The sequence below is a fragment of the Microbulbifer weihaiensis genome, assembly GCF_048323715.1.
Lineage (GTDB): Bacteria > Pseudomonadota > Gammaproteobacteria > Pseudomonadales > Cellvibrionaceae > Microbulbifer.
Map to the genome: position 1 here is coordinate 1 of NZ_JBLWFL010000020.1, position 86,277 is coordinate 86,277.

88 protein-coding genes are annotated in these 86,277 nt (G+C 57.6%); 68 read left to right on the forward strand and 20 right to left on the reverse strand.

The genetic code is table 11. The features are described 5' to 3' along the window. Positions 1-330 (forward strand): EF-Tu C-terminal domain-related protein (locus ACNKU7_RS16925; RefSeq protein WP_472439834.1); only part of this gene is annotated, 330 nt, incomplete at its 5' end. 252 nt (positions 331-582) lie between these two features. Here the strand turns inward: ACNKU7_RS16925 and ACNKU7_RS16930 are convergent. Beyond that, positions 583-1,059: an aminoacyl-tRNA deacylase gene (locus ACNKU7_RS16930; RefSeq protein WP_418298186.1), complete on the reverse strand. Its 477-nt coding sequence runs from the start codon at positions 1,057-1,059 to the stop codon at positions 583-585. Positions 1,060-1,267: 208 nt separating this feature from the next. Here ACNKU7_RS16930 and rpsJ point away from each other — a divergent pair, with 208 nt between their 5' ends. The 30 genes from rpsJ to ACNKU7_RS17080 all read left to right on the forward strand — a co-directional run bounded on the left by rpsJ (position 1,268) and on the right by ACNKU7_RS17080 (position 16,544). Continuing rightward, positions 1,268-1,579: a 30S ribosomal protein S10 gene (gene rpsJ / locus ACNKU7_RS16935; RefSeq protein ID WP_010133849.1), complete on the forward strand. Its 312-nt coding sequence runs from the start codon at positions 1,268-1,270 to the stop codon at positions 1,577-1,579. Positions 1,580-1,689: 110 nt separating this feature from the next. Continuing rightward, on the forward strand, positions 1,690-2,325 hold the full coding sequence (rplC, locus tag ACNKU7_RS16940) for a 50S ribosomal protein L3 (RefSeq protein WP_418298187.1): 636 nt from the start codon (positions 1,690-1,692) through the stop codon (positions 2,323-2,325). A gap of 18 nt (positions 2,326-2,343) precedes the next feature. After that, positions 2,344-2,958, forward strand: coding sequence for a 50S ribosomal protein L4 (gene rplD / locus ACNKU7_RS16945; protein WP_226666517.1), 615 nt, complete (start codon positions 2,344-2,346; stop codon positions 2,956-2,958). Continuing rightward, positions 2,955-3,251 carry a 50S ribosomal protein L23 gene (gene rplW, locus ACNKU7_RS16950; protein ID WP_138236937.1) on the forward strand — a complete coding sequence of 99 codons (297 nt, stop codon included), beginning with the start codon at positions 2,955-2,957 and terminating at the stop codon, positions 3,249-3,251. The genes rplD and rplW overlap by 4 nt, the downstream gene beginning before the upstream one ends. Before the next feature lie 14 nt (positions 3,252-3,265). Then, a complete protein-coding gene (gene rplB, locus ACNKU7_RS16955) occupies positions 3,266-4,090 on the forward strand; it encodes a 50S ribosomal protein L2 (protein WP_418298188.1) in 825 nt (274 codons plus the stop codon). Positions 4,091-4,127: 37 nt separating this feature from the next. Then, positions 4,128-4,406, forward strand: a complete 279-nt coding sequence (gene rpsS, locus ACNKU7_RS16960; RefSeq protein ID WP_020411388.1) for a 30S ribosomal protein S19 — start codon at positions 4,128-4,130, stop codon at positions 4,404-4,406. Positions 4,407-4,421: 15 nt separating this feature from the next. After that, positions 4,422-4,754 (forward strand): 50S ribosomal protein L22, encoded by a 333-nt coding sequence (gene rplV, locus ACNKU7_RS16965; RefSeq protein ID WP_043320801.1) that lies wholly within the window; start codon positions 4,422-4,424, stop codon positions 4,752-4,754. Between the two features lie 18 nt (positions 4,755-4,772). Further along, positions 4,773-5,453 (forward strand): 30S ribosomal protein S3, encoded by a 681-nt coding sequence (rpsC, locus tag ACNKU7_RS16970; protein WP_418298189.1) that lies wholly within the window; start codon positions 4,773-4,775, stop codon positions 5,451-5,453. 11 nt (positions 5,454-5,464) lie between these two features. After that, on the forward strand, positions 5,465-5,878 hold the full coding sequence (rplP, locus tag ACNKU7_RS16975) for a 50S ribosomal protein L16 (RefSeq protein WP_010133841.1): 414 nt from the start codon (positions 5,465-5,467) through the stop codon (positions 5,876-5,878). Further along, positions 5,878-6,069, forward strand: coding sequence for a 50S ribosomal protein L29 (rpmC, locus tag ACNKU7_RS16980; protein WP_043320803.1), 192 nt, complete (start codon positions 5,878-5,880; stop codon positions 6,067-6,069). Before rplP ends, rpmC begins: the two co-directional genes overlap by 1 nt. 2 nt (positions 6,070-6,071) lie before the next feature. Next, complete coding sequence (gene rpsQ, locus ACNKU7_RS16985; RefSeq protein WP_160154547.1) at positions 6,072-6,335, forward strand: 30S ribosomal protein S17; 264 nt, start codon at positions 6,072-6,074, stop codon at positions 6,333-6,335. A gap of 34 nt (positions 6,336-6,369) precedes the next feature. Next, complete coding sequence (gene rplN / locus ACNKU7_RS16990) at positions 6,370-6,738, forward strand: 50S ribosomal protein L14 (protein ID WP_226666510.1); 369 nt, start codon at positions 6,370-6,372, stop codon at positions 6,736-6,738. A 20-nt stretch (positions 6,739-6,758) separates the two neighbouring features. Then, positions 6,759-7,076: a 50S ribosomal protein L24 gene (gene rplX, locus ACNKU7_RS16995; RefSeq protein ID WP_418298190.1), complete on the forward strand. Its 318-nt coding sequence runs from the start codon at positions 6,759-6,761 to the stop codon at positions 7,074-7,076. Positions 7,077-7,090: 14 nt separating this feature from the next. Further along, positions 7,091-7,630, forward strand: a complete 540-nt coding sequence (rplE, locus tag ACNKU7_RS17000) for a 50S ribosomal protein L5 (protein WP_418298191.1) — start codon at positions 7,091-7,093, stop codon at positions 7,628-7,630. Positions 7,631-7,639: 9 nt separating this feature from the next. Then, entirely contained in the window at positions 7,640-7,945 is a 306-nt protein-coding gene (gene rpsN / locus ACNKU7_RS17005) for a 30S ribosomal protein S14 (RefSeq protein ID WP_226666504.1), read from the forward strand. A 27-nt stretch (positions 7,946-7,972) separates the two neighbouring features. Next, a complete protein-coding gene (rpsH, locus tag ACNKU7_RS17010) occupies positions 7,973-8,365 on the forward strand; it encodes a 30S ribosomal protein S8 (protein WP_418298192.1) in 393 nt (130 codons plus the stop codon). 12 nt (positions 8,366-8,377) lie between these two features. After that, positions 8,378-8,911 carry a 50S ribosomal protein L6 gene (rplF, locus tag ACNKU7_RS17015; RefSeq protein WP_418298193.1) on the forward strand — a complete coding sequence of 178 codons (534 nt, stop codon included), beginning with the start codon at positions 8,378-8,380 and terminating at the stop codon, positions 8,909-8,911. Positions 8,912-8,920: 9 nt separating this feature from the next. After that, complete coding sequence (rplR, locus tag ACNKU7_RS17020) at positions 8,921-9,271, forward strand: 50S ribosomal protein L18 (protein ID WP_418298194.1); 351 nt, start codon at positions 8,921-8,923, stop codon at positions 9,269-9,271. Positions 9,272-9,281: 10 nt separating this feature from the next. Then, positions 9,282-9,791, forward strand: coding sequence for a 30S ribosomal protein S5 (gene rpsE / locus ACNKU7_RS17025; protein WP_078084432.1), 510 nt, complete (start codon positions 9,282-9,284; stop codon positions 9,789-9,791). A gap of 67 nt (positions 9,792-9,858) precedes the next feature. Continuing rightward, a complete protein-coding gene (gene rpmD / locus ACNKU7_RS17030) occupies positions 9,859-10,044 on the forward strand; it encodes a 50S ribosomal protein L30 (protein WP_105101954.1) in 186 nt (61 codons plus the stop codon). A gap of 1 nt (position 10,045) precedes the next feature. Continuing rightward, the gene (gene rplO / locus ACNKU7_RS17035) at positions 10,046-10,480 is read left to right on the forward strand and encodes a 50S ribosomal protein L15 (protein ID WP_231759515.1); all 435 of its coding nucleotides are present in this window, start codon (positions 10,046-10,048) and stop codon (positions 10,478-10,480) included. Between the two features lie 12 nt (positions 10,481-10,492). Then, positions 10,493-11,839 carry a preprotein translocase subunit SecY gene (gene secY / locus ACNKU7_RS17040; protein ID WP_418298195.1) on the forward strand — a complete coding sequence of 449 codons (1,347 nt, stop codon included), beginning with the start codon at positions 10,493-10,495 and terminating at the stop codon, positions 11,837-11,839. A gap of 39 nt (positions 11,840-11,878) precedes the next feature. Continuing rightward, the gene (gene rpmJ, locus ACNKU7_RS17045; protein ID WP_010133825.1) at positions 11,879-11,995 is read left to right on the forward strand and encodes a 50S ribosomal protein L36; all 117 of its coding nucleotides are present in this window, start codon (positions 11,879-11,881) and stop codon (positions 11,993-11,995) included. 402 nt (positions 11,996-12,397) lie between these two features. Beyond that, a complete protein-coding gene (rpsM, locus tag ACNKU7_RS17050) occupies positions 12,398-12,754 on the forward strand; it encodes a 30S ribosomal protein S13 (RefSeq protein ID WP_010133823.1) in 357 nt (118 codons plus the stop codon). A gap of 44 nt (positions 12,755-12,798) precedes the next feature. Beyond that, entirely contained in the window at positions 12,799-13,188 is a 390-nt protein-coding gene (gene rpsK / locus ACNKU7_RS17055; protein WP_043320820.1) for a 30S ribosomal protein S11, read from the forward strand. A 15-nt stretch (positions 13,189-13,203) separates the two neighbouring features. Then, on the forward strand, positions 13,204-13,824 hold the full coding sequence (gene rpsD / locus ACNKU7_RS17060; protein ID WP_418298196.1) for a 30S ribosomal protein S4: 621 nt from the start codon (positions 13,204-13,206) through the stop codon (positions 13,822-13,824). 45 nt (positions 13,825-13,869) lie between these two features. Continuing rightward, positions 13,870-14,874 (forward strand): DNA-directed RNA polymerase subunit alpha, encoded by a 1,005-nt coding sequence (locus ACNKU7_RS17065; protein ID WP_418298197.1) that lies wholly within the window; start codon positions 13,870-13,872, stop codon positions 14,872-14,874. Between the two features lie 123 nt (positions 14,875-14,997). Further along, complete coding sequence (rplQ, locus tag ACNKU7_RS17070; RefSeq protein WP_418298198.1) at positions 14,998-15,390, forward strand: 50S ribosomal protein L17; 393 nt, start codon at positions 14,998-15,000, stop codon at positions 15,388-15,390. 108 nt (positions 15,391-15,498) lie between these two features. After that, positions 15,499-15,753, forward strand: coding sequence for a YeaC family protein (locus ACNKU7_RS17075; protein WP_418298199.1), 255 nt, complete (start codon positions 15,499-15,501; stop codon positions 15,751-15,753). Between the two features lie 158 nt (positions 15,754-15,911). Next, complete coding sequence (locus ACNKU7_RS17080; protein WP_418298200.1) at positions 15,912-16,544, forward strand: hypothetical protein; 633 nt, start codon at positions 15,912-15,914, stop codon at positions 16,542-16,544. 48 nt (positions 16,545-16,592) lie between these two features. Here the strand turns inward: ACNKU7_RS17080 and ACNKU7_RS17085 are convergent, their stop codons facing one another. The 6 genes from ACNKU7_RS17085 to uvrA form a co-directional block, all read right to left on the reverse strand. Further along, the gene (locus tag ACNKU7_RS17085) at positions 16,593-18,035 is read right to left on the reverse strand and encodes a pectin acetylesterase-family hydrolase (RefSeq protein ID WP_418298201.1); all 1,443 of its coding nucleotides are present in this window, start codon (positions 18,033-18,035) and stop codon (positions 16,593-16,595) included. A gap of 386 nt (positions 18,036-18,421) precedes the next feature. Beyond that, positions 18,422-20,461: a chitinase gene (locus ACNKU7_RS17090; protein ID WP_418298202.1), complete on the reverse strand. Its 2,040-nt coding sequence runs from the start codon at positions 20,459-20,461 to the stop codon at positions 18,422-18,424. A gap of 199 nt (positions 20,462-20,660) precedes the next feature. Then, complete coding sequence (locus ACNKU7_RS17095) at positions 20,661-21,602, reverse strand: 5-oxoprolinase subunit C family protein (protein WP_418298203.1); 942 nt, start codon at positions 21,600-21,602, stop codon at positions 20,661-20,663. Then, positions 21,599-22,372, reverse strand: coding sequence for a 5-oxoprolinase subunit PxpB (pxpB, locus tag ACNKU7_RS17100; RefSeq protein ID WP_418298204.1), 774 nt, complete (start codon positions 22,370-22,372; stop codon positions 21,599-21,601). Before pxpB ends, ACNKU7_RS17095 begins: the two co-directional genes overlap by 4 nt. Then, on the reverse strand, positions 22,369-23,136 hold the full coding sequence (gene pxpA, locus ACNKU7_RS17105) for a 5-oxoprolinase subunit PxpA (RefSeq protein ID WP_418298205.1): 768 nt from the start codon (positions 23,134-23,136) through the stop codon (positions 22,369-22,371). Before pxpA ends, pxpB begins: the two co-directional genes overlap by 4 nt. A gap of 29 nt (positions 23,137-23,165) precedes the next feature. Next, positions 23,166-25,994, reverse strand: coding sequence for an excinuclease ABC subunit UvrA (uvrA, locus tag ACNKU7_RS17110; protein WP_418298206.1), 2,829 nt, complete (start codon positions 25,992-25,994; stop codon positions 23,166-23,168). Positions 25,995-26,107: 113 nt separating this feature from the next. Here uvrA and ACNKU7_RS17115 point away from each other — a divergent pair, with 113 nt between their 5' ends. The 4 genes from ACNKU7_RS17115 to ACNKU7_RS17130 all read left to right on the forward strand — a co-directional run bounded on the left by ACNKU7_RS17115 (position 26,108) and on the right by ACNKU7_RS17130 (position 30,476). Further along, a complete protein-coding gene (locus ACNKU7_RS17115; RefSeq protein ID WP_418298207.1) occupies positions 26,108-27,526 on the forward strand; it encodes a mannose-1-phosphate guanylyltransferase/mannose-6-phosphate isomerase in 1,419 nt (472 codons plus the stop codon). A gap of 113 nt (positions 27,527-27,639) precedes the next feature. Further along, positions 27,640-28,812 carry an MFS transporter gene (locus ACNKU7_RS17120; RefSeq protein ID WP_418298208.1) on the forward strand — a complete coding sequence of 391 codons (1,173 nt, stop codon included), beginning with the start codon at positions 27,640-27,642 and terminating at the stop codon, positions 28,810-28,812. Between the two features lie 185 nt (positions 28,813-28,997). Then, the gene (gene ssb / locus ACNKU7_RS17125; protein WP_418298209.1) at positions 28,998-29,588 is read left to right on the forward strand and encodes a single-stranded DNA-binding protein; all 591 of its coding nucleotides are present in this window, start codon (positions 28,998-29,000) and stop codon (positions 29,586-29,588) included. Positions 29,589-29,603: 15 nt separating this feature from the next. Then, the gene (locus tag ACNKU7_RS17130) at positions 29,604-30,476 is read left to right on the forward strand and encodes a sugar nucleotide-binding protein (RefSeq protein WP_418298210.1); all 873 of its coding nucleotides are present in this window, start codon (positions 29,604-29,606) and stop codon (positions 30,474-30,476) included. Positions 30,477-30,546: 70 nt separating this feature from the next. On the opposite strand, the gene fabB is transcribed toward ACNKU7_RS17130, so the two are convergent. Together fabB and fabA are read right to left on the reverse strand one after the other, a co-directional pair. Continuing rightward, positions 30,547-31,770, reverse strand: coding sequence for a beta-ketoacyl-ACP synthase I (fabB, locus tag ACNKU7_RS17135; protein WP_418298211.1), 1,224 nt, complete (start codon positions 31,768-31,770; stop codon positions 30,547-30,549). 61 nt (positions 31,771-31,831) lie between these two features. Beyond that, on the reverse strand, positions 31,832-32,356 hold the full coding sequence (gene fabA / locus ACNKU7_RS17140; RefSeq protein WP_418298212.1) for a 3-hydroxyacyl-[acyl-carrier-protein] dehydratase FabA: 525 nt from the start codon (positions 32,354-32,356) through the stop codon (positions 31,832-31,834). A gap of 263 nt (positions 32,357-32,619) precedes the next feature. Between fabA and galU the strand changes: the two genes are divergently transcribed. Together galU and ACNKU7_RS17150 are read left to right on the forward strand one after the other, a co-directional pair. After that, positions 32,620-33,462, forward strand: coding sequence for a UTP--glucose-1-phosphate uridylyltransferase GalU (gene galU / locus ACNKU7_RS17145; protein ID WP_418298213.1), 843 nt, complete (start codon positions 32,620-32,622; stop codon positions 33,460-33,462). Continuing rightward, positions 33,459-34,808, forward strand: coding sequence for a phosphohexomutase domain-containing protein (locus tag ACNKU7_RS17150; protein WP_418298214.1), 1,350 nt, complete (start codon positions 33,459-33,461; stop codon positions 34,806-34,808). Before galU ends, ACNKU7_RS17150 begins: the two co-directional genes overlap by 4 nt. Positions 34,809-34,904: 96 nt before the next feature. Here ACNKU7_RS17150 and ispB read toward each other — a convergent pair whose 3' ends face one another. Continuing rightward, a complete protein-coding gene (ispB, locus tag ACNKU7_RS17155; RefSeq protein WP_418298215.1) occupies positions 34,905-35,867 on the reverse strand; it encodes an octaprenyl diphosphate synthase in 963 nt (320 codons plus the stop codon). 300 nt (positions 35,868-36,167) lie between these two features. On the opposite strand from ispB, the gene rplU reads away from it, so the two are divergent. The 4 genes from rplU to proB all read left to right on the forward strand — a co-directional run bounded on the left by rplU (position 36,168) and on the right by proB (position 39,271). After that, positions 36,168-36,479 carry a 50S ribosomal protein L21 gene (rplU, locus tag ACNKU7_RS17160; protein WP_226666382.1) on the forward strand — a complete coding sequence of 104 codons (312 nt, stop codon included), beginning with the start codon at positions 36,168-36,170 and terminating at the stop codon, positions 36,477-36,479. 18 nt (positions 36,480-36,497) lie between these two features. After that, positions 36,498-36,755, forward strand: coding sequence for a 50S ribosomal protein L27 (gene rpmA / locus ACNKU7_RS17165; RefSeq protein WP_010132157.1), 258 nt, complete (start codon positions 36,498-36,500; stop codon positions 36,753-36,755). Positions 36,756-36,874: 119 nt separating this feature from the next. Next, complete coding sequence (cgtA, locus tag ACNKU7_RS17170) at positions 36,875-38,080, forward strand: Obg family GTPase CgtA (protein ID WP_418298216.1); 1,206 nt, start codon at positions 36,875-36,877, stop codon at positions 38,078-38,080. Between the two features lie 57 nt (positions 38,081-38,137). Further along, entirely contained in the window at positions 38,138-39,271 is a 1,134-nt protein-coding gene (gene proB / locus ACNKU7_RS17175) for a glutamate 5-kinase (protein WP_418298217.1), read from the forward strand. 163 nt (positions 39,272-39,434) lie between these two features. Here the strand turns inward: proB and rpsT are convergent, their stop codons facing one another. The 5 genes from rpsT to ACNKU7_RS17200 all read right to left on the reverse strand — a co-directional run bounded on the left by rpsT (position 39,435) and on the right by ACNKU7_RS17200 (position 43,903). Next, positions 39,435-39,701, reverse strand: a complete 267-nt coding sequence (gene rpsT, locus ACNKU7_RS17180) for a 30S ribosomal protein S20 (RefSeq protein ID WP_226666362.1) — start codon at positions 39,699-39,701, stop codon at positions 39,435-39,437. Between the two features lie 157 nt (positions 39,702-39,858). Beyond that, the gene (locus tag ACNKU7_RS17185) at positions 39,859-41,931 is read right to left on the reverse strand and encodes an ATP-binding protein (protein ID WP_418298218.1); all 2,073 of its coding nucleotides are present in this window, start codon (positions 41,929-41,931) and stop codon (positions 39,859-39,861) included. Positions 41,932-41,956: 25 nt separating this feature from the next. Next, entirely contained in the window at positions 41,957-42,649 is a 693-nt protein-coding gene (gene pdsR, locus ACNKU7_RS17190; RefSeq protein ID WP_418298219.1) for a proteobacterial dedicated sortase system response regulator, read from the reverse strand. Positions 42,650-42,867: 218 nt separating this feature from the next. After that, positions 42,868-43,566 (reverse strand): OmpA family protein, encoded by a 699-nt coding sequence (locus tag ACNKU7_RS17195; RefSeq protein WP_418298220.1) that lies wholly within the window; start codon positions 43,564-43,566, stop codon positions 42,868-42,870. Between the two features lie 187 nt (positions 43,567-43,753). After that, a complete protein-coding gene (locus tag ACNKU7_RS17200; protein WP_418298221.1) occupies positions 43,754-43,903 on the reverse strand; it encodes a hypothetical protein in 150 nt (49 codons plus the stop codon). A 207-nt stretch (positions 43,904-44,110) separates the two neighbouring features. On the opposite strand from ACNKU7_RS17200, the gene murJ reads away from it, so the two are divergent. From murJ to ACNKU7_RS17285, 17 genes are all read left to right on the forward strand, one after another. Continuing rightward, positions 44,111-45,739: a murein biosynthesis integral membrane protein MurJ gene (murJ, locus tag ACNKU7_RS17205; RefSeq protein ID WP_418298222.1), complete on the forward strand. Its 1,629-nt coding sequence runs from the start codon at positions 44,111-44,113 to the stop codon at positions 45,737-45,739. 53 nt (positions 45,740-45,792) lie between these two features. Then, positions 45,793-46,770, forward strand: coding sequence for a bifunctional riboflavin kinase/FAD synthetase (gene ribF, locus ACNKU7_RS17210; protein ID WP_418298223.1), 978 nt, complete (start codon positions 45,793-45,795; stop codon positions 46,768-46,770). Positions 46,771-47,221: 451 nt separating this feature from the next. Next, positions 47,222-50,026, forward strand: coding sequence for an isoleucine--tRNA ligase (ileS, locus tag ACNKU7_RS17215; RefSeq protein ID WP_418298224.1), 2,805 nt, complete (start codon positions 47,222-47,224; stop codon positions 50,024-50,026). Next, complete coding sequence (gene lspA, locus ACNKU7_RS17220; RefSeq protein ID WP_418298225.1) at positions 50,019-50,537, forward strand: signal peptidase II; 519 nt, start codon at positions 50,019-50,021, stop codon at positions 50,535-50,537. The genes ileS and lspA overlap by 8 nt, the downstream gene beginning before the upstream one ends. Positions 50,538-50,548: 11 nt before the next feature. Then, positions 50,549-50,989, forward strand: coding sequence for an FKBP-type peptidyl-prolyl cis-trans isomerase (locus ACNKU7_RS17225; RefSeq protein WP_418298226.1), 441 nt, complete (start codon positions 50,549-50,551; stop codon positions 50,987-50,989). A gap of 28 nt (positions 50,990-51,017) precedes the next feature. Further along, complete coding sequence (gene ispH, locus ACNKU7_RS17230; protein ID WP_418298227.1) at positions 51,018-51,950, forward strand: 4-hydroxy-3-methylbut-2-enyl diphosphate reductase; 933 nt, start codon at positions 51,018-51,020, stop codon at positions 51,948-51,950. Between the two features lie 182 nt (positions 51,951-52,132). Continuing rightward, positions 52,133-52,639, forward strand: coding sequence for a GspH/FimT family pseudopilin (locus ACNKU7_RS17235; RefSeq protein ID WP_418298228.1), 507 nt, complete (start codon positions 52,133-52,135; stop codon positions 52,637-52,639). 8 nt (positions 52,640-52,647) lie between these two features. Further along, on the forward strand, positions 52,648-53,115 hold the full coding sequence (pilV, locus tag ACNKU7_RS17240; RefSeq protein WP_418298229.1) for a type IV pilus modification protein PilV: 468 nt from the start codon (positions 52,648-52,650) through the stop codon (positions 53,113-53,115). Beyond that, the gene (locus ACNKU7_RS17245; RefSeq protein WP_418298230.1) at positions 53,112-54,170 is read left to right on the forward strand and encodes a PilW family protein; all 1,059 of its coding nucleotides are present in this window, start codon (positions 53,112-53,114) and stop codon (positions 54,168-54,170) included. The genes pilV (ACNKU7_RS17240) and ACNKU7_RS17245 overlap by 4 nt, the downstream gene beginning before the upstream one ends. Then, positions 54,170-54,721 (forward strand): pilus assembly PilX family protein, encoded by a 552-nt coding sequence (locus ACNKU7_RS17250; RefSeq protein WP_418298231.1) that lies wholly within the window; start codon positions 54,170-54,172, stop codon positions 54,719-54,721. The genes ACNKU7_RS17245 and ACNKU7_RS17250 overlap by 1 nt, the downstream gene beginning before the upstream one ends. A 9-nt stretch (positions 54,722-54,730) precedes the next feature. Then, positions 54,731-57,811: a PilC/PilY family type IV pilus protein gene (locus ACNKU7_RS17255; RefSeq protein ID WP_418298232.1), complete on the forward strand. Its 3,081-nt coding sequence runs from the start codon at positions 54,731-54,733 to the stop codon at positions 57,809-57,811. Between the two features lie 684 nt (positions 57,812-58,495). Continuing rightward, on the forward strand, positions 58,496-58,990 hold the full coding sequence (locus ACNKU7_RS17260; RefSeq protein ID WP_418298252.1) for a GspH/FimT family pseudopilin: 495 nt from the start codon (positions 58,496-58,498) through the stop codon (positions 58,988-58,990). Between the two features lie 17 nt (positions 58,991-59,007). Continuing rightward, positions 59,008-59,505: a type IV pilus modification protein PilV gene (gene pilV, locus ACNKU7_RS17265; protein WP_418298233.1), complete on the forward strand. Its 498-nt coding sequence runs from the start codon at positions 59,008-59,010 to the stop codon at positions 59,503-59,505. After that, positions 59,502-60,461: a PilW family protein gene (locus ACNKU7_RS17270; protein ID WP_418298234.1), complete on the forward strand. Its 960-nt coding sequence runs from the start codon at positions 59,502-59,504 to the stop codon at positions 60,459-60,461. The genes pilV (ACNKU7_RS17265) and ACNKU7_RS17270 overlap by 4 nt, the downstream gene beginning before the upstream one ends. Beyond that, positions 60,458-61,006 carry a pilus assembly PilX family protein gene (locus ACNKU7_RS17275; protein ID WP_418298235.1) on the forward strand — a complete coding sequence of 183 codons (549 nt, stop codon included), beginning with the start codon at positions 60,458-60,460 and terminating at the stop codon, positions 61,004-61,006. Before ACNKU7_RS17270 ends, ACNKU7_RS17275 begins: the two co-directional genes overlap by 4 nt. Continuing rightward, a complete protein-coding gene (locus tag ACNKU7_RS17280) occupies positions 60,993-64,034 on the forward strand; it encodes a pilus assembly protein (RefSeq protein WP_418298236.1) in 3,042 nt (1,013 codons plus the stop codon). Before ACNKU7_RS17275 ends, ACNKU7_RS17280 begins: the two co-directional genes overlap by 14 nt. A 35-nt stretch (positions 64,035-64,069) precedes the next feature. Continuing rightward, positions 64,070-64,513 (forward strand): type IV pilin protein, encoded by a 444-nt coding sequence (locus ACNKU7_RS17285; RefSeq protein ID WP_418298237.1) that lies wholly within the window; start codon positions 64,070-64,072, stop codon positions 64,511-64,513. Positions 64,514-64,557: 44 nt separating this feature from the next. Here the strand turns inward: ACNKU7_RS17285 and ACNKU7_RS17290 are convergent, their stop codons facing one another. The 3 genes from ACNKU7_RS17290 to ACNKU7_RS17300 all read right to left on the reverse strand — a co-directional run bounded on the left by ACNKU7_RS17290 (position 64,558) and on the right by ACNKU7_RS17300 (position 68,339). Continuing rightward, positions 64,558-65,157 (reverse strand): GspH/FimT family pseudopilin, encoded by a 600-nt coding sequence (locus ACNKU7_RS17290; RefSeq protein WP_418298238.1) that lies wholly within the window; start codon positions 65,155-65,157, stop codon positions 64,558-64,560. Between the two features lie 72 nt (positions 65,158-65,229). Continuing rightward, positions 65,230-66,636, reverse strand: coding sequence for a sigma-54-dependent transcriptional regulator (locus tag ACNKU7_RS17295; RefSeq protein ID WP_418298239.1), 1,407 nt, complete (start codon positions 66,634-66,636; stop codon positions 65,230-65,232). A gap of 44 nt (positions 66,637-66,680) precedes the next feature. Continuing rightward, positions 66,681-68,339: a sensor histidine kinase gene (locus ACNKU7_RS17300; protein WP_418298240.1), complete on the reverse strand. Its 1,659-nt coding sequence runs from the start codon at positions 68,337-68,339 to the stop codon at positions 66,681-66,683. 94 nt (positions 68,340-68,433) lie between these two features. Between ACNKU7_RS17300 and ACNKU7_RS17305 the strand changes: the two genes are divergently transcribed. After that, a complete protein-coding gene (locus ACNKU7_RS17305; RefSeq protein ID WP_418298241.1) occupies positions 68,434-70,062 on the forward strand; it encodes an NAD+ synthase in 1,629 nt (542 codons plus the stop codon). Positions 70,063-70,188: 126 nt separating this feature from the next. Here the strand turns inward: ACNKU7_RS17305 and ACNKU7_RS17310 are convergent, their stop codons facing one another. Continuing rightward, positions 70,189-71,118 (reverse strand): outer membrane protein assembly factor BamD, encoded by a 930-nt coding sequence (locus ACNKU7_RS17310; protein ID WP_418298242.1) that lies wholly within the window; start codon positions 71,116-71,118, stop codon positions 70,189-70,191. A gap of 127 nt (positions 71,119-71,245) precedes the next feature. On the opposite strand from ACNKU7_RS17310, the gene rluD reads away from it, so the two are divergent. The 5 genes from rluD to ACNKU7_RS17335 all read left to right on the forward strand — a co-directional run bounded on the left by rluD (position 71,246) and on the right by ACNKU7_RS17335 (position 80,222). Then, positions 71,246-72,199, forward strand: coding sequence for a 23S rRNA pseudouridine(1911/1915/1917) synthase RluD (rluD, locus tag ACNKU7_RS17315; RefSeq protein WP_418298243.1), 954 nt, complete (start codon positions 71,246-71,248; stop codon positions 72,197-72,199). A gap of 36 nt (positions 72,200-72,235) precedes the next feature. Further along, the gene (gene pgeF / locus ACNKU7_RS17320) at positions 72,236-72,997 is read left to right on the forward strand and encodes a peptidoglycan editing factor PgeF (protein WP_418298244.1); all 762 of its coding nucleotides are present in this window, start codon (positions 72,236-72,238) and stop codon (positions 72,995-72,997) included. 250 nt (positions 72,998-73,247) lie between these two features. Further along, positions 73,248-75,854, forward strand: coding sequence for an ATP-dependent chaperone ClpB (clpB, locus tag ACNKU7_RS17325; protein WP_418298245.1), 2,607 nt, complete (start codon positions 73,248-73,250; stop codon positions 75,852-75,854). 51 nt (positions 75,855-75,905) lie between these two features. Beyond that, complete coding sequence (locus tag ACNKU7_RS17330; protein WP_418298246.1) at positions 75,906-77,069, forward strand: efflux RND transporter periplasmic adaptor subunit; 1,164 nt, start codon at positions 75,906-75,908, stop codon at positions 77,067-77,069. Positions 77,070-77,123: 54 nt separating this feature from the next. Next, complete coding sequence (locus ACNKU7_RS17335) at positions 77,124-80,222, forward strand: efflux RND transporter permease subunit (protein ID WP_418298247.1); 3,099 nt, start codon at positions 77,124-77,126, stop codon at positions 80,220-80,222. A gap of 56 nt (positions 80,223-80,278) precedes the next feature. Here ACNKU7_RS17335 and ACNKU7_RS17340 read toward each other — a convergent pair whose 3' ends face one another. Beyond that, positions 80,279-80,749 carry a DUF4124 domain-containing protein gene (locus tag ACNKU7_RS17340; RefSeq protein WP_418298248.1) on the reverse strand — a complete coding sequence of 157 codons (471 nt, stop codon included), beginning with the start codon at positions 80,747-80,749 and terminating at the stop codon, positions 80,279-80,281. Positions 80,750-81,280: 531 nt separating this feature from the next. Here ACNKU7_RS17340 and ACNKU7_RS17345 point away from each other — a divergent pair. From ACNKU7_RS17345 to pssA, 4 genes are all read left to right on the forward strand, one after another. Then, positions 81,281-83,017 carry an acetolactate synthase 3 large subunit gene (locus ACNKU7_RS17345; RefSeq protein WP_418298253.1) on the forward strand — a complete coding sequence of 579 codons (1,737 nt, stop codon included), beginning with the start codon at positions 81,281-81,283 and terminating at the stop codon, positions 83,015-83,017. A gap of 15 nt (positions 83,018-83,032) precedes the next feature. After that, the gene (ilvN, locus tag ACNKU7_RS17350) at positions 83,033-83,524 is read left to right on the forward strand and encodes an acetolactate synthase small subunit (protein ID WP_418298249.1); all 492 of its coding nucleotides are present in this window, start codon (positions 83,033-83,035) and stop codon (positions 83,522-83,524) included. Positions 83,525-83,596: 72 nt separating this feature from the next. After that, positions 83,597-84,622, forward strand: a complete 1,026-nt coding sequence (ilvC, locus tag ACNKU7_RS17355) for a ketol-acid reductoisomerase (protein WP_418298250.1) — start codon at positions 83,597-83,599, stop codon at positions 84,620-84,622. A 113-nt stretch (positions 84,623-84,735) separates the two neighbouring features. Further along, the gene (gene pssA, locus ACNKU7_RS17360) at positions 84,736-85,647 is read left to right on the forward strand and encodes a CDP-diacylglycerol--serine O-phosphatidyltransferase (protein ID WP_418298251.1); all 912 of its coding nucleotides are present in this window, start codon (positions 84,736-84,738) and stop codon (positions 85,645-85,647) included. Positions 85,648-86,277 lie beyond the last annotated feature (630 nt).

The window sequence follows — 86,277 nt, forward strand, 5'->3', positions numbered from 1 at the left end:
GAAGTTGAGCGTGGTCAGGTTCTGGCTAAGCCGGGTTCCATCACTCCGCACACCAAGTTTGAAGCGGAAGTGTACGTGCTGTCCAAGGACGAAGGTGGTCGTCACACCCCGTTCTTCAAAGGCTACCGTCCTCAGTTCTACTTCCGTACCACGGACGTGACTGGTGCGTGTGAGCTGCCGGAAGGTACCGAGATGGTAATGCCGGGCGACAACGTGCAGATGGTTGTAACTCTGATCGCGCCGATCGCGATGGAAGAGGGTCTGCGCTTCGCGATCCGCGAAGGTGGCCGTACCGTTGGTGCTGGCGTGGTTGCCAAGATCATCGAGTAATTTTTTACTTCTGATCTAAAGCCTGAAAAACCGCAGTGGAAACGCTGCGGTTTTTTTATGTGTGGGATAAAAGTATCTGGCTGTTTGCATCCGGAGGCTCGGAATGAAGTGTGATGGGCTGGTGCGCGTCAGGGCAGCTGTAAGCGTCGCAGGGGTGGTTAAAATTTAATCATGGCTGAGTGTCGGGGTGTCCGGTAAATGCCCTGAGGGCTCTCCTGTGCCCATCAGGGGCTGTTTCCGGTTCGTCGGCGTTTACCACCAGTCTTTGCTGAGGTTGCAGTGATGACTGCCTGCCATTATCCGGTCGAAATCCCGCCCGTCCAGGGCAACCAGTGATTCATGATCGCCGGACTCCAGATAGATGGTATCTCGACCTTCAAGGTGGGTGTCGATGAGTGTGGTAAGTCCGTAGGCTGGCCCGATCGGGGGCAGGGCGCCGACTTCGCAGTCACTGAAGATCTTCCTGAGCTCGCTCTCCTCGACCATCTGCAAATGGTTGCGTCCCGTTTCATCGCGAACAGCGGCCATGTCGAGACTGTTGCTGGCAGGAATGATCGCCATCACCATGCCTCGGTCATCTTTCAACAGGATGGCTTTGGCTACGCGATCTTCGCGAACATCCGCCTTGTGGGCGGTTTCGCGACTGGTGGCACTGTGCTCGTGCGGTATGACCCGGTAGTTCACCGAGTGGTTGTCCAGATACTGGCTTACTGTGGAGGCTATGGTCATGGGTAATCCCTCCTTTACTGCGCTTAAGTGGCGTTTGTCCCTAGTGTAGTTTCCGGCGCTTGCCGTCCGAAATCAGGTCGCCTCGGCTCCATACTTGAATGCAGTTGACAGGCCAAAAAATCACCCGTAGACTTCGCGCTCCTTTTCGCCCGCCCTCGGGGCTGCGTAAAAGGACGTTCTTTAGCTTTATACATTGGAGTTTGATTCCATGCAGGGTCAACGCATTCGAATTCGCCTGAAGGCGTTCGATCACAAGCTGATCGACGCGTCTACCCAGGAGATCGTCGAGACGGCCAAGCGCACTGGCGCGCAAGTACGCGGTCCTATCCCGCTGCCGACTCGCAAAGAGAAGTACACCGTACTGATTTCTCCGCACGTCAACAAAGATGCGCGTGACCAGTACGAGATTCGTACTCACAAGCGTTTGCTGGACATCGTAGAGCCCACCGAGAAAACCGTTGACGCGCTGATGAAGCTCGATCTGGCGGCCGGTGTTGAGGTTCAGATTAGTCTCGGCTAACACTTCAAATTAACTACCGAATCCCAGGCGAAAACGGTCTGGGTAGTGTAACGCTCTGAAATTGGGCGGCCGCAGTGGGTTAAAGCCCCGTGCACTGAGAGGTTAAAAAGATGACTATAGGTATTGTCGGCCGCAAGAGCGGCATGACTCGCATCTTCACCGAAGACGGTGTGTCTATCCCGGTAACTGTTATCGAGGTAGCTCCTAACCGTGTTACTCAGGTGAAAACTGTGGAAACTGACGGCTACTCCGCGGTACAGGTGACTGTGGGTGCTCGTAAGGCTTCCCGTGTCTCCAAGCCCGAAGCGGGCCACTTCGCCAAAGCCAACACTGAGGCTGGCTCTGCACTCTTCGAACTGCGCACTGATGGTTCTGAAGAGTCTTTCGAAATCGGTTCTGAAATCACTGTTGCTGGCTTTGAAGCTGGTCAGAAGATTGACGTAACCGGCACTTCCAAAGGTAAAGGTTTCCAGGGTGCTATCAAGCGCTGGAACTTCCGTACCCAAGACGCTACTCACGGTAACTCCCTGTCTCACCGCGCTCCCGGTTCTATCGGTCAGTGTCAGACTCCAGGCCGTGTGTGGAAAGGCAAGAAAATGGCCGGTCACATGGGTGCTGAGCGTGTTACCACGCAAAACCTGGAAGTGGTTCGTGTGGACGCCGAACGCAATCTGCTGCTCGTTAAAGGTGCCGTTCCTGGCGCTCCGGGTGGCAATGTGATCGTTCGTCCGGCAGTTAAAGCCTAAGTCTGAGGGGAAATAGATATGGAACTGAATATCGCTACTCCCGAAGGCGCTAAAGGCACTGTTGCAGTTTCTGAAGTGGCTTTCGGTCGTGAATTCAATCAGGACCTGGTGCACCAGGCAGTTGTCGCCTACATGGCCGGCGCTCGCCAGGGTACCAAGGCTCAGAAAAACCGCGCTGCGGTTTCTGGTGGCGGCAAGAAGCCTTGGCGCCAAAAAGGTACTGGCCGTGCTCGTGCCGGTACTATCCGCAGCCCGCTGTGGCGTTCTGGTGGCGTAACCTTCGCTGCTGAACCGCGTGATCACAGTGTAAAGCTGAACAAGAAAATGTACCGCGCTGCACTGCGCTGCATTCTCTCCGAACTGGCTCGTCAGGAGCGTCTGGTTGTAGTTGAGTCTTTCGACGTTGACGCGCCGAAGACCAAACAGCTGGTAACCAAACTGGCTCAGTACGATCTGTCTGACGCGTTGATCGTGACCGAAGAGGTTAATGAAAACCTCTACCTGGCCGCGCGCAACCTGCACAAGATCGATGTTCGCGATGTACAGGGTATCGATCCGGTAAGCCTGATTCGCTTTGACAAGGTCGTGGTTACCGTTTCTGCACTCAAGAAAATTGATGAGGTGCTGGGATGATCCAAGAGCGACTCTACAAAGTACTGCTGGGCCCGGTAATTTCCGAGAAGGCTGCTGTGCTGGCGGATTCCGCCAACCAGGTAGTGTTCAAGGTAACCACCGACGCTTCCAAAGCCGATATCAAGGCCGCGGTAGAAAAGCTGTTCAACGTTTCTGTTGAGCAGGTTCGCACCGTGAACGTTAAGGGCAAAACCAAGCGCACCCGCTACGGCATGGGCCAGCGCAATGATTGGAAAAAAGCCTACGTTCGTCTGGCCGAAGGCAGCGACATTAACTTCGAAGCTGCTGAGTAAAGGGGAAAGTTGCAATGGCTATTGTAAAAGCAAAACCGACCTCTGCCGGCCGTCGTCACCTGGTCAAGGTTGTTAACTCTGACCTGCACAAAGGTGCGCCTTACGCTCCGCTGGTTGAGAAGAAGTCCAAGACTGGTGGCCGTAACAACAACGGTCGCATTACTACCCGTCACATTGGCGGTGGTCACAAGCACCACTACCGTATGGTGGATTTCAAGCGCAACAAAGATGGCATTCAGGCCACCGTTGAGCGCCTGGAATACGATCCGAACCGCAGCGCACACATCGCACTGGTGTGCTACGCAGACGGCGAGCGTCGTTACATCATTGCACCGAAAGGCCTGAAAGCCGGTGCAAAAATCCAGTCCGGTGACGCTGCGCCGATTGCTGTGGGTAACACCCTGCCGCTGCGCAACATTCCGGTTGGTTCCGTGATTCATGGTATCGAGCTGAAGCCTGGTAAAGGTGCTCAGTTGGCCCGCTCTGCCGGTGCTTCTGTACAGCTGGTTGCCCGTGATGGTCAGTACGCGACTATCCGTCTGCGTTCTGGCGAAATGCGTAAAGTTTTGTCTGAGTGCCGCGCCACCCTGGGTGAAGTGAGTAACTCTGAGCACAGCCTGCGCAAGCTGGGTAAAGCTGGTGCCAAACGCTGGCGCGGTGTTCGTCCTACCGTTCGCGGTGTGGCGATGAACCCGGTCGACCACCCGCATGGTGGTGGTGAAGGTCGTACCTCCGGTGGTCGTCATCCTGTGACGCCTTGGGGTGTTCCGACCAAGGGTAAGAAAACGCGTAAGAACAAGCGCACCGACAACATGATTGTACGTCGTCGCGGCAAATAAGCCGCGCGATGTCTGAGCTGCTAGAGAGGAATCGACAGTGCCACGCTCATTAAAGAAAGGTCCCTTTATTGATCTGCATTTGATCAAGAAGGTGGAGGCAGCGATCGAAGCCAATGATCGCCGGCCGATTAAAACCTGGTCTCGCCGTTCCATGATTATGCCGGAAATGGTGGGCCTGACGATTGCCGTTCACAACGGTCGTCAACACGTGCCTGTGCTGGTCAACGAAGAAATGGTTGGCCATAAGCTGGGCGAGTTTGCTGCTACCCGCACTTACCGTGGCCATGCCGCGGATAAGAAAGCGAAGAAGCGCTAAGCCGAGGTATTAAAGATGGAAGTGCAAGCAAAATTACGCGGTGCTCGTCTTTCGGCACAAAAAGCGCGTCTGGTAGCTGATCAGATTCGCGGTAAAGGTGTCGAGGAAGCCCTGGATATTCTGGCTTTTAGCCACAAGAAAGGTGCTGCGATCGTCAAGAAGGTTCTGGAATCTGCAATTGCCAACGCTGAGCACAACGAAGGTGCTGACGTTGACGAGCTGAAGGTTTCCACTATTTTCGTGGACGAAGGTATGACCATGAAGCGCATTAAGCCGCGTGCAAAAGGTCGTGCTGACCGCATTCTGAAGCGTACTTGTCACATTACTGTGAAAGTGGCCGAGAAATAAGAGACAGGCGAGATAACCATGGGACAAAAAGTACATCCTACCGGCATTCGTCTGGGTATCGTTAAAAAGCATACCTCTGTTTGGTATGCGGGCAGCGACGAGTACGCAGACAAGCTGTACACGGATCTGAAAGTTCGCGAATACATTCGCAAGAAACTGGCCCACGCCTCCGTGAGCCGCATCGAGATCGAACGTCCGGCCAACACCGCTCGTGTGACTATTCACACTGCGCGCCCGGGCATCGTGATCGGTAAAAAAGGTGAAGACGTAGAGCGTCTGCGCAACGAAGTAAGCGCTCAAATGGGCGTTCCGGTGCACATCGATATCGAAGAAGTGCGCAAGCCGGATCTGGACGCAACCCTGGTTGCCCAGAACGTTGCTCAGCAGCTGGAGCGTCGCGTTATGTTCCGTCGCGCTATGAAGCGTGCCGTTCAGAACGCAATGCGCCAGGGTGCCGAAGGTATCAAGATTCAGGTAAGTGGTCGTCTTGGCGGTGCCGAGATTGCTCGTACCGAATGGTACCGTGAAGGCCGTGTGCCGCTGCACACTCTGCGTGCCAACATCGACTACGGCACTTATGAAGCCAGTACTACCTACGGCATCATCGGTGTGAAAGTTTGGATCTTCAAAGGCGAAGTCATCGGTGACGAAATCCCCGAAGAGAAGCCAGCGAAGACTCGCAAAAAAGCTGCTAATTAAGGGGTGCGCAGATGCTACAACCGAAGCGTACAAAATTCCGCAAGGTACAGAAAGGTCGTAACCGCGGTCTTTCCCAGCGCGGCTCTAAAGTGAGCTTTGGCGAGTTCGGCCTCAAGGCCATCGGTCGTGGACGCATTACTGCGCGTCAGATCGAAGCGGCTCGTCGCGCAATGACTCGTCACGTTAAACGTGGCGGTAAGATCTGGATTCGTGTGTTTCCGGACAAGCCCATCACCAACAAGCCTCTCGAGGTTCGGATGGGTAAAGGTAAGGGTGGCGTTGAATACTGGGTTGCCCAGATTCAGCCGGGTAAAGTCCTCTATGAAATGGAGGGTGTTTCCGAAGAACTGGCTCGCGAAGCATTTGAGCTCGCTGCAGCCAAGCTGCCTGTAAAAACAACTTTCGTTAAGCGTTCGGTGATGTAATGAAGACTGCAGATCTACGCTCAAAGTCTGTTGAAGAACTGAACCAGGAACTACTGAGCCAACTTGAAGCACAGTTCAAGCTGCGCATGCAGAAGTCCACCGGTCAGCTGACTCAGACTCATCTGCTGAAGCAGACTCGTCGCGACATTGCTCGCATTAAGACTGTGTTGACCGAGAAGGCAGGTAATTAATCATGGCAGAAGCACAACTGAAGCGGACTCTGACCGGCAAGGTCGTGAGTGACAAGATGGATAAAACCATCACCGTTTTGATCGAGCGCCGTGTTAAGCACCCGATCTACGGCAAAATCGTGAGCAAGTCCACCAAGCTCAAGGCACACGACGAAAACAATGAGTGCGGCATCGGTGATGTCGTAACCATTGAAGAATCTCGTCCGCTGTCCAAGAGCAAATCCTGGTCCTTGCAGAAAATTGTAGAGCGTGCGGCGAAGGTTTAACCCCTAGCGCATTGAAGAGTTTCGGAGAGGAACGATGATTCAAGCGGAATCCTACTTAGAAGTAGCCGATAACAGTGGGGCTCGCCGTGTCATGTGCATCAAGGTGCTGGGCGGCTCCCACCGTCGCTACGCTGGCGTTGGCGACATCATCAAAGTAACCGTAAAGGAAGCAATTCCTCGCGGTAAAGTTAAAAAGGGTCAGGTAATGAACGCCGTTGTGGTGCGCACCAAGAAAGGTGTTCGCCGTACCGATGGCTCCCTGATCAAGTTTGACGATAACGCAGCGGTGTTGCTGAACCAGAACCATGCTCCGGTCGGCACCCGTATTTTTGGCCCGGTAACTCGCGAGCTGCGTAGTGAGAAGTTCATGAAGATCATCTCACTGGCTCCCGAAGTTATTTAAGCCACGAGCGGAGAAGAGTTATGCGCAAGATCAAGCGTGACGACGAAGTGATCGTTATCGCCGGTCGCGACAAGGGCAAGCGTGGCACCGTACGTAAGGTGCTGAACGATGGCCGTCTGATCGTTTCCGGTGTACAGATGATCAAAAAACACCAGAAGCCGAACCCACAGCTGGGCGTTGCCGGTGGCATCGTTGAGAAAGAAGCCGCTATTCAGGCTTCCAACGTAGCCATCTTTAACCAGTCCACGCAAAAAGCTGACCGGGTAGGCTTCAAAGTACTGGAAGATGGCACTAAGATTCGCGTCTTCAAATCCAGCGGCGACGCCGTTGACGCATAAGTCAGGTGGAAAAAATGGCAAGGCTTAAAGAGCTCTACACCAAAGAACTCGCGCCCAAGCTGAAAGAAGAGCTTGGCCTCGAGAACGTGATGTCCGTGCCGCGCATCACCAAGATCACCGTCAACATGGGTGTCGGTGAAGCGATTGGTGACAAGAAGGTACTGGAACACGCTGTCAGTGACATGGCAGCGATTACTGGTCAAAAACCCATCGTGACTAAAGCGCGCAAGTCAATTGCGGGCTTTAAGATCCGTGAAGAATGGCCGATCGGCTGTAAGGTAACTCTGCGCGGCGAGCGCATGTATGAGTTCCTGGAGCGACTGGTTGGTATCGCGATTCCGCGTATCCGCGACTTCCGTGGCATTAGCCCGAAGCAGTTCGACGGTCGTGGTAACTTCTCGATGGGTGTAACAGAACAAATTATCTTCCCGGAAATTGACTACGACAAAGTAGACAAGATTCGTGGTCTGGATATTTGTATCACTACTACAGCAGCCAACGACGACCAAGGTCGCGCACTGCTGAAAGCATTCAACTTCCCTTTCAAGGGTTAAGAGGATTCCATGGCGAAGAAATCCATGATTGCGCGCGAGAACAAGCGCGCTCGAACCGCAGCTAAGTACGCCGAAAAGCGTCAAGAGCTGAAGGCGATCATCGCCAGTGCCAGCGCTTCCGACGAGGAGCGCTGGGAGGCTCAACTCAAGCTGCAACAACTGCCGCGCGATGCAAGCCCGGTACGTCAGCAACGTCGCTGTCGTATCACTGGTCGCCCCCACGCTGTCTACCGTAAGTTCGGCCTATGCCGTAACAAACTGCGTGAAGCAGCTATGCGTGGTGATGTCCCCGGTCTGGTTAAGTCCAGCTGGTAATACGGCAGACTTGAGGAGTCTTTATTAATGAGTATGCAAGATCCGTTGGCAGATATGCTGACCCGCATCCGCAACGCACTGGCGCGCGGAAAGGGTAGCGTTTCTATGCCTTCTTCCAAACTGAAAGTAGCCGTAGCCAAAGTTCTGAAAGACGAAGGTTACGTTACTGAAGTATCCGTCGGCGAAGGCGCCAAGCCTGAACTGACTATCGAACTGAAATACTTCCAGGGCAAGCCGGTAATCGCTGAGCTGGATCGGGTTTCCCGTCCTGGTCTGCGTAACTACGCAGGCAAGAAAGCTCTGCCTTCCGTACGCGGTGGCCTGGGTATTGCGATCGTTTCCACCTCTCAGGGTGTGATGACTGATCGTGCTGCCCGTCAGGCTGGTGTCGGTGGCGAAGTGCTCTGCACCGTATTCTAAGCGGGGGTTGATATGTCTCGAGTAGCTAATAGTCCAGTAAGCATCCCCGCTGGCGTATCCGTTGACCTGAAAGGTCAGGATATCGCCGTGAAAGGTGGTAACGGTAACCTGAACTTCTCTGTTCACAGCGATGTGGAAGTGAAGCAGGAAGAAAACCAGCTGACCTTTGCTGCACGCAACGGTTCCAAGCAGGCACGTGCCCTCGCAGGTACTACCCGCGCGCTGGTTAACAATATGGTGGTCGGTGTCAGTCAGGGTTTCGAAAAGAAACTGCAACTGGTCGGCGTGGGTTATCGTGCGAAAGCCGCCGGTAAGTCCGTCAGCCTGAGCCTCGGCTTCTCCCACCCGGTTGATTACGATCTGCCGGAAGGTGTTTCTGCCGAAACTCCAAGCCAGACTGAAATCGTACTGAAAAGCAGCGATAAGCAGCTGTTGGGTCAAGTAGCCGCAGAGATCCGCGCATTCCGTCCGCCGGAGCCTTACAAAGGTAAGGGTGTCCGCTACGCCGACGAGCGCGTGTATCGCAAAGAGGCTAAGAAGAAGTAAGGCATAGATATGAACGTTAAAAAGCAATCTCGCTTGCGTCGTGCACGTCGTGCCCGCGCCAAAATGCGTGAGCTGGGCGCCGTTCGCCTGACAGTGAACCGCACTCCGCGTCACATTTACGCACAGATCCTGACCGCCGATGGCGACAAGGTATTGGCCTCTGCCTCTACTCTGGATAAGGACCTGCGTGAAAGCAAAACCGGTAACGTCGACGCTGCGAAAGCCGTTGGCACCCTGATCGCTGAGCGTGCCAAGGCCGCTGGTGTTGAAGTGGTAGCTTTCGATCGTAGCGGTTTCAAATACCATGGCCGTGTTAAGGCCCTGGCTGACGCTGCCCGTGAAGCCGGTCTGAAATTCTAAGGGTTGAGTTATGGCTAGAGATAAAGTCGAGAAGAGCAACGACGAAGGCCTCCAGGAGAAGCTGGTCCAGGTCAACCGTGTTGCCAAAACCGTAAAGGGTGGTCGTATCTTCGCGTTCACCGCTCTGACCGTAGTCGGCGACGGCAATGGCCGTGTTGGCTTTGGTCGTGGTAAAGCTCGCGAAGTGCCTGTTGCCATCCAAAAGGCAATGGAAGCTGCGCGTCGCAACATGATCCAGGTAGACCTGAATGGTGACACCATTCAGTACGCTACCAACGGTCGCCACGGCGGTTCCAAGGTATACATGCAGCCCGCTTCCCAGGGTACCGGTGTTATCGCCGGCGGTGCCATGCGCTCCGTACTGGAAATGGCTGGTGTCCACAACGTACTGGCCAAGTGCTACGGCTCTACCAATCCGGTAAACGTCGTACGTGCAACCTTCAGTGCGCTGGGCAAAATGAGTAGCCCAGAAGACGTAGCCGCCAAGCGCGGTAAGTCTGTGGAAGAAATCCTGAACTGATTCGGTTCTGGGTCGCAGCAGCAGAAACGCTGCGGCCCGATCTGAACTTGCTTTGAGTGAATGAGTCATGGCTAAAAAGACCATCAAAGTCACCCAGGTCAAGAGCGTCGCTGGTCGTCTGAAGAATCATCAGGCGTGCGTCGCTGGTCTGGGTCTACGCCGCATTGGTCACACTGTGGAAGTGGAAGACACTCCCTCTGTGCGCGGCATGATCAACAAAGTGAACTACCTCGTAAAAGTAGAGGAGGCGTAACATGCGTTTGAACGAGTTGTCTCCCGCTGAGGGTCACAAGCACAGCGCCAAGCGCGTTGGTCGCGGCATCGGTAGCGGTCTGGGTAAAACTGGTGGCCGCGGTCACAAGGGTCAGAAGTCCCGTTCCGGTGGTAGCGTTCGTCCGGGCTTCGAAGGCGGTCAGATGCCTTTGCAGAAGCGTCTGCCGAAGTACGGTTTCTCCTCTCGCGTTGGCCGCTTTGTTGCGGAAGTGCGTCTGGCGGAGCTGGCGAAGGTAGAAGGCGACACTATTGATTTGGCAGCGCTGAAAAATGCCGATATTATCGGCAGCCACATTAAACGCGCCAAAGTGTTCCTGTCTGGTGAACTGACCAAAGCGGTTACCGTGAAAGGTCTGGGTGTTACCAAGGGCGCTAAAGCAGCCATCGAAGCTGCTGGCGGAAAAGTAGAAGACTAAATCGAGGCCCCAATGGCACGACCAGGATCTGGTGTTAACTCCCTGGGTAACGGTAAGGGATTAGGCGAGCTTTGGGCTCGCCTTCGTTTTCTGTTTCTGGCGATACTTGTTTATCGTATAGGGACTCACATTCCGGTGCCCGGTATTGATCCGGAAAAACTGGCGAACATGTTTAATCAGAACCAGGGCACGATCCTGGGGCTGTTCAACATGTTTTCCGGTGGTGCACTGGAGCGGATGAGTATTCTCGCGCTCGGCATCATGCCTTACATCTCCGCGTCCATCATCATGCAGTTGATGACCGCGGTAACGCCTTCTCTGGAGGCGTTGAAGAAGGAAGGTGATGCAGGCCGGCGTAAGATCAACCAGTACACCCGTTATCTGACGGTGTTGCTGGCGCTGATTCAAGGTATCGGCATGACCTTCGGTCTCGCTGGTCAGAATCTCGCGTATTCCGCTGAACCCGCGTTCGGATTTTACTTCGTTGCCGTTGTGTCACTGGTTACCGGCGCAGTGTTCATGATGTGGCTGGGTGAGCAGATCACCGAGCGGGGTGTCGGCAATGGCATTTCGATGCTGATTTTTGCCGGTATCGTCGCGGGACTGCCTAGCGCCATTGGTCAGGCCTTCGAGCAGGCGCGTCAGGGTGAGTTACATATCCTGATGTTGCTGGCGATCGGCTTCGTTGCGATTGCTGTCGTCTACTTCGTGGTAGTGATGGAGCGCGGTCAGCGTCGAATCACCATTAACCACGCAAGGCGTCAGGCTGGTCGTTACTCTCAGGCGCCGGCGGCTCAATCGAGCCACCTGCCCCTGAAGGTCAACATGGCCGGTGTGATCCCGGTGATTTTCGCCAGCAGTATCCTGCTGTTCCCTGCGACTCTGGCGCAGTGGTTCGGTCAGGGCGGCGAAGGTCTCGGCGCGCAGATCCTGCAATGGATGGCGCTGCAACTTGGTCCAGGTCAGCCGCTGAACATCATTCTGTTCGCGCTGCTGATCGGCTTCTTCTGCTTCTTCTATACGGCGTTGATGTTCAACCCGAATGAAGTGGCGGACAACCTGAAAAAGTCCGGTGCCTATGTGCCCGGTATCCGTCCAGGTGAGCAGACTGCACGTTATATCGATACCGTGCTGACGCGTCTGACTCTGGTGGGTGCTGTCTACATCGCGCTGGTATCCCTGCTGCCGCAGTTCCTGGTAGTCGGGCTGAACATTCCCTTCTATCTGGGGGGTACTTCACTGCTGATCGTTGTGGTTGTGGTGATGGACTTTATGGCGCAGGTGCAGTCGCATTTGTTGTCACACCAGTACGAAGGGTTGATGAAAAAGGCAAATCTGCAAGGCTACGGTCGTCGTTGATCGGCTACCCCGGCAGCAGGATTGAATTGAGGTAAGGTCATGAAAGTACGCGCTTCTGTTAAAAAGATCTGCCGTAACTGCAAAATCGTACGTCGTAAAGGTGTTCTGCGAGTAATCTGCAGCGCCGAACCGCGTCACAAGCAGCGGCAGGGCTAATCAGTTTGCGCAGTGTAACTGCGCGGCTGATTGCGGGTTTGCCAGGGAAGGTAAGCCTGGGTGTCGAAACGAGGGAATGCTCGAGACATCCGTTATTCGTAAAAAATTTGCTTTTTGGTGCAGCCCCGTGCTAAAAGGCAGCGCCACTTCGCGTTGAGCGGGGTGGTGGAGACCCGAAAGTCTGACTTTGGGTCTCAAAAGGGGGCGTTGACTGTCGTCCACAACCTCCAGGGTTCAGGCCCCGGAGAGGGTGGGCTATTGCAATTTGGTGTCTGAAAAGCTATTCTTGCGCGCCTTTTTGGTGGCGTTGCGGGCTTTTTAGTCGCTGTCAGCGCCGAATTAAGAATTGAACCGTGTTTGTCACCAAAGTAAGCCGGTTCACAATACGTGGAGTAAGCCTCTATGGCACGTATTGCTGGTGTCAATGTACCAGACCACAAGCACGCCGTGATCTCCCTGACCCATATCTATGGGGTTGGTCGCACCACGGCTAAGTCTATTCTGGCAGCGGTAGGTATCGCTGAATCCACCAAACTTCGTGATCTGTCTGAAGACCAGATTGAAACCATCCGCGGTGAAGTTGCAAAACTGACCGTTGAGGGTGATCTGCGTCGTGAAGTATCCATGAACATCAAACGTCTGATGGACCTGGGTTGCTTCCGCGGTCTGCGTCATCGTCGCAGCCTGCCGCTTCGCGGTCAGCGCACCAAGACTAACGCCCGTACCCGTAAGGGTCCGCGTAAGCCGATCCGCAAGTAAGCGGTCGCTTAAGTCTTCATAAGTACAGGATTTAGGATACAGGTATGGCTAAGCCAAAAACTACTGTTCGCAAAAAGGTCAAAAAGACCGTTGTCGACGGTGTTGCCCACATCCACGCATCGTTCAACAATACGATCGTGACGATCACTGATCGCCAAGGCAACACCCTGAGCTGGGCTACCGCTGGTGGCTCCGGTTTCCGCGGCTCTCGTAAGAGCACCCCTTTCGCAGCCCAGGTTGCCGCTGAGCGCGCAGGTACTGCTGCTCAGGAATATGGCCTGAAAAACCTTGATGTCGAAGTGAAGGGCCCAGGCCCGGGTCGTGAATCTGCTGTTCGCGCCCTGAACAACTGCGGCTACAAGATCACCAACATCACCGACGTGACGCCGATCCCGCATAACGGTTGTCGTCCGCCCAAGAAACGTCGCGTGTAAGAGGGGGTTGACGAAATGGCACGTTATATTGGACCAAAATGTAAGCTTTCCCGTCGGGAAGGTACCGATCTTCAGCTGAAAAGTGGCGTTCGCCCGCACGAGTCAAAGTGCCGCGCGGAATCCAAGCCAGGCGTTCATGGCGCCGGTCGCGGTCGCCTGTCCGACTACGGCGTTCAGCTGCGTGAAAAGCAAAAAGTACGCCGTATCTACGGTGTGCTGGAAAAGCAGTTCCGTAACTACTATAAGGAAGCGGCGCGCCTGAAAGGTGCAACCGGTGAGAACCTGCTGCAACTGCTGGAAAAGCGCCTCGACAACGTGGTTTACCGCATGGGCTTCGGCTCCACTCGTGCAGAAGCACGTCAGCTGGTTTCCCACAAAGCGATCTTGGTAAACGGTAGCGCTGTTAACATTCCTTCCTACCAGGTGAAGGAAGGCGACGTAATCGCTATCCGTGAGAAAGCCAAAAAGCAGATGCGTATCCAGAACTCCGTTGCCCTCGCTGCACAGCGTGGTGACGTAGAGTGGGTAGACGTTAACGCGACCAAACTGGAAGGCACTTTCAAGCGTGTTCCGGATCGTGTTGATCTGCCGGCAGAGATCAATGAAAACCTTATCGTGGAACTCTACTCCAAGTAAGGCTCTGTTCCATTTAAGGAATAAAACTGTAATACAGGTATGGCTATGCAGACTGCTGTCAACGAGTTTTTGACACCTCGTCGTATTGACGTCACCGAGTACAACCAGAATCACGCTAAAGTGGTTCTGGAACCGCTGGAGCGTGGTTTCGGCCACACTCTCGGCAATGCACTGCGCCGCATCTTGCTGTCCTCCATGCCGGGCTGCGCCGTCACTGAAGTGGAAATCGACGGTGTTGAGCACGAGTACAGCGCGATTGAAGGTGTGCAGGAAGACGTAATCGAAATCCTGCTCAACCTGAAGGAAATTGCGGTGGTGATGCACGGCAAGGACCAGACAGTGCTGAGCCTGAGCAAGAAAGGCCCGGGTGCGGTAACGGCGGGTGACATTCAGGTGGATCACGACATCGAAATCGTGAACCCTGAGCATGTGATCGCCAACATCACTGGTGATGTTGAACTCAACCTGCGTCTGACCGTTGCGCGCGGCCGTGGCTACCAGCCCGCCGATGCCCGTCGTGATGACGAGGAAGAGACTCGGTCAATTGGTCGCCTGCAGCTGGACGCCTCTTTTGGCCCGGTTCGTCGTGTGTCCTACAGCGTGGAATCCGCGCGTGTAGAACAGCGTACTGACCTGGACAAGCTGGTTCTGGACCTGGAAACCAATGGTACCCTGGATCCGGAAGAAGCGATTCGTCGCGCCGCTACCATTCTGCAGCAGCAGCTTGCTGTGTTCGTAGATCTGGAAGGCGAGAAGGATGCCCAGCCTGAAGCGAAGGAAGAGGAAGTTGATCCGGTGCTGTTGCGTCCGGTAGACGACCTGGAACTGACCGTGCGTTCGGCGAACTGTCTGAAAGCAGAAAACATCTACTACATCGGCGACCTGATTCAGCGTACCGAAGTAGAGCTGCTGAAGACCCCGAACCTGGGTAAGAAGTCCCTGACTGAGATCAAGGACGTTCTGGCTTCCCGTGGTCTGTCCCTGGGTATGCGTCTTGAGAACTGGCCGCCGGCCAGCCTTAAAGGCGACAGCAAGCTGAGCTCCCTGTAAAGCGTTTGTGGTGCGGGCATTCGCCCGCCCAGTGTGAAGAAAACCCGAGTGGTGCCCGCTTCGGCAAACATCACTCACAAACGACTTGCTGTGAAAGCAATTAAAGTCGTGAGGAATTGAGTTATGCGTCATCGCTATAGTGGCCGTAAATTCAGTCGTACCAGCTCTCACCGTAAAGCCATGTTCAAGAACATGACCGCTTCTCTGGTAGAGCACGAACTGATCAAAACCACACTGCCGAAAGCCAAGGAGCTGCGTCGCGTCGCTGAGCCGCTGATCACCCTGGCTAAGAAAGACAGTGTTGCCAACCGTCGTCTGGCTTTTGCCCGTATCCGTGACAAGGATGCTGTGCGTAAGTTGTTCGATGAGCTGGGTCCCCGTTACGAAGCCCGCCCGGGCGGTTACATCCGCATTATGAAATGCGGTTTCCGTGCAGGCGACAAGGCTCCGATGGCTTACGTAGAGCTGGTGGATCGTCCGGTTGCGGACGAGACTGCTGAAGCTGCAGAAGCCTAAGACCTCGCGTTTTGGGAAGATCGGTGCCCTCGTGGCACTGAGCTAGGGAAAGCCGGTCATTGACCGGCTTTTCTGTTTTCCGGATTCTGGTTTTTAGCGGAATTGAATATGTTCCAATCTCTTGAAGACTTGCTGAAGCTCCTCAACCCTCAGGTCGTGGGCAGTCTCAAGCGCGCCATCGAGCTGGGAAAATGGCCGAATGGTGTTTCCCTTACTGATGAACAGAAGGCCCTTTGTGGGGAGGCCGTGGCTCACTGGGAGATGCGTCATACGGATCCGCAGTCGCGGGTGGGCTATGTGCCACCTAAGTCCACGCCCTGTGCCGACAAAGAAGAGCAGAAGGTGACCTGGGTAGACTCCTGATCGGTTGCTATCGGTTCCTTTGCCTGCTGAACCCGAAAGCCGGAATTGGGTCAACTGCCAGTGGGATGAAATAAGTGGCGGCGAATGCTTCTCGGCTAGTTCGCTCCGCGCATCGCGGTGGTTAGACTGCATCTCTGTCATTAATGTGCGGAGGTGCAATGCGTCATAGAATTCTTCTGGCCTCTGCGGTTTGCATTGCCGCCAGTGTCGCCGTGATCCGTTATCTCCCCTCTCATCTCGCGATACCCAATACCGTGTCTGCGAGTGATTTGCCTGCAAGACAAGGCCAGCACGGGGATACGTCTGTCCCGTCCGGTAGCGATATGGGGCAGTCCCTGAGCGCAGTGATGTCACACCCCAATGTTAAGCGCTACCTTGCGCGGGAAGCCCGCAAGGAAGCGCTGCGGGATTACTTTGAGAGTGTCTCTGGGAACCAGGATAAAGCCCCAGTCTGGCAATTGATCGACGAAATCGAGCGCGATGGCGGGATACTCGCCTACGAAGGGCTGGCACTGAAGCTCGCCTGGCTGGAGCGGCACAGCGAAAGCACGGAAGCGTTTGCCAAGGCGTCTGAAGAGGTGCTGGGGGAGTATCGTGCGCGGGCGGAAAAAAGCACCGGTGAATATGACCCCTATAAAGAATTGCCGGGCTTCGCTCACTACAAGGCGCGTGAAAGGCAGATCGTTGCGGAGGTCGCCGGGATGGAGGCGTTTCCAGGTGGGGTCAGCCGGCAGCAGTATTTGCGGCAGCGGTTGCAGGAAGCGAGAGAGGAGGCTTTTGCCGGGGAGTGAGCGCACTAGCCCCAAAAAAGGGGCTAGTGCAAAAGGCGTCGTGCGGCGCTATAGAAGGCCGCCTACCAGGTCGTAAAACCAGTTGTGGTTGTTTTCAAAGTCGGACACCTCGTCGCTTTCATAAGCGCGCAGGGGTGGGCCGCCGCGGTAGTTCACCACGTTGTTGAGGAAATCCCTCAGCACCAGTCCATGTTCTGCAATTTCCCCGTATTCAAGATCAAGAATCGTGGTGCAGTGGCTTTCATTGAAGTCCCTGTACATGGGGAAGTAGTAACTCCAGTTATGGGTTTCATCCAGCAGTGGTATCAGGTTATTTCTGGTGTCCTGTTGCCACTTCGTGCGCAGCTTGTTTAACCGTGATTCTGCATCGGGGTCGGTGTAAATATCGGGATGGAAGCGCTCGTAGGAATATGAAGAAAAATTGCCGTCTGCAAGAAAATGGGTCATCCCCAGGCGATCATTGGGGAATTTTTGCGAGAGTCCCTGGTAAAGACTGGCAAGCTCATTGCGGTTAAATCCCGGGGTGATGCTGGCGAGCAGGTTGATGGGGTTTTCCGCGGTGTTGTTGCCTGCGGTGAACGAGGTCCAAACGTTCAGAACCTCATTGTGCAGTGGTATAGATGGGTAAGCGTCGAGATCGGAGCTGTTTAATGGCGCTTTGTACAAAGGACCTGAATCGTCAATGAGATAGCCGTATTCAACGTCCATATCCTGGCGAAGTTTGGAGTAATTCAGCAGGGCGCCGATACTTCCTGCGCTACAGCCCGCGGCGACCATTTGCCGTGGTTTCTGCAGATTGTTTTTGACCCAGGAAACGACCGCCTGCACATTGCGCAAGCCGTTGTGGTGCCAGATCAGTTGCTGCGAAGAGTCATCCGGATTTGTGTAAATTTCCGTTTTATCTCCGACATAGATATCGCCGGTGCAATAGGGAACATATACCAGGTTCCACTCTCCAGTTTTGAACTGGTTGTAGGGGTGGTGGGTATAGATCAGCGGGGACACCGCGGCGGTTGCCAGGTTGGACGAATTCTGGAAATCCAGCAGGTTAATGTTCTGTACGTAATTTTCCGGAATGCCATTCGGGTTTCGCGCGCCGCGGATACCCGCCTGCCCTGAGCAGCTGGCATAGTCCCAGCAGGCACCACCGCCCTCGAAGTAAAAGAGGGTGTTGCGGGTATCCGGAACCCGGTACACAAAAAATTTGTAAGGGGAGCCGTTGCCGCACATGGCGCCGCTGCTGATTGGTACATCCACTTTTTGCCAGTTGTCGTAATCGGCCGGATCGAAGTCGTCGTTAAATGCCGGGTCATCGAGGGTTAGCGGGTACATCCCCGCTGCCTGGTCGGCGCTTACCGGGTTGTTGGCTGAAGGAGGTGATATCAGGTTGCCGAGGGTTGCCCAAAAGCCATAGTCACCCGGCTCGGCGAGTGTGCTGCTACTCGCAGAAAAAATCATCGCTAAGGAAATAAAGCGGATACTTCTTATCATTGTTGAATCCCCTGTATCCAGAGTTGGAAATAACAGAGCGAAGCCACTGCCGTACTGCGGGGATACGAAAACTGCACTGATGCCCATGGCGGCGAAAACTGCGGGCTTACGCCCTTCGTCTTATTAATGCGCCCTGAAGATTAGTTGTTGCCGAATTGTCGGTCTACTCAAAACACTGCTAAAACCGCATGGTCAACATAGGCGTACCAGTCAGGTTTTTTGAGTGAGCCTTTGGCGGGAAAAATGCCGGGAAAAGGTGCGTGACTTCTCAAGCTCGCGGCTAATAGGGAATACAAAGCAAGGAATACAGAGCAGGGAATAGAGAATAAAAAAATGGCCGGAAACATCCGGCCATTTTTTCGATACGCTTTTGCCTGAGCGCGGGGTCAGCGGGAGTAATCGATATTCACATCGAAGAAATGATCCACACAGCGTACATAGTCGCCCTCAATGAAAGCTGAGAAACGGGTCTGGTAACCCACCAGTTTGCACGCGTAGCTTTGTCCGTTAGGGTATTGGGGATCCCAACTCCAGTCCTGTTCCCAATAGATGTCCATCGCACCGGCACCGCCCACGGCGAAGCGATCCATGCCGGCGCAACCAAGCACTTCACTACTTTCGATCGGTACCGCGAGGTGGTCGGCGAAATTGCGATAGTAGTCGATGCGGTTTTGGGACTGTGCGTGTTCGTTAGTACCGCCGCATTCGATACCACCATTGATGATCATTGTGGTTACCCCGAAGCCCGGAACCAGGCCGCTGGCGAGATCCTGCCCGTTGGGCTGCCAGGTCCCGTCAATCACGTGCAGCATGCTCGGTTTGGGTGGCTGTGGATAAACAAAGAAGAACACCGCGCTGGCCAGGTTGAGCCAGGTGTCGGCAACCAGCTCAGGCTGCTCCAGCAGCACGCTGACGTCGCCGAACATGGCGGCTGAGAACGGGCCGTAGTTGTAGTTATAACTCAGCTGCTTGGCACCGCGGCCGAAATAACTCTTGTAGCTGCCATCGGCAAATGTCGCACAGGGCCACTGTTGCGCCTGCCAGGTGGATGGATCGCAAATGCCGTAGCCATTGGGCATGGTTTCGCTCCAGCCCTGCTCACGAATGAAGTACAGCCCCTGGCGCCACTCCGGCTGCTCCCAGTGCGCCGTGTGGCCGCCAGTCTCTTGGGTGAAGTGGGCAAACATGGTGGCGAGGGATTTACGGCAGATCGCTTCGGCATCGCGGCCGTCATTGTAGTCACCGCAGAACGCCGGGAATTTTGCAACGGCGCGCAGGAAGTTGGTGTAGGAGTATTGTGCGGCGCGCACCGGGAACAGGTATTCCCAGTCCGAATCGCTGACCAGTGATTCCACCCGCAGTACGTTGCTCGGGTTTTGTGTGCGCCCTGGTACCACGGCTTCCACGGCGTCATTGTCGAGGGTGGCGATCGAAGCTTTGACCTGGGCGAAGAGTTCGCTGGAGGTAAGCTCCGCTTCCCGCGCCTGGAGCGCACTCAGTGGCAGTGTGAAGCCGCCGCCACCGCACTGCTGGTTGATCGCGACGGTGGCGGTATCGGATAGCTCGCCATCGGTGACGCGCAACTCGAAGGAATATGTGGTATCAGCAGCCGCATCTGGCAGATCAACCGCGGTTTGCAGGTTGTTGGGTGTGGCGATGGCCGCCTGTGGGCCGCTCAGCTGTCGCCACTGGGCGCTGAGGATGTCGCCGTCAGGGTCGCTGGAGTTGGCGCCACTCAGGGTGACATTGGCTGGGCAGCCGACATTCGCCTGCGAACTGGTGGCGGCTGCCAGCGGGGCCTGATTGCCGCCGGTGGCTGCTGCGCGCTGCAATACCGTCACGGTCGTCTGCGAGGAAAGTGCAGAGTCCGCCACGGTCAGCCGGAACTGATAGGTGGTATCGACGCTGACGGAAGGTAAATCCACTTGTGTCGTTGAGGCATCGGGCGCCTGGATAGCGGCCAGGGGCGAGGTGGGCGCAATTTGTGTCCAGGCGTAAGAAAGGGCGTCTCCATCGGGGTCGGATGACAGGCTGCCGTCCAGAGCGATGGCGCCGGCACCAATGAGTTCAGCGGGGGTGGCGCTGGCCTCGGCGACTGGGGCCAGGTTTCCACCGGCCGACTGGCAGGCGCCAGGGTTGTCGAGCACCCAGGGGCTCTGCCAGCTGTTGGTGGCACCATAGACGACCTCTGGGGAGTCACCGGCACCGGCCCACCACTGGGCCCGGAACAGATCCTGCTGGTAGCAGACCTTGCTGCCGCCCGGATAGCTGCGGCTGGCGTCATACTCCTCGGCGGGCAGTGCCGCCTGCGCAAGACCGGCGTACAGGCCTAGAAACGGCACCAGGGTTGCGCCGAGTCTGCAGGTGGTTTTTGACCGGGTGAAGTTGCGGCAGATGGCTGGCGGGGGCGTGAAAGTATCGCGCATGGGGTCTCCAGATTATTGTTATTGGTTGAGGTGGATCATCGCTGTGGACAAGACTTCTGACAGCGTTGTCATTTGTGTGGCCGGAACTTAGCCAATAGCGGGGTGCACTGGAAGGGGAAGGCGCGCCAGTCGGACAAAGTCGGGTGTGATTCTCGCCCGCAAGATGAACCAGTCGACTTTTACGGCGGTTGGAGAGTGTCTAGGTACGCGTGAGCTCGTCTGGGAGCGCACTCAGCAGATGCGCCTTATCGCGGAGTATTCTGTGGGCCTGCGTCAGGGAAACCGTCTCAAAGTCGATTCTGTCGCGGGCCTGGAGCTGTCCCAGCAAGTGCAGATCCGCGCTGATGACATGGGCGATACGCGGATACCCGCCGATGGTCTGACCTTCCACGAAGCTGATAATTGGCTGGCCACCGGGTGGAACCTGTACGGTGCCGGGGCACAGCCCGGAGGAGATCATCTGCGGCAGGTCACTGGTTTCCAGTGGGGTACCTTCGAGGCGAATCCCCATGCGGTTGCTCTGGGGGGAAACCGCATAGTGTCCATCGTTAAATGCATCCAGCGCCGCCTGCGGAAAGAGGTGCGATTCGGCACCGGCAAGCACGCGCAGCAATGGTCGGCCGGAGTAGCGCAGGCGATACCGATCCGGTAGCGCCCGTTCCGGCACGCGGCGGCAATCGCGCAGGTGAAGAGTGTTGCCAGCGCCGACCGCACGGCCATCCAGGCCGCCAAAGGCAGACTGCAAATGCGTGGCCTGGCTGTGAAACACTTCCGGGAGTTCGAATTCGGCACTCAGCGCGAGGTATGCCCGGCAGCCATTTAACCGTTTGCCGAAACTCAACTGGTCTCCCGGGGCGATGGCTATTACCCGGTCGTTTTCCACTTTGGTGCCATTCAGTTCCAGCTCGAAGTGAGCGCCACAAATGGCAATGCAAAGTGATGCCGAAAACTCGATCACCGGTCCGCTCAAGGTAACTTCAAGGCAGGGCTGAGTGGGCACATTGCCGAGCAGCAGGTTAGCCAGTGCCATCGCAAAGGGGTCTGCTGCCCCGCCCGGAGGTACGCCCCAGCGCAACATCCCGGGGCGCCCCCCATCCTGGATACTGGTCTGCAGGCCCGGACTGATAAAGTGCAGGCTCATCGTGCATGCTCCGCGGTACCCGACTGCGAAATCGCCCCGGCTTCCGGGGTGGCCAGGGGATTCCAGTCGGCAAACGCCTGCGGGGATATGGGGACGAATTCAATGCGATCCAGGGGCCGCGCGATAAAAGGCTCTGCGTCGCCGGGCCGAAACAGGCACAGGGGAGTGCGGCCGATTATCTGCCAGCCACCGGGTGTGGCCTGTGGATAAATGCCGGTCTGGCTGCCGCCGATACCCACGGAACCGGCCGGCACCTGCAGTGCAGGCCGGCCTTTGCGGGGGGTGTGCAAGCGCGCGTCGAGGCCCCCCAGGTACAGGAAGCCGGGGGTAAACCCCAGCATGTGAACCAAATAGTGCGGCCTGGTGTGGCGGGCGATGACCTCGTTTGCAGTCAGCCCGGTATGCGCACACAGCGCGTCCATGTCGGGGGCAAACTCGCGCTCGTAACAGACCGGGATACGGATCAGGCGGCGTTCGCCGGCAACACGGGCGGGGTGTGAAAGGTTGTTGTCGATCAGCGCACTCAGGCGTTGCTTCAACGAGGAGATGGTCTCCGTATCGCGGGGCGCGACCGGCAGGCGCAGCGGGTCGTAGCACACGGTAAGGCATTGGTAGGCCGGAATCAGCTCGCGCACTTCCGGCAGCCTCGCGGCTTCGATGGCATCGGCGAGGGCGATAATCCGCTCACTGAGCGCTTCGCTGGGGGCCGCACCGAAGCGTATATCCAGAGCAGAATCGCCGTTTTGCAGCACCGAGTAATCGAGGTTCATCGCTTGATCTCGTAGCCGGCGCGCGACAGTGCCGCGGCAAGGTCGCGGGCAATTTTTTCCGCGTCGGTATTGTCACCGTGCAGGCAGATACTGTCGGCGGTAATTTGCAGTGGATCGCCATGGATGGACGGAAAGGGCGTACCGGCGCAGAGACTGATGACCTGTTGCAGGCAGGCGTCGAACGAGTTGATCACAGCGCCTGGCATATTACGTGGAGCCAGTTGATGTGCGCTCAGGTAGCGGCGATCCATGAACCCCTCGCGGATGACGGGCTGACCGATTTTTCTGGCAGCGCGCTCCATGGCGCCATTGGCGAGGCCGAGGATGCGGAGTTCTGGAAACTCGCGGGCAAACAGCCCGACAATTTTTTCCGCGAGCGCGTCGTCGGCTTCGGCATCGTTGTACAGGGCGCCGTGCAGTTTTACATGATCGAGCGCGAGGGTTCGGGCGTCGGCGATATGTTTCAGGCTGTGCACCTGCTCGCACAGTGACTGCAGCAACTGGTCGGTTTCCAGCGACATGGAAGCGCGACCGAAGTGCTCGCGATCCGGGTAAGACGGGTGTGCGCCAATGGCCAGGTTATGCAGTGCCGCATTTTCCAGTGACAGCGCCATGGTGGTGGCGCTGCCAGCGTGTCCCCCGCAGGCGATATTGCAGCGGGAGATGAATGGCATCAGGCGCGCGTCCCGCTGGCAGTCTGCACGCGTGCGGCCTTCGCCAAGGTCGCAATTGATATCCACAGAGTGCATCGCGGTTTTCGTCATTTCGTCATTCCGTTGACTTGCCCTGGCGGTTACTTGAGCTTGAGCATCGGCTTCAGGAAGCGCCCGGTGTGGGAGCCTTTTACCCTGGCCACTTGCTCCGGCGTGCCGGTGGCAATGATCTGGCCACCGCCGGAACCGCCTTCCGGGCCGAGATCCACGATCCAGTCTGCGGTTTTGATGACATCCAGGTTGTGCTCGATCACCACAATGGTATTGCCGTGGTCGCGCAGGCGGTGCAGTACGTCCAGCAACAGCTGGATGTCGGCAAAGTGCAGGCCGGTGGTGGGCTCGTCGAGAATGTAGAGTGTCTTGCCGGTGTCGCGCTTGGACAGCTCCCGCGACAGTTTCACCCGCTGGGCTTCACCGCCGGACAGGGTGGTGGCGGCCTGGCCGAGCTTGATGTACGACAGGCCGACATCGATCAGCGTCTGCAGCTTTTTCGCAATCGCCGGCACCGGGTCAAAGAATTCCCGCGCGTCTTCCACGGTCATTTCCAGCACTTCGTGGATGCTCTTGCCCTTGTACTGCACCTCAAGGGTTTCCCGGTTGTAGCGTTTGCCTTTGCAGGTGTCGCAGGGCACGTAGATATCGGGCAGGAAGTGCATTTCCACCTTGATCACGCCATCGCCCTGGCAGGCCTCACAGCGCCCGCCCTTGACGTTGAAGCTGAAACGGCCGGGCTTGTAGCCGCGGGAACGCGCTTCCTGGGTGCCGGCAAACAGATCCCGGATCGGGGTGAAAATGCCGGTATAGGTGGCGGGGTTGGAGCGCGGGGTGCGGCCGATCGGGCTCTGGTCGATGTCCACGCATTTGTCGAAGTGATCCAGCCCCTTGATCGCCTTGTGCGGCGATGCCTTCAGGGTAGTGGCCTTGTTGAGCGCGGTGGCGGCGAGCGGGTACAGGGTGGTGTTGATCAGGGTGGACTTGCCGGATCCGGATACGCCGGTCACACAGGTGAACAGCCCCACTGGGATTTCCAGGTCTACATTCTGCAGGTTGTTGCCGGTGGCCCCCTCGATGCGCAGTACCTCGTCAGTCGCGGGATGGCGGGTTTCCGGTACCTTGATCTGTTTGACACCGGACAGGTACTGGCCGGTAAGCGAGCGCTCGCAAGCCGCTACCTGCTCATGGGTGCCTGCCGCCACCACTTCGCCGCCGTGAACCCCGGCTCCGGGGCCGATATCGATCAGGAAGTCGGCCGCGCGAATGGCATCCTCGTCGTGCTCCACCACGATCACGGTGTTGCCGATATCCCGCAGGTGGGTGAGGGTATTCAGCAGGCGCTCGTTGTCCCGCTGGTGCAGGCCGATGGACGGCTCGTCGAGAATGTACATCACGCCTACCAGGCCGGCGCCGATCTGGCTGGCCAGGCGGATACGCTGGGCCTCGCCGCCGGAGAGGGTCTCGGCGCTGCGGTTCAGGGTCAGGTAATTGAGGCCCACATCCACCAGGAAGCGGAACCGGTCGCGCAGCTCCTTCAGGATCTTGTCGGCGATTTCTTTCTGCGCGCCCTTGAACTTGAGCCGGTTGGCGAAGTAGTCGAACGCATCGCCCACGGGCAGTTCGGTGATCTGGGCCAGGGTGCGGTCGTCGACGAACACATGGCGGGCTTCCCGGCGCAGGCGCGTGCCGTGACAATCCGGGCACTTCTGGGTGCTCAGGTACTTGGCCAGTTCCTCGCGCACGGACTGGGATTCGGTGTCCCGGTAGCGGCGTTGGAAGTTGGGGATGATGCCCTCGAAGGTGTGGCGGCGGATGGTGACATCGCCGCGGTCATTCACATAGCTGAAGTCGATGGCGGTGTCGCCACTGCCGTGCAGGATGGCTTCGCGGTCGCGTTTGCGCAGCTTCTGCCAGGGCTTGTCGAGGTCAAAGTCGTAGTGCTCCGCCAGCGAGGTGAGCATGTGGTAGTAGTAGATGTTGCGCCGGTCCCAGCCGCGGATGGCGCCTTCGGAAATACTGCTCTCCGGGTCGAGGATGACCTTGTCCTCGTCGAAGAACTGCTTTACCCCGAGGCCGTCACAGCCCGGGCAGGCGCCGGCCGGGTTGTTGAATGAGAACAGGCGCGGTTCCAGTTCGTCCAGTGAGTAATCACAGACCGGGCAGGCGTGGCGGGCGGAGAACAGCCGCTCGTCCTGATCGCCATCCATGAAGCTGATGGAGGCGATGCCGTCGGTGAGGTTGATTGCGGTCTCGAAGGATTCCGCCAGCCGCAACTGCAGGTCGTCGCGCACCTTGAAGCGGTCGACTACGACTTCGATGGTATGTTTCTTGCGTTTGTCGAGCTTGGGGGTGTCATCCAGGTCGCACACCAGGCCATCGATGCGCGCGCGCACGAAACCATCGCGGCGCAGTTGCTCGAACACATGCAGGTGTTCGCCTTTGCGGTCGCGAATCACCGGTGCCAGCAGCATGACCTTGGTGCCTTCCGGCAGCGCCAGTACCTGATCCACCATCTGGCTGATGGTCTGGGCCTGCAGTGGTTCATTGTGGTCGGGGCAGCGGGGCTCGCCTACACGGGCAAACAGCAGGCGCAGGTAGTCGTAGATTTCAGTAATGGTGCCGACGGTGGAGCGCGGGTTGTGGGATGTGGACTTCTGTTCGATGGAAATGGCCGGCGACAGTCCCTCCACGTGATCCACGTCGGGTTTTTCCATCATCGACAGGAACTGGCGCGCGTAGGTGGACAGCGACTCCACATAGCGGCGCTGCCCCTCGGCATACAGGGTGTCAAAGGCGAGTGAGGACTTACCAGAGCCGGAGAGCCCGGTGATCACGATAAGTTTGTCGCGGGGAATATCCAGATCGATATTCTTCAGATTGTGGGTGCGAGCACCCCGTACGTAAATCGTGTCCACACTCTATCCTGTGTTGTCGCTGGATTCTCCGGTATTGAACCGGGCGGCAGAAAACGGTCAAGTATAATCCGGCGCTTGAGTGTGCCAAAATCTCTGCCTGTCAATAATCGAGTATGGATACGGAAATTATGATTCCTGTGATTCTCTGTGGCGGCACCGGGTCGCGCCTGTGGCCGCTGTCCCGCGAGGCTTACCCGAAGCAGTTCCTGACCCTGGCGGGCAGCAATACCATGCTGCAGGCCACGGCTTTGCGCCTTAACGGCCTCGAGAATGTCGAGGCGCCGATACTGGTCTGTAACGAGAATCATCGCTTTGCCGCCGCTGAGCAGCTGCAGGAGATCAATCGCGCTGCACAAGCCATATTACTGGAACCCTGCGCGCGCAACACCGCTCCGGCTATCGCCCTGGCGGCACTGGCAGCAGTCGAGTCCGGTGAAGACCCGCTGTTGCTGGTGCTGCCCGCGGATCACGTCGTGGCGGATACGGCGGCGTTCCAGGCCGCTGTTGCCGCCGCCCGCCCGCTCGCCGAAGATGGAAACCTGGTGACATTCGGGATAGTGCCGACCTGCGCGGAAACCGGTTACGGCTATATCCGCAGTGGCGATGCGGTTGATGGTGGCTGGAAGGTGGCAGAATTCGTGGAAAAGCCGGACCTGGCCACAGCGGAGCGCTACCTTGCCAGCGGGGAGTACAACTGGAACAGCGGGATGTTCCTGTTTCGGGCCTCCCGTTACCTGGAGGAGTTGGGGCATCACCATCCGGCGATGCTCGAGGCCTGTCGCGCTGCTTTTGCCGGTGCTGCCCGGGATCTGGACTTTACCCGTATCGACGCTGATGCCTTTGCGCGCTGTCCGTCCGACTCCGTTGACTATGCCGTAATGGAAAAAACCGAGTCGGCCGCCGTGGTGCCGATGCAGGCGGGCTGGAGTGATGTCGGCTCCTGGTCTGCGCTGTGGGAGCTGGCCGAGCGGGATGAGAACGACAACCTGCTGCGGGGGGATGTGATCGCCGAGGGGGCCTCCGGCTGCCTGGTACATGGTGGCGAGCGTCTCGTGGGTATTCTCGGGGTGCAGGATCTGGTGGTGGTCGATACCGATGACGCGCTGATGGTAGCTCACAAGGATCGCGTGCAGGAGGTGAAAACCATTGTGCAGCGCCTGAAGCAGGACGCGCGCAGTGAGGCGGAATGCCACCGCAAAGTCTATCGCCCCTGGGGTTACTACGACTCCATTGACGCCGGCCCGCGCTTCCAGGTCAAGCGCATCGTGGTGAAGCCTGGCTGCCAGCTTTCCCTGCAGATGCACCATCACCGCGCTGAGCACTGGATTGTGGTGCGCGGCACCGCGATGGTGACCCGCGGGGATGACAGGCTGCTGCTGACCGAAAACGAGTCCACCTATATTCCTCTGGGCGTTGTGCACCGCCTTGAAAATCCCGGCGCAATCCCGCTGGAACTGATCGAAGTGCAGTCCGGCAGTTACCTGGGCGAGGACGATATCGTCCGTATCGAGGATCAATACGGGCGCAATTGATCCTGCAATCAAGATAGTTTCACGCTATATGTTTATTAGGCGGCAGGGGATCAATCTCTGCCGCCGCGGCTGCTACAATGCGCGCCCTGTTTTGCCGTGTCCGGAACCTGTTGATGAATCCCACTGAACGCCGCGCGCTAGCCGGTCTCGCCTCCCTCTACGTTTTCCGCATGCTGGGCCTGTTTATGGTACTGCCGGTGCTGTCCCTGTATGGGGCGGACTATCGAGGCAGCACCCCGGCCCTGCTGGGGCTGGCGCTGGGCGCCTACGGACTGAGCCAGGCCATCCTGCAGATACCTTTGGGGATGCTGAGTGACCGCTGGGGCCGAAAGCCGGTGATTTTCGCCGGTTTGCTCGTGTTTGCGCTAGGCAGTGTCGTGGCCGCACTAACCGACTCGGTCTATGGGCTGATCGCCGGGCGCATCTTGCAGGGGGCGGGCGCTATCGCGGCGGCGACCATGGCGCTGGCGGCTGACCTGACCCGGGATGAAAACCGGGGCAAGGCCATGGCTGTGATTGGCGCTTCCATAGGTGTGGCCTTTGTTCTGGCGGTGGTACTGGGGCCATTGCTTGCCGGCGTTGGCGGGCTGCCAGCGATATTCTGGCTGACGGCGCTGTTGGCACTGCTGGGGATGCTTCTCGTCTGGAAGCTGGTGCCCAATCCCGACCGGGCAGAGCGCCGGGCGCCGCAGCCGGGCGACTTCCGCAAGCTTCTGGGGCAGGCGCCTGTATGGCGGCTCGTGGGCGGGGTCTTTTCCCTGCACCTGTTGCTGACCATGATGTTCGTACCACTGCCACTGCTGCTGGTGGATGAACTGGCACTCCCCAGTGAGCAGCACTGGAAGCTCTACGCGCCCCTGATGCTGGGTGCTTTTGTCGTTATGCTGCCGTTGATGCGGATGGCGGAAACACGCGGCAAGGTGCCCGCAGCCATGCGGCTGGCCCTGCTGGGGCTTATTTTTGGCGGTGTAGCGTTGATGCCCCAGGTGCACGGAGCCTGGATCGTTGTTTCTCTGGGGGTGTTTTTCCTCGCCTTCAACTTGCTCGAGGCCCTGCTGCCGGCACAGTTGACCCGTGTGGCGCCGGCGGAGTGCCGCGGCGCGGCGACGGGGCTCTACGCGACTTTCCAGTTCCTGGGCGCTTTCGTTGGTGGCAGCCTTGGCGGTGTGGTCTTTGGTCACGGTGGTGCCGGCGCTGTGGCAACCCTGGCGCTGGGGGTCTTGCTGATCTGGTCTCTGGGGTGGTGGCAGATGCGCGGCACCCGGGCGCCAGCGGTCAGTAGTTGAGCAAATTGAATATTCGATCTACCGAACGGAGGCCAGTGACGCCTCCGGGGCGAGTGTTGTATCCTGCTGGATAAAAATACACTGTTGGAAGTATGCACGGGCCTGTGGCGCTGGCACTTCCAGATACCGTAATTGATTTTGTAATTTCACTGTGTCGTTTACCGGCACATCGATAGGAGAGGCATATGGCCAGGGGCGTTAACAAAGTAATTCTGATTGGTAATCTGGGCGGTGACCCGGAAACCCGCTATTTGCCCAGTGGCGGTGCCGTCACCAATGTGACCCTGGCGACGTCCGAGACCTGGAAGGACAAGCAGACCGGCCAGCAACAGGAGCGTACCGAGTGGCACCGTGTAGTATTTTTCAATCGCCTGGCAGAAATTGCCGGTGAATACCTGCGCAAAGGCAGCAAGGTATACCTGGAAGGCTCCCTGCGCACCCGCAAGTGGCAGGACAAGCAGTCTGGCCAGGATCGCTACACTACTGAAATCGTAGCCAGCGAAATGCAAATGCTGGACGGTCGCGGAGAGCAGGGCGGCGGTGGCTACCCGCAGGGTGGCCAGGGCGGATACGGCCAGCAGCAGGGCGGTGGCCAGGGCGGTTACAACCAGGGCTATCAGGACGAATACGCCCAGGGGCGCTCAGCACCTTCGCCCATGGCGCCTTCCCAGCCGCAGGGGCAGCAGAACAACCCTATGGGTAACCAGAATCAGAGCCAGAACCAGCCGCCTGCCGGTGGTTTTGATAACAGCTTCGACGACGACATCCCCTTCTAAGGCACAGGGTCGCGCATGCCCATGCTCCATACCGGCTATCAGCCGGACACCGTTGCGCTGATCGGGGCCGGTAATGCCATCGACAGCGCGCTGCAAAAAGGGCTCCAGCGGGTCGGCTTTCGGGTGCAATTGCTCGCGGAGGACCAACTGGGCGAACTGCGCCATGGCACGCTGGTCGTCAATGCCGCCGCTTGCGGCGGCAGCGCCAACAGGGAGCGGGCAGAGGCCATTTGCCGTGCCTTGCCGGCCCTTCCATATAGTGCCCTGTTACACCTGTCTTCATACTGCGTGTTTGCCGGTGGCACTGCGCGCAAGAAAATTGACGAAGATGAGCCGCCGGCACCGGTATCCGATAGCGGCAGGCGCTGGCAGGCCTGCGAAGAGGCGCTGGCTGGCGCCGAGAATGTCAGTATTCTGCGGCTCGGCTGGCTGGTGGATCGCAGTGATAAAGCGCTCCTTGGCCGGATCATTCGGGCCATGCTGGCTGGAAGGCCGGTGTCGCTGGATGAGGCGTGTCGCGGTAACCCGGTTACCGTGTCCGATTTGGTGCGTGTGGTTACCGCCATTGTCCAGCAGCTGGCCAGTGGGGCGCCCCGCCGTGGCATTTATCACTATGGTTCTGCGGATACCTGTACGGCGATGGAGTTCGGCCGTGAGGTGCTGGATCGGGTGAAGTCGCTCTATGGCGAGGATTTTTCCGCGGAGCTGGTGCCCCTGGAGATTGAGACCGGTACCGGGGAGAATGCGCAGGCCGCGGCGAGTCGTTCGGTAGTGCTCAGTTGCCTGAAGCTGCGGGATGTGTTCGGAATTCAGCAGCGCAGCTGGCGCCAGGGACTGACCCGCCAGGTTGAGCTGTGGTTGGAGCGGCTTCAGAAAGCGGATGACTGACAAGTTCAGGTAAACAAAAAAGGGCGAACCCGTGAGGGTTCGCCCTTTTTTGTTTTTAGCGTGGCTGATCTCAGATTTTGTCGAAGATCAGGCTCGCATTGGTACCGCCAAAGCCGAAGCTGTTGGAGAGCGCGCGGCGGACTTCCGTCTCGCGCAGTTCGGTCACCAGGTCGAGCCCTTCTGCCGCTTCGTCGATGGTTTCCACATTGGCAGATGCTGCGATAAAGCCGTTCTGCATCATCAGCAGGGTGTAGATGGCTTCCTGTACGCCAGCGGCGCCCAATGAGTGGCCGGTGAGGGATTTGGTCGACGCAAACGCCGGAACCTCATTCCCGAAAACCTCTTTCATTGCGCGCAGCTCAGCGACGTCGCCAACCGGTGTGGAAGTGCCGTGGGTGTTGATATAGTCCACGCTGCCTTCCAGTCCGCGGCCATCCATGCCCGCCAGAGCCTGTTGCATGCAGCGCGCAGCGCCTTCACCGCTCGGTGCTACCATGTCGTAGCCATCGGAGGTCGCGCCGTAACCGACCAGCTCGGCAATGATGTTGGCTCCGCGGGCTTTCGCGTGCTCATACTCTTCCAGCACTACACAGCCGCCGCCACCGGCGATGACAAATCCATCGCGGTTGGCATCGTATGGGCGGGATGCTTTGGTTGGTGTGTCGTTGTACTTGGAGGACAGGGCTCCCATCGCGTCGAACAAATGGGTGAGGCTCCAGGCCAGCTCTTCACCGCCACCGGCAAAAACGATGTCCTGCTTACCCATCTGAATCAATTCGGCACCGTTGCCGATGCAGTGGGCGGAAGTAGCGCAGGCGGACGAAATGGAATAGTTCACGCCCTTGATCTTGAACGGCGTCGCCAGGCAGGCGGACACCGTGCTGCCCATTACCTGGGGAACGCGGTAGGCTCCCACGCGGCGCACGCCCTTGGTTTTGAGGATCTCCGCGGATTCGATGATCGCAGCAGTTGAGGTGCCACCAGAACCCATGACCAGTCCGGTACGCGGGTTGGAAACGTCGCTCTCTTCAAGGCCTGCCATGGCGATGGCCTCGGCCATGGAAATGTAGGCATAGGCAGCAGAGTCGCCCATAAAGCGCAGGTGTTTGCGGTCGATATGCTCTTTGAAATCGATATCGACCACGCCCGCCACATGGCTGCGCAGCCCCAGCTCTGCGTATTCATCCATGTAGCGGATGCCGCTGCGGCCGGCTTTCAGGGAGGCCAGCACTTCCTGGGTGTTGGTACCTATACAGGAAGTGATGCCCATTCCGGTAATGACTACCCGGCGCATAGTGATCTCCAGTAAAACTTGTCTAGTAAATCGTTATTGTTGTGTTTGACCCGCTGCCAACTTAAAAGTTGTCGGTGCGGGTGAAAAGGCCTACGCGCAGGTCTTTTGCGGTGTAGATCTCACGGCCGTCGACGGACACAGAGCCGTTGCCGATGCCCATGACCAGCTTGCGCTCTACCAGGCGGCTCATTTCGATATGGTAAGTGACCTTCTTGTTGGTCGGAAGAATCTGACCGGTGAACTTCACTTCGCCACAACCGAGGGCGCGCCCGCGGCCGGGGTTGCCTTTCCAGGCCAGGAAGTAACCGAGCAGCTGCCACATGGCGTCGAGGCCCAGGCAACCGGGCATTACCGGGTCGCCGGGAAAGTGACAGTCAAAGAACCAGAGATCCGGGGTGATATCCAGTTCTGCAATCAGCTCTCCTTTGCCAAACTCTCCGCCGTCCTTGGAGATATGCGTGATGCGATCGAGCATCAGCATGTTGGGAGCTGGAAGCTGGGCGTTACCCGGGCCGAACATTTCTCCTTGGCTGCAGGCCAGGAGTTCTTCACGGGTGTAGCTGCTTTTTTGAACGAAATTACTCATTGGGTCCCCGATTCTGGGCATTTTATACACGTGCCGGCATTCTAAGGGCTAAGGATGTCTTGTCCAGTCGGTCATAAACCTTTTTGTGACCGGATTTGTCTCAATTAACCCTTGACGTGTGTTGGTGGCCCCGGGGCGCGGCGTTCTCTGGTGGGTGGTGCCGGCCTCTGTTGGGCTAATCCCTGACTGTTTTTTATGGTAACTTGCCGGCAGTTGGTGCGGGAGTGCGCTGACGGCCCAACCCAAAATAGTCAGGGGGAAAAATGCTCAAGAAGTGTCTGTTTCCGGTGGCCGGGTACGGTACGCGCTTCCTGCCGGCAACCAAGGCCATGCCCAAGGAGATGCTGCCGCTGGTCAACAAGCCGCTGGTGCAATATGGGGTAGAAGAGGCGATTCAGGCCGGCCTTACGGAAATTGGTTTTGTGACGGGGCGCGGCAAGCGCGCCATCGAGGATCATTTCGATACCAGCTTCGAGCTGGAGCACCAGATTGCCGGCACCGGCAAAGAGCATTATCTCGACAGCGTCCGCTCTGTCATCAGTGAAGCCAGTTTTTCCTACACCCGTCAGGGGGAGATGCGCGGCCTTGGGGACGCGATCCTGCAGGGGCAGCGCCTGATCGGGGATGAGGCATTTGCGGTTGTACTTGCGGATGACCTCTGCCTCAACGATGGCGATGGCGTGCTGGCACAGATGGTGCAACTGTATAACCAGTTTCGCTGCAGCATTGTTGCCGTGGATGAGGTTCCGAAAGATCAGATCCACAAGTTCGGTGTGATTGCCGGCAATGAGATCAAGCCGGGGCTGTTTCAGGTCACCGATATGGTGGAAAAGCCCGCGGCGGAGGATGCGCCGAGCAATATGGCGATTATCGGCCGCTACATCCTGACACCGGATATCTTCGATATTATTCGCGAAACACCGCCTGGTAAAAATGGCGAGGTTCAGATTACTGATGCCCTGCTGGCGCAAGCCCGCAAGGGGTGTGTATTGGCCTATCGATTCAAAGGCCGTCGCTTTGATTGCGGCTCTGTTGACGGCTTTATCGAGGCCACCAATTTTGTTTATGAAAATATTTATTTGTCCGAGGGGGAAGGACAGAAATGACAGAATTAACCTGTTTTAAAGCGTATGACCTGCGCGGCCGAGTGCCGGATGAGCTCAATACCGATGTGGCTTACCGGGTGGGGCGTGCCTTCGCCCAGTTTCTTGGGGCGCGGCGTGTCGTGGTGGGGCACGATATCCGTCTTACCAGCGGCGAGCTGACCGATGCGCTGGCAAATGGCCTGCGCGATGCCGGCACCGATGTCTATCACATCGGCGAGTGTGGTACGGAAGAGGTGTATTTCTCCACTTTCCACGGGGATTTTGATGGTGGTATCTGTGTGACGGCCAGCCACAATCCGATGGATTACAACGGGATGAAATTCGTGCGTTCTGGTTCCCGCCCAATCAGCGGTGATACTGGCCTGCTGGATATCAAACGCCTCGCGGAAGAAAACGATTTCGCACCGGTAGAAAAACGTGGAGAAATGCACACCTTCGCCCATCGTGCGGACTTCGTGAAGCACCTGCTGGGCTACGTAGATGTGGCGGAACTCAAGCCGTTGAAGCTGGTGGTCAACGCGGGTAACGGTGGTGCTGGTGCCGTTGTTGACGCGCTGGCTCCGCATTTGCCGTTCGAGTTCGTGCGCGTTAATCACGAGCCCGATGGCAACTTCCCCAATGGCATCCCCAATCCGATCCTGCCGGAAAACCGGGCGTCGACCGCAGAAGCGGTGAAAGCCAGTGGTGCCGATTTTGGCATTGCCTGGGATGGCGACTTCGATCGCTGCTTCTTCTTTGATGAAAGCGGTGAGTTTATCGAAGGCTATTACGTGGTGGGCCTTCTGGCGGAAGCCTTCCTGGGCAAGAACCCCGGTGCCAAAGTGGTGCACGACCCGCGTCTTACCTGGAACACCGAGGACATCGTGCGCAGTGCGGGTGGCGAGCCGGTGGAAAGCAAGACTGGTCACGCGTTTATCAAAGAGCGTATGCGCAAGGAAGATGCGATTTACGGCGGCGAGATGAGTGCGCACCACTACTTCCGCGATTTTGCCTACTGTGACAGCGGTATGATTCCGTGGCTGCTGGTGGCTGAGCTGGTGAGCCGCAGCGGCAAGTCCCTGTCGCAGCTGGTGGGCGAGCGCATGAAGGCATTCCCGTGCAGTGGTGAGATCAACTCCAAGGTCGAAGATCCGAAAGCACTGCTGCTGGCGGCGGAAGACAAATACGGGGCTGACGCCAACAGCGTTGAGCACGTAGATGGCCTGAGCGTTGCCTTTGACGAATGGCGATTCAACCTGCGTATGTCCAATACCGAGCCGGTGGTTCGTCTGAACGTTGAATCCCGTGGGGATGAGGCGTTGATGAAGGCCAAGACGGAAGAATTGCTCGGCCTGATTCGTGGTTAAGTTGTTAGGTTTGTAGCAGGGGGCGGTGGCGCGCCACCACCAGGCCAGCTTCAGGTGCGCAAACAAAAAGCCCCGGCATTGCCGGGGCTTTTTGCATTACACAGTTCGTTCGATGGAAAAGCTTGCAAGTTGCTGTAGGGCTGTTTTGTATTCGCCGTCTGGCAAAAATTCGAGCTTCTCGAGCGCCAGTTCCACCTCTTTCTGTGCGCGTTCAAAAGTGTAGTCCAGCGCGCCACAGGCCTCGATAGCCGCAACGATCTCGGTGAGCTTGTCCGCGCTCTTTTTCTCGATGGCTTCCGTCACCAGCGCTGCCTGCTCAGCGGTGCCATTGGCCATCGCGTAAATCAGCGGCAGGGTAGGTTTGCCCTCCGCCAGATCATCGCCCACGTTCTTGCCGAGCTCTTCCGAATTGCCGCGGTAATCCAGGGCATCGTCCACCAATTGGAATGCCGAACCCAGATGGCGGCCATAGAGCTTCAGGGATTCCCGCTCTTCTGCGCTGCAGCCGGCCAGTACGGCCGCCGTTTCACAGGCCGCCTCGAACAGGGCGCCGGTCTTCTTGTGGATAACTTTCAGGTAGTTTTCTTCGGTAACCGCCGGGTCGCCCGCATTCACCAACTGCTGTACTTCGCCCTCGGCGATGGTATTGGTGGTGTCGGACAGGATCGCCATGATGTCCATGTCCCGCAGGGCCACCATCATCTGGAAAGCGCGGGAATAGAGGAAGTCGCCCACGAGAACCGCCGGGGCGTTGCCCCACTGGGCGTTGGCGGTGATGCGGCCGCGGCGCATGTTGGAGGTGTCCACCACGTCATCGTGCAGGAGGGTGGCGGTGTGGATAAACTCAATGATGGCTGCCAGGTCGATGTGACTTTGCCCCTGGTAACCGGCCGCGCGGCTGCAGAGAAGTACCAGTAGCGGGCGCAGGCGCTTGCCTCCTGCCTCGACCAGGTAGTGGCCGATGTTCTCCACGAGCGGGACATCCGAGTGCAGTTGATCGATGATGCGTTGATTGACCGCGCTAAAGTCGTCTGCGGCCACCCGGTGGAAAGGCAGCATGGGCATGTATCCTTGTTGTACTCCGTTAAAGACCCGCGGCAAGGTAATAGGAACCTCCGCATAAGTCCATGACCTCTTTTCCTGAGTTGGCCATTGCCGGTCGGAACTGATCACTATTGTATCAATCGGGCGAATTGATTAGAATCTGCGCCCCGCTCGATCCGGGTGTCTCTCTTTGGGGGGCTCTGCGAGCCGGGAAGACGTTTTAAACAACACGGCGCAAGCTCCCAAAATGCTGGCTGCCCGGTCATCTGGCCCAGTCGCTGCTTCGTGTCGTCCATTTTGTTGGAGCATAGAAATATGTACGCTGTTATTGAGAGCGGTGGTAAACAGCACCGTGTAGAAGAAGGCGAAGTTCTGCGCCTGGAAAAAATTGAAGTGGCTACCGGTGAATCTGTCGATTTCGACAAGGTTCTGATGGTAGTTGACGGCGACGCCATCAACATCGGTGCGCCGGTTGTGGAAGGCGCCAAGGTGACTGCAGAAGTGCTGAGCCATGGTCGCGGCGAGAAGGTGAAAATCATCAAGTTCCGTCGTCGTAAGCACTCCATGAAGCGTCAAGGTCACCGTCAGTGGTACACCGAAGTTAAAATCACTGGCATCAAGGCATAAGCAGAGGAGTAACGACTCATGGCACACAAGAAAGCTGGCGGTAGTACGCGAAATGGTCGCGATTCCGAAAGTAAACGCCTGGGCGTGAAGCGCTTTGGCGGCCAGGCTGTCTCCGCAGGCAGCATCATCGTTCGTCAGCGCGGAACCAAGTTCCACGCAGGTGTTAACGTTGGTATGGGCAAAGATCACACCCTGTTCGCTACCGCTGATGGCGTAGTGAAGTTTGAGGTGAAAGGCGCCAACAACCGCAAGTTCGTTTCTATCGAAACAGCCTAAGCGGTCACGACGCCCGATAAAAAGCCCCGCAATCGCGGGGCTTTTTTGTATCTTGCCCGTTTTTCTGTATTTATCCTGGGCAAATTACACTGAAGACCGGGTAACCGGTAAGTAGAGTCATGAAATTTGTAGATGAGGCGCCGATCAAGGTGCAGGCCGGCAACGGCGGTAAAGGGTGTTGTAGTTTTTGGCGCGAAAAATTTGTTGCCAAGGGCGGGCCCGATGGCGGAGACGGCGGTGACGGCGGCTCTGTATATCTGATGGCTGACGATTCACTGAACACACTGGTGGATTATCGCTACCAGCCCAATTACCAGGCCCAGAACGGCGAAGCCGGGCGCGGGCGTAACTGCACGGGTGCCAAAGGTGAAGACCTGGTGCTGAAGGTGCCAGTGGGTACCACCGCCATTGACGTGGATACCGGGGAAACCCTGGGGGATCTGCTGGAAGCGGGGCAGAAGCTGTTGGTAGCCCAGGGTGGCTTCCACGGCATTGGCAATACCCGCTTCAAGTCCAGTACCAATCGCACGCCCCGCCAGACCACGCCGGGCTATCCGGGTGAGTGCCGCAACCTCAAGCTCGAGCTCAAGGTGCTGGCGGACGTGGGTATGCTGGGGTTGCCGAATGCGGGCAAGTCCACCTTCATTCGCGCGGTATCGGCGGCGAAGCCGAAAGTGGCCAACTACCCGTTCACGACCCTGGTGCCAAACCTTGGGGTGGTGAAGGTGCAGAAATATCGCAGCTTTGTTATTGCTGATATTCCGGGCCTGATCGAGGGTGCATCCGAGGGGGCGGGGCTGGGTATTCGCTTCCTCAAGCACCTGACCCGCTGCCGGGTGCTGTTGCACCTTGTGGATCTGGCGCCGTTCGACGGTTCGGATCCTGTGCAGAACGCGCTGGCCATTGAGCGCGAACTCGAGGCCTTCAGCCCGACCCTGGCGGGTCGCGAGCGCTGGCTGGTGCTGAACAAAACCGATCTGGTGCCAGCGGAGGAGCTGGAGGATCGCTGCCAGGGCATCGTCAATGCGCTGGGGTGGCAGGGGCCGGTATTCCGTGTTGCCGCCATCCGCGGTGAGGGTACCGATGTGCTCTGTGGTCAGCTGATGGATCACCTGGAGCATATTCGTCAGCAGGAAGAGCTGGATGGCGACCTGTTCGAGGCTGAGCAGGAAGCACAGCGGCAGATGCAGCGCGAGGCGCGTGAGCGCATCGAGGAAGTGCGTCTCGCCCAGCGTGCCAAGCGCAAGGCTGGTGAAGAATCCGATGAGGATGATGAAGATTGGGACGACGATGACTATGACGTCGATATAGAATACCGGCAATAAGTCATCTGCTGCGCCCCGCCAATGGCTGCGGGGTGCTGTTCACATCACGAGGAAGAAATGGATTCCATCTCGGCACGCCAGCAGTTGCCCGCCAGCAAGCGCTGGGTTGTAAAAATCGGCAGTGCATTACTTACGGATAATGGCCGCGGCGTCAATCGCGCGGCCATTCACAACTGGGCCGGGCAGATTGCAGCCCTGCGCCGCCAGGGAATCGAAGTGCTGCTGGTGTCCTCTGGCGCGGTTGCTGCGGGCATGGATCGCCTCGGGTGGCGCAAGCGCCCGGAATCCATTCACCAGCTGCAGGCGGCCGCTGCCGTCGGCCAGAGCCACCTGGTGCAAGTCTACGAGCACGCCTTCGGCCAGTATGACTGCCGCACTGCGCAGATCCTGCTGGATCACGATGACCTCTCCAATCGCACACGCTATCTCAATGCCCGCAGTACCCTGAAAACTCTGCTTTCTTTGGGGGCGGTGCCGATCATCAATGAAAACGACACCGTGGTGACCGACGAAATCCGGTTCGGCGACAACGACACCCTGGGTGCCCTGGTGGCCAACCTGGTGGAGGCGGATGTGCTGCTGATCCTGACCGATGCAGACGGCCTGTTCACCGAGGATCCGCGGGATAATCCGGCGGCCGAGCTGGTGGCTGAGGCGGTGGCGACCGACCCTCGTCTGGTCGCCATGGCGGGCGGTTCGCGCAGTGGCCTGGGGCGAGGAGGCATGGCCACCAAAGTGCGCGCCGCGCAGCTGGCCGCCCGTTCCGGTGCGCGTACGGTGATCGTAGGTGGCAGTGCGGAATCGGTGATCGAGCGGGTGGCCGCCGGAGAGTCACTGGGAACCCTGCTGTTGCCCGAGGCAGATCCGCTGACCGCGCGTAAGCGCTGGCTTGCAGGCCAGTTGCAGGTGCGCGGACGCCTGTTTCTCGATGCCGGTGCGCAGCAGGCGTTGCGGACGCAAGGCAAGAGTCTGCTGGCGGTCGGAGTTACCGCGGTCGATGGGCGCTTCCAGCGCGGTGACCTGGTGAGCTGTTGCGGGGCCGACGGGGTGGAAGTTGCCCGCGGGCTGGTCAATTACGACAGTTCCGAGGCCCACAAAATTCAGGGGCAGCCGTCAGAAAAATTTGTCGAGTTACTCGGGTATCGCGATGACGACGAGCTGATCCACCGCGACAACCTGATCCTGATCTAGCGTTCACCGCGCAAGGGGCCCGTTCGGGCGAGGTGGGGCATGATCGGAATCGTGCCCTTGCGGGGGCGGTAAGCCGCTGAAGGTAAAGTTTGCCTTTTTCAGGGCAATAAAAAACCCCGCCGTGGCGGGGTTTTTCTGCTCAGCGAGCGGGCTGTCGGATAAATCAGGCAGCCAGCTTCTTGATCTGGGCATTCAGGCGGCTCTTGTGACGAGCTGCCTTGTTCTTGTGAATGATGCCTTTGTCGGCCATGCGGTCAATGACCGGCACAGCAGCTGCGTACGCAGTCTTGGCTTTTTCCGCATCACCTGCATCGATGGCCGCAACTACCTTTTTGATGTAGGTGCGCACCATGGAGCGCAGGCTGGCGTTGTGATTGCGGCGCTTTTCGTTCTGGCGCGCGCGTTTCTTCGCTTGAGGTGAGTTGGCCACCGGTTGCTCCTGTCTGGAATCTGTAAAACTCTAACATCGGGCCGGGGGCCCGTTTGGGACGCGACATTATCCCCAGCGTTGGTTGTTTGTCAACCGCTCACGGCAGTAGATTGTGACTACTCCGTGATCAATGTCCCGGCACGGAGCGCAGGGCGGCTCAGCGGGGTAAGGTCAGGCTGATCGTGACGCCCTGGCCGCTGTCCTGGTTGCGGGCCTCCAGGTGGCCGTGATGGAAATCGGCGATCAGGCGCGCAATGTGGAGCCCGAGTCCAAGGTGGCCGGATTTGCCGCCGTCGTCACGCACCGATACCAGTGAGTCGAACAGCTTTTGCCCAAATCCCCCTGGTAGCGGCGGCCCGATATTGCTCACGGCAATCTCGAAGGTCTCACTGGTCTCGGTGAGCGCTATGGTGATCTCGCTGTCTGCGGGCGCAAAGCTCACCGCATTGTCCACCAGTTTGTCGAGTAACTGCGCCAGAAGCTCCGGGGCACCAATGTAGGGTTTGGGGCCCTCTGGGCTGTGCAGTTGGAACCGGTGCGCGGGATGCGCGTCGGCGTAGCACTGGGTCAACACCTGGAGCAGGTCGATGAGGTCGAATTCTTCCCTGTCGGCCTGGCTGATGCTGGCCTCAAGGTGGGTGGCTGCGGACAGGGCGTTCAGGATCGATGACAGGCGTGCGCTGCCATCTGTGGCCCGTTCCGCATAACGGCGGCTGTCGGCGTCGAGCTCACCGGCATTCAGGTTGTCGAGGGATGAGCGCACCACCGCCAGCGGCGTGCGCAATTCATGGGACAGCTTGCTCGCGAGGCTGCGGAGGTACTGGTGGTAGTGATCCAGTTCTGCCAGCAGGCTGGCAAAAGCGCGGTTGAGTGCACCCAGCTCGTCTTTAACCAGAGGGCGGGGGAAGTCGCCGCGCAGTCGCCCGCTGGCGTCCACCGCGTTGCGGGCCGCCCGGTGCAAGGTGCGGATGCGCCACGAGAGCCAGCTGGCGTAGCCCAGCAGTAACAGCAGCACCAAGCCGGTGGCGCCCGCTGTTGACAGCCACAGGCGCTGGGCGGCGGATTCGGTCAGCGACTGCACCGCGCTTGCCGACTGGGCCGAGATCACCCGCCCCAGCAGGGGGCGTTCAATGATGTCGTCGGCGCGGGTAATCACTGGCACGCTGACGGCACCAATCCGCTCATCGCTGCTGCCTTCTCCACTGCGGGGGGAGCTAAACCACTGACCGGCGGTCTCGCGGTTGTGGGTCAGGCTCGCGGGGTAGCGGTCTTCCGGCAGTGGTGGCAGCTTGCCGGTGCCGAGAATCTGGCGGTAGAGCCAGGCCTTCAGCCAGTGCCGCCCGGAATCCCCGGCTGTGTCTGCAACAGGCGCCGGGGTGTCACCCGGTTTATTGTCTTGCCCGCTGTCGGCGATAACGAATCCTTCCTGATCCACCACCGTCAGGCGCAGGTGTGGGCGCGCGAAATGTTCCAGCTCCTGCTGCAGGGTCGGGATCGGCTCGATGAGGGCCCCGGGTCGGCCGTCGGCGGGCAGGGTGCTGGCCTGGCGTTGCGGTGTGCCGCCGCGGCTGTTTTCCCTGTCGGCAATGGTTAGGGCAAGTTCGCCGCCAGTGAGCGCAAACGGGAGCGCCAGTTCCAGCTGGTAGCCCTGAGGGGAAGACGTCCAGCGGCCGCGTAACCTGAGCTCCCGCTCATAAAAACCGCTGCGCGCGTTGTGCTCCATGGCCGAAGCGGGGCCCTGGCTGGCTACTGGCAGCGTGTAGCGGTGGTTGGCCGTGAACAGCTCGACGGTGTCGCCACTGGAAACCATACCAGTGCGTGGGTCGTGGTAGCTCGGGCTGCGATCGCTGACGGTCAGCAGCAGGTAAATCTGGCGGTCGTGGCGCCCGAGGGTAATCTGGGCGAGTGGCTCCCCGTCGTCGCCTGGCAGCTGTCTGGGAGTGAGCTGTTGCAGGCGCCACTCCTCCCCATAACCGTCGAGCAGTGGCGCCTGCTGCAGAGGGTTGAGGTACAGCTGGGCACCGGCCGGGCGGCTGCTGCGGTCGGGATCCGGGGCTATCAGGTGCGGGGCGCTGGCGAGGCGCGCGGCAATGGCGCTGCCGGTGGCCTCGAGTGTCTGCATCTGCCCCTGGGCCAGGGCTTTATCGACCTGGCGAAGGTACTGGCAGCCTGCCCAGGGCAGCGCCAGGGTAAACAGGCTGAGCAATACCAGTTGGCGGCGGAGATTCAATTGTTCTTCCCGGTTGTGTTCTTGGTCAGGCCTGCCAGCGATATCCCATGCCGTAGGCGGTGCTGATGGCATTGAAATCGCTGTCCAGGCTCTGGAATTTGCGGCGAATACGCTTTACGTGAGACGTGATGGTGTTGTCGTCCAGTACCACTCGAGCGGCCTCCATCAGTTGGCTGCGGGATTTCACATGTCCCGGACGCTTGGCCAGCGCGTGGACGATCCAGAACTCGGTGACGGTGAGGTCGACGGGCGTCCCTTTCCAGTGGCAGTGCAGCCTGGATATATCGAGGGTGAGGTCGCCCTGGGTAATCAGGTCGCTGTCGTCACTCTGGGATTGCATCATGCTGACCCGGCGCAGCAGCGCGCTGATGCGGGCCTGCATGTGCGGCAGGGAAATGTCTTTGGTCAGGTAGTCGTCGGCGCCGAGGCGCAGCCCGGAGATGATGTCGAGCTCTGAGTCACGAGCGGTCAGAAACAGGATCGGCAGGGTTGGCGCCATTGCGCGCAACTCGCGGCACAGGTCAAACCCACCCTCAATTTCTGCGCCCAGCCCGACGTCAATGACAGCGAGATCTGGCAGCCGCTGTCGGAATGCCTCCAGTGCCTGCGGCCGGGTGTGGTACAGATTGACCTGGTATCCCGTGCGGCGCAGGGCATCGCGGTAGTTTTCGGCGATCGCAATTTCGTCTTCGATGATGGCAATGGTGGGGCTGCTCATAGTGGGTTGGCACCAGTTATTTACAGTTATTGGCGCAAAATCATGCCCGATTGCTGGGGGCAATGGCAAAAGTCTCGGGGTAAGGGGCAGCCGAAGACATAAAAAAAGCGCGCAGCAAGGCGGCGCGCAAGGTTACATCTTACAGGGTTGCACTGTAGGAGAGCGGTCTAGCCGCGACGCGGGCTTTTGCAGAGCGCCGCGCTGCGGGGGTGTGGCGCTTAGAAGTTACCGGCCATGGATTCCGGGGCGGCAAAATGGATGTCTACTCGTCGCTCGAGCGCGTAGGCATCGGCATCGCCCTTCGCCGCCCTGGACTGGCTGGCGCCAAGCGCGCGCCGGCTGATGCGCTCGGGGGCAACCCCGTACGCTTCCAGGGCGCGTTGGACACTGAGGGCGCGCTGGTCGGACAGGACATTGTTGTAGCCGTCGCTGCCGCGGGGATCGGAATGTCCTTCCAGTTGAATCTGCAGCTGTGGATGGCGAATCAGGAAGTCGGCCATAGCGGCGACCTGGCGTTCCTGTGCTTCCTGAAGCTGGTCGTCACCGGTGGTGAACAGCATCTGGAATTGCAGGCTGTCCAGGGCGACCTTCTGGGCGTCGTTGGCTGACAGGCGCGCTGCATCCAGTTGTTGTGCAAGGTTACCCAGTTCTGCGCGGCTTTCGGTCAGTTGAGTTGCGAGCATGTCAGCCTCTTCTGCTTGCTTGATCTGTTCGCCGAGCCAGGCTCCGCCCAGGGCACCCGCGATAAAACCGACCGGGCCACCTACGGCAGCGCCCGCTACTGCGGCGCCGGTAAATACAGTGGCCTGTTTGGCCGGGGTCAGGGCTGAGCCCTGGTGTTTGTTCTCGGTGTCAGTGGCTGCCACGGCATTCAGGGTCAGACTGCTCAGGGTTACTGCCATCAACATCTTTTTCATGATCGATTTCCTTGCGAAATAGTGGTTTGAATGGACTGCTCTTTTCCGGGTGGGCTGTGTCCTGCCCGGTTGAGAGTCATTTAAACCTCGCAAGGAGGCGCTGGCGTGGCGCCAGCGGGGCGAATTCCGCAACAATTATGGCGAATTGTGGCGACGCGCCCTGTGATTCAGTTCCGCCTCCGGTTAATTAACGCGGACGATTTTGCTGGCGGTGGTAGCGCCGGTCCCGCGGTGTGTCGATGCGCACACGTACCCGTTGGGGGCGGGGACCCATGGCGACGACGGCATACAACAGGATCGCCAGAACCAGCGCGATAATCAGTGCATTCAAAGTCATTCCGTTTCTCCTGTGTTACCGCAATTCCCTGCGGCCCGCTCGCTGCTTATCCTGAGTATAGTTCCGGTTGGCGCCAAAAGTAGGCTCGCGCACTGCAATACTTCGATACCCGCGGGGGCGCTGGCTCAGAACCGGTATTGCGGTAGACTTGCCGGCCAGAGCGGGCACTTTTGTCCTCGCTATCTTATGTAACAGGAATTCAGGGACGTGACAGAAACCCCGTCGGAACAGCAGCCGCGCGAACAAAACGTGCGAGTCAGGAAAGATAGCCCTCATCGCGGCTTGTTGCGGGGATCATCCGTAGTCGGGGGCGCCACCTTGTTATCCCGGGTTATGGGGTTGGCGCGGGATATCGTATTTGCCCGTTTCACGGGCGCCGGTGACGCGGCCGATGCCTTTTTTGTGGCGTTCAAGATCCCGAATTTCTTCCGGCGCCTGTTTGCCGAGGGCGCATTCTCCCAGGCGTTTGTGCCGGTGCTTGCCGAGTATCGCCAGAATGGCGGGATCGCGGCGGTGCGGGAGCTGAACGACCGTGTGGCCGGGGCTCTCGGGGGCACCCTGTTGCTTGTCACCTTGTTTGGCGTTCTCTGTGCACCGCTGGTCGCAGGATTGTTCGCATTCGGTTGGTGGTGGGGTGGCAATGAGCCGGAAAAGTTCGCCATGGCCACTGACATGCTGCGGATTACCTTTCCCTATCTGATGCTGATTTCGCTGACCGGGTTTTCCGGCGCGATTTTGAATAGCTTTGATCGATTCGCCATCCCGGCGCTGACCCCGATATTCCTGAATCTGGTGCTTATTGCCGCCGCTACGGTGGCCACCGGCTGGTTTGAGCCATCGATTATGGCCCTGGCCTGGGGGGTGCTTGCCGCCGGCGTGGTACAGCTGCTGTTCCAGATTCCGTTTCTGATGGGCCAGGGGCTGCTTCCGCGGCCGCGCTGGGACTGGCAGCACCCGGGGGTACGCAAGATCCTGCGCTTGATGGCGCCGGCGATTTTCGGGGTCTCGGTGACCCAGATCAGCCTGGTACTGGATACGGTGCTGGCGTCTTTCCTGCCCACCGGGTCGGTGACCTGGCTGTATTTTTCCGACCGTCTCACCGAGCTGCCGCTGGGGGTGTTTGGAGTGGCCGTGGCCACGGTGATTCTGCCGAACCTGTCGCGCCAACATGCCGGTGGCGACCCGCGGCGTTTCCGCCACACCATCGACTGGGCCCTGCGCAGCGTCACCCTGATTGCCCTGCCGGCAGCGGTGGCACTGTTCGTGCTGGCGGAGCCACTGCTGACCGTGCTGTTCCAGTACGGCAACATGACCCCTCGCGACATGCAGATGGCGGCATGGTCACTGCGCGCCTATACCTTCGGCCTGCTGGCCTTCATGCTGATCAAGGTCTTGGCCCCGGGTTACTTTGCCCGGCAGGACACCGCTACGCCGGTGCGCTTCGGTTTGATCGCCATCGGATCCAAAATGATATTGAGCCTGCTGTTTGTGGTGCCGCTGCATCTGTATTTCCAGCTCGGGCATATGGGGTTGGCAATGGCCACTGCGGGGCAGGCAGCGATCAATGCCTGGCTGCTGTATCGCGGGTTGCGCCAGGGCGGTGTATACAGCCCTGAGGCTGGGTGGGGGGCTTACCTGCTGCGGCTGCTGTTGGCGAACCTGGCCATGGCCGCGGTACTGCTGGGTCTTCTGTACCTCTGGCCGCACTGGAACGAATGGGGCTGGTGGCAGCGCGCGCTGCGCATGGGGGCCGTTGTGGCGGCGGGGGGCGCGACCTATGGCCTGGTGTTGTTGGCCAGCGGTCTGCGTCCGCGGCATTTCCGGGCCACATCATGAGCGCAAATCCGTTATACTGCGCCGCTTGATTTTGCAAGGGTGAGTGAAGCACTGTGACCGAGCAGCGGGAGCTGATTCGCGGGTTGCACAACCTGCGGCCGAACCACCGGGGATGTGTGGCGACCATTGGGTCATTTGATGGCGTCCATCTCGGGCACCAGGCCATCATCAGTCAGTTGCAGGCCAAGGCCGCTGCAGCCGGCTTGCCGTCGGTGGCGATCATCTTCGAGCCCCAGCCGCACGAGTACTTCTCGGGCGAGCGGGCACCGGCAAGACTGATGCGTTTCAAGGAAAAAGTCCTGGCGCTGTTTGATGCCGGTGTGGATCGGGTACTCTGCCTGCAGTTCAATGAACGCCTGCGCAGCCTGAGTGCTGAGGCCTTTATCCAGCAGGTGCTGGTGGATGGACTGGGAATCAGACATCTGGTGGTCGGCGATGATTTTCGCTTCGGCTGTGATCGCAGTGGCGATTATCAGCTGTTGCAGAAGGCCGGGGCCGAATCCGGCTTTACGGTAGAGGATACTGCAACCCTGGAAATCGCTGGCGAGCGCGTCAGCAGTACCCGAATCCGCGCGGCGTTACAGGATGCGGATTTTGAGCTGGCGGAGCGCCTGCTCGGCAAACCATACCGGATTACCGGCCTGGTAGCCCGGGGCCGTGCGCTGGGGCGCCAGCTCGGCGCGCCGACTGCCAATGTGCGCCTGCACCGCTACCGTTCCCCACTGGTTGGTGTGTATACGGTGACTGCGAGCCGCACTGATGGCCAGCCGATGCAGGTGGGCTGTATGGAGGTTGCCGGCGTGGCGAATGTGGGTTTCCGCCCTACTGTTGAGGGCGAGGGTGCCAAACCATTGCTGGAAGTGCACCTGTTTGATTTCAGTGGTGATCTTTATGGGCGGGAAATCGCGGTAACGTTTTGCCACAAGCTGCGCGATGAAGAGAAGTTTGCGTCGCTGGAAATCCTTAAGCAGAAAATCGCCGAAGATATTGAAAATGCGAAAAGTTGGTTTGCGAACCGCAAGCCTGCTTAAACGAATTACCTCTTCGCATCTGAGAGTTACCTGACAACGTCATGTACTCAGAAGCGAAGGCAGAGTGCCGGGGCGGGTTTTCAGGATCGTCGCAAACAGGATGTTTGCGCCGAAGCGCCCAGGGATGGGTTCACAGCGGTCCTGAAAACCCGCCCCGGCACTCTGCCGCCACCGGACCAGCTTCGAAGGTACCCCCGAAGCCTGGCAACGGCACTTTTTCGTGAGTCCGGTGGCGCCGGAGCACTGGGTATCAGGTTTCAAAAACGCTGCAAGTACATCCCTGTAAGCTCCGTCGGCGACGTCCCGGTCGCCGACGGTTTTGAAACCTGATACCCAGCACTCCGGCTTGGATTCTCAGTTTCGTACTTCGTAAGCCTTAGACGCTTGAACGGAGTTTGAAGCACTCTGGAATGATGAATTATTTTCGAGCTACAACCGAAGTAGATAACCAATGACCGATTACAAAGCGACCCTGAATCTGCCCGAAACCGACTTCCCCATGCGTGGCAATCTGCCCCAGCGGGAGCCGGCGATTCTGAAGAAATGGCAAGAAGGCAAGCTGTACGAAAAAATCCGTGCAGCCCGTGCCGGTCGCGAGCAGTTCATCCTGCACGATGGCCCTCCCTACGCCAACGGTGATATCCATATCGGTCACTCGGTTAACAAGATCCTCAAGGACATCATCGTCAAGTCGAAAACCCTGAGTGGCTACGATGCTCCCTACGTGCCCGGCTGGGACTGCCACGGCCTGCCCATCGAGCACAAGGTGGAGCAGAAAGTCGGCAAGGCCGGAGTAAAGGTGGATCACAAAACATTCCGCCAGAAGTGCCGTGAATACGCTGCCAAGCAGGTCGAAGGTCAGAAGAAAGACTTCATCCGCCTCGGCGTGTTCGGCGAGTGGGACAATCCCTATCGTACCATGGACTTCCAGTTTGAGGCCGACATCATCCGCGCCCTCGGCCGCGTAGTGAAAAACGGCCACCTGGCGCGCGGCTTCAAGCCGGTTTACTGGAGTGTTGTTGGCGGTTCCGCGCTGGCGGAAGCGGAAGTGGAATACCAGGATAAAACTTCCTTCTCCATCGATGTCTGCTACCCGGCGACCGAGGAAACCGCGCTGGCGATTGCCGATGCCGCAGGCGGCCACGCCGGCGACGGTCAATTGTCCGTCGTGATCTGGACTACCACCCCCTGGACCCTGCCTTCCTCACAGGCGGTCTCCGTCAATGCGGAGCTGGAGTATGTGGTGGTACAAGTCGGCAATAAGCGTCTGTTGGTGGCGGAAGCGCTGAAAGATGCAGTGCTTGCCCGCGCAGGGCTGGAAGGCGCGGTTGTTGGCCATATCCGCGGCGCCGCGCTCGAGCACCTGAAAATCAAGCACCCGTTCTACGACAAAGAGCTGCCCATCATTCTCGGTGATCACGTGACCACCGACGCGGGTACCGGCTGTGTGCATACCGCACCGGATCACGGCCCCGACGACTTCAATGTGGGCAAGCGCTACGGTATCGATACCCTGAACTATGTCGACGACAACGGCGTTTACCGCGAGAGCGTGCCGCTGTTTGCCGGCGAGCACGTCTACAAAGTGGATGGCAAGATTGTCGAGCTGCTGAAAGAAAAAGACGTGCTGCTGCACGAAGACAAGCTGGTGCACAGCTACCCGCACTGCTGGCGTACCAAAACCCCGCTGATCTACCGCGCGACCCCGCAGTGGTTTATCAGCATGCAGCAGAATGACCTGTTGGATCACGCCCAGAAAGCCGCCGATGAAGTCGAGTGGATTCCGGGCTGGGGCAAGGCGCGTATCGATTCCATGCTGAATGCGAGCCCTGACTGGTGTATCTCCCGTCAGCGCACCTGGGGTGTGCCCATCGCGCTGTTCGTGCACAAGGAAACCCACGAGATCCACCCGCAAACCCCGGCGCTGATGGACAAGGTTGCGGAGCTGGTGGAAAAAGGCGGAATGGATGTCTGGTTCGACCTGGACGCCAAAGAGCTGCTGGGTGACGACGCGGACAACTACCAGAAAGTTACCGATACCCTCGACGTGTGGTTCGATTCCGGTGTGACCCACTATGCGGTACTGGAGCGCCGCGACGGCCTGCGTTTCCCCGCGGATCTGTACCTGGAAGGCTCTGACCAGCACCGCGGCTGGTTCCAGTCCTCCCTGAAAACGTCCATCGCCATCAACGACTGCGCGCCGTACAAGCAGGTGCTTACCCACGGCTTCACCGTGGACGCCCAGGGCCGCAAGATGTCGAAGTCCATCGGCAATACCGTGGCGCCGCAGGATGTGATCAACAAGCTGGGCGCCGATGTGCTGCGCCTGTGGGTTTCCGCCACCGATTTCAGCGGTGAGATGGCGGTATCGGATGAGATCCTGAAGCGCACGGCAGACTCCTATCGCCGCCTGCGCAACACCGCGCGCTTCTTCCTGTCGAATCTGGCCGGTTTTGAGCCCGAGAGGGACCTGTTGCCGGTCGATGAACTGCTCGCGCTGGATCGCTGGGCGCTGGAGCAGGCGGCCAAACTGCAGGAAGAAATTATCGCGGCCTACGACCGCTACCAGTTCCACCAGATTTACCAGAAGCTGCATAACTTCTGCGTGGTCGAGATGGGTGGTTTCTACCTGGATATCATCAAGGATCGCCAGTACACCACCCAGGCCGACAGCGTTGCCCGCCGTTCCGCGCAAACCGCGCTGTACCACATCGTGCAGGCTTTCGTGCGCTGGGTTGCGCCAATCCTGAGCTTCACCGCCGAAGAGCTGTGGCAGTTTGTGCCGGGTGCTGGCAGCGAGAGTGTGTTGCTGGAAGAGTGGTACCAGTTCCCGGAACTGCCGGCAGAAAATCTGATGGATGCCGATTTCTGGGATGCCATTGCAGACGTCAAGACTGCGGTGAACAAGGTGCTCGAAGCACAGCGCGGTGCCGGTAACATCGGTGGTTCACTGCAGGCATCTGTGACCCTGTTCGCGGATCCCGCGCTGCAGGAAAAGCTGGATGCGCTCAAAGACGAGTTGCGCTTTGTCCTGATCTGCTCTTCCACCTCCGTGCAGCCACTGTCTGATGCGGCCGGCGCCGGAGAAACCGAACTGGCGGGGCTGCGCGTGTCGGTGCACAAAGTGGATGCGCCCAAGTGTGGCCGCTGCTGGCACTACCGCGAAGATGTCGGCAGCAACAGTGAGCATCCGGAACTCTGCGGACGCTGTGTTGAAAACGTGAGCGGCACCGGCGAGGTTCGCCAATATGCTTAATGTGTTGCGCGCACCCTGGCGCTGGTACCTGCTGGCGATTGTTGTGATTCTTCTGGATATTGCGACCAAGGTTTGGGCGGTTGACAAGTTTATGTACGGCCCGGCAATGCAAATCATTCCGGGGTTGCTGCAATTTACCTATGCCGAGAACTACGGCGCGGCGTTCAGTTTTCTGGCAGACGCGGGAGGCTGGCAGCGCTGGTTTTTTGGCGCAGTGGCCTTGGGGTTTAGTACGGTAGTAGTGATGTGGCTGTGGCGGTTGCCGGCGGCCAAACGCTGGGAGCCTGCCGCGCTGGCGTTGATCCTGGGGGGGGCGGTTGGCAACCTTTGGGATCGGGTGGTGCTCGGTTATGTGCGGGATTTTATCTCGGTGTACTACGGCAGCTGGCATTTCCCGGTATTCAATGTAGCGGATATGGCAATTACGGTTGGCGCAGCCATGCTGGTGATTGAGCTGCTGTTTTTCAGCGATCGCGCAGACAAATCATCAGAAAACAGTGCAGAAGTTTAAAGGCAGTAGTCATGAGCAATAACGTGATCGGCGAACACAGTCGCGTAACCCTGCACTTCAGTCTCAAGCTGGATGATGGTTCCGTGGTGGATTCCAACTTTGACCGCGATCCGGCGACGTTTATCGTTGGCGATGGCAATTTATTGCCCGGTTTCGAACGCGCGCTGTTTGGCCTCAAGGCCGGCGATGAAGCGGAAATAGAAATTCCGCCGGAAGCGGGGTTCGGCCAGCGCAATCCAGCCAACATCCAGACTGTTCGCCGGGATCATTTCTCGCCGGATATGGAGCTGGAGGAAGGACTGGTGGTTTCTTTCGATAACGGTAGTGGCGAGTTGCCCGGAGTCATTCGCAATATTGGCGAAGATGAGGTCGAAGTGGATTTCAACCATCCGCTCTCAGGCCAGACCGTTTTCTTTCACGTGAAAATTCTCGAAGTGGCCTCGGTCAACTAGACCGTCCACCAACAAGGGCTGCAACAGCATGCAAATTCGCCTCGCCAATCCACGCGGTTTCTGTGCCGGTGTTGACCGGGCTATCGATATCGTCAATCGCGCACTGGATGTGTTTGGTGCGCCGATTTATGTCCGTCACGAAGTTGTGCACAATAAATTTGTGGTCGACAGCCTGCGCGAGCGCGGCGCGGTGTTTGTGGATGAACTCGAAGAAGTCCCGGATGACGTGATTGTCATTTTCAGCGCACATGGCGTGTCAAAGGCGGTACAGAAAGAAGCCGAGGATCGCGGGCTGAAAGTTTTTGATGCAACCTGCCCGCTGGTAACCAAAGTGCATATGGAAGTCAGCAAGTTCAGTAGTGACGGCAGTGAGTGTATCCTGATCGGCCACGAAGGGCATCCAGAGGTAGAGGGCACCATGGGCCAGTATGATACGGCCAACGGTGGTGCTATCTATCTGGTGGAGGACGAGGAGGATGTATCCAAACTGGAAGTGCGCGATCCGACCAATCTCACCTATGTCACCCAGACCACTCTGTCTGTGGACGATACCTCCAGGGTGATCGATGCGCTGCGCGCTAAATTTCCGCATATTCGTGGTCCGCGCAAAGATGATATCTGTTATGCAACCCAGAACCGGCAGGATGCCGTGCGGCAGCTGGCATTGGAGTGTGATTTTGTCTTGGTTGTGGGTAGCCCCAACAGCTCCAATTCGAACCGGTTGCGCGAGCTGGCAGAGCGCTGCGGTGCGAAGGCCAAGCTGATTGATGGTGCCGAAGATATCGTTGAGGAATGGTTTGGCGGCTGTCGGACAATCGGTATTTCTGCCGGCGCTTCTGCTCCCGAAGTGCTGGTGCAGGGCGTTATCGAACGCCTGAGGCAGTTCGGGGCTGAATTGCCGGAAGAAATGTCCGGCCGCGCCGAAAATATCAGCTTTTCCCTGCCCAAAGAGCTGCGCTGAGTCTGCTCCTCTTCCCGCTTTCCATTTCCCCTCTCTAATGTCTTTCCGGGTCGACCGCTGGTCGGCCCAGATAAGCCGGTCGTCGAATCAAGCGCCATATCCATTTATGGCAGGTATTATGGTAGCCCTTTGTGGCCCCTGTTGGGCCGAGTTTAATAACTACAACATCGGGCAACCTAATCATGAAAGTCCCAAGCCGTTCCGCGGGCTTCACCCTGGTAGAACTGATGGTGGTAATGGCGATCCTCGCCATCGTTATCAGTATTGGGGTTCCGTCGTTCAATACCCTGATCAAAAACAACCGGTTGTCGGCCGCCTCCAATGATATTGCCGGTGCGCTGCAATTCGCGCGCGCAGAAGCTGTCCGACGTGGTCGCACGGTACAGGTTCAGGCGTTGGCAAATGATATCGCCAATGGCCTGCAAGTCTGGTTTGACGAGAATAGCGACGGTAATTACGACGCCGGGGAAGAAATCCGGGTAGTAGCACTGGCCGATGTGTCAGGCCTTGCGGTCACCGCCGACATCACCAACCTGGATATGGCGTACAGCCCTCGCGGCGCAGTCAACGGTGCCGGCAATGCCTTGAACATCACATTGTGCGACGACCGCACCGGAAACCACGGCAAGCAGCTCCGACTGCTCGCTTCCGGTGTGCTGCGTCTGACATCGCAAATCTCATGCAGTTAGGGAGCGATATGAACAAGCAAACTGGTGCCACGATGATCGAGGTACTCATCACGATCCTGATCCTGGCGATCGGTCTCCTCGGCCTTTCGGCCACCCAGATGATGAGCCTCAAGAACGGAAACAACGCGCACAACCGCTATATGGCTGCTCTTGCCGCGCACGAGATGGCCGAACGTCTGCGTGCAAACTCCGATGGGCTGGAGCTCGCTAGCTACGATGGCCAGACGGCCGACGGTACTGAAACCAGTGTGGACTGCAGTGTTAAATGCTCTCCCACCAATCTCGCCCGCCTGGATCTTTACGAGTGGGGGCAGGTGATCTCCACCAATCTCCCCGGCGGGGTTGGGCTTATCGAGCGAGATGGCCGCCAGGTAACGCTCTCGGTGACCTGGGATGAACAGAACACGGGGCAGAATCGCAGCAGCGCAGAAAGTGGAACCGAGAAATCTACGTTCAAAATGGTGGTTGAGCTGTGAATACGAAAACTTTTGCCGGGCAGCGTGGCTTGTCCCTAATCGAATTGATGATCGGCCTGGTATTGAGCGCCGTGCTGTTGTTGGGCGTTCTGCAAATTTTTGACAGCAACCGCAATACCATGCAAATGCAGACTGCGTTTGCCCGCCTGCAGGAAAGTGGCCGCTTCGCCATGGATCTTCTCACCAAGGAAATCCGCATGGCTGACTACTGGGGCTGCGCACCGGACAAAGACAGCATACGCAATCACCTGGATCCGACTGACAGTGACTACGCCACTTCTTCGGCCAAAGACCTTTACGACCAGATCGGCGCCGATGGTGTTGGTGGTGTCGATAATGCCACCGGTCTGACGCTGGGTACCATGACGGTTATTGATGGCACTGACACCCTGACGCTTCGCGGTGCCGATGACGCCTGTGGCGGCACCGGCCGTATGGTCCCATCCAATACCGCTGCGGCTCTCCACGTCAGCCCCCAGTGCGATGTAACCCCGGGGGATATCGTGCTGCTGGCGAACTGCCAGAGTGGCGAGTTGATGACGATTACCGATGTACAGGGCGGCACCGGTGGTAACTCAGGTAAGCAGACCGTTGTACACAATACCGGTAAAGACGCAGATAACTGGGTGTCCAATGCCACCAAAATCCTGCAGCGCGAGTACGGCGCAGATGCGCGTATCCTCAAGCCCTACAAGCGCACCTATTTTATTGCCAACAGCGATGCAACCGGAGAACCGGCGCTGCACGTTATCGATACCGGTGGCGCTGCGTTCGAGATAGTACCGGGTGTGGAAGACATGCAGATCCTGTATGGACGTGACATTGATGACGATGATGTCGTGGATACCTGGAGTTCTTCTGCCGGCCTGACGCCGGCACAGATGGAACAGGCCCTGGTGATCAAGGTCCAGCTGGTGGCTGCCAGTGATACGAGCATCGGGGCCAAGGATCTTGATGTAACCGATCTGGATGGCGCGACGACCACTTACGACGACGGCAAGCTGAGGAAGGTCTACCTGACGACATCGAAGATTCGCAACCGGGGGACCATGTAATGCATAGGAACTTATCGCCAGCGTTGGCTGGGCAGCGGGGCGCCGTACTCGCGATCAGCATGATTGTGCTGCTGGTGCTGACATTGATCGGCGTCTCCGCGGCGCGGACGGTGCTGCTTGAAGAAAAAATGACGTTCGCATCCCGCGACGCGAAGGTGGCGCTGGAGGTTGCGGAAGCTTTGGTGAAGGCGGCGGAAGTCGAAATCGAAAACATGTCGACGACCGGCGATTTTGGCGTGGCTAATCATCTGCACCCGGAAGGAGAGGGGCCGAACAATCTCATGGATTCCGCCAGCTGGGCTACCAATAATGCGGTAACCAAGGCAGTAAAAATGGAAAAGCCGGACGGGACAGCGCTTTCCGGCCGCTATTACATTGAACTCGCGGGGAATGCGAATAAAGAGGATCCCGCAGATAACATCACTGTTGGCGGCTATGGCCAGACCACTGGCGGCGGCGAGATTCAGGTGTTTCGCATCGTCGCCCAGGGGCAGGGGCTTTCAGAGGGCACCACCCGCACCATCATCAGTCACTTCGGAAAGCGCTTCTAGGATAGGAAAATGAATAACAAACTGCTCAAGAAATTCCTGCCAAGCCCAATATTACTCGGCGTGCTCGGCTTTTCGTTTACGTATTCAACCTGCGTCAGTGCCGAAGCACTGACAATGGCCAATACGCCACTTCAGGCCACCGGCAAGGTAGAGCCAAACCTGATGATCCTGATGGACTCATCCGGCTCCATGGCCTGGTATCTTGATCGGAATGTTACCGCAACAGATGCCGCTGACAGCCGACTGTATATTGCCAAGGAGGCAGCAAAGACTGTCGTGCGCGGACTGGGGGATTTGCGCGTGGGCCTTGCCCAGTTCAATGGCGGTGACGGTGCTGAAATACTGGTTGGTTTGCGCAGTATTTCCGAGACCGGCGCCCGGGATACCCTGCTCACCAAGATTGACGCGATTGAGGCTGATGGAACTACACCCCTGGCCGAAGCATTGACGGATATTGGTTATTACTTTGTCGAAGGTTATAACGGCGCTACTGACAAGGTGACCATTCACCCGGGCGATGCCGACAACCAGGACGATGTGCTAGCGAGAGCTGTCTTGGGCGCTGCCACCAATCCCGGGCCGGTATATGCAAATGGCGTCGTGAAGCCCACGAGAGCAAACCCTGCCATCCAGGAGTACTGCCAGGCAAACTTTGTCATGGCCCTGACCGATGGCCTGCCCAACAATGATTCTGCTTACACCAGCTACCTGCAGAATTATGATTTGGATACGAACACGGACGATGGCGACGCATTGGATGATGTGGCCAAGGCATTGAATGAGATTGACTGGCGTCCGGATCTCAAGGACCTCAATAACCAGCCGTACAAAAATAATATTGTCAGTTATTTTATTGGCTTTGCCGATGAGAACCTGGCCGATAATGCTTTGCTGAAATCGGCAGGGGCCCAAGGGGGAGGGAGTTACCAGTTTGCCAGCAGTGCCAGCACACTGGTGGCTTCGCTCAGCGACACCGTAAATGCCATTTCCAACACAGTTGGTACCCAGGCATCGGTTGCCTTTAACTCCACCTCATTGGATGTCGGTTCCGTCATCTATTCCGCTAAATTTGATACGTCGGATTTCAGTGGCCGCCTGTTTGCTCGTTCTCTGGATCCGGACACCGGCAGGGTAGCAAGTACACGGTGGGAAGCGTCAGAGAAGCTGGCGAATGAGTCCTCTGCAACACGGCAAATAATTACCTACCTTAATGGTAAGGGTGTGCCCTTTACCGCAAACGCGACGGGCGTGGATAGCACTTCGCCGGACTCTGCACACGAAAACGACCTCAATAAGAACGCGAGTACAGGCCTGGCCGATGGCAAATGGGCCGATCGACTGGCCTATATCCGCGGTGATACGACCAATGATGGCACCGGCGATTTCCGTCAGCGGGGGGCCTTCTCCGCGCTGGTGGATAAAATCACCGGACCCAAGCTGCTGGGGGATATTGTGCACTCTACCCCCGTCTATGTCGGTAAGCCGGAGCTGAACTGGCCCGCAACCTTTGGTGACAATGGACGATCACCTTACGAGCAGTATCGCATTGATAACGCCAATCGTACGCCGATGGTTTACGTCGGTGCGAATGACGGGATGTTGCACGCCTTCAATGCCGATAGCGGTGAAGAGGTTTTCGCCTACATACCGTCCCTGGTACTGAACGATGAGCGTTACGAGGGGCTGCACAGCTTCACCGACGACAGCTATTCGCACAAATATTATGTCGACCTCACCCCAACCGTCTCTGATATCTATATTGACCCGGCCGGGGGCAATCGCGAGAAGTGGATGACCGTGCTGGTTGGCGGTTTGCGCGGCGGCGGTAAGGGATACTTTGCCCTTAACATCTCCGGCGCGGGCACGACGGGCTCCAGTGGCAGCGTGGTGGCAGCCGATGATTTTGATGAGTCGGATGCCGCTAGCATCGCCATGTGGGAATTCGATGGCGCCTCGGATGCGGATAACCTCGGTGATTCCTATTCGGAAGCACAGATCGCCAAATTGAATAACGACAAGTGGGCGGTTATTTTCGGCAATGGCTATAACAGCGTCAACGGCGTGGCCGGCCTGTTTGTGGTCTACATCGAAGAGGGCGTCGATGGTTCCTGGGACAGTGGCGACTGGAAGTTTATTCCAACCGGCGCAGGCGCGATCAACGAGCGCAAGAATGGCCTGTCCTCGCCGCGCCTGATTGACCTGGATGGAGACCGCGTTGTGGATCGCGTTTACGCGGGCGACGTAATGGGCAACATGTGGTCTTTCGACCTGTCCTCCACGTCTGACAGCAGCTGGGGTGTGTATGGCAACGAACCCATTTTCAAAGCCGGTGCCAGAGCAGGGCAGCCTGATGCGGCCATTCTTGCGGCACCGCTGGTTGCCCGTAATACGGATGCAGAGGGGGCGGATAACGGGGCCAATGTACTGGTGATGTTCGGTACCGGGCAGTACCTGAACAGTGGCGACCTTTCAGACAACAACCCCGGCGGCTTCTACGCCGTGTGGGACAACGGTGCAAGCCTTACTGACGGCGCCGCTACGGCAACGGATCTGGCGAAGCAGGTACTGTCGGATAGCGGTAATAATCGCACCATCAATGAAGACAGCAGCACCGAAGTGGACTGGACCACTCACCGCGGCTGGTGGATGGAGCTGGCCCGGGGCAACGTCGCAGCCACCGGCTTCGCGGGCGAACGGGTGATTACCTCCCCATCACTGCGACGCAACACCCTGTTTTTCAGCACGATCAGCCCGAACCCACAGCCCTGTGCGTCCAGTGGAACCGGATATCTGATGAGTCTTGATTTCCGCACGGGCCGTGCCGGCAGCGACGCTGTCGCCGACTTCAACAATGATGGCAAGATCGATGCGCAGGACGAGGGTTACGTGGGCAAGCAGTTCGCGGCCTGCACCAAAAACTGTGGTCAGGGCGGTAGCTCTGGAGATCCGGGAATGCCGGGGCAGTCCGGTTTTATCGGCGATGTGCGCTGTACCCCGGGAAGCAGTGGAGATGTAATCTGTGACGACATCGATGTCGGCGACGAAGAGCGTGAGGGGCGGCTTTCATGGGAGGAGTTTTCCCCCAGGTAGTCCTCTCAGCGCTAACCATAGAAACCATCGGGCCGCATTCGCGGCCCGATGCATATTTAGTACCCTGATATCCCGGTAGTGACTTATCAACACGTGTCGGGTACTAATCGTGAGGGTGGTGGGGTTCATATCGGTGTTTAATGACAGGGCTTAAGAAAGCAAAGAATCGCAGTTTTTTTAGATAAGAAACCAAAGTGGTACGGTGAGAGCATAATTGCCGACCTCTGGTACTTATTGGCTAACGCTTCCAGATAATGTTTTTTGCGTCACGGGGTGGAGTGTGTGGCGTAATTTTCGTTTATTGCATTTTTAATACATAAACTGGCGATCTGTAAAAATAAGGGTAACTGAACTTTATGATCATTCTGTAGCTGTACTTGTAACGACGGTGCCACTTTTGGCTATTGGTGGTATAGGTGCACGATTTTTTTGCGCATACTAAATAGTGTTGTTTAAAGTTCTCAATTCTCTACGGATTATTCATTTCCAGATTTGCAGGCAACGTTCGAAAGCCTTTCGTAAATAAAACGCCTACCGCTAGTCGGTTTATTTTTGCCGTATATCGGCTTGTTATAAAAATACCGACTGTTGCACTTCTTCCATGACGCCGAATTGGTATAAATAGCGCGTCAGCCGATTTCCCAATGATGGGTTAATTCACAGTAAGGATTACACGTGAAAGTTATGGCACCTGCACGGATGTCTGCCGGTTTTACGCTGGTGGAACTCATGATAACGCTCTCCATTCTGGCCATTGTTACCTCTCTGGCCGTTCCCTCCTTTAACGACATGATCCGGCGTAACAAGCGGGTTGCCTGCGGCAATGAGCTGGTCGGCGCACTGCAATTTGGGCGTACCGAGGCGGTGCGTGTCGGCCGACCGGTTACCGTGACTGCGCCCAATGGGATTGAACAGGGCGTCGTCGTCTATCGAGACGATAACGGCGATGGAAATGTCGACAACGACGAAATCCTGCAGCAAACCGCCGCCTGTGACGTTGCATCTCTTGAAGTGACTACAGGTGATATAGAGTTTTCCTATCTGGCCGATGGGCAGACAAATATGGCTGATAACTTCGTGCTTGAGATCTGCGACGCGACGGCTGTCGGCGAGCAGGGAAGAAACATCAGGATCCTGACGAGTGGCGTGCTTCGCACCGCGCGTCTGGAATGCGATTGATAGGAAGGATATGCAGGATGCAAAACTTATCCATAAGCAGGCAACGGGGCGCAACCCTGATTGAAGTGCTGATAACGGTATTGATTCTTTCAGTGGGATTGTTGGGTTTAGGTGCAACCCAGATGCTCAGCCTGAAAAATGGCAACAATGCCAGCCAGAGTTATTTTGCCAGCCTGGCTGCATACGAAATTGCCGAGCGGATGCGGATAAACCCCATTGGCCGGACTAGTTACAACGCTTCCGTCGTTAATGACACTCTAACGCTTCAGGATTGCTCTCAAGCTATTTGTTCCGCCGCGGATCTGGCCAAAATGGATCTCTATGAGTGGGGGCAGCTGTTGTCGAGCAATTTGCCCGAGGGATCCGGGGCCATCGAGATAACGAATGATCTAGCCACTGGCATTGCCAGCGCCACCATTACGGTGAACTGGGCGGGCCAGCATACCGGTGCGAATACCGGCACCGCGGATGGTGGTGCCGAAGTGAAAACCTTTGTTCTGGTGGTGAATCTGTGAATATTTCAACGTTTAGCAGGCAAAAAGGCCTGTCACTTATCGAGCTGATGGTTGGCCTGGCACTAGCATCGGTACTTTTGTTGGGCGTACTGCAGATTTTTGACGCTAATCGCCGAACACATCTGCTACAGGAATCTCTGTCGCGCATTCAGGAGTCGGGCCGTATCGCAACCGATATGCTGGCCAAAGAACTGCGCAATGCGGCATTTACCGGGTGTGTAGTGGACAATGAATTCCTAATAGATCACCTGGGAACTGTTGGCGATTACATTTCCGGTATTGATAACGCGACGGCGCAGACGGCGGCGATTGGTGGCGCTGAGGTATTGGTTGGAACTGATGTTCTGACTGTCAAGGGGGCATTTGACGCCTGCGGGGGCAAGGGTCGGATTTCTACGAACCTTGGTGGCAATGTCATAGAGCTGACCGAAAGCTGCGGTCTGGTCGTAGGGCAAGAAGTATTAATCGCCAACTGCAATGCAGGCGATTACACCCGTGTACAGGAAATCAGCGGATCTGCCCCCATGGTAATGTTAACGGCGGAGCATGGGCTTGGAGCAGATTATGGGCCTGAAGCCAAGGTATACCGCTACTATGCCCGGACGTATTTCATCAGTCGCAGCGGCAATTTGCCCGGGCTTTATGTCAGTGAAAATGGCGGTGCGGCTCGAGAGTTGGTACCTGGTATTGAAGATCTGCAGGTGCGCTACGGGCGGGCGTCCCAGACCCCTGAAATCGTGGACATCTGGGGTGAGCCGCCGATCAATTCGGCAGAAAGTGAACAAGTGGCCGCGGTGCGCGTGCAGTTACTGGTGGCAGCCGATGAACGCATAGGAGCCAATCAATTTGAATATACCCCGCTTGGTGGCGAATTGACGCAGTCGGCTGATGATGGACGGCTACGTAAAGTCTATTCGGTACTGAGCAAAGTGCGTAACAGGGGGAATATTAAATGATGACTTCCAGCGTAAAAGCTCAAAAGGGAGCGGTTTTGGTTGTCTGCATGATTATATTGCTCATGCTGACAGTCATCGGTATTTCCGGAGCGAGAAATATCATTCTTCAGGAAAAAATGACGTTTGCCTCCAGGGATGCACAGATCGCATTGCAGGTGGCGGAAGCTGCTGCCCGGGCAGCGGAAGTGGAAATCAATAATCTGGAAGATGTCTCGGCGTCTTCGCTGGAAACAATAACAGGTCTTTATTCTTTCGGTGCTGCCCCTTCCGATATTTTTGATCCTGACAATTGGACGGATGCTAATTCTGGAAAGGTTGAAGTTACCATGGGCGGCAAGGTCTTTACTGGTCGCTACTTTATAGAATTACTCGGCGAGCCCGATCCCGTGCATACCAATGTCGAGGTGTCTGGATCCAGTGATGTAATACCTTTAGGCACCTATCATATTTTCCGTATCGTCGCGCTAGGTCGGGGTCTGGGCTCTACAGAGCGCGTTGTTGTTACTCATCAAGGGTTACGAGTAGAACAATATGAGAATAATTAAAATGAAAATAAATAAGTATTTTTCTGTGCGCAGAATCAGGAATGTTTTGAGTGTATTTTTTACAGTATTTTCAACAGCTATTTCTGCTGAGACGGCCCCGGGCCCGATTTCTAGTGTTCCGCTTGCGATGCAGGGTGGGGCAAAACCTAATCTGATGATCATGCTCGATTCTTCAGGTTCGATGGGTACAAATGTGCCGGATACTGATCCTGTCCAGACGCGCTCACAGGTAATGAAGGCTGCAGCGCAGAACCTGATCAACAGCCTTGATGATGAGTCGATGCGCGTGGGGGTAGCTAGGTTCAATGGTGGTAACGGCGCGACAATCCTGCACAATTTGTCTCTATTGTCCGCCTCCGAGAAAACGGCGATCAATAGTATTATTGGTGATATTCCTGCGAGTGGTGTTACACCGTTGGCTGAGGCGGCGTCAGATATTGGCCGATACTTTACATATGGCTATGCCTCAGATCGCAACCTCGAATTGCATCCTGGAAATTCATTTAATGTGCAGGCAGAATTCAAGCCGGTTTCTGATATCTTTAAAAGAAACCCTTCGTTTGCCAATTCATTGGATACGACTCCGGAAGTTGTTCAGTACTACTGTCAGAAAAACTTTTTCATGTTGCTTACCGATGGTGAGCCAAATGGTGACTTTAATGTCAGTGATGTATTGAAAGATTATGATGGTGATTGCCTATCGCAAGATGGTGATCCCTTAGAGGACGATAATTCTTGTCGTACGCATTTAGGTGGCGATGGGTCGGATTACCTGGATGATGTAACCACGGCAATGTATGACATGGACTTGCGGCCAGACCTGGATGGCCCGGATGCCAGTGCGCCCGTGAAAAACAATGTTTCCACCTATATGGTCGGGTTTGCTGAGGCATCACTGGCCAATAATCCCTTGATGTCCAGTGCTGCTTCGCAAGCGGGGGGGCAATATCTTTATGCTTCAGACGGGCAAGCCTTGCAGGCCGCATTCCGATCCATCCTCACGGATATTTTCTCCAAAGTCAGCTCCTCATCCTCTGCGTCCTTCAGCGCGACTTCGCTGAACAATGGCGCCAACGTCTTTCTTGCGCGATTCAATAGCGAAAGCTGGTCAGGAGATCTGGTGGCTCGCACAATAAGTTCCGAAGGGGAAATTTCCGAAAGCGATCTCTGGAGTGCTCGGAATCAATTTCCTGCACCGGCAAACCGATTGATTCTAACCAGCGTGGATGGCGTTGGGGAGGGGTTTACCAATGGCTTGATCGGTCGGGCAACCGAGACGGCACAGGAAGCCGACCTGAATATCAACACCGGTGCGGTTACCCCGAATGATGGCGGGGCTACCGATAGGTTGGCCTACCTGCGGGGATCCCGCGCAAAAGAGGGGGATGCGGCAACCGATTACCGACGTCGAGATGGTCTTCTTGGCGATATAGTACATTCTACGCCCACTTATGTCGGTGCCCCCAGTATCGTGAATGCGGGCTACGAAGCTTATGGCGATGGCGACTATTCTGCGTTTGTTGACGACAATGCAAGTAGAACAGGCGTTGTGTATGTCGGAGCCAATGATGGGATGCTGCACGGGTTCAACGCCGATACTGGTGAAGAACTGATCGCGTATGCTCCAGAATCCCTGTTTTCCCCCGAAAGCACCGAAGGACTGCACTACCTCACCAGCCAGGATTATGCGCATCGATATTATGTCGATTTGACGCCCACCGTTGCCGAAGCCTACTTTGATGACGAGTGGCACAGTGTTCTCATCGGTGGTTACGGCGGTGGTGGCAAAGGGTATTTCTTTCTCGATGTGACCGACCCCGATGATTTTACCCTGAATAACGCCAGCAGCATTGTACTGGGTGAGCTCAATGCCGATTCTGATGATGATCTCGGCCTTTCTTACAGCCGACCCAAAGTCGCCCGTCTGAACAATGGGCGCTGGGCAGTGATTTTCGGCAACGGCTATAACAGCGTGAATGGCGAAGCGGTGCTTTATCTGTACTACCTGGATGATGGATCGTTACAGAAAATACATACCGGCGTCGGTACTACAGATGAAAAAAATGGCCTCTCAACTCCGTCCCTCGCAGATCTGAATGGCGATGGGATCGTTGACTGGGTGTATGCCGGGGACGTCCAGGGCAATATGTGGTCTTTTGACCTGTGTAACCGACAGGACGAAACTTTATGTGACTCCGGCGATAATGCAGATGCGGGCTGGGGGCTGGCCTACGGCTCTGGCAACCCGCTGTTCACGACCGGAACTGCCAACGCGCGGGAGCCCATCACCACCGCGCCCCGGATTGCCAGAAATACCGATAATACTGTTGCGGCCAATGGCGGTTTCCCTAATCTCCTGGTGTTTTTTGGCAGCGGCCAATACCTGAATACCACTGATTTACAGGATACGCAGGGTACTGCCTATTACGCAGTTTGGGACAAGGGGAGTTTTAATCTGGATTCGGAAAACCTGGCCATCAGGACACTGGGCGTGGAGAGAGGGCTGAGAACCATCGATGGTCTACCGGTAAATTGGAGTGCGGATTACGGCTGGAAGATAGAACTGGCGGACGGCTCTGCAGGCGTCACGTCCACGGTCGGTGGCGAGCGAGTGATTGTAGAGTCGCACCTGATGGGCAGTGTTGCCTTCTTCAACACTGCAATCCCCAGTACCGCCACGTGTTCTTCTGGCGGCACCGGGTGGCTGATGAGCGTGGATTTGTTTTCTGGGCTCGCGCCCAAAATTCCGGTATTTGACGCGAACAATGATGGCGAGATCGACTCTACCGATTTGGGTTATGTCGGTGAGATGCCGTCTGATCTGAACAATAATTCCGGTACTTCCAATGGTGGTAGCGAAGAAGGACTGCTGGATAGCGGCACATTTATTACCCGTGATGGGGGCGCTATCTCCGGTGAAGGCAAGTTCTGTATTAATCTCAATGGCAACCTGGTGTGTACGGATCGCCAGTGGTCCGCGGATTCGTTGCAGGGGCGCCTTTCCTGGGAAGAGCTGGTAAGATACTGATCGTCCTGAACTTAGTGACCGGAGTAGAGTGATTTATGCGTGTTCCATGCTCAAAGAATAAAGGGTTTACGCTGATTGAACTGATGATCGTGGTGGCGATTGTGGCGATTTTGGCTGCGGTTGCGATTCCGTCTTACCAAAACCAGGTGCGTTCTTCCAATCGTGCTGATGCGCAGGGTGCGTTGATGAGCTTTGCCCAGGCTATGGAGCGTCATTTTACCGAGAATGGCTCCTATGAGGGAGCAGCGACTGGAGGTGGCGATACTGGTGCACCAGCAATTTTCCCGACGGAAGCGCCTTTGGATGGTGCTGCCAAGCATTATGATCTGGCTATCACTCAGGCGACGGCGAGCAGTTACCTTCTGACTGCGACGCCGAAGGGCTCAGTACAGGCTAATGATGGCAGTATGACATTGAGCTCGTCCGGCCAGAGGCTCTGGGACAAGGGCGCCACTGGTACCCCTCACAAGCCCTGGTAAAACTCCTCAAACGCGCTGGAAGCGGCACTATAAGATGTTCGCTTTCAGCAACTCAAGTTATCTCCCTGTCCATTTTCCGCAATGCCATCTCCATTGCCGTCTCTGCCAAAATAGGGGCGTCCGCTCCAGTAGTAAACAATAATCCAGCCATCGCTTGCTTCACCGTTGCGTGGGCAGTATCTGAAGTGCCCGCCACTCGTCAGGGTGCCATCGGGCTTGTAGCGCAGGTGAGGGAACAGCCCCCCGCGAAGAAAGAGGCTGCTGTTCTCCGGTGCCGCAGGAATGGTTTGCAGTACCTGCTCGTCAGCAGTGCGGGAGCCATCTTTATTCTCATCGAGAAATATGATGCCGCCATAGCTGAAATTGTTTCTTTGATTACAGCTCGCTGCATCGCTGGAGGCGCATAACACGACGTGCTTTTGGCGGGAAACGGCGATGGTTCTGGCAAGGTTGATGCTGGAGAAAAGCTCGCGACCTATGGCTTTGTTGCGAATATTTTCGCTCATGTTGGTAAAGGCGGGGATCGCCAATGTCGCTACTATGCCCAGAACGGCCAGTGTTACCAGCAATTCGACCAGCGTGAAACCATAATGGCCGACGATATCGGATGGATGCCTGCTATTCATTTGCACGTCCTTTTGCAAATGAATACAGCATATCAAGCTGAGAGCCTCAGCCAATCACGAGGCATTACAGCACTGTTGTTCCACTTGTTGCTACGCTTCCAGCCCCAGTTTTTTCAGGCGGTAGCGCAGAGAGCGGAAGGTGATCCCCAATTTTTCCGCGGCTGCTGTTTTATTCCATCCGGTCTCGGCAAGCGCGTCCTCGATTGACTGGCGCTCAATATTCTCCAGTAGCTCATCCAGTGAATTTATCGGAGAGATGGTGAGTTTCTCGGGGTGGATTACCGGTGTATAACGGGAAGTCTCGGGTGAGACAGCCGCATTGTGTTGGGCATCGTCAGCTGTCGCGGAACAGGCGTACGAATCGAGTTGAAGGTGCTCGGCCTTGATTGTGTTGCTGTCGCAAAGCACGTGGGCGCGTTCGAGAATGTTTTCCAGCTGCGGAAGGTTTCCCGGAAAGGGATACCCCTGCAGCGCCGCCAGTGCCTCTTGCGAGATCCTCGGCGTAGGATGGCCGGTGCGTGCGGCAATTCCGCGCATTGTGCTGCGGGCGAGCAGCGGAATATCTTCCGGACGATTTCGCAGGGCGGGAACGGCGAGCTCTATGACGCTGATACGGTAGTAGAGATCACTGCGAAAGCGCCCGGATGATACTTCGTGGGCGAGTAACGTACTGGTGGTGCTCAGTATACGGGTATCGAATGGTATCTCGTCTGCGGAGTTAACCGGGCGCACGCATTTTTCCTGCAGCGCCTGTAGTAACTTGAGCTGGATATCCAGTGGCAGTTCGGTAATGTCCTCCAGCAGCAGGCTGCCGCCATTGGCCTGTTCAATTAGCCCTGTTTTTATTTCGCCAGGCTCTCGCGAGCCAAATAAAACAGCGTCCAATTGTTCTTGGGGGATCGTACTGCAGGTCGCTGTGATAAATGGGCGTTCGGCTCGGGGGCTGCGCGAGTGAATGGTTCTGGCTGTTAATTCCTTGCCGGAGCCCGATTCTCCGTAGACAAGAATTGGCGCATTGCTATGCGCAACTTTTTCGATTTGCGCCCGCAGGTTTTGTATTGCCGAGGACTGCCCCAGTAACGCGGCGGGGAACTCTGCTGGTGGCGCTGTGTTCTCTTGCCGAAGTTTCAGGGCGAGCTGTACCAGTGAGCGCAGACGCTCCAGATTAACCGGCTTGCTGACAAAATCGAATGCGCCGAGTTTCAGTGCCGTGATCGCGGTGTCCATATTGCCGTGGGCCGTCAATACCGCGACGGGGAGGGCGCGATCGGGCGCGCGCCTTTGAATTTCCTCGACCAGTTGCAGGCCATCACCGTCCGGCAGCTTCATATCCGTCAGGCAGAAATCATACTGTTTTTCCTGCAGTCGCCGGCTGGCTTCAGCGACGGACATGGCAATGTCAGCCCGCACTTTCATACGATGCAGCGTCATGGACAGCAGATCGCAGATGTCCGGTTCGTCATCGACAACCAAGGCTAGGGGTTGGCGTTCTGGCATGGCTTACAGCTTATGTATTGGAATTATTTTGATTACGTGAAGACTTAAAACACCTGGTCGGCGCTGGAAAATTCTACCCGGAAGCAGCTGCGTTTGTCGTCGCTGCGGCAATAGTAAATATTCGCGCGAACGGCTTCACACAGCTCGCGGGCAATGTACAGGCCGAGGCCGGCACCATTGGCTTCCGTGGTGAAGAATGGCTCAAAGATCTGGTCTCTGTGCTCCTCCGCAACCCCCCGGCCTTTGTCGAGGACTTCCAGTCGTGCACATGCCCGCTGCGGCAAATATTCCACACGCAGTTCCACCTCGCGCCTGCCGGTGGTCGAGCGCGAATGGTGCAGGGCATTGTTACACAGGTTTGTGAGAACCTGTGCAAGCTGATCCGGTGCAAAGCGGGCCATCACCGGTCCACTCCCGAGGGAAACGGTGATCTGTGCATCCTCCGGTGCCCCCCGGCGGTAGTCTTCAATAAACTGAGGCAGCCAATGGCACAGGTCGAGCCGCTGTGTGCTGGCTTCTTTTCTGCGGGAAAGCTGCATGACATTTTCAATAATCTGGTTTACGCGTTGACTGTGGCGGCAGATTATCTCGGTGAGTCGCCGATCCTCATCGGAGATTTGTTCCGATTCGGCGAGTAGCTGCGCAGCGTGACTGATTGCTCCCAGGGGGTTGCGAACCTCGTGGGCGATGGAACCCGTGAGGCGGCCAAGTGAGGCGAGTTTTAGCTGTTGGGCCTGTTGCGTCAGTTTTCGGTTGTCTTCGATAAAGACCAGTGTGCTGGAACCGGGGCCGGGAGGGAGTTTCGTGTGGCTCAGTTTAAGTTCGCTATTACCGGCGCCGCGAACCAGTCGGTGCTTTTGGCTGGTGTCGCTGCGCAGGACATCAATTTCTCTGCGTAATGGTTGCTCGATGGTATCGCCGGCGTGTTGCTGATTGCCCAGTAACTGCTGGGCGGCGCGGTTGACCAGTTCGATTTTGTCGTGCCGGTCGAGCACCAGTACACCGGTACGCATTTGGGCAACAATCTGTTGGGTAAGGCGCTGCAGGTGAGCCGCTTGCTGGCGAACCCGCTCCGCTTTCCGGTTCGCGAGGCGAATATGGCCAGACAGGTATTGCAGGGCGCTGACCGAGGTGAACAGCAGTACACCCAGGCTGCCGGCAGATACAACATCCCGGGTTTCAGCCGTGCCCAACACCATGCCCGCCACCTGCTGTCCGATGACAGCAATACTCACGATGGCCGCGAGGAAGGCCCCCATTCGCCGATCCAGTAGCAGCGATCCCACTGCGCAGGTAGTGAGCAGCAGGTAGCCGACGCCGGAGCCGAGTCCCCCGCTGGCCTGAATCAGGAGCAGGAAAGTGATCACGTCGCAGCCGAGAATACTGCCAATGCGTCGCGGCGAGGCGTGGAAGCCAGTGCGGAACAGGTAGGCCAGCCACAGTATATTGAGCACCGAATAGGTGACGGCGGTATTCAGGTACAGTGCCGGAAAAAGGGTGCCTACTGTGCCGCGGCTTACACCGCTGATAAACAATGTGAGCAGAATCAGGGCGATGGCAACGCGATACCAGGCATAAATACGCAGGAGATCTCTCTGGCGCAGGTGCAGGTTACCGCCGCCAAAGCCAGAACTCGTGGGTGTCGACGGCAGAATAGGGATTGGGGCGTCTTGCGCTGATTGGCTGGAGCTCGCGCTGGTCAAAATTTATTCTCGTTATACGATGTCTGGGAGTGCTGTTGTTGTGCACCCGACTGGCGCGGCTACAATAGCCGCCTCAGTTCAATGGGGTAAAAAGATGTCTACTTTGCAGCTAGTACTGGCGCAAATCAATCTGCTGGTGGGGGATATCCCCGGCAATACTGACCAAGTGGTCGAAGTCGCCCGGCGCGCCCATCGGGAGCACGGCGCAGATCTGGTGCTGTTCCCAGAGCTGACGCTGTGCGGCTATCCGCCGGAGGATCTGCTGCTGCGCCCGAGTATGCAAAAACGGATAGACGCGGCACTGGCACAGCTGAAGCAGGCGGATTTGCCCTGCGCGGTGCTGATCGGTTATCCACGGGTGGTGGCTGGTGCAGTATTGAACATGGCCGGTCTTATCCAGGATGGCGAGTTGGTCGCGGAATACGCAAAGCAGAAGCTGCCCAATTACCAGGTATTCGACGAGCTGCGCTATTTCGTGCCCGGCGACCAGCCGTGTGTGGTGGATATCAAGGGCATTCCCACCGCGATCACGATTTGCGAAGACATCTGGCACCCGGAGCCGGTGATGCAGGCCGAGCGAGCCGGCGCCCGGCTGATGCTCAATATCAATGCCTCCCCATTCCATCGTGGCAAAGCCCAGCAGCGCCTTGCACTGCTGGGGCGCCAGGCGCAAGCGGGCAATATGCCGATCGTTTACGTGAACTCTGTCGGTGGTCAGGATGAACTGGTGTTTGACGGAGGATCCTTTGCCGTCGACGCCAACGGCGACCTGCGCGCGCGCGCGCCGGAGTTTATCGAAAGCCTGTTGCCGGTCACTGTCGTCGCTGAAGAGGGCGGCGTGCGCCTGCAACCGGGCAACGATGCCCGACCATTGGAAGACCTGGCCTCGGTCTACCAGGCGCTGGTGCTCGGGGTGCGGGATTACGTGAATAAAAACGGCTTTAAGGGGGTGGTGCTTGGGCTGTCCGGCGGCATCGACTCGGCATTGACGCTGGCAATAGCGGTTGATGCGCTGGGGCCCGACCGGGTGGAGGCGGTGATGATGCCCTTCCGCTACACTTCGGACCTGTCCAAAAATGATGCCGAGGATCAGGCGCGCCGCCTGGGGATCCATTACCGTGTCATCAGTATCGAAGGTATCTTCGATGCCGCCATGACGGCGCTGGAGAGCGAGTTTGCCGGCAGCGAGCGGGACACCACCGAGGAAAACCTGCAGGCGCGTGCGCGCGGCATGCTGCTGATGGCCATCTCCAACAAGAAAGGCTTCATGGTGCTGACCACAGGCAACAAGAGTGAGATGTCGGTGGGTTACGCCACGCTCTACGGGGACATGGTGGGTGGCTACAACGCGCTCAAGGATGTGCCCAAGGTGCTTGTGTTCGCGTTGTCCCGGTACCGCAATACCATTTCTGAAGTGATCCCGGAAACCGTGATTACCCGCCCGCCCAGCGCTGAACTGGCGCCGGATCAGGTGGATTCTGACAGTTTGCCGCCCTACGAAATCCTCGACCAGATTCTGAGCCTGTACATCGATCACGACCACAGCGCGGCGTATATCATCGCACAGGGCTTCGACGAGGAGACCGTGATGCGGGTGGTGCGACTGGTGGATCGCAATGAATACAAGCGCCGCCAGGCGCCCGTCGGTGTGCGGATCTCAGAGCGGGGCTTCGGGCGCGACCGCCGTTACCCGATCACCAATGGCTGGAAGGCTGGGGAGTAACCGGGCGAGCGCGGTGGAAGCCGGCTTGCGAGAGTCGGCAACCAACCTAAAGCGGCACCCACAGTACCGCCAGATACAAAAAAGCCCCGCATTGCGGGGCTTTTTTGTTCGCCTGCTGACCGGGCCTTATAGCTCCGGTGGCAGCGGCGCGTCTTCCTGACGGTATTCGGCGTTGTACAGCTCGCGGCTGTCGAAACCGCGGGGGTCTGATTTCTCGAACAGACCCAGGGTGACCCAGTGAATGAGGCTGCGGTCACTGGCGCCGGCATAGTACTTGTAGTTAAACGTGCCATCGTTTTCAAAGGCCGGGTGATGCGGGTAGTTGGTGCGCAGCACGGCGAGTGAATTGGCTTCCAGTTGCGGCATTTCGAGCAGGTGGTATGCCTGCACCATCACTGCCAGCGCATCCGGAACCGCGGGGGTCTGCTGGAAGTTCTCGACCACAAAGCGTCCGCGATTCGCCGCTGCCAGGTAGGCACCGCGCTTGAAGTAGTAGTTGGCTACGTGGATTTCATAGCGCGCCAGCAGGTTGCGCAGGTGGATCATGCGCTTCTGCGCGTCCGGCGCATAGCGGCTATCCGGGTAGCGAGCCATCAGCTGGGAAAAGTACGCGAAAGACTCGCGCGCAGAACCCGGATCACGGCGGGTCATGTCGGTAGGCAGAAAACGCTCAAACAGGCCGCTGCCCTCGGTGAAGGAGGCCAGCCCCTTCATGTAATAGGCGTAATCCACATTGCGATGCTGCGGGTGCAGGCGGATAAAGCGATCCGCCGCGGAGATGGCTGCGTCGTTCTGATAGTCGCGGTAGTAGGCGTAGATCAGTTCGAGTTGCGCCTGTTCGGCGTAGTTACCGAACGGAAAGTTGTCCTCCAGGGCACGCAGATTCTTGATGGCCAGCTCCCACTGGCTGGATTTCAGCTGGCGCTGGGCCGCTTCGTAAAATGCCTGTTCGGTACGGTTACCAGAGGGCAGGCCCTCTTGCTCTTCGTCCGTGCTGGCGCAGGCTGTCATCAGTACCGCCAGCAGTGCCAGCCACAGAGTTTTCCAGGCCTGCATAGCCCCTCGCTCTATCATTATTTGTCTCAACCTTATTAAACTAGCCGCCCTTTTAAATTCACCGGGGGCTGAAGGGCAGCTATTTAACCATAGTGCCAGTCCAGCCCAAAGTATTAGACCGCGTCTGATGAGCAATCAAATACATATCGATATCCAGGTGCCGGCAGAGTATGCCGGCCAGAGGTTTGACCAGATCGCAGCCGATTTGATCCCTGACTACTCCCGTGCCCGCCTGCAGGCGTGGATAAAGGGGGGGCAGCTCACCGTCGATGGGCGCACCGCCAAGCCCAAAGACAAGCTGTATGGCGGCGAACAGCTCCAGTTGCGGGCCGAGCTGGAACCGCAGGGGGAATGGCAGGCGCAGGAGATGGCCCTGGACATCGTCTACGAAGATGACGACCTGCTGGTGATCAACAAGCCCGCCGGCCTTGTTGTGCACCCCGCGGCCGGCAATCCGGATGGAACTCTGCTGAATGGCCTCCTGGCGCACTGTCCCGGGCAACAGAACATCCCTCGAGCGGGTATCGTCCACCGCCTGGACAAAGACACCACCGGCCTGATGGTGGTCGCCAAGACCCTGCCGGCACAGGTGGATCTTGTGGATCAGCTGAAGGAGCGCACGGTCAGCCGCCAGTACGATGCCATTGTCCAGGGCAACCTGAGTGGCGGCGGTACGGTAGAGGCACCCATCGGCAGGCACCGTACCAACCGCCTGAAGATGGCCGTGCTGGATTTTGGCGGTAAGGAAGCGATTACTCACTACCGTCTGCAGGAGCGTTACCGGGCGCAAACCCTGGTTCGCTGCCAACTGGAGACCGGGCGCACGCACCAGATTCGGGTACATATGGCGCATATTCACCACCCCCTGGTGGGCGATCCGCTCTACGGCGGCCGCAGCAAGGTTCCGCCCGGCGCTTACCCGGAGCTGATTTCTGCTCTGCAACAGTTCCCCCGGCAGGCCCTGCACGCAGCGGAACTGGCGCTGTACCATCCCGTGACTGGTGAGCCGATGCACTGGTCGGCGCCCATGCCCGAGGATATGCTGCAACTTATCCAGTTGCTGCGGGACGACAATCACTGATCGAAACCGGGCTGCTTCCCGATAACAGGACAAAACATGGCTGCCGAACACTATCTGATTCCCGACTGGCCAGTACCGGCCAATGTGCGCGCTTACTTTACCCTGCGCAATGACGGCCACAGCAGGGGCGCCTATGCAGCGTTCAATCTTGCCGATCATGTGGGGGATGACCAAGACGCGGTCGCTGCCAACCGTGCGCAGCTGGCCGATGAGCTGGGCTTGCCGAATCCTCCGCAGTGGCTGGAGCAGATTCACAGTGACAAGGCGGTAGTCGCAAAGTCCGATGGCAAAGTGCGTACCGCGGATGCGAGTTTCACCGCTGATGCGGGCGTGGTGTGTGCCGTGCTTACGGCCGATTGCCTGCCGCTTTTGATCAGCAACCGCGCTGGCACCGAAGTCGCCGCCATTCACGCCGGTTGGCGTGGTCTTACCGGTGGTGTGATCCGGGAGACCGTGAATGCGATGAAGAGCGCTCCCGAGGATCTGCTGGTGTGGCTTGGCCCGGCGATTGGCCCGGAGGCATTCGAATGTGGCGTGGATGTATTGGAAGCGGCGTTTGAGTCGTCAATGAGTGCGGAGCATGCGGAGGCGATTGCCAGGTGCTTCGTTCCTCACGCGCAAAAGCCTTTGCATTTCCTCGCTGATATTTACGCGCTTGGTCGCGCCGAGCTCGCCGAACTGGGTGTCAGCGACATCTATGGTGGTGACCGCTGCACCGTCAGTGATGAGAACGCTTTTTTTTCCTACCGTCGCGATGGCGACACCGGGCGCATGGCATCACTCATCTGGTTTGAATGATGTCGCTTTTTTCTTCTTGTGGCAGGATCCGAAACCCTGCCCGCGTGATTGTCTACCTGCCTCCCTCCCAAGGTCGGGTGAATATGTCGACGCCCGCCGAATAAATACCCCTTCTTTTCGAGGGGGTATTGAAAACCCTCCGTCCGCCCGCAAATAACTGATCAGCACTAGACTGTATTCGTCATTGCGTTACCGCGCGTCGCCTACTTTTATGTCCGGCGCGCCAATGATCAGGAGAGGGTAAGAAAAAATGCGCATAGACCGGATGACCAACCCGTTGCAGGCCGCGATTGCCGACGCGCAATCGATTGCCGTGGGCCGTGACCACAATCAGATTTACCCCGAACACCTGCTGCAGGCGCTGCTCGATCAGTCCAACGGCAGCACCACCGCGTTTCTGTCCCAGGCCGGCTTCAATATCAACGGTCTGCGCAATGATCTCGCCAAGCGCCTCGACAGCCTGCCGACGGTTGGCACGCCGACCGGCGATGTGGGCATGTCGCAGGAGCTGATGCGGCTGTTCAACCTTGCAGACAAAAAAGCGCAGAAAAATGGCGACAGCTTTATCGCCAGTGAAACCGTATTGCTGGCGGCGTTTGATCCGGCGGCGGGTGAGGTCTCCAGAATCCTCAACGCCCACGGAGACCTGAAGCACCTGCAAGATGCGATAACCAAGATTCGCGGTGACGAAAAGGTCAATGACCCACAGGCAGAGGAGGCCCGCCAGGCGCTGGACAAATACACGCTCGACCTCACCGCGCGCGCCGAGGCGGGCAAGCTGGATCCGGTGATCGGCCGCGATGATGAAATCCGCCGCACTATCCAGGTGTTGCAGCGCCGCACCAAAAACAACCCTGTGTTAATTGGTGAGCCCGGTGTGGGCAAGACTGCCATTGTTGAGGGGCTGGCCCAGCGTATTGTAAACGGCGAGGTACCGGAGGGGCTGAAGGACAAGCGCCTGCTGTCACTGGATCTCGGTTCATTACTCGCCGGAGCCAAGTTCCGCGGTGAATTTGAAGAGCGACTGAAAGCGGTACTGAATGAGCTTTCCAAGCAGGAAGGCCGCGTAATCCTCTTTATCGATGAGTTGCACACCATGGTCGGCGCCGGCAAGGCCGAGGGCGCGATGGATGCGGGCAATATGCTGAAGCCCGCGCTGGCCCGCGGTGAGCTGCATTGCGTGGGTGCCACCACGCTGGACGAATATCGCAAGTACATCGAGAAAGACGCTGCGCTGGAGCGACGCTTCCAGAAAGTGCTGGTGGATGAACCCAGCGAGGAAGACACCATCGCGATTCTGCGCGGCCTCAAAGAGCGCTATGAAGTACACCACGGTGTGGATATCACCGACTCGGCCATTATTGCCGCCACCAAACTGTCCCAGCGCTACATCACCGACCGCCAGCTGCCGGACAAGGCGATTGACCTGATCGACGAGGCCGCCAGCCGCATCCGTATGGAAATTGATTCCAAGCCGGAAGAAATGGACAAACTGGAGCGTCGCCTGATCCAGCTCAAGATCGAACGTGAGGCGGTGAAAAAAGACAAGGACGACGAAGCCGCGAAAAAGCGTTTGGACAAGCTGGAACAGGATATCGACAAGATCGAAAAAGAATACGCCGATCTGGAAGAAATCTGGAAAGCGGAAAAGGCCAAGCTCGCCGGCAGTGCCGACATCAAGAACAAACTGGAGCAGGCCAAGCTGGATATGGACGCGGCGCGCCGCGCTGGCGACCTGACCCGCATGTCGGAACTCCAGTACGGTGTTATTCCGCAGCTGGAAGAACAGCTCAGGCTGGCATCGGAAAGCAAGGACACCAGTGACAATCAGCTGTTGCGCAACCGCGTCACCGACGAGGAAGTGGCGGAAGTGGTTTCGCGCTGGACCGGTATTCCTGTGTCCAAAATGCTCGAAGGCGAGCGGGAAAAACTGCTGAAAATGGAAGGCGCCCTGCACAACCGGGTGATCGGCCAGGACGAAGCGGTCGAGGCCGTGGCCAATGCGGTGCGGCGTTCCCGCGCCGGGCTTGCAGATCCCAACCGACCCAATGGCTCCTTCCTGTTCCTCGGCCCCACCGGTGTGGGCAAGACCGAGTTGTGCAAGGCGCTGGCGCAATTCCTGTTCGATACGGAAGATGCCATGGTGCGCATCGACATGTCGGAGTTTATGGAGAAGCACTCGGTCGCCCGACTCATCGGCGCGCCTCCCGGTTATGTGGGTTACGAAGAGGGGGGGTACCTGACCGAGGCGGTACGCCGCAAGCCCTACTCGGTGTTGCTGCTCGATGAAGTCGAGAAGGCGCATCCGGATGTGTTCAATATCCTGCTGCAGGTGCTTGAAGATGGTCGCCTGACGGATGGCCAGGGGCGCACAGTGGATTTCCGCAACACGGTGGTGGTGATGACCTCCAATCTGGGGTCGGATCTGATTCAGAAATACGCCAGCGCGCGCGATGACGACGAGGTCGATAGCGAAATTCACTACCGGCAGATGAAAGCGGCGGTCATGGATGTGGTGGGGCAGCATTTCCGCCCGGAATTCATCAACCGTATCGATGAGGTCGTGGTATTCCACCCGTTGAATCGGGCTGAAGTACGCTCCATTGCAGAAATCCAGCTGCAGAACCTGCGCAAGCGCCTGGCGGACCGGGATCTGAAACTGGAGGTGGCGGAGCCGCTGCTGAACAAACTGGCGGATGTGGGTTTCGATCCGGTCTACGGTGCGCGGCCGCTCAAGCGCGCCATACAGATGTGGTTGGAAAACCCGCTGGCCCAGGATGTGCTTTCCGGCAAGTTCGGACCGGGGGATACCATCCACGCAGAGCTGGAAGGCGACAAGGCCGTTTTCCATAAATAGCGGGTCTTCCCGATTTGCACAGGGACGTGCGGGGATCAATGGAACTGATGTATGACACTGGCACGGCAGATATTTAACCGGCGCATGCTGTGGATGCTGCTGGGTTGCCTGCTGGTGTTCGGCGGTATTTTCGGCTTCAAGCTGTTCGGCAAGTACATGATGAACAAGGTGTTCGACAACATGTCCCTGCCGCCCGCCACGATTACCGCGTCCCCTGTCGAGCGCCAGCGCTGGCAGGTCATCCTGAGCGCGGTTGGCAGCCTGCGGGCGGTCAACGGCGTGGATGTCACCACCCAGGCCCAGGGTGAGGTCAAGGCGATTTATTTTGAGTCCGGTCAGCAGGTCAACAAAGGTGACCTGCTGATGGAGCTTACCGCGGCACCGGAAACGGCGCAGATTGAAGTGCTGGAAGCTGAGCGCCGGCTTGCGGAGCGGGATTTCAAGCGTATATCCGCCCTGTATAAAAAAGGCGTGGCAACCCTGCAGGAACTGGATCGCGCCCAGGCTACCCAGGATCAGGTGATTGCCAACCTGGCGGTGCAGCGCGCGACGATCAATGAGCGCAGTATTCGCGCGCCCTTTTCCGGGCAGCTGGGTATCCGTCAGGTCGATCTGGGGCAGAATGTCTCGCCTGGGGATGCGGTGGTTTCACTGCAACAGCTGCACCCGATTTATGTGGACTTCTCCCTTGCCGAGCAGGATTTTTCCCGCGTGCGGGAGGGGATGTCGATCACTGTTTCCGCACCGGCCATACCCGGTCAGCAGTTTGATGGCCGTATCACTGCCATTAATCCCGCCGTCGACCCCCGCAATCGCACATTCCTGCTGCAGGCGACACTGGAAAACGCCGAACGCCGCCTGCGCCCGGGTATGTTTGCCGATGTGGTCGTGAAAGTGGAGAAAGCCCGCGACGTACTGGTGGTACCGCGGACGGCGATCAGTTTTGCACCTTACGGCAATGCCGTTTTCGTGATCCAGAAGCCCGCGGCCGCCACCGGTGGTGCTTCATCGGAGCTGCCTGAGCTGGTAGCCATGAAGCGGTTTGTAAAAACCGGTGAAGAGCGCGGAGACCTGATTGAAATTGTCGAGGGGCTCAAAGGTGGTGAATTGGTGGCGACCAGTGGGTTGCTGAAGCTGCGCAATGAGGGCGCAGTGATCGTCAACAACGAAAACCCGCCGCCCCGGCAAAAGGATCCGCAACCGGATAACAGTTAGTGCGCCCGAGCTGGAGCCTGACCCACTTTGGGCAATGCTGACAGGGATGTCTGCGTGAACTTTACCGAAATATTCATTCGCAAGCCGGTGCTGGCCAGCGTGGTCAGCCTGTTTATCTTTTTGCTCGGGCTGCGTTCGGCCTTTGAGCTGAATGTGCGCCAGTACCCCGAGCTGGAAAATGCGGTAATTACGGTGAGCACCGTATACGTTGGTGCTGACGCGGATCTGGTACAGGGGTTTATCACTACACCACTGGAGCAGGAAATTGCCAGCGCCGATGGTCTCGATTACCTGGTATCGACCACCGTGCAGGGGATTTCGGTAATCCAGGCGTATGTGCGCCTGGATTATGATCCCAACGAGGTGCTGACGCAGGTCGTGGCCAAGGTAAACAAGCTGCGCAGCGAATTGCCGATAGAATCCGAGGATCCTACCGTCGACCTGGCCGTTGGTGAAACGATTGCGGCCATGTACCTGTCGTTTTCTTCCGACCTTCTCGACAACAATCAGATCACGGATTACATCACCCGTGTTGTACAACCCAAGCTTTCTACCGTGGCGGGGGTGCAGCGCGCGGAATTGCTGGGCAATCGCACCTTTGCCATGCGGATCTGGCTCAAGCCGGCGGAGATGGCGGCGCTCGGGGTTACTCCCGGGGATGTGAGCAGTGCGCTGCGCCAGAACAATGTGTTGGCTGCTGTGGGCAGCACCAAGGGTACCCGGGTGGCGATGGATATCCGGGCGGATACGGATATCGCCTCCGAACAGCAGTTTCGGGATCTGGTGGTGCGAGCCGAGGGTGACCAGCTGGTGCGCCTGCAGGATGTTGCCGAGGTTGAGCTGGGGTCTGAATCCTACGATACCTCGGTCACCTTTAACGGGCGATCTGCCACCTTTGTTGCCGTACAGGTGGCACCGGATGCCAATGCGCTGGATGTGATCGCCGTTGTGCGGGACTTGCTGGACAATGAAATTTTTCCCCAGCTGCCGCAAGGAATGCTGGGAGAGATTCCTTACGACAGCACCGAGTACATTCAGGACTCCATTGATGAAGTCGTGAAGACCATCGCGGAAGCAGTGGTAATCGTAATTGTCGTGATCTACCTGTTTCTCGGTTCCCTGCGCAGTGTGATCATCCCCGCAATAGCGGTTCCTCTCTCGCTGGTAGGAGCGCTGTTCCTGATGCTGTTGATGGGCTTTACCATCAATCTGCTGACGTTACTGGCGATGGTGCTGGCCATCGGCATAGTGGTGGACGATGCCATCATTGTGCTGGAAAACGTGCATCGGCATATCGAGGAGGGTATGTCCCCGCAGGATGCCGCCATCAAGGGGGCGCGGGAACTGGCGTGGCCGGTGGTCGCCATGACCACCACCCTGATCGCGGTATACCTGCCGATCGGCTTTCTCGGCGGCCTCACCGGCACGCTGTTTATCGAATTTGCATTTTCGCTGGCTGGGGCGGTGTTGCTGTCGGGGGTGGTCGCGCTCACCCTGTCGCCGATGATGGCTGCAAAAGTGTTGCGCGCCCGCGATGGTAAACGGGGCAACCGGTTTGAGGCCTGGTTGCAGCAGCGTCTCGACGGCATGCAGGCCGGTTATCGCCACTGGTTACACGGCGCCTTGAATGAACGGCTCGTCATTCTGGTGTTTGGCCTGATTGTGCTGGCCAGCTGTTACTTCCTGTTTGTTTCCTCACCTTCCGAACTGGAACCCAAAGAAGATCGCGGATTCGTTCTGGGCATTGCCAGCGCAGATTCTTTTGCCACGATCGATTACGTGGAGCAGTACACGAACCAGATCAACGGGATCAAGGACAGGCACCCGGAGGTTGAAAACCTTTTCCTGCTGAATGGCGTTGGAGGTGCGGGCAACAGTAGCAGCAGCGCCATCGCCGGATTTGTGCTTTCCTCCTGGACGCACAGGGATAAAAGTACTCAGGAAATGCAGCAGCTGATCGCCGGCGAAGTGGCGCAAATAGCCGGTTTGAAAGTGGCTACTGTGGTGCCGCCCAGCCTGCCCACGGTGGGGGGGCGTCTGCCGGTGGAGTTTGTCATCGGCTCCACTGAACCCCTTGCCAACCTAGCCGGGTTTTCCTCCGAAATTCTCGGTCGTGCCCTCGCCAGCAAGAAATTTATTTTTCTCGATACCGATCTGAAACTCGACAAACCCGGCCTCTCGGTCGTGATTGATCGCGACAAGGCCGCGTCCATTGGTGTGAGTATGGCGGATCTCGCGCGCGAGCTCGGCGCCATGTTGTCCGGAGCCTATACCAACCGCTTTTCTCTCGAAAACCGCAGCTACAAGGTCATTCCGCAGGTGGAGCGGGTGGAGCGGCTTACGGGGGATCAGCTGGAGCAGTATTACATTCGCGCCGGTGATGGCAAACTGGTACCGCTTGCTACCCTGGTGCGGATCAGAGAGTCCGTGGAGCCGCAACAGCTAAAGCGTTTCCAGCAATTGAATGCTGTAACCATATCCGGGGTTCCGCGCCCGGGGATTACCTTGGGGGAGGCGCTGGGGGTACTTGAATCTGCCGCACGCGAAGTGCTGCCCCGGGAATACTCCACTGACTATTCCGGCCAATCGCGCCAGTTTAAGAACGAGGGCTCGGAGCTGGTGCTCACGTTTTTCTTTGCCCTGGTCATTATCTACCTGGTGCTCGCCGCGCAGTTTGAATCCTGGCGTGACCCCCTGATTATGCTGATTACTGTCCCCATGAGTGTGTGCGGGGCGATGATTTTCGTCAGCCTGGGCCTGACTACCCTGAATATATACACGCAGGTCGGGCTGGTGACACTGATCGGGGTGATTTCCAAGCACGGTATCCTGATCGTGGAGTTTGCCAACCAGTTGCAATTGCAGGGCAGGAGCAAACGTGAGGCCATCGAGGAGGCGGCTTCCATTCGCCTGCGCCCAATCCTGATGACCACCGCTTCTCTGGTTCTGGCTATGGTTCCGCTGCTGGTTGCCGCTGGCCCTGGGGGGGGGGCGCGTTTTGCCATGGGCTTGGTGGTGGCCACCGGAATGACCATAGGCACGCTGTTTACGCTTTTTGTGGTACCTGCGATGTATCTGTATCTGGGGCGGGATTACGCGTTGGGTGAACGAGGCACCGATAGGGAATTCGATGCGGGCGAGGGGCAAAGGTGAAGTCGCGGTTCAGCGCAAAGGTCTGGTAGGCCTTTGCGCTTTGCACCGGGCCGGGGTCAGCAGTTGTCTTGCATGATCTGCTTGGCCTGCCGAATACGCTGCTGGCGTTCCTCCTCGGGCAACACCCGGTAGTTGCCACTGGCATCAACTTCCCGCACTCGGGCGTGGCTGTGCAGTTCCTGCAAGCGCTGCTGGGCAGAGTTGCAGCGGTGCGCGCGAGCGGCCAGTTCGGCCTTGTTCTCTTCCGGTTCCTGCTGCGCTTTGGATTTTGCCGCTTGGGCCGGGGCCTTCTGTTCCGGGCTCTCGGGGGCTGGCTGGTCTTTCGCCGCCAGTGCTTCCTGGGCCTGCTGCCACTGTTTGTAGCGAGCGGACTTGGGAGCCTTGACCACTTCTACCTGTTTTTCCTTTGGTGGCTGCGAGCCGAAATGCACCACGCCATTCTCGTCTACCCATTTGTAAATACCGTCTGCCTGGGTCGCTGCGGACAGGCCGAGCCCCAGTAGCAGGGTTGCGAACAGGATACGCATGGAAACTACCTTGTGTTGTCGTGATTCTTTTATTCGTTGACGGACTTTGCCATGTTGGCATTGTAACGGTGGAGGGTGGGCATCTAGCAACCCAGTTAACAGTTTACGTGGCCACAGCCGGAAATTTTCCCGGGGATCCCGCTGATTTTGGATTGTGACTGCTCAGACTATTGACAGCTTGGGTACATGCTGCACAATTTGCCGTTCGCTCGGCGAAGTAGATGTCACCGCAACACCCCGCGAGTCGCACCCTTTCCGGTGGGTTAACCGCCCACCTTCTCCTGCCGAGGAGGCCCTCCCCATCTGGAGGCCCTGGATCCCGGTTTTGTACCGACCCTGCTGTCGGGCGGGATCCGCGCAGTTTGCTGTCACCGTGAAGTTATCCTAAAAAACGGACTAAATCTGCGTTAAAGGCTGATATTTATCCCGCTTTTCCTTTAGAATCGCCGTCTGGCTTTCGCGTCACGGCGCTGATTTGTAGTTATAGGATGATGCGGATCCTAAAAAATGGAAGATATTGAGGGGGCTCAAGTGGAATTACTCTCCGGCGGCGATATGTTGGTTCGCGCGCTGCAGGATGAAGGGGTAGACCTGATATTCGGTTACCCTGGCGGTTCGGCGCTTCATATTTACGATGCCATCTTTCGGCAGAAGGGCATCAAGCATGTTCTGGTGCGTCACGAGCAGGGGGCAACCCATGCCGCAGACGGTTACGCGCGTGCTACCGGCAAGACCGGTGTGGTGCTGGTGACCTCCGGTCCCGGAGCCACCAATGCGATTACCGGGATTGCCACCGCGTATATGGACTCCATCCCGATGGTGGTGATTTCCGGTCAGGTGCCCACCGATAAAATTGGCGAAGATGCATTTCAGGAAACTGACATGGTGGGCTGCTCGCGGCCGATCGTGAAGCACAGCTTCCTGGTCAAGAACGCGGAAGAAATTCCCGCGATCGTGAAAAAGGCGTTTTACATCGCGTCCACCGGCCGTCCCGGACCGGTCGTTATTGATATTCCCAAGGATGTCACTAACCCGGTTGACCGCTTTCCGTACAAGTTTCCGGAAAAGCTGCGTATGCGCTCTTACACACCTGCAGGCAAGGGGCATACCGGACAGATCCGCAAGGCGGTGGCTCTTCTGTTATCGGCCAAGCGCCCGGTGATCTATGCCGGCGGCGGTGTAGTGCAGGGCAATGGGTCTGAGCTCCTTACTGAGCTGGCGCAGCGCCTGAATTATCCGGTGACCAACACCCTGATGGGCCTGGGGGCCTACCCGGGTACCGACAAACGCTTCCTGGGCATGCTCGGCATGCACGGTACTTTTGAAGCCAATACCGCGATGCACCATGCGGATGTGATCCTCGCGGTGGGCGCGCGCTTCGATGACCGCGTGACCAATACCCCGGGCAAATTCTGTCCCAGTGCGAAGGTTATCCATATCGATGTGGATCCGGCTTCCATCTCCAAGACGATCACGGCTGACGTGCCGATCGTAGGTACGGTGCAGTCCGTCCTGAGCGATATGCTGGAAATGCTCAAGGCCTCAGACGAGATGCCTGACCAGTCCGCGATTGTGGACTGGTGGCGCCAGATTGATGACTGGCGTGAGCGTCACGGCCTTTATACCGCGCCGCGTTTCCGTACCGATGGCGACATGATCATGCCGCAGGAAGTTATTCGTGCTGTGCATGAGATTACCGGGGGGGACGCCTATGTGACCTCTGATGTCGGCCAGCACCAGATGTTTGCTGCCCAGTACTATCTGTTTGACAAGCCCCGCCGCTGGATCAACTCGGGAGGCCTCGGCACCATGGGCTTCGGCCTGCCTGCGGCGCTGGGGGTGAAGATGGCATACCCCGATGCCGAGGTGGTCTGTGTCACCGGTGAGGGCAGCATCCAGATGTGTATCCAGGAGTTGTCTACTGCGACCCAGTATCACCTGCCGGTAAAAATCCTGTGCCTCAATAACCAGGCTCTCGGCATGGTGAAACAGTGGCAGGAAATGCAGTACGAAGGCCGCCTGTCCAACAGTGTATATGAGGAGTCGCTTCCGGACTTCATCAAACTGGCGGAGGCCTACGGTCACCTTGGAATGAAGATTGAGCATCGCGACGAGCTTCACGGCAAGCTGTCGGAAGCATTTGCGATCAAGGATCGCACCGTGTTTATCGATGTTTATGTCGACCCGTCCGAGCACGTGTATCCCATGCAGGTCATGCCGAATGGCTCCATGCGGGATATGTGGCTGAGCAAGACGGAACGGACGTAAAGGAAGGTAAACAGTATGCGCAGAATCATTTCAGTTCTGATGGAGAACGAACCCGGTGCATTGTCGCGGGTGGTGGGCCTGTTTTCCCAGCGGGGCTACAACATTGAAAGCCTCACCGTGGCGCCAACCGAGGATGCGACACTGTCGCGCCTGACGCTGACCACCATCGGGGATGACCACAAGATCGAACAGATCACCAAGAACCTGAACAAGTTGATCGATGTGGTGAAGCTCGTGGACCTGACAGAAGGTTCACATATTGAGCGGGAACTTTTACTGGTGAAGGTGCGTGCAACTGGCGCCCAGCGTGACGAGGTCAAACGCAGCGTTGACATCTTCCGTGGCCAGATCGTTGATGTCACCAGCAACATGTACACCGTACAGGTATCCGGTACCAGCGAGAAGCTCGACGCTTTTTTACAGGCACTGGGCGAGCACACCATTATGGAAGTGGTGCGTTCTGGGGTGTCGGGTATTGCCCGGGGTGAAAAAGTACTCAGTATCTGATTGCCAATGAATCAATCGCTGCTCGGTGAGCAGCAAATACTTTATTTAGCACACATACGTAGGAAGTAAGTTATGCACGTTTATTACGATAAAGATTGTGACCTTTCCCTGATCAAATCCAAGACGGTTGCCATCATCGGTTACGGTTCCCAGGGCCATGCCCATGCCAACAACCTGAAGGATTCCGGTGTAGCCAACGTGGTAGTTGGTCTGCGCAAAGGCTCCGCTTCCTGGGCCAAGGCAGAAAAGGCTGGCCTGCGCGTTGCCGAAGTGACCGATGCAGTAAAAGACGCCGATGTGGTCATGATTCTGACCCCGGACGAGTACCAGGCGGCGGTATACCGCGAGCAGGTAGCTCCGAACCTGAAGGCTGGTGCTGCATTGGCGTTCGCCCACGGTTTTAACGTGCATTTTGAATTGATTGAGCCGCCGAAGGACGTTGATGTAATCATGATCGCGCCGAAAGGGCCGGGTCACACCGTACGTTCCACCTATCTGGAGGGGGGCGGTGTTCCTACTCTGATCGCGGTATATCAGAACGCGTCCGGTAGTGCGAAGGAGCTGGCCCTGTCGTATGCCTCTGCAAATGGTGGTGGTCGCTCCGGCATCATTGAAACCAACTTCCGTGAAGAGACTGAAACGGATCTTTTCGGTGAGCAGGCAGTATTGTGTGGTGGTGTATCTGCACTGGTTCAGGCTGGTTTTGAAACCCTGGTTGAAGCGGGCTACGCGCCGGAAATGGCCTACTTCGAGTGTCTGCATGAATTGAAGCTGATCGTCGACCTGATGTATCAGGGCGGTATCGCGGATATGCGCTACTCTATCTCCAACACTGCGGAGTATGGCGACTACGTAACCGGCCCGCGCATCGTGACTTCTGAAACCAAAGCTGAAATGAAGCGCGTGTTGACTGACATCCAGACCGGCAAGTTCGCCAAAGACTTCATGCTGGAGTCCCTTGCCGGCCAGCCGCGCCTGAAAGCGGAGCGCCGTATTGGCAGTGAGCACCAGATTGAAGAAGTCGGTGCCAAGCTGCGTGCAATGATGCCCTGGATCAAGGCCAACAAAATCATCGACAAGACCGAAGGCAATAACTGATTCGGATCTGATGTAAAAGCGGCGGGGTTTTGCGAAAGCAGGGCCCCGCCGCTTTTTTTTTGCCTCGCGGCCACTGTACACTCGCTGGCATAACAACCTGATACGGAGCCTCTATGAGCGACAACAAGGGCGCGCAGGCAGCTGAAAGCCCGCGTACTGATGAAGAAATTCGCCTGCCGGTGGATGAACATATTGAAGAAGAGGTCTCTGCCAGCGGCAAGAAAGTGCGCGCAAGAGGGGTCTACCTGCTTCCCAACCTGATCACCACGGGCGCACTGTTCAGTGGCTTCTATGCCATCATTGCCGGAATGAATGGCAACTTCGAGGCTGCCGCCATTGCTATTTTTGCCGCCATGATTCTCGACGGCCTGGATGGGCGGGTGGCCCGATTGACCGACACTCAAAGTGCATTTGGGGTTCAGTATGACTCCCTGTCGGATATGGTCTCGTTTGGCCTGGCCCCCGCACTGGTTGTCTTCAACTGGGGACTGGGCCCGTTGGGTAAGCTGGGCTGGGCGGCTGCGTTCCTCTACGCGGCCTGCGCAGCTCTGCGCCTGGCCCGGTTCAACACGCAGGTGGATACCGTCGATAAAGGGGTTTTCATTGGCCTGGCGAGTCCGACTGCCGCGGCTATTGTTGCGAGTATGGTTTGGGCTGGGCACGAAATTGAGGCCGGTGCCGGTCTCGGCATCGTTGCGGCACTGGTTACTGTGGCAGCGGGCTTACTGATGGTGTCAAACTTCCACTATACGAGCTTCAAGAAACTCGATTTCAAGGGTCGGGTTCCCTTTGTCATGATGCTGGCGATCATTTTGGTCTTCAGTCTTGTGACTATTGATCCACCCAGGGTCCTGCTGGTTCTCGCAGTGCTCTATACTTTTTCGGGTCCGGCGTACTGGGTTTGGCAGCGTATGCGCGAGCGCAAAGCGGTTGCGGTTGCCGCGTCCGATACTGTCGAGGTCGAGCCGGATGAAACCGTGGGTAAGGCGGCTGATGTCGATCGTAATCAGAGTGGTAAAGACTGATACCCTAAAACCGGTCGGACACTCTCTCTGGCCGGTTAATCTTCCCCGGGCACTTGGTACTTGCCCCAGCCGATACTACTCTTAAGAAATCCCCTGATGATTCTTCGGGTCGGGCGATCCAGACCTGAGGAGAGGGCGCGCAAAGACTTTTGTGACTTTCTTGAAAAAAGTTCTTGCCGCAGACGGGAGGGGGTCGTATAGTTCGCGCCCTCACCGCTGCAGAGGCGGCGAGGTTGGCGGGATAAGTTGCTGATTTTCAAAGAGTTTTGCCTCGAAAAGAAAATCAAGAAACAGCTTGCCAAGGTCGGATCGGTCGCTATAATGCGCGCCACTTCGACGGGGTCGCCAAGCGGCGCCGAGAAGTCGACCGGGGCTCCGGCAGCCCATCAGGATTGAGGATCAACGCTTTTGGAGCCTGGTTTTCAAGCCTGAAAAAAGCTCTCAAAAAGAGCTTGCCAGGCGATAAGAGCTCGATATAATGCGCGCCCTTATCGAGATCGCCGAGAGGTGGTTGAGAGTTCTGAAACACCTTGATTTACAAGGGTTTCAGAGCAAAAAAGTCTGCGAAAAAGCGCTTGCTAAAGCAGATCGGATGTGTAGAATACGCGTCCCACAGTGAGGGCCTGGCGC

Excerpts from the sequence above, each read along its gene's own strand:
- ACNKU7_RS17080 (WP_418298200.1), top strand. The coding sequence starts at position 15,912 with ATGCGTCATAGAATTCTTCTGGCCTCTGCGGTTTGCATTGCCGCCAGT.
- ACNKU7_RS17260 (WP_418298252.1), top strand. The coding sequence starts at position 58,496 with ATGGCACCTGCACGGATGTCTGCCGGTTTTACGCTGGTGGAACTCATG.
- cgtA (WP_418298216.1), top strand. The coding sequence starts at position 36,875 with ATGAAATTTGTAGATGAGGCGCCGATCAAGGTGCAGGCCGGCAACGGC.
- ACNKU7_RS17095 (WP_418298203.1), bottom strand. The coding sequence starts at position 21,602 with ATGAGCCTGCACTTTATCAGTCCGGGCCTGCAGACCAGTATCCAGGAT.
- ACNKU7_RS17310 (WP_418298242.1), bottom strand. The coding sequence starts at position 71,118 with ATGCAGGCCTGGAAAACTCTGTGGCTGGCACTGCTGGCGGTACTGATG.
- pdsR (WP_418298219.1), bottom strand. The coding sequence starts at position 42,649 with ATGAGCAGCCCCACCATTGCCATCATCGAAGACGAAATTGCGATCGCC.
- rplE (WP_418298191.1), top strand. The coding sequence starts at position 7,091 with ATGGCAAGGCTTAAAGAGCTCTACACCAAAGAACTCGCGCCCAAGCTG.
- rpsJ (WP_010133849.1), top strand. The coding sequence starts at position 1,268 with ATGCAGGGTCAACGCATTCGAATTCGCCTGAAGGCGTTCGATCACAAG.
- ACNKU7_RS17200 (WP_418298221.1), bottom strand. The coding sequence starts at position 43,903 with ATGACTTTGAATGCACTGATTATCGCGCTGGTTCTGGCGATCCTGTTG.
- clpB (WP_418298245.1), top strand. The coding sequence starts at position 73,248 with ATGCGCATAGACCGGATGACCAACCCGTTGCAGGCCGCGATTGCCGAC.
- ACNKU7_RS17250 (WP_418298231.1), top strand. The coding sequence starts at position 54,170 with ATGCATAGGAACTTATCGCCAGCGTTGGCTGGGCAGCGGGGCGCCGTA.
- ACNKU7_RS17225 (WP_418298226.1), top strand. The coding sequence starts at position 50,549 with ATGAGCAATAACGTGATCGGCGAACACAGTCGCGTAACCCTGCACTTC.
- rpsH (WP_418298192.1), top strand. The coding sequence starts at position 7,973 with ATGAGTATGCAAGATCCGTTGGCAGATATGCTGACCCGCATCCGCAAC.
- rplV (WP_043320801.1), top strand. The coding sequence starts at position 4,422 with ATGGAAGTGCAAGCAAAATTACGCGGTGCTCGTCTTTCGGCACAAAAA.
- ispB (WP_418298215.1), bottom strand. The coding sequence starts at position 35,867 with ATGCTGCCTTTCCACCGGGTGGCCGCAGACGACTTTAGCGCGGTCAAT.
- rpmD (WP_105101954.1), top strand. The coding sequence starts at position 9,859 with ATGGCTAAAAAGACCATCAAAGTCACCCAGGTCAAGAGCGTCGCTGGT.
- rplP (WP_010133841.1), top strand. The coding sequence starts at position 5,465 with ATGCTACAACCGAAGCGTACAAAATTCCGCAAGGTACAGAAAGGTCGT.
- rpmA (WP_010132157.1), top strand. The coding sequence starts at position 36,498 with ATGGCACACAAGAAAGCTGGCGGTAGTACGCGAAATGGTCGCGATTCC.
- rplD (WP_226666517.1), top strand. The coding sequence starts at position 2,344 with ATGGAACTGAATATCGCTACTCCCGAAGGCGCTAAAGGCACTGTTGCA.
- rplO (WP_231759515.1), top strand. The coding sequence starts at position 10,046 with ATGCGTTTGAACGAGTTGTCTCCCGCTGAGGGTCACAAGCACAGCGCC.
- ACNKU7_RS16930 (WP_418298186.1), bottom strand. The coding sequence starts at position 1,059 with ATGACCATAGCCTCCACAGTAAGCCAGTATCTGGACAACCACTCGGTG.
- ACNKU7_RS17285 (WP_418298237.1), top strand. The coding sequence starts at position 64,070 with ATGCGTGTTCCATGCTCAAAGAATAAAGGGTTTACGCTGATTGAACTG.
- ACNKU7_RS17305 (WP_418298241.1), top strand. The coding sequence starts at position 68,434 with ATGTCTACTTTGCAGCTAGTACTGGCGCAAATCAATCTGCTGGTGGGG.
- rplW (WP_138236937.1), top strand. The coding sequence starts at position 2,955 with ATGATCCAAGAGCGACTCTACAAAGTACTGCTGGGCCCGGTAATTTCC.
- proB (WP_418298217.1), top strand. The coding sequence starts at position 38,138 with ATGGATTCCATCTCGGCACGCCAGCAGTTGCCCGCCAGCAAGCGCTGG.
- fabB (WP_418298211.1), bottom strand. The coding sequence starts at position 31,770 with ATGCGCCGGGTAGTCATTACCGGAATGGGCATCACTTCCTGTATAGGT.
- rpsM (WP_010133823.1), top strand. The coding sequence starts at position 12,398 with ATGGCACGTATTGCTGGTGTCAATGTACCAGACCACAAGCACGCCGTG.
- rplB (WP_418298188.1), top strand. The coding sequence starts at position 3,266 with ATGGCTATTGTAAAAGCAAAACCGACCTCTGCCGGCCGTCGTCACCTG.
- rpsK (WP_043320820.1), top strand. The coding sequence starts at position 12,799 with ATGGCTAAGCCAAAAACTACTGTTCGCAAAAAGGTCAAAAAGACCGTT.
- rplN (WP_226666510.1), top strand. The coding sequence starts at position 6,370 with ATGATTCAAGCGGAATCCTACTTAGAAGTAGCCGATAACAGTGGGGCT.
- pgeF (WP_418298244.1), top strand. The coding sequence starts at position 72,236 with ATGGCTGCCGAACACTATCTGATTCCCGACTGGCCAGTACCGGCCAAT.
- rluD (WP_418298243.1), top strand. The coding sequence starts at position 71,246 with ATGAGCAATCAAATACATATCGATATCCAGGTGCCGGCAGAGTATGCC.
- ACNKU7_RS17235 (WP_418298228.1), top strand. The coding sequence starts at position 52,133 with ATGAAAGTCCCAAGCCGTTCCGCGGGCTTCACCCTGGTAGAACTGATG.
- ACNKU7_RS17340 (WP_418298248.1), bottom strand. The coding sequence starts at position 80,749 with ATGCGTATCCTGTTCGCAACCCTGCTACTGGGGCTCGGCCTGTCCGCA.
- ACNKU7_RS17085 (WP_418298201.1), bottom strand. The coding sequence starts at position 18,035 with ATGATAAGAAGTATCCGCTTTATTTCCTTAGCGATGATTTTTTCTGCG.
- ACNKU7_RS17275 (WP_418298235.1), top strand. The coding sequence starts at position 60,458 with ATGATGACTTCCAGCGTAAAAGCTCAAAAGGGAGCGGTTTTGGTTGTC.
- pxpA (WP_418298205.1), bottom strand. The coding sequence starts at position 23,136 with ATGACGAAAACCGCGATGCACTCTGTGGATATCAATTGCGACCTTGGC.
- rpmJ (WP_010133825.1), top strand. The coding sequence starts at position 11,879 with ATGAAAGTACGCGCTTCTGTTAAAAAGATCTGCCGTAACTGCAAAATC.
- rplR (WP_418298194.1), top strand. The coding sequence starts at position 8,921 with ATGAACGTTAAAAAGCAATCTCGCTTGCGTCGTGCACGTCGTGCCCGC.
- secY (WP_418298195.1), top strand. The coding sequence starts at position 10,493 with ATGGCACGACCAGGATCTGGTGTTAACTCCCTGGGTAACGGTAAGGGA.
- ACNKU7_RS17295 (WP_418298239.1), bottom strand. The coding sequence starts at position 66,636 with ATGCCAGAACGCCAACCCCTAGCCTTGGTTGTCGATGACGAACCGGAC.
- ssb (WP_418298209.1), top strand. The coding sequence starts at position 28,998 with ATGGCCAGGGGCGTTAACAAAGTAATTCTGATTGGTAATCTGGGCGGT.
- ACNKU7_RS17075 (WP_418298199.1), top strand. The coding sequence starts at position 15,499 with ATGTTCCAATCTCTTGAAGACTTGCTGAAGCTCCTCAACCCTCAGGTC.
- ACNKU7_RS17150 (WP_418298214.1), top strand. The coding sequence starts at position 33,459 with ATGACAGAATTAACCTGTTTTAAAGCGTATGACCTGCGCGGCCGAGTG.
- rpsD (WP_418298196.1), top strand. The coding sequence starts at position 13,204 with ATGGCACGTTATATTGGACCAAAATGTAAGCTTTCCCGTCGGGAAGGT.
- ACNKU7_RS17330 (WP_418298246.1), top strand. The coding sequence starts at position 75,906 with ATGACACTGGCACGGCAGATATTTAACCGGCGCATGCTGTGGATGCTG.
- rpsQ (WP_160154547.1), top strand. The coding sequence starts at position 6,072 with ATGGCAGAAGCACAACTGAAGCGGACTCTGACCGGCAAGGTCGTGAGT.
- rpmC (WP_043320803.1), top strand. The coding sequence starts at position 5,878 with ATGAAGACTGCAGATCTACGCTCAAAGTCTGTTGAAGAACTGAACCAG.
- rplQ (WP_418298198.1), top strand. The coding sequence starts at position 14,998 with ATGCGTCATCGCTATAGTGGCCGTAAATTCAGTCGTACCAGCTCTCAC.
- pilV (WP_418298229.1), top strand. The coding sequence starts at position 52,648 with ATGAACAAGCAAACTGGTGCCACGATGATCGAGGTACTCATCACGATC.
- ilvC (WP_418298250.1), top strand. The coding sequence starts at position 83,597 with ATGCACGTTTATTACGATAAAGATTGTGACCTTTCCCTGATCAAATCC.
- galU (WP_418298213.1), top strand. The coding sequence starts at position 32,620 with ATGCTCAAGAAGTGTCTGTTTCCGGTGGCCGGGTACGGTACGCGCTTC.
- ileS (WP_418298224.1), top strand. The coding sequence starts at position 47,222 with ATGACCGATTACAAAGCGACCCTGAATCTGCCCGAAACCGACTTCCCC.
- ACNKU7_RS17195 (WP_418298220.1), bottom strand. The coding sequence starts at position 43,566 with ATGAAAAAGATGTTGATGGCAGTAACCCTGAGCAGTCTGACCCTGAAT.
- rpsN (WP_226666504.1), top strand. The coding sequence starts at position 7,640 with ATGGCGAAGAAATCCATGATTGCGCGCGAGAACAAGCGCGCTCGAACC.
- pssA (WP_418298251.1), top strand. The coding sequence starts at position 84,736 with ATGAGCGACAACAAGGGCGCGCAGGCAGCTGAAAGCCCGCGTACTGAT.
- fabA (WP_418298212.1), bottom strand. The coding sequence starts at position 32,356 with ATGAGTAATTTCGTTCAAAAAAGCAGCTACACCCGTGAAGAACTCCTG.
- ACNKU7_RS17280 (WP_418298236.1), top strand. The coding sequence starts at position 60,993 with ATGAGAATAATTAAAATGAAAATAAATAAGTATTTTTCTGTGCGCAGA.
- ilvN (WP_418298249.1), top strand. The coding sequence starts at position 83,033 with ATGCGCAGAATCATTTCAGTTCTGATGGAGAACGAACCCGGTGCATTG.
- ACNKU7_RS17115 (WP_418298207.1), top strand. The coding sequence starts at position 26,108 with ATGGATACGGAAATTATGATTCCTGTGATTCTCTGTGGCGGCACCGGG.
- rplX (WP_418298190.1), top strand. The coding sequence starts at position 6,759 with ATGCGCAAGATCAAGCGTGACGACGAAGTGATCGTTATCGCCGGTCGC.
- ACNKU7_RS17065 (WP_418298197.1), top strand. The coding sequence starts at position 13,870 with ATGCAGACTGCTGTCAACGAGTTTTTGACACCTCGTCGTATTGACGTC.
- pilV (WP_418298233.1), top strand. The coding sequence starts at position 59,008 with ATGCAAAACTTATCCATAAGCAGGCAACGGGGCGCAACCCTGATTGAA.
- ACNKU7_RS17120 (WP_418298208.1), top strand. The coding sequence starts at position 27,640 with ATGAATCCCACTGAACGCCGCGCGCTAGCCGGTCTCGCCTCCCTCTAC.
- rplF (WP_418298193.1), top strand. The coding sequence starts at position 8,378 with ATGTCTCGAGTAGCTAATAGTCCAGTAAGCATCCCCGCTGGCGTATCC.
- ispH (WP_418298227.1), top strand. The coding sequence starts at position 51,018 with ATGCAAATTCGCCTCGCCAATCCACGCGGTTTCTGTGCCGGTGTTGAC.
- rplU (WP_226666382.1), top strand. The coding sequence starts at position 36,168 with ATGTACGCTGTTATTGAGAGCGGTGGTAAACAGCACCGTGTAGAAGAA.
- lspA (WP_418298225.1), top strand. The coding sequence starts at position 50,019 with ATGCTTAATGTGTTGCGCGCACCCTGGCGCTGGTACCTGCTGGCGATT.
- pxpB (WP_418298204.1), bottom strand. The coding sequence starts at position 22,372 with ATGAACCTCGATTACTCGGTGCTGCAAAACGGCGATTCTGCTCTGGAT.
- ACNKU7_RS17130 (WP_418298210.1), top strand. The coding sequence starts at position 29,604 with ATGCCCATGCTCCATACCGGCTATCAGCCGGACACCGTTGCGCTGATC.
- ACNKU7_RS17255 (WP_418298232.1), top strand. The coding sequence starts at position 54,731 with ATGAATAACAAACTGCTCAAGAAATTCCTGCCAAGCCCAATATTACTC.
- rplC (WP_418298187.1), top strand. The coding sequence starts at position 1,690 with ATGACTATAGGTATTGTCGGCCGCAAGAGCGGCATGACTCGCATCTTC.
- ACNKU7_RS17090 (WP_418298202.1), bottom strand. The coding sequence starts at position 20,461 with ATGCGCGATACTTTCACGCCCCCGCCAGCCATCTGCCGCAACTTCACC.
- rpsC (WP_418298189.1), top strand. The coding sequence starts at position 4,773 with ATGGGACAAAAAGTACATCCTACCGGCATTCGTCTGGGTATCGTTAAA.
- rpsE (WP_078084432.1), top strand. The coding sequence starts at position 9,282 with ATGGCTAGAGATAAAGTCGAGAAGAGCAACGACGAAGGCCTCCAGGAG.